Origin of the sequence: Paraburkholderia flava (assembly GCF_004359985.1) — a bacterium.
Lineage (GTDB): Bacteria > Pseudomonadota > Gammaproteobacteria > Burkholderiales > Burkholderiaceae > Paraburkholderia > Paraburkholderia flava.
Genome location: NZ_SMRO01000003.1, coordinates 739850 through 852419 on the forward strand (window position 1 = coordinate 739850; position 112570 = coordinate 852419).

At 64.1% G+C, this 112570-nt stretch carries 107 protein-coding genes, 1 other RNA gene and 1 pseudogene (2 of these 109 cut by a window edge); 66 read left to right on the forward strand and 43 right to left on the reverse strand.

Translation table 11 applies throughout. From position 1 onward, the window contains the following. Positions 1-75, reverse strand: partial view of an amino acid deaminase gene (locus E1748_RS25835; RefSeq protein WP_133650103.1) — the start only. It extends 1215 nt beyond the left edge of the window; 75 of the gene's 1290 nt are visible here — the first part of the coding sequence; its start codon is at positions 73-75; its stop codon lies beyond the left edge, outside the window. Positions 76-233: 158 nt separating this feature from the next. On the opposite strand from E1748_RS25835, the gene E1748_RS25840 reads away from it, so the two are divergent. From E1748_RS25840 to pyrF, 14 genes are all read left to right on the forward strand, one after another. Beyond that, on the forward strand, positions 234-1124 hold the full coding sequence (locus E1748_RS25840; protein WP_133650104.1) for a MurR/RpiR family transcriptional regulator: 891 nt from the start codon (positions 234-236) through the stop codon (positions 1122-1124). Between the two features lie 3 nt (positions 1125-1127). Next, positions 1128-2609, forward strand: a complete 1482-nt coding sequence (locus E1748_RS25845) for an N-acyl-D-amino-acid deacylase family protein (RefSeq protein ID WP_133650105.1) — start codon at positions 1128-1130, stop codon at positions 2607-2609. Between the two features lie 88 nt (positions 2610-2697). Further along, a complete protein-coding gene (locus E1748_RS25850; protein WP_133650106.1) occupies positions 2698-3087 on the forward strand; it encodes a RidA family protein in 390 nt (129 codons plus the stop codon). Positions 3088-3361: 274 nt separating this feature from the next. Beyond that, positions 3362-4297: an IclR family transcriptional regulator gene (locus E1748_RS25855; protein ID WP_133650107.1), complete on the forward strand. Its 936-nt coding sequence runs from the start codon at positions 3362-3364 to the stop codon at positions 4295-4297. Beyond that, entirely contained in the window at positions 4294-5331 is a 1038-nt protein-coding gene (locus E1748_RS25860; protein ID WP_133650108.1) for a 2-dehydro-3-deoxygalactonokinase, read from the forward strand. Before E1748_RS25855 ends, E1748_RS25860 begins: the two co-directional genes overlap by 4 nt. A 36-nt stretch (positions 5332-5367) precedes the next feature. Continuing rightward, positions 5368-6057: a 2-dehydro-3-deoxy-6-phosphogalactonate aldolase gene (locus E1748_RS25865; RefSeq protein ID WP_133650109.1), complete on the forward strand. Its 690-nt coding sequence runs from the start codon at positions 5368-5370 to the stop codon at positions 6055-6057. After that, on the forward strand, positions 6054-6830 hold the full coding sequence (locus E1748_RS25870; RefSeq protein ID WP_133650110.1) for an SDR family oxidoreductase: 777 nt from the start codon (positions 6054-6056) through the stop codon (positions 6828-6830). Before E1748_RS25865 ends, E1748_RS25870 begins: the two co-directional genes overlap by 4 nt. A 142-nt stretch (positions 6831-6972) precedes the next feature. Then, positions 6973-7971 carry an arabinose ABC transporter substrate-binding protein gene (locus tag E1748_RS25875; RefSeq protein ID WP_133650111.1) on the forward strand — a complete coding sequence of 333 codons (999 nt, stop codon included), beginning with the start codon at positions 6973-6975 and terminating at the stop codon, positions 7969-7971. A 180-nt stretch (positions 7972-8151) separates the two neighbouring features. Beyond that, positions 8152-9675 (forward strand): L-arabinose ABC transporter ATP-binding protein AraG, encoded by a 1524-nt coding sequence (gene araG / locus E1748_RS25880; RefSeq protein ID WP_133650112.1) that lies wholly within the window; start codon positions 8152-8154, stop codon positions 9673-9675. A 39-nt stretch (positions 9676-9714) separates the two neighbouring features. Next, positions 9715-10731 (forward strand): L-arabinose ABC transporter permease AraH, encoded by a 1017-nt coding sequence (gene araH, locus E1748_RS25885; RefSeq protein WP_133650113.1) that lies wholly within the window; start codon positions 9715-9717, stop codon positions 10729-10731. A gap of 36 nt (positions 10732-10767) precedes the next feature. Next, positions 10768-11568: an SDR family NAD(P)-dependent oxidoreductase gene (locus E1748_RS25890; RefSeq protein ID WP_133650114.1), complete on the forward strand. Its 801-nt coding sequence runs from the start codon at positions 10768-10770 to the stop codon at positions 11566-11568. Continuing rightward, positions 11565-12482 carry an SMP-30/gluconolactonase/LRE family protein gene (locus E1748_RS25895; protein ID WP_420819352.1) on the forward strand — a complete coding sequence of 306 codons (918 nt, stop codon included), beginning with the start codon at positions 11565-11567 and terminating at the stop codon, positions 12480-12482. Before E1748_RS25890 ends, E1748_RS25895 begins: the two co-directional genes overlap by 4 nt. Before the next feature lie 152 nt (positions 12483-12634). Then, positions 12635-13714: an aldose 1-epimerase gene (locus E1748_RS25900; protein ID WP_133650116.1), complete on the forward strand. Its 1080-nt coding sequence runs from the start codon at positions 12635-12637 to the stop codon at positions 13712-13714. Positions 13715-13800: 86 nt separating this feature from the next. Beyond that, complete coding sequence (gene pyrF / locus E1748_RS25905; protein ID WP_133650117.1) at positions 13801-14616, forward strand: orotidine-5'-phosphate decarboxylase; 816 nt, start codon at positions 13801-13803, stop codon at positions 14614-14616. Positions 14617-14646: 30 nt separating this feature from the next. Here the strand turns inward: pyrF and E1748_RS25910 are convergent, their stop codons facing one another. The 4 genes from E1748_RS25910 to thiL form a co-directional block, all read right to left on the reverse strand. After that, complete coding sequence (locus E1748_RS25910) at positions 14647-15165, reverse strand: cupin domain-containing protein (protein WP_133650118.1); 519 nt, start codon at positions 15163-15165, stop codon at positions 14647-14649. A 70-nt stretch (positions 15166-15235) separates the two neighbouring features. After that, positions 15236-15736 (reverse strand): CinA family protein, encoded by a 501-nt coding sequence (locus tag E1748_RS25915; RefSeq protein WP_133650119.1) that lies wholly within the window; start codon positions 15734-15736, stop codon positions 15236-15238. A gap of 25 nt (positions 15737-15761) precedes the next feature. Further along, the gene (locus E1748_RS25920) at positions 15762-16331 is read right to left on the reverse strand and encodes a phosphatidylglycerophosphatase A family protein (protein ID WP_205965297.1); all 570 of its coding nucleotides are present in this window, start codon (positions 16329-16331) and stop codon (positions 15762-15764) included. Next, the gene (gene thiL, locus E1748_RS25925; RefSeq protein WP_133650120.1) at positions 16321-17313 is read right to left on the reverse strand and encodes a thiamine-phosphate kinase; all 993 of its coding nucleotides are present in this window, start codon (positions 17311-17313) and stop codon (positions 16321-16323) included. Before thiL ends, E1748_RS25920 begins: the two co-directional genes overlap by 11 nt. A 219-nt stretch (positions 17314-17532) precedes the next feature. On the opposite strand from thiL, the gene E1748_RS25930 reads away from it, so the two are divergent. From E1748_RS25930 to E1748_RS25940, 3 genes are all read left to right on the forward strand, one after another. Further along, complete coding sequence (locus E1748_RS25930; RefSeq protein ID WP_133650121.1) at positions 17533-19827, forward strand: NADP-dependent malic enzyme; 2295 nt, start codon at positions 17533-17535, stop codon at positions 19825-19827. 381 nt (positions 19828-20208) lie between these two features. Then, positions 20209-20619 carry a ribonuclease gene (locus tag E1748_RS25935; RefSeq protein WP_133650122.1) on the forward strand — a complete coding sequence of 137 codons (411 nt, stop codon included), beginning with the start codon at positions 20209-20211 and terminating at the stop codon, positions 20617-20619. A gap of 7 nt (positions 20620-20626) precedes the next feature. Next, a complete protein-coding gene (locus E1748_RS25940; protein WP_205965298.1) occupies positions 20627-21196 on the forward strand; it encodes a barstar family protein in 570 nt (189 codons plus the stop codon). 102 nt (positions 21197-21298) lie between these two features. Here E1748_RS25940 and E1748_RS25945 read toward each other — a convergent pair whose 3' ends face one another. The 3 genes from E1748_RS25945 to speE form a co-directional block, all read right to left on the reverse strand. Next, a complete protein-coding gene (locus E1748_RS25945) occupies positions 21299-22054 on the reverse strand; it encodes a 16S rRNA (uracil(1498)-N(3))-methyltransferase (RefSeq protein ID WP_240766789.1) in 756 nt (251 codons plus the stop codon). A 33-nt stretch (positions 22055-22087) separates the two neighbouring features. Beyond that, a complete protein-coding gene (locus E1748_RS25950) occupies positions 22088-22501 on the reverse strand; it encodes a VOC family protein (protein ID WP_133650125.1) in 414 nt (137 codons plus the stop codon). Between the two features lie 98 nt (positions 22502-22599). Then, entirely contained in the window at positions 22600-23469 is an 870-nt protein-coding gene (speE, locus tag E1748_RS25955; RefSeq protein ID WP_133650126.1) for a polyamine aminopropyltransferase, read from the reverse strand. A 327-nt stretch (positions 23470-23796) separates the two neighbouring features. On the opposite strand from speE, the gene tkt reads away from it, so the two are divergent. Then, on the forward strand, positions 23797-25827 hold the full coding sequence (gene tkt / locus E1748_RS25960) for a transketolase (protein ID WP_133650127.1): 2031 nt from the start codon (positions 23797-23799) through the stop codon (positions 25825-25827). A 93-nt stretch (positions 25828-25920) separates the two neighbouring features. Next, a complete protein-coding gene (gene gap / locus E1748_RS25965; protein WP_133650128.1) occupies positions 25921-26931 on the forward strand; it encodes a type I glyceraldehyde-3-phosphate dehydrogenase in 1011 nt (336 codons plus the stop codon). A gap of 85 nt (positions 26932-27016) precedes the next feature. Here gap and E1748_RS25970 read toward each other — a convergent pair whose 3' ends face one another. Beyond that, a complete protein-coding gene (locus E1748_RS25970; RefSeq protein ID WP_133650527.1) occupies positions 27017-27703 on the reverse strand; it encodes a FadR/GntR family transcriptional regulator in 687 nt (228 codons plus the stop codon). 215 nt (positions 27704-27918) lie between these two features. Here E1748_RS25970 and E1748_RS25975 point away from each other — a divergent pair, with 215 nt between their 5' ends. The 3 genes from E1748_RS25975 (at position 27919) to E1748_RS25985 (ending at position 30868) form a co-directional block, all read left to right on the forward strand. Beyond that, a complete protein-coding gene (locus tag E1748_RS25975) occupies positions 27919-29250 on the forward strand; it encodes a C4-dicarboxylate transporter DctA (RefSeq protein WP_133650129.1) in 1332 nt (443 codons plus the stop codon). 76 nt (positions 29251-29326) lie between these two features. Beyond that, on the forward strand, positions 29327-30337 hold the full coding sequence (alc, locus tag E1748_RS25980) for an allantoicase (RefSeq protein ID WP_133650130.1): 1011 nt from the start codon (positions 29327-29329) through the stop codon (positions 30335-30337). Between the two features lie 12 nt (positions 30338-30349). Continuing rightward, complete coding sequence (locus E1748_RS25985) at positions 30350-30868, forward strand: ureidoglycolate lyase (RefSeq protein WP_133650131.1); 519 nt, start codon at positions 30350-30352, stop codon at positions 30866-30868. Positions 30869-30980: 112 nt separating this feature from the next. On the opposite strand, the gene fur is transcribed toward E1748_RS25985, so the two are convergent. After that, a complete protein-coding gene (gene fur, locus E1748_RS25990) occupies positions 30981-31409 on the reverse strand; it encodes a ferric iron uptake transcriptional regulator (RefSeq protein ID WP_006051897.1) in 429 nt (142 codons plus the stop codon). A 160-nt stretch (positions 31410-31569) separates the two neighbouring features. On the opposite strand from fur, the gene E1748_RS25995 reads away from it, so the two are divergent. The 9 genes from E1748_RS25995 (at position 31570) to E1748_RS26035 (ending at position 41126) form a co-directional block, all read left to right on the forward strand. Continuing rightward, positions 31570-32397 carry an outer membrane protein assembly factor BamE gene (locus E1748_RS25995; protein WP_133650132.1) on the forward strand — a complete coding sequence of 276 codons (828 nt, stop codon included), beginning with the start codon at positions 31570-31572 and terminating at the stop codon, positions 32395-32397. A gap of 141 nt (positions 32398-32538) precedes the next feature. Next, the gene (gene dapB / locus E1748_RS26000; protein ID WP_133650133.1) at positions 32539-33336 is read left to right on the forward strand and encodes a 4-hydroxy-tetrahydrodipicolinate reductase; all 798 of its coding nucleotides are present in this window, start codon (positions 32539-32541) and stop codon (positions 33334-33336) included. A gap of 77 nt (positions 33337-33413) precedes the next feature. Beyond that, complete coding sequence (locus E1748_RS26005; RefSeq protein WP_133650134.1) at positions 33414-34082, forward strand: MotA/TolQ/ExbB proton channel family protein; 669 nt, start codon at positions 33414-33416, stop codon at positions 34080-34082. Between the two features lie 42 nt (positions 34083-34124). Further along, positions 34125-34562 carry an ExbD/TolR family protein gene (locus E1748_RS26010; RefSeq protein WP_133650135.1) on the forward strand — a complete coding sequence of 146 codons (438 nt, stop codon included), beginning with the start codon at positions 34125-34127 and terminating at the stop codon, positions 34560-34562. Between the two features lie 237 nt (positions 34563-34799). Further along, entirely contained in the window at positions 34800-37394 is a 2595-nt protein-coding gene (leuS, locus tag E1748_RS26015; RefSeq protein WP_133650136.1) for a leucine--tRNA ligase, read from the forward strand. An 80-nt stretch (positions 37395-37474) separates the two neighbouring features. Beyond that, positions 37475-38026: an LPS-assembly lipoprotein LptE gene (locus tag E1748_RS26020; RefSeq protein ID WP_133650137.1), complete on the forward strand. Its 552-nt coding sequence runs from the start codon at positions 37475-37477 to the stop codon at positions 38024-38026. A gap of 37 nt (positions 38027-38063) precedes the next feature. After that, positions 38064-39155, forward strand: a complete 1092-nt coding sequence (gene holA / locus E1748_RS26025; protein WP_133650138.1) for a DNA polymerase III subunit delta — start codon at positions 38064-38066, stop codon at positions 39153-39155. Between the two features lie 161 nt (positions 39156-39316). Beyond that, the gene (locus E1748_RS26030; RefSeq protein ID WP_133650139.1) at positions 39317-40588 is read left to right on the forward strand and encodes a glutamate-5-semialdehyde dehydrogenase; all 1272 of its coding nucleotides are present in this window, start codon (positions 39317-39319) and stop codon (positions 40586-40588) included. Positions 40589-40709: 121 nt separating this feature from the next. Then, the gene (locus E1748_RS26035) at positions 40710-41126 is read left to right on the forward strand and encodes a CopD family protein (RefSeq protein WP_133650140.1); all 417 of its coding nucleotides are present in this window, start codon (positions 40710-40712) and stop codon (positions 41124-41126) included. 48 nt (positions 41127-41174) lie between these two features. Here the strand turns inward: E1748_RS26035 and E1748_RS26040 are convergent, their stop codons facing one another. Then, entirely contained in the window at positions 41175-42020 is an 846-nt protein-coding gene (locus tag E1748_RS26040; RefSeq protein ID WP_133650141.1) for a MurR/RpiR family transcriptional regulator, read from the reverse strand. Between the two features lie 286 nt (positions 42021-42306). On the opposite strand from E1748_RS26040, the gene edd reads away from it, so the two are divergent. The 4 genes from edd to E1748_RS26060 all read left to right on the forward strand — a co-directional run bounded on the left by edd (position 42307) and on the right by E1748_RS26060 (position 47077). Beyond that, entirely contained in the window at positions 42307-44193 is a 1887-nt protein-coding gene (gene edd, locus E1748_RS26045) for a phosphogluconate dehydratase (RefSeq protein WP_133650142.1), read from the forward strand. 3 nt (positions 44194-44196) lie between these two features. Continuing rightward, positions 44197-44838, forward strand: coding sequence for a bifunctional 4-hydroxy-2-oxoglutarate aldolase/2-dehydro-3-deoxy-phosphogluconate aldolase (gene eda, locus E1748_RS26050; RefSeq protein ID WP_133650143.1), 642 nt, complete (start codon positions 44197-44199; stop codon positions 44836-44838). Positions 44839-45144: 306 nt separating this feature from the next. Continuing rightward, the gene (locus E1748_RS26055; protein WP_133650144.1) at positions 45145-46560 is read left to right on the forward strand and encodes a GntP family permease; all 1416 of its coding nucleotides are present in this window, start codon (positions 45145-45147) and stop codon (positions 46558-46560) included. Between the two features lie 13 nt (positions 46561-46573). After that, the gene (locus E1748_RS26060; protein WP_133650145.1) at positions 46574-47077 is read left to right on the forward strand and encodes a gluconokinase; all 504 of its coding nucleotides are present in this window, start codon (positions 46574-46576) and stop codon (positions 47075-47077) included. 84 nt (positions 47078-47161) lie between these two features. Here E1748_RS26060 and purB read toward each other — a convergent pair whose 3' ends face one another. Further along, positions 47162-48550, reverse strand: a complete 1389-nt coding sequence (gene purB / locus E1748_RS26065) for an adenylosuccinate lyase (protein ID WP_133650146.1) — start codon at positions 48548-48550, stop codon at positions 47162-47164. A gap of 198 nt (positions 48551-48748) precedes the next feature. Here purB and E1748_RS26070 point away from each other — a divergent pair, with 198 nt between their 5' ends. The 6 genes from E1748_RS26070 to E1748_RS26095 all read left to right on the forward strand — a co-directional run bounded on the left by E1748_RS26070 (position 48749) and on the right by E1748_RS26095 (position 54562). Next, a complete protein-coding gene (locus E1748_RS26070) occupies positions 48749-49705 on the forward strand; it encodes a LysR family transcriptional regulator (RefSeq protein WP_133650147.1) in 957 nt (318 codons plus the stop codon). A 168-nt stretch (positions 49706-49873) separates the two neighbouring features. After that, positions 49874-51178 carry a Glu/Leu/Phe/Val family dehydrogenase gene (locus E1748_RS26075; protein WP_133650148.1) on the forward strand — a complete coding sequence of 435 codons (1305 nt, stop codon included), beginning with the start codon at positions 49874-49876 and terminating at the stop codon, positions 51176-51178. A 269-nt stretch (positions 51179-51447) separates the two neighbouring features. Further along, positions 51448-52341, forward strand: a complete 894-nt coding sequence (locus E1748_RS26080) for a glutamate/aspartate ABC transporter substrate-binding protein (RefSeq protein ID WP_133650149.1) — start codon at positions 51448-51450, stop codon at positions 52339-52341. 81 nt (positions 52342-52422) lie between these two features. Next, positions 52423-53163: an amino acid ABC transporter permease gene (locus E1748_RS26085; RefSeq protein ID WP_133650150.1), complete on the forward strand. Its 741-nt coding sequence runs from the start codon at positions 52423-52425 to the stop codon at positions 53161-53163. Beyond that, positions 53163-53840: a glutamate/aspartate ABC transporter permease GltK gene (gene gltK, locus E1748_RS26090; protein WP_133650151.1), complete on the forward strand. Its 678-nt coding sequence runs from the start codon at positions 53163-53165 to the stop codon at positions 53838-53840. The genes E1748_RS26085 and gltK overlap by 1 nt, the downstream gene beginning before the upstream one ends. Continuing rightward, a complete protein-coding gene (locus E1748_RS26095; protein WP_133650152.1) occupies positions 53837-54562 on the forward strand; it encodes an amino acid ABC transporter ATP-binding protein in 726 nt (241 codons plus the stop codon). The genes gltK and E1748_RS26095 overlap by 4 nt, the downstream gene beginning before the upstream one ends. Before the next feature lie 134 nt (positions 54563-54696). Here E1748_RS26095 and E1748_RS26100 read toward each other — a convergent pair whose 3' ends face one another. Next, positions 54697-55602 (reverse strand): class II glutamine amidotransferase, encoded by a 906-nt coding sequence (locus E1748_RS26100; protein ID WP_133650153.1) that lies wholly within the window; start codon positions 55600-55602, stop codon positions 54697-54699. Between the two features lie 169 nt (positions 55603-55771). Between E1748_RS26100 and pyrC the strand changes: the two genes are divergently transcribed. The 3 genes and pseudogenes from pyrC (at position 55772) to rnpB (ending at position 58128) form a co-directional block, all read left to right on the forward strand. Continuing rightward, positions 55772-56845 carry a dihydroorotase gene (pyrC, locus tag E1748_RS26105; protein ID WP_133650154.1) on the forward strand — a complete coding sequence of 358 codons (1074 nt, stop codon included), beginning with the start codon at positions 55772-55774 and terminating at the stop codon, positions 56843-56845. A gap of 149 nt (positions 56846-56994) precedes the next feature. Further along, positions 56995-57621: pseudogene (locus E1748_RS26110) on the forward strand (DUF3025 domain-containing protein); the annotation flags it as partial. 96 nt (positions 57622-57717) lie between these two features. Then, positions 57718-58128, forward strand: an RNA gene (gene rnpB, locus E1748_RS26115) — RNase P RNA component class A. 80 nt (positions 58129-58208) lie between these two features. Here rnpB and E1748_RS26120 read toward each other — a convergent pair. Continuing rightward, complete coding sequence (locus tag E1748_RS26120) at positions 58209-58631, reverse strand: OsmC family protein (RefSeq protein ID WP_133650155.1); 423 nt, start codon at positions 58629-58631, stop codon at positions 58209-58211. Between the two features lie 603 nt (positions 58632-59234). Between E1748_RS26120 and rplM the strand changes: the two genes are divergently transcribed. The 3 genes from rplM to erpA all read left to right on the forward strand — a co-directional run bounded on the left by rplM (position 59235) and on the right by erpA (position 60633). Beyond that, the gene (gene rplM / locus E1748_RS26125; protein WP_133650156.1) at positions 59235-59663 is read left to right on the forward strand and encodes a 50S ribosomal protein L13; all 429 of its coding nucleotides are present in this window, start codon (positions 59235-59237) and stop codon (positions 59661-59663) included. An 11-nt stretch (positions 59664-59674) separates the two neighbouring features. Then, positions 59675-60067: a 30S ribosomal protein S9 gene (gene rpsI, locus E1748_RS26130; protein WP_133650157.1), complete on the forward strand. Its 393-nt coding sequence runs from the start codon at positions 59675-59677 to the stop codon at positions 60065-60067. Between the two features lie 200 nt (positions 60068-60267). Further along, positions 60268-60633, forward strand: a complete 366-nt coding sequence (gene erpA, locus E1748_RS26135; RefSeq protein ID WP_133650158.1) for an iron-sulfur cluster insertion protein ErpA — start codon at positions 60268-60270, stop codon at positions 60631-60633. A 117-nt stretch (positions 60634-60750) separates the two neighbouring features. On the opposite strand, the gene E1748_RS26140 is transcribed toward erpA, so the two are convergent. Beyond that, the gene (locus tag E1748_RS26140; RefSeq protein ID WP_133650159.1) at positions 60751-61881 is read right to left on the reverse strand and encodes an anhydro-N-acetylmuramic acid kinase; all 1131 of its coding nucleotides are present in this window, start codon (positions 61879-61881) and stop codon (positions 60751-60753) included. A 148-nt stretch (positions 61882-62029) separates the two neighbouring features. Between E1748_RS26140 and tyrS the strand changes: the two genes are divergently transcribed. Genes tyrS through E1748_RS26155 form a run of 3 tightly spaced genes read left to right on the forward strand, consistent with a single transcriptional unit; the run spans position 62030 to position 64494 of the window. Beyond that, the gene (tyrS, locus tag E1748_RS26145; protein WP_133650160.1) at positions 62030-63283 is read left to right on the forward strand and encodes a tyrosine--tRNA ligase; all 1254 of its coding nucleotides are present in this window, start codon (positions 62030-62032) and stop codon (positions 63281-63283) included. A gap of 10 nt (positions 63284-63293) precedes the next feature. After that, a complete protein-coding gene (dtd, locus tag E1748_RS26150; RefSeq protein WP_133650161.1) occupies positions 63294-63752 on the forward strand; it encodes a D-aminoacyl-tRNA deacylase in 459 nt (152 codons plus the stop codon). Between the two features lie 58 nt (positions 63753-63810). Then, positions 63811-64494: a histidine phosphatase family protein gene (locus E1748_RS26155; protein WP_133650162.1), complete on the forward strand. Its 684-nt coding sequence runs from the start codon at positions 63811-63813 to the stop codon at positions 64492-64494. On the opposite strand, the gene E1748_RS26160 is transcribed toward E1748_RS26155, so the two are convergent. The 9 genes from E1748_RS26160 to E1748_RS26200 form a co-directional block, all read right to left on the reverse strand. Continuing rightward, positions 64491-65414, reverse strand: coding sequence for an oxygenase MpaB family protein (locus E1748_RS26160; protein WP_133650163.1), 924 nt, complete (start codon positions 65412-65414; stop codon positions 64491-64493). The genes E1748_RS26155 and E1748_RS26160 overlap by 4 nt on opposite strands. Positions 65415-65445: 31 nt before the next feature. After that, on the reverse strand, positions 65446-66510 hold the full coding sequence (gene ruvB / locus E1748_RS26165; protein WP_133650164.1) for a Holliday junction branch migration DNA helicase RuvB: 1065 nt from the start codon (positions 66508-66510) through the stop codon (positions 65446-65448). Positions 66511-66630: 120 nt separating this feature from the next. Beyond that, positions 66631-67212, reverse strand: a complete 582-nt coding sequence (ruvA, locus tag E1748_RS26170; protein ID WP_133650165.1) for a Holliday junction branch migration protein RuvA — start codon at positions 67210-67212, stop codon at positions 66631-66633. Positions 67213-67269: 57 nt separating this feature from the next. Continuing rightward, positions 67270-67812, reverse strand: coding sequence for a crossover junction endodeoxyribonuclease RuvC (gene ruvC, locus E1748_RS26175; RefSeq protein WP_133650166.1), 543 nt, complete (start codon positions 67810-67812; stop codon positions 67270-67272). A 120-nt stretch (positions 67813-67932) separates the two neighbouring features. After that, positions 67933-69498: a bifunctional phosphoribosylaminoimidazolecarboxamide formyltransferase/IMP cyclohydrolase gene (gene purH / locus E1748_RS26180; protein WP_133650167.1), complete on the reverse strand. Its 1566-nt coding sequence runs from the start codon at positions 69496-69498 to the stop codon at positions 67933-67935. Between the two features lie 45 nt (positions 69499-69543). Then, a complete protein-coding gene (locus E1748_RS26185; protein ID WP_133650168.1) occupies positions 69544-69777 on the reverse strand; it encodes a Fis family transcriptional regulator in 234 nt (77 codons plus the stop codon). Next, positions 69774-70874, reverse strand: a complete 1101-nt coding sequence (dusB, locus tag E1748_RS26190; RefSeq protein ID WP_133650169.1) for a tRNA dihydrouridine synthase DusB — start codon at positions 70872-70874, stop codon at positions 69774-69776. Before dusB ends, E1748_RS26185 begins: the two co-directional genes overlap by 4 nt. A 253-nt stretch (positions 70875-71127) precedes the next feature. Continuing rightward, positions 71128-72333 (reverse strand): UbiH/UbiF/VisC/COQ6 family ubiquinone biosynthesis hydroxylase, encoded by a 1206-nt coding sequence (locus E1748_RS26195; protein ID WP_133650170.1) that lies wholly within the window; start codon positions 72331-72333, stop codon positions 71128-71130. Between the two features lie 33 nt (positions 72334-72366). Beyond that, on the reverse strand, positions 72367-73797 hold the full coding sequence (locus E1748_RS26200) for an aminopeptidase P N-terminal domain-containing protein (RefSeq protein ID WP_133650171.1): 1431 nt from the start codon (positions 73795-73797) through the stop codon (positions 72367-72369). A 234-nt stretch (positions 73798-74031) separates the two neighbouring features. Between E1748_RS26200 and E1748_RS26205 the strand changes: the two genes are divergently transcribed. Then, positions 74032-74643, forward strand: coding sequence for a glutathione S-transferase N-terminal domain-containing protein (locus E1748_RS26205; RefSeq protein WP_133650172.1), 612 nt, complete (start codon positions 74032-74034; stop codon positions 74641-74643). Here the strand turns inward: E1748_RS26205 and E1748_RS26210 are convergent. Both E1748_RS26210 and E1748_RS26215 read right to left on the reverse strand, forming a co-directional pair. Continuing rightward, the gene (locus E1748_RS26210) at positions 74635-76044 is read right to left on the reverse strand and encodes a sensor histidine kinase (RefSeq protein ID WP_133650173.1); all 1410 of its coding nucleotides are present in this window, start codon (positions 76042-76044) and stop codon (positions 74635-74637) included. The two genes, E1748_RS26205 and E1748_RS26210, sit on opposite strands and share 9 nt — an antisense overlap. Beyond that, positions 76044-76721, reverse strand: a complete 678-nt coding sequence (locus E1748_RS26215) for a response regulator (protein ID WP_133650174.1) — start codon at positions 76719-76721, stop codon at positions 76044-76046. The genes E1748_RS26210 and E1748_RS26215 overlap by 1 nt, the downstream gene beginning before the upstream one ends. A 353-nt stretch (positions 76722-77074) precedes the next feature. On the opposite strand from E1748_RS26215, the gene E1748_RS26220 reads away from it, so the two are divergent. The 4 genes from E1748_RS26220 to loiP all read left to right on the forward strand — a co-directional run bounded on the left by E1748_RS26220 (position 77075) and on the right by loiP (position 80870). After that, positions 77075-78091, forward strand: a complete 1017-nt coding sequence (locus E1748_RS26220) for an ABC transporter substrate-binding protein (protein ID WP_133650175.1) — start codon at positions 77075-77077, stop codon at positions 78089-78091. A 93-nt stretch (positions 78092-78184) separates the two neighbouring features. Then, a complete protein-coding gene (locus tag E1748_RS26225) occupies positions 78185-78982 on the forward strand; it encodes an ABC transporter ATP-binding protein (protein WP_133650176.1) in 798 nt (265 codons plus the stop codon). Positions 78983-79020: 38 nt separating this feature from the next. Beyond that, the gene (locus E1748_RS26230; protein WP_133650177.1) at positions 79021-79884 is read left to right on the forward strand and encodes an ABC transporter permease; all 864 of its coding nucleotides are present in this window, start codon (positions 79021-79023) and stop codon (positions 79882-79884) included. Between the two features lie 200 nt (positions 79885-80084). Beyond that, complete coding sequence (loiP, locus tag E1748_RS26235; protein ID WP_166653629.1) at positions 80085-80870, forward strand: metalloprotease LoiP; 786 nt, start codon at positions 80085-80087, stop codon at positions 80868-80870. An 88-nt stretch (positions 80871-80958) separates the two neighbouring features. Here the strand turns inward: loiP and E1748_RS26240 are convergent, their stop codons facing one another. The 3 genes from E1748_RS26240 to E1748_RS26250 form a co-directional block, all read right to left on the reverse strand. Beyond that, positions 80959-82569 (reverse strand): FMN-binding glutamate synthase family protein, encoded by a 1611-nt coding sequence (locus E1748_RS26240; protein WP_133650178.1) that lies wholly within the window; start codon positions 82567-82569, stop codon positions 80959-80961. Positions 82570-82750: 181 nt separating this feature from the next. Then, a complete protein-coding gene (gene mnmA / locus E1748_RS26245) occupies positions 82751-83896 on the reverse strand; it encodes a tRNA 2-thiouridine(34) synthase MnmA (RefSeq protein ID WP_240766790.1) in 1146 nt (381 codons plus the stop codon). Beyond that, positions 83893-84420: an NUDIX hydrolase gene (locus E1748_RS26250; RefSeq protein ID WP_240766837.1), complete on the reverse strand. Its 528-nt coding sequence runs from the start codon at positions 84418-84420 to the stop codon at positions 83893-83895. The genes mnmA and E1748_RS26250 overlap by 4 nt, the downstream gene beginning before the upstream one ends. Positions 84421-85506: 1086 nt before the next feature. On the opposite strand from E1748_RS26250, the gene E1748_RS26255 reads away from it, so the two are divergent. Genes E1748_RS26255 through E1748_RS26265 form a run of 3 tightly spaced genes read left to right on the forward strand, consistent with a single transcriptional unit; the run spans position 85507 to position 88438 of the window. Next, the gene (locus E1748_RS26255; RefSeq protein ID WP_133650180.1) at positions 85507-86646 is read left to right on the forward strand and encodes a Re/Si-specific NAD(P)(+) transhydrogenase subunit alpha; all 1140 of its coding nucleotides are present in this window, start codon (positions 85507-85509) and stop codon (positions 86644-86646) included. 13 nt (positions 86647-86659) lie between these two features. Beyond that, entirely contained in the window at positions 86660-86983 is a 324-nt protein-coding gene (locus E1748_RS26260; protein ID WP_133650181.1) for an NAD(P) transhydrogenase subunit alpha part 2, read from the forward strand. Further along, positions 86984-88438: an NAD(P)(+) transhydrogenase (Re/Si-specific) subunit beta gene (locus E1748_RS26265; protein WP_133650182.1), complete on the forward strand. Its 1455-nt coding sequence runs from the start codon at positions 86984-86986 to the stop codon at positions 88436-88438. A gap of 93 nt (positions 88439-88531) precedes the next feature. On the opposite strand, the gene E1748_RS26270 is transcribed toward E1748_RS26265, so the two are convergent. The 9 genes from E1748_RS26270 to E1748_RS26310 form a co-directional block, all read right to left on the reverse strand. Continuing rightward, positions 88532-89308 (reverse strand): helix-turn-helix transcriptional regulator, encoded by a 777-nt coding sequence (locus E1748_RS26270; RefSeq protein ID WP_476703869.1) that lies wholly within the window; start codon positions 89306-89308, stop codon positions 88532-88534. Continuing rightward, complete coding sequence (locus tag E1748_RS26275) at positions 89289-89705, reverse strand: VOC family protein (protein ID WP_133650184.1); 417 nt, start codon at positions 89703-89705, stop codon at positions 89289-89291. The genes E1748_RS26270 and E1748_RS26275 overlap by 20 nt, the downstream gene beginning before the upstream one ends. Before the next feature lie 124 nt (positions 89706-89829). Then, the gene (locus tag E1748_RS26280; RefSeq protein ID WP_133650185.1) at positions 89830-91158 is read right to left on the reverse strand and encodes a THUMP domain-containing class I SAM-dependent RNA methyltransferase; all 1329 of its coding nucleotides are present in this window, start codon (positions 91156-91158) and stop codon (positions 89830-89832) included. A 90-nt stretch (positions 91159-91248) separates the two neighbouring features. Next, entirely contained in the window at positions 91249-91911 is a 663-nt protein-coding gene (locus E1748_RS26285) for a glutathione S-transferase family protein (RefSeq protein WP_133650186.1), read from the reverse strand. A gap of 92 nt (positions 91912-92003) precedes the next feature. Next, positions 92004-94145, reverse strand: coding sequence for a site-specific recombinase (locus tag E1748_RS26290; RefSeq protein ID WP_133650187.1), 2142 nt, complete (start codon positions 94143-94145; stop codon positions 92004-92006). A 202-nt stretch (positions 94146-94347) separates the two neighbouring features. Then, positions 94348-95106: a PqiC family protein gene (locus tag E1748_RS26295; protein WP_133650188.1), complete on the reverse strand. Its 759-nt coding sequence runs from the start codon at positions 95104-95106 to the stop codon at positions 94348-94350. Next, positions 95103-96722 (reverse strand): PqiB family protein, encoded by a 1620-nt coding sequence (locus E1748_RS26300; RefSeq protein ID WP_133650189.1) that lies wholly within the window; start codon positions 96720-96722, stop codon positions 95103-95105. The genes E1748_RS26295 and E1748_RS26300 overlap by 4 nt, the downstream gene beginning before the upstream one ends. Continuing rightward, complete coding sequence (locus E1748_RS26305) at positions 96715-97413, reverse strand: paraquat-inducible protein A (RefSeq protein ID WP_133650190.1); 699 nt, start codon at positions 97411-97413, stop codon at positions 96715-96717. Before E1748_RS26305 ends, E1748_RS26300 begins: the two co-directional genes overlap by 8 nt. Positions 97414-97420: 7 nt before the next feature. Then, a complete protein-coding gene (locus E1748_RS26310) occupies positions 97421-98095 on the reverse strand; it encodes a paraquat-inducible protein A (RefSeq protein WP_133650191.1) in 675 nt (224 codons plus the stop codon). Between the two features lie 365 nt (positions 98096-98460). Between E1748_RS26310 and E1748_RS26315 the strand changes: the two genes are divergently transcribed. From E1748_RS26315 to E1748_RS26330, 4 genes are all read left to right on the forward strand, one after another. Next, the gene (locus E1748_RS26315) at positions 98461-99021 is read left to right on the forward strand and encodes a cytochrome b (protein WP_133650192.1); all 561 of its coding nucleotides are present in this window, start codon (positions 98461-98463) and stop codon (positions 99019-99021) included. 9 nt (positions 99022-99030) lie between these two features. Beyond that, positions 99031-99594, forward strand: coding sequence for a YceI family protein (locus tag E1748_RS26320; protein ID WP_133650193.1), 564 nt, complete (start codon positions 99031-99033; stop codon positions 99592-99594). Positions 99595-99675: 81 nt separating this feature from the next. Then, on the forward strand, positions 99676-100254 hold the full coding sequence (locus E1748_RS26325; RefSeq protein ID WP_133650194.1) for a YceI family protein: 579 nt from the start codon (positions 99676-99678) through the stop codon (positions 100252-100254). 273 nt (positions 100255-100527) lie between these two features. Continuing rightward, entirely contained in the window at positions 100528-101805 is a 1278-nt protein-coding gene (locus E1748_RS26330) for an MFS transporter (protein ID WP_133650195.1), read from the forward strand. A gap of 114 nt (positions 101806-101919) precedes the next feature. On the opposite strand, the gene secF is transcribed toward E1748_RS26330, so the two are convergent. The 5 genes from secF to queA form a co-directional block, all read right to left on the reverse strand. Beyond that, a complete protein-coding gene (gene secF / locus E1748_RS26335; protein ID WP_133650196.1) occupies positions 101920-102870 on the reverse strand; it encodes a protein translocase subunit SecF in 951 nt (316 codons plus the stop codon). Positions 102871-102899: 29 nt separating this feature from the next. Continuing rightward, positions 102900-104942 carry a protein translocase subunit SecD gene (gene secD, locus E1748_RS26340; protein ID WP_133650197.1) on the reverse strand — a complete coding sequence of 681 codons (2043 nt, stop codon included), beginning with the start codon at positions 104940-104942 and terminating at the stop codon, positions 102900-102902. 123 nt (positions 104943-105065) lie between these two features. After that, entirely contained in the window at positions 105066-105392 is a 327-nt protein-coding gene (gene yajC / locus E1748_RS26345) for a preprotein translocase subunit YajC (RefSeq protein WP_133650198.1), read from the reverse strand. Positions 105393-105614: 222 nt separating this feature from the next. Further along, entirely contained in the window at positions 105615-106820 is a 1206-nt protein-coding gene (gene tgt, locus E1748_RS26350) for a tRNA guanosine(34) transglycosylase Tgt (RefSeq protein ID WP_133650199.1), read from the reverse strand. An 87-nt stretch (positions 106821-106907) separates the two neighbouring features. Further along, the gene (gene queA / locus E1748_RS26355) at positions 106908-107966 is read right to left on the reverse strand and encodes a tRNA preQ1(34) S-adenosylmethionine ribosyltransferase-isomerase QueA (protein WP_133650200.1); all 1059 of its coding nucleotides are present in this window, start codon (positions 107964-107966) and stop codon (positions 106908-106910) included. Positions 107967-108128: 162 nt separating this feature from the next. On the opposite strand from queA, the gene recG reads away from it, so the two are divergent. The 4 genes from recG to E1748_RS26370 form a co-directional block, all read left to right on the forward strand. Next, positions 108129-110369 (forward strand): ATP-dependent DNA helicase RecG, encoded by a 2241-nt coding sequence (recG, locus tag E1748_RS26360; protein ID WP_133650201.1) that lies wholly within the window; start codon positions 108129-108131, stop codon positions 110367-110369. Positions 110370-110493: 124 nt separating this feature from the next. Further along, positions 110494-111456: a hydrogen peroxide-inducible genes activator gene (locus E1748_RS26365; protein WP_133650202.1), complete on the forward strand. Its 963-nt coding sequence runs from the start codon at positions 110494-110496 to the stop codon at positions 111454-111456. A 167-nt stretch (positions 111457-111623) separates the two neighbouring features. Beyond that, positions 111624-111761, forward strand: a complete 138-nt coding sequence (locus tag E1748_RS31580) for a hypothetical protein (RefSeq protein WP_166653630.1) — start codon at positions 111624-111626, stop codon at positions 111759-111761. A gap of 57 nt (positions 111762-111818) precedes the next feature. Further along, on the forward strand, positions 111819-112570 hold the 5' portion of the coding sequence (locus E1748_RS26370) for a catalase (RefSeq protein ID WP_133650203.1). It continues 706 nt past the right edge of the window; only the first 752 of its 1458 coding nucleotides appear in the window; its start codon is at positions 111819-111821; the stop codon falls past the right edge of the window.

Below are 112570 nucleotides of genomic sequence, written 5' to 3' on the forward strand. Positions count from 1 at the left end.
GCTGGTGCCCGGAACGTTGCCGAGACCCTTGCTGTAGGCGTCGATCGTCGCGCCCTGATAGTTTGTAACTTTCATGTAATGCCGCTCCATCATCCAGTTAAATCGAATCGAAGTTGACTTTAATATGGTACAGAAAGTACGATGGCCTGCGAAATGTTATTTAGTACCACGGCCGTCGAACAGGACGAGCCAGGAAGACCTGACCCGCAGCCGGTCCACTCTATCCCCGCAAGATGAATTCCACCACCGAGCCGCTAGCTTTCGACATCGTCGCGCGGATTGCCGCCCGCGCGCCCGAGTTGCGCTCGGCGGAACGCAAGGTGGCGGCGCTGATTCTCGACGACCTGACGGCCGCATCGCGCGCGAGTATCGGCGCGCTCGCGCAGCAGGCCGACGTCAGCGTGGCGACGGTCACGCGGTTCGCGAAGGCGGTCGGATGCCGCGACGTGCGCGAACTGAAACTGCGTCTCGCACAGGCGGCTGCGGTCGGTCAGCGTTTTCTGAAAACCGGCGCCGCAGCGGATGCGCCGGAACCGCTCGTCACGCGTGTCTTCGACGAAGTGCAGACCGCGCTCGCACGGAATTACGAAGTGCTCTGTCACGCGCCGCTCGCGAACGCCGCTGCGGCGCTGCGCGACGCGCGGATGATCTACGTGTTCGGGATGGGCGGCGGGTCGACCGCGCTCGCCGACGAAATGCGCTTCCGGCTCGTGCGTCTCGGTCGTCCCGTCGCGACGTATCAGGACGGTCTGCTGCAGCGGATGGTCGCGAGCACCGTGTCGCAAGACTGCGTGGTGATCGCGCTGTCGGCGAGCGGACATGTGCCGGAGATTCTCGAAAGCTGCCGCATCGCGCGCAGCTACGGCGCGACGCTGATCGCACTGACCGCACCTGCATCGCCGCTCGCGAAACTCGCCGACTGGCTGATTCCGATCGTCGCGTACGAAACCGATTTCATCTACAAACCGTCATCGTCGCGCTACGCGATGATGATGGCGCTCGACGTGCTCGTCACCGAACTCGCCGTCAGTCTCGGCGACGAGAGCCGCGAACTGCTGCGCCGGATGAAGCATGCGCTCGACACGCATCGCGGCGGCGGCGATCGACAACCGATAGGAGACTGATCCATGCATTCGCATCCCGAAGCCGCCGATACGCTGATCGTCGGCGCCCAGCTGTACGACGGCACGGGCGCACCGCCGGTCGAGCGCGACATTGCGCTGCGCGACGGCCGCATCGCCGCGATCGGCAATCTGTCGAACTGGCTCGCCGAAGAAGTGATCGAGGCGAACGGCCGCGCGCTCGCGCCGGGCTTCATCGACGTGCACACGCACGACGACACGCACGTGATCCGCGCACCGCAGATGCTGCCGAAAATCTCGCAGGGCGTGACGACGGTGATCGTCGGCAACTGCGGGATCAGCGCGTCGCCGGTGTCGCTGAAAGGCGATCCGCCCGATCCGATGAACCTGCTCGGCGATCGCAGCGCGTTTGCTTATCCGACTTTCGCCGCGTATGTCGAAGCGGTGAATACGGCGCGTCCTGCGGTGAACGTCGGTGCGTTGATCGGCCACACTGCGCTGCGCAACAATCAGATGGACAGCCTCGATCGCGCGGCGACGCCGCATGAGATCGAAGGGATGCGCGCGCAACTCGAAGAAGCACTCGCGCACGGCGCGCTGGGCATGAGTTCAGGACTCGCGTATGGCTCCGCGTTTGCCGCGCCGACCGAAGAAGTGATGGCGCTCGCGGAACCGCTCGCCGCTGCAGGCGCGTTGTACACGACGCACATGCGCACCGAGTTCGAAGCGATTCTCGATGCGATGGACGAGGCATATCGCATCGGTCGTCATGCACGCGTGCCGGTCGTGATCTCGCATCTGAAATGCGCGGGGCCGTCGAACTGGGGACGCAGCGTCGAAGTGCTCGAATCGCTTGAGCGTGCGCGCAAGCTGCAACCGGTCGGCTGCGACTGCTATCCGTATGCACGCGGTTCGTCGACGCTCGATCTCAAGCAGGTGACCGGCGATATCGACATCACGATTACGTGGTCGGAGCCGCATCCCGAGGTGGCGGGCAAGCTCGTGAAGGACATCGCCGCGCAATGGGGCATCACACAGCAGGAAGCGGCGAAGCGTCTGCAGCCGGCCGGCGCGATCTATCACAACATGTCGGAGGACGACGTGCGGCGCATCCTGTCGCATCCCGCGACGATGATCGGCTCCGATGGCCTGCCGAACGATCCGATGCCGCATCCGCGGTTGTGGGGCGCGTTTCCGCGCGTACTCGGCCATTACGCACGCGACGCCGCGCTGATTCCACTCGAGGAAGCGGTGCGCAAGATGACGGGGCTGTCCGCGCGACGCTTCGGGCTCGCGCAACGCGGCGAAGTGCATATCGGCTATCACGCGGATCTCGTGCTGTTCGATCCGGCGCGCGTGCGCGATGCAGCGACGTTCGACAAGCCGCAGCAGCCCGCCGACGGCATCGACGCAGTGTGGGTAAACGGCGTGCTGTCGTATCGCGACGGCCAGCCGACCGGCGAACGTGCCGGACATTTCGTCGCGCGCGGGGCGCCTTCGAAGGGCGACGAACACGGCGCATTCTGAACACGATAAAGATCACAGCAACCGAAGCCGCGCACCGGGACCGTCCCGTGCGCGGCATCATGAACGTATGAACACAAGGAGCAAAACGATGAAGCGATATGGCGTAGAAGGCGGCAAGGGAACGGGCGGACAACACATGCCGTTTGCGCGCGCGGTTGAAGCGAACGGCTGGCTGTACGTGTCGGGACAGACGCCGATGGAAAACGGCGAGGTGATCAACGGCGGCATCGTCGAGCAGTCGCACAAGGCAATCCAGAACGTGTTCGCGATCCTGAAGGAAGCGGGCTACGGCGCGGAGCACGTCGTGCGCTGCGGCGTATGGCTCGACGATCCGCGCGACTTCGCGTCGTTCAACAAGGTGTTCCGCGAATACTTCGGCGAGAACCCGCCGGCGCGCGCGTGCGTGGTGTCGAGCATGGTGATCGACTGCAAGGTCGAGGTGGATTGCGTGGCGTACAAGGAGCCGGCCGGCGCGTGATGCGTCTGATCGAGCCGGGCCGGGACTGACCGGCCACCGCCATGAAAGAAAGGGCCGCTGACGCGGCCCTTTTTCTTTGTCTGGCGTATAAATTCCCAATATATGAGTCGACCACTCACATATTGGAGATTCCGAAAAAAGCACCCTACAATCCGGACCAACGAGCCCACCGCGACCGACCGGCCGCGGCAGAGGCCAAATAGCAAACCATCTTGGATGGGACCGCGACAGGCACTTAAGTGCCAACCGCAGTCGACACAGGAGACACCCGGCCATGCCGTTCATCTCGAGACAGGAAGCGCGCGTCCAGCCCGGCGAGCCTTCGCGCGCCGTGAATTCCGCGCCCGCACCGAAAGCCGTCGCCGACCACTCAGCCGATTCGATCGGTCTGCCGAGCACGCTGCTCGACGTCACGCCTCAACAGGCCGGCACGCAGACGCTGTTGCGCGGCCTCGCGATTCTCGAAGCCGCCGCAGCGGGTGTGCGCGATCTGCGCACGTTCGGCGCCGCGCTCGGCACGACGCGCAGCACCACGCATCGACTCGTCAGCAGCCTCGTCCAGGCGCGCTATCTGCGTCAGGTGCAGGGCGGTTATCTGCTCGGCCCGAAGCTGATCGAACTCGGCACGATCGCGCTCGAACAGATGCCGCTGACCGCAGTCGCGCGTCCGCATCTCGAATCGCTTGCGGAACAGACGCTCGACACGATCCACCTCGGCGTGCGCGACGGCGACGACGTGCTGTACATCGACAAGATCCCCGGCACACGCGGACTGGAAATGCGCTCGCGGGTCGGTCACCGGATGCCGCTCGCGTCGACGGGTATCGGCAAGGCGATGATGCTCGACCTCACGCCCGACACCTGGCAGGCCCTCTTCGATGCATCGCGCCGCGCGCTCGCGGGCGTGAGCTTCAAACCCGACAACCGCCCCGATGCGCCGACGTTCATGCAACGCATGACGAACTACTCGGCCGGCGGCTACACGTTCGATCTCGAGGAAAACGAAGCGTCGATCCGCTGCGTCGCGGCGCCGGTGCGCGACGCGTCGGGCTTGATCGTCGCGGCGGTGTCGGTGGCGAGCACGATTCCGTACATGCCGCACGAACGCATGGATGAACTGATTCAGGTCGTACAGCGCGAAGCGCGCGCGATTTCGGAAGAACTGGGCTGGCGTGCACCGCAGCCTGTTACGCGCAGGATCAAACGATGACCGTACCGGTTTCGACCGCTCCCGTACAAGAGGTAGCGGCACAGGGGAGCGCGGATGCAGCGCTGATCGCGCTCGACTGGGGCACGACGTCGCTGCGCGCATATCTGTTCGACGCGCACGGCAATGTGCTGGCGACGCGCGCATCGAGCGCGGGCATCATGAATCTGCCGCGCCCCGCGCATGAAGGCGGTTTCGATGCCGCGTTCGACGCAGTGTGCGGCGCATGGCTCGACCAGACGCCGGACGTGCCGGTGATCGCGGCCGGCATGGTCGGCAGCGCGCAGGGCTGGGTAGAGGCGCCGTACGTCGATGCGCCCGCCGATGCCGATGCGCTGGTCGCAGGCATCGTCCGCGTCGAGGCGGCGCGCGGCACGGTGCTGCACATCGTGCCCGGCGTGCTGGAGCGCGGCGATCTGCCGAACGTGATGCGCGGCGAAGAGACACAGATTTTCGGTGCACTGACCGGCGATGCGATGTCGGACGTGGCGCTGATCGGTCTGCCCGGTACGCACGCGAAGTGGGTCGTCGTGCAGCACGGCCGGATCGAGCGGTTTCATACGTTCATGACCGGCGAAGTGTTCGCGGCGCTGTCCGAACATACGATTCTCGGCCGCACGATGACGACGCCCGATCGTCCGGATGCCGAAGCGTTCCTGCGCGGCGTGAACGTCGTGCGGCAACGCGGTGCGGGCGGTCTGCTGGCAACGGTGTTCAGCACGCGCACGCTCGGTCTCACGGGGCAACTCGCTGGCGACCAGCAACCGGACTATCTGTCCGGCCTGTTGATCGGCCATGAAATCGCGGGCCTCGAAGCGGTGCTCGCGCAGCAGCAGACGTCGCTGGCCGGTCTGTCGCTGCGTCTGATCGGCAATGAAGCGTTGTGCGAGCGCTACCGCATCGCACTCGCGCAGTTCGGCTGCGACGACGCGACGCTCGTGAAGCACGCGACCGAACGCGGACTGTGGCGCATGGCGAGCGAAGCGGGCCTGGTCAAGGCGGCCGGCGGTGCGGCACACGCCGCGCGTGCACGCTGACGGCACCCGCGCGACGACGACATACAAGGAACCGACATGCAACCTCATATCAATCTGCCAGGACCGTACGAGCCGCACGCGGGTCTGATGGCCGCATTCAAAGCGTGTCCGCTGATCGCCATCCTGCGCGGCGTGACGCCCGCCGACGCAGCCGATCACGGACGTGCGCTGTACGAAGCAGGTTTCCGGATCGTCGAAGTGCCGCTGAATTCGCCGCAGCCGTTCGACAGCATCGCTGCGATCCGTCGCGCACTGCCGGCCGATGCGATCGTCGGTGCGGGCACCGTGCTGCATCCGGGCTTCGTGCACGACGTGAAGGCAGCAGGCGGCGAACTGATCGTGATGCCGCACAGCGATGCCGACGTGATCGCTGCCGCGAAATCGCAGGCGATGGCGTGCGCGCCCGGCGTCGCGACGCCGAACGAAGCGTTTCTCGCGCTGAAGGCCGGCGCCGACGTGCTGAAGATGTTTCCCGCCGAGCAGCTCGGCGCGCATGTCGTGAAGGCGTGGCGCGCGGTGATCGCCGCGCAGGTGCCGCTCGTGCCGGTCGGCGGAATCGCGCCGGACAACATGGGGCCGTTCCTGTCGGCAGGAGCGAATGGTTTCGGGCTGGGCTCGGCACTGTTCAAGCCGGGTCAGAGCGCAGCGACCACCGAAGCGCACGCGAAAGCATTCATCGACGGATTGCGCGTCGCGCAGTCCGCTCGCGCGGGAGCGAAGCAATGAATCGGCTGGCCGGCAAGGTCGCGTTGATCACCGGTGCAGGACGCGGCATCGGCGCGGCGATCGCGCACGCGTTCGCACGCGAAGGTGCGGCGGTCGTGCTGGCTGAACTCGATCTCGACACCGCGCAGACGACCGCGCAGGCCATCGTTGCACAACCGGGCGCACGTGCGCTCGCCGTGCAGACCGACGTGACGAAGTCGGCGTCGGTACAGCATGCCGTCAGCGAAGCCGAACGCGCGTTTGGCCCGCTCGACGTACTCGTCAATAACGCGGGCATCAACGTGTTCTGCGATCCGCTGACGATGACCGACGACGACTGGCGCCGCTGCTTCGCGGTCGATCTCGACGGCGTATGGAATGGTTGCCGCGCGGTGTTGCCCGGCATGGTCGAGCGCGGTGCCGGCAGCATCGTGAATATCGCGTCGACGCACGCGTTCAAGATCATTCCCGGATGCTTTCCGTATCCGGTCGCGAAGCACGGCGTGCTCGGCCTCACGCGCGCGCTCGGCATCGAGTACGCGCCGCGCAACGTGCGCGTCAACGCGATCGCGCCGGGCTATGTCGAAACGCAGTTGACGCACGACTGGTGGGGCGCGCAGGACGACCCGGCCGCTGCGCGGCAAGCGACGCTCGATCTGCAGCCGATGAAGCGCATCGGCCGGCCGGACGAAGTGGCGATGACCGCCGTGTTTCTCGCCTCCGACGAGGCGCCGTTCATCAACGCGAGCTGCATCACCGTCGACGGTGGGCGCTCGGCGCTGTACCACGACTGACGCGGCGGCCTGGAGCCGACGCGCAGCAGCAGGAAGCAGGAAAAGTGTGAACCGGCAGGCGCACGGGCCGCGTGTGCTGAACCGGTAAAAAGAAGACGCGGCCGATACCTTCCCGTTATCAATTAGTCAGGAGACACGCATCATGAAACGTAGAATTTTCCTCACGCTGGCAGCAGCGGCAACGGGGGTGCTCTTCAACGCACCGGTCGTGCAGGCAGCCGACCAGGTCAAGATCGGCTTCCTCGTGAAGCAGCCCGAAGAGCCGTGGTTCCAGGACGAGTGGAAGTTCGCCGAGATGGCCGCGAAGGAGAAGGGCTTCACGCTCGTGAAGATCGGCGCGCCGTCGGGTGAAAAGGTGATGAGCGCGATCGACAACCTCGCCGCGCAAAAGGCCCAGGGCTTCGTGATCTGCACGCCCGACGTCAAGCTCGGACCGGGCATCGTCGCGAAGGCGAAGGCCGACGGCCTGAAGATGATGACGGTCGACGACCGTCTCGTCGACGGCGCGGGCAAGCCGATCGAATCGGTGCCGCATATGGGCATTTCGGCGTACAACATCGGCAAGCAGGTCGGCGACGGTCTGGCTGCGGAAATCAAGAAGCGCGGCTGGGACATGAAGGACGTCGGCGCCATCGACGTGACCTACGAACAGCTGCCGACCGCGCACGATCGCACGAGCGGCGCGACCGATGCACTGGTCGCCGCCGGCTTCCCGAAGGCAAACGTGATCGCAGCACCGCAGGCGAAGACGGACACGGAAAACGCGTTCAACGCAGCTAACATCGCGCTGACGAAGAATCCGCAGTTCAAGCACTGGGTCGCTTATGCGCTGAACGACGAAGGCGTGCTTGGCGCCGTGCGCGCAGCGGAAGGTCGCGGCTTCAAGGCCGACAACATGATCGGTATCGGTATCGGCGGTTCGGACTCCGCGCTGAACGAGTTCAAGAAGCCGAACCCGACGGGCTTCTACGGCACCGTGATCATCAGCCCGAAGCGTCACGGCGAAGAAACGTCGACGCTGATGTACGACTGGATCACGCAAGGCAAGGAACCGCCGCTGCTGACGCTGACGACCGGCATGCTCGCGACGCGTGACAACGTTGGCGAAGTGCGTCAGAAGATGGGCCTCGCGTCGAAGTAAGCGGGCCGATGCAAGTGTGTGGCCGGAGCCGGCGCGTTAGCGCGCCTGTTCCGGTCGACAGATGCGCAATGAAGCAGGCCGCCGGCCGTGTCGCGTGAGTTCGCGCGGCGCTGCCGGCTGCACATGTGACGGTATGAGTGGCTGCATGTAGGGCTGCAATTGGAAGCAATGGAGGCGGAAGTGTCTGCGACGCTACGTTTTGACGATATCGGCAAGGTGTTTCCAGGCGTGCGTGCGCTGGACGGTGTGTCGTTCGACGTGCACGAAGGACAGGTGCACGGTTTGATGGGAGAAAACGGCGCCGGCAAGTCGACGCTGTTGAAGATTCTCGGCGGCGAATATCAGCCGGATTCGGGCCGCGTATTGATCGACGGCAACGAGGTGCGCTTTTCGAGCGCAGCGGCTTCGATCGGCGCCGGCATCGCGGTGATTCACCAGGAACTGCAGTACGTGCCGGACCTGACTGTTGCCGAAAATCTGCTGCTCGGCCAGTTGCCGAATTCGCTCGGCTGGGTCAACAAGCGCGAAGCGAAACGCTTCGTGCGCGAACGTCTCGCGGCGATGGGCGTCGCGCTCGATCCGGATGCGAAGCTGCGCAAGCTGTCGATTGCACAGCGGCAGATGGTCGAGATCTGCAAGGCGCTGCTGCGCAACGCGCGCGTGATCGCGCTCGACGAGCCGACCAGCTCGCTGTCGCACAGCGAAACCGAAGTGCTGTTCAAGCTCGTGCGCGACCTGCGCGCGGACAATCGCGCGCTGATCTACATCTCGCACCGGATGGACGAGATCTATCAACTGTGCGACGCCTGCACGATTTTCCGCGACGGCCGCAAGGTCGCGTCGCATCCGAGCCTCGAAGGCGTGAAGCGCGACACGATCGTCAGCGAGATGGTTGGTCGCGAGATTTCGGATATCTATAACTACACGCCGCGCGCGCTCGGTGAAGTGCGTTTCGCGGCGAAGGCGATCGAAGGTCACTCGCTCGCGGAGCCGGCAAGCTTCGAAGTGCGCAAAGGTGAGATCGTCGGGTTCTTCGGTCTGGTCGGCGCGGGGCGCAGCGAACTGATGCACCTCGTGTACGGCGCCGATCACAAGAAGGGCGGCGAAATTACGCTCGACGGCAAACCGATCCGGGTGCGCAGCGCCGGCGAGGCGATCCGTCACGGCATCGTACTGTGCCCGGAAGACCGCAAGGAAGAAGGCATCGTCGCGATGGCGAGCGTGTCGGAGAACATCAACATCAGCTGCCGCCGGCACTATCTGCGCGCGGGCATGTTCCTCGATCGCAAGAAGGAAGCCGAGACCGCGGACCGCTTCATCAAGCTGTTGAAGATCAAGACGCCGGGCCGTCGCCAGAAAATCCGCTTTCTCTCGGGCGGCAACCAGCAGAAGGCGATCCTGTCGCGCTGGCTCGCCGAGCCGAACCTGAAAGTGGTGATTCTCGACGAACCGACGCGCGGCATCGATGTCGGCGCGAAGCACGAGATCTATAACGTGATCTATCAGCTCGCGGAGCGCGGCTGCGCGATCGTGATGATCTCGTCGGAACTGCCGGAAGTGCTGGGCGTGTCGGACCGCATCGTCGTGATGCGGCAGGGTCGTATTTCCGGCGAGCTTGCGCGCGGCGCCGCGACCGAACAGACCGTGTTGAGCCTGGCACTGCCGGAAAGCTCGACCGCACCAGAAACCGCCCGGGCGGCCTGAATACGATAGTTACCCGTCGGGAACGGGAGGAGTAAAGACATGCAAGCCAGAGAAAACCTCGCGCAACAGGCCGCCAAGAGCGCAGCCGACGCGCTGATTCCGCAGAGCAACGACAAGCAGAAATGGTGGCAGCACGTCACCGAGTACAGCCTGATCGTGATCTTCATCGTGATGTTCGCGACGATGTCGCTGACCGTCGATCATTTCTTCTCGATCGAGAACATGCTTGGCCTCGCGCTGTCGATCTCGCAGATCGGCATGGTGTCGTGCACGATGATGTTCTGTCTCGCGTCGCGAGACTTCGATCTGTCGGTGGGCTCGATCGTCGCGTTCGCCGGCGTGCTGTGTGCGATGGTGTTGAACGCGACCGGCAATACGTTTATCGCGATCGTGGCGGCGGTTGCGGCCGGCTCGGCGATCGGCTTCGTCAACGGCGCGGTGATCGCGTACCTGCGCATCAACGCGCTGATCACGACGCTCGCCACGATGGAAATCGTTCGTGGCCTCGGTTTCATCGTGTCGCACGGTCAGGCGGTCGGTGTGTCGTCGGACACGTTCATCGCGCTCGGCGGTCTGTCGATGTTCGGCGTGTCGCTGCCGATCTGGGTCACGCTGCTGTGCTTCATCGTGTTCGGTGTGATGCTGAACCAGACCGTGTACGGCCGTAATACGCTGGCGATCGGCGGCAATCCGGAAGCTTCGCGGCTCGCGGGGATCAACGTCGAACGCACGCGTGTGTGGATCTTCCTGGTTCAGGGCGCGGTGACCGCGCTTGCCGGTGTGATTCTCGCGTCGCGCATCACGTCGGGTCAGCCGAACGCGGCAGAAGGCTTTGAACTGAACGTGATTTCCGCGTGCGTGCTGGGCGGCGTGTCGCTGCTCGGCGGTCGCGCGACGATCTCGGGCGTCGTGATCGGCGTGCTGATCATGGGCACCGTCGAGAACGTGATGAACCTGATGAACATCGACGCGTTCTATCAGTACCTCGTGCGCGGCGCGATCCTGCTTGCCGCCGTGCTGCTCGACCAGTTGAAGAACCGCGGCGCGCGCGACTGAGCGCAACCGATCCTACACGCTACCAAGGAACGAACGATGTCCTCACCGGCCAACGCCACCGTCCATCAGGCGGACAACCCGTACGCACGTTACCCAAGTCTCGTCGACCGCTCGGTGCTGATCACCGGTGGTGCGACCGGCATCGGCGAGTCGTTCGTCGAGCATTTCGCGGCGCAGGGCGCACGCGTCGCGTTCTTCGATATCGATGCGAGCGCGGGTGAAGCGCTCGCCGACAAGCTCGGCGATTCGCGTCACAAGCCGCTGTTCCTGCGTTGCGATCTGACCGACATCGACGCGCTGCGTAAAGCGATCGCCAACGTGAAGGCGGCGCACGGCCCGATCCAGGCGCTCGTCAACAACGCGGCCAACGATCGCCGTCACACGATCGCCGAAGTAACGCCCGAATCGTTCGACGCGGGCATCGCGGTGAACGTGCGTCACCAGTTCTTCGCGGCGCAGGCGGTGATGGAAGACATGAAGGCTGCGCGCAGCGGCTCGATCGTCAACCTCGGTTCGATCAGCTGGATGCTGAAGAACGGTGGCTATCCGGTGTACGTGATGTCGAAGTCAGCGGTGCAGGGGCTCACGCGCGGACTCGCGCGCGACCTCGGACCGTTCGGTATTCGCGTGAATACGCTGGTGCCGGGCTGGGTGATGACGGAGAAGCAGAAGCGTCTGTGGCTTGACGACGCGGGACGTCGCCAGATCAAGGAAGGCCAGTGCATCGACGAAGAACTGCTGCCCGCCGATCTCGCGCGGATGGCGCTGTTCCTCGCTTCCGACGATAGCCGGATGATCACCGCGCAGGACGTGATCGTCGATGGAGGCTGGGCGTGAGTGCTGCACCGGGCACGTCGCGCACGTTGCGTGCATCGCTTGCCGTCGACGCGAAGTGCGCGCTCGGCGAAGGCGCGACGTGGTGCGCGCGCAGCGGCCGCTTCTACTGGACCGACATCGAAGGCGCGCGGCTGTGGCGCTACGATCCGCGCGACGGCCGCAGCACCAGCTGGGCGATGCCCGAACGGCTCGCGACGTTTGCGCTGTGCGGCGACGAGCATCGGCTGCTGCTCGGTCTCGCATCGCGGCTCGCGTTCTTCGATCTGAACACGGGTGAAGTGCTGCAATCTATCGTCGACGTCGAGCCAGGTCTGAACACGCGTGTGAATGACGGTCGCTGTGATCGTCAGGGTCGCTTCGTGTTCGGCACGAAGGACGAAGCGTCGCCGGTGCAGGCGATCGGTGGCTTCTACCGGCTCGGTCACGACCTGTCTCTCGAACGGCTGCCGCTGCCGGCGCCTGCTATTTCGAACAGTATCGCGTTCAGCCCCGACGGCGCGACGATGTACTACTGCGATTCGCCGACCCGCGAGATCCGCACGTGCGATTACAGCGCGGATGGCCGCGTGTCGAACGATCGCGTGTTCACGCGTCTGACCGATGCGACCGGCGAGCCCGACGGTTCGACGATCGATCGCGACGGCGGCTTGTGGAACGCGCAATGGGGCGGCGCGCGCGTCGTTCGCTACGACGCAGCAGGTAACGAAACCGAACGCGTGATCGTGCCGACGACACAACCGAGCTGCGTCGCGTTCGGCGGCGCGCAACTCGGCACGCTGTACACGACGAGTGCGCGTGTCGGTCTCGACGCGGCGGCGCTCGCCGACGATCCGTTCGCGGGCGGTGTGTTCATCGCGACGCCTGCACGGCGTGGCTTGCCGGAACCGGTTTTTCTCGGGCGCCCACGTCGCTGAGTGTTTGAGTCGCTGAATCGCCGAGTTTTTGAATCTGCACGACGCAGTTCGCAGCATGCACTACAGACCTGAAGAGGCGGCGCCGTGTGCGAGCCGCCCTCAGCAGCCGTCACCGATGGCTGCGGTGTCCACGCCTCTCGATGGAGCCTGACATGACTGTCGCGAATTCTGCTTCTTCATCTGCTACGTCCGCATCGAACCGGCTGCGTCGCGCGCGGCTTGCCGCTGCGGCATCGCAACCGGTGTTGCCTGGGCCGAGCACGTCGGCGGTCGCGATCGGTGCCGGCGTGACCGGCGACGTCGCATGCGTCACGCTGGCCAACGCGCATCTGCGTCTGGACGTCGCGCCGATGCTCGGCGGCGGCATTACGCGCTTCGACTGGCGCAGCGACGGACAGCACGTGCCGATCTTCCGGCCCTGCCGTCACGTCGCCGCCGATACCGATCCGAACGAACTCGCGTGCTACCCGCTGCTGCCGTTTTCTAACCGCATCGGCGGCGGAAGCTTCAGCGTCGGCGGACGGACGATCGACGTGCCGCGCAATCGCGCCGCCGAACCGTTGCCGATTCATGGCGACGGCTGGCTCGCGAAATGGGATGTCGCCGAGGCGAGCGCCGAACGTGTGCGGCTCACGCTCGATCGCAGTGCTGGCAAACCGTACGCGTATCGCGCGCAGCAAACCTGCACGCTCGAAGGCTCGACGCTGACCATTGCGCTGGAGATCGAGAACGTCGGTCGCGACACGCTGCCGTTCGGACTCGGCGTGCATCCGTTTCTGGTCCGCGACGACGACACAGTGCTGGCTGCATCCGCCGCAGGACTATGGCTCTCCGGCGACGACTGGCTGCCGGTTCGACACGTGCCGGCGCCGCCCGCGTGGCAGTTCGGCGTCGCGTATCCGCTGCCCGGCGCGATCGTCAATCATGCGTTCACCGGCTGGAGCGGCCAGGCGACGGTCGCATGGCCGAAACGCCGCCTGTCGCTGACGGTCGCGGCGAACACCGATTACTACGTGCTGTACGCGCCGCCCGGCGAACCGTTCTTCTGCTTCGAGCCGGTCGATCATCCGATCAACGCGGCGAATCTGCCCGGCGGCGCAGCCGAGCACGGGATGACGATGCTCGCGCGCGGCGCACGGCTTGCACGCGAATTCCGCTTTACGGTTGAGCGCACCGGCTTGCGCGAGATGGCCGGCGCCCGACCGAAACGTCGCGCGTTCGCTGGAGACTGAGCGGGACTGACGGGCTCCACGGACACCGGCACGCGGCCGGGTAAAATAGAGCCCTCTTCCGTTATCGGCTCGTCGCGAGCTTGCTCATGTCCTCTTTCAACCAGACGCTCAACGACGCGTGGCAGCGCACGAATTCGCTGCTGTGCGTCGGCCTCGATCCCGACCCTGCAAAATTCCCCGGCGCATTGGCCAACCGGCCCGACGCGATTTTCGATTTCTGCCGCGCGATCGTCGATGCGACCGCACCGTACGCGTCGTCGTTCAAGCCGCAGATCGCGTACTTCGCCGCACATCGCGCGGAGGACCAGCTCGAACAGTTGATCGCCCACATCCACGTCGCGCATCCGGGTCTACCGGTGATTCTCGATGCGAAGCGCGGCGACATCGGCAGCACCGCCGAGCAGTACGCGATCGAAGCGTTCGAGCGCTATCGTGCCGACGCGGTGACCGTGAATCCGTACATGGGCTTCGATTCGATCGAGCCGTATCTCGAGCACAAGGGCAAGGGCGTGATCGTGTTGTGCCGCACGTCGAACGCGGGCGGCTCGGATCTGCAGTTTCTCGATACGGCCGGACGTCCGCTGTATCAGGTGGTCGCGCAGCTTGCCGCGCAGAAGTGGAATGCGAGCGGTGAGCTGGCGCTGGTCGTCGGTGCGACGTTTCCGAAAGAGATCGAGGTGGTGCGCGGGATCGTCGGCGATATGCCGCTGCTGATTCCCGGCATCGGTGCGCAGGGCGGCGACGTCGAAGCGACGGTGCGGGCTGGTCGCACGGCCAACGGCACCGGGATGTTGATCAACTCGTCGCGCGCGATCATCTACGCGGGCAAGGGCGACGACTTCGCGCAGGTTGCTGCGGCTGCGGCGAAGCAGACGCGCGATACGATTAACGCGTCGCGTTGATCGGCTGGCACATCGCGCGTCTTGAGTGTCTCAAGCGCGCGGTGCTGCGGGCCCTAGCCGCGCGATCAACTCGCGATGCTCGGGCCACTGATCCTGCAACGCACGCGCATCGGCGAGTTCGAACTCGCTGAATTCGAAACCCGGCGCGACCGTGCAACCAACGAGCGCAAAGCTCGCCGGATCCTCGCATTCCGCAGCGAACCACAAGCCTGCGGGCACCACTGCCTGGAACACCGTACCCGGATGCGCGAGCGCATCGCCGAGACGATGCGTGACGAGACGGCCTGCGTCGTCGAGTACGTGCACGTCGAGCGGCGAGCCCGCGTAGAAATGCCAGACCTCGTCCGAGCGGATCCGATGCCACGACGAATGCGCGCCGTCGCACAGCAGGTAGTAGATCGCCGTCGATGCTGAGCGCGGTTCAGCGGTGCCGTCGCGATGAACCGTCGCCGCAGCGCGATAAGTCTCTCGGAAGAAGCCGCCTTCCGGATGCGGCTGCAGATCGAAACGCTGGATCAGCGTCGCTTGGTCGAGGGCAGCGTTTTGCATCGGTGAGTGCTCGATGGTGGTCTGCGATGGCGCGGCGCGCGAGGCGCCGTGGACGGAACAGCGACGTGAATCAGCGCTCCTGCTCGTCGAGCAGCGCGAGTACGCCGCGCAGCGCATGCGCGGCGGCCTGTGCGCGAATCTGTTTTCGATCGCCCTTGAACACGACGGTTTCGACGGCGGTGTGCAGCCGGTTGCTCCAGCCGAACGACACCATGCCGACCGGCTTCGTTTCGGTGCCGCCGCCAGGGCCGGCGACGCCGGTGATCGACAGCGCGACCTGCGCGCGGCTGTTGCGCAGCGCGCCTTCGACCATCGCACGCGCGACCGGCTCGCTGACTGCACCGTGCCGGTCGATCATCTCGGCCGGCACGCCGATCATCTCGCTCTTCGCCTGGTTCGAATACGTGACGAAGCCGCGTTCGAACCAGCCGCTGCTGCCGGAGATGTCGGTCATCGCGGTGGCGACCATCCCGCCGGTGCAGGACTCGGCAGTAGCAAGCATCAATCGCTCGTCGCGCAGACGGTTGCCGACGCGGATGGCCAACTGGTGAACGACGGAATCGGTAGACATGCGGAAATCCGGTATCGGGTGTCGGTCAGACCGACATACGCCACAGCGCGATGACGAGCAGCGTGAAGAATGCAGCGACAAGATCGTCGAACATGATGCCAAAGCCACCTTTCAGCCGGCGATCGAAATAGCGGATCGGCGGCGGCTTCACCATGTCGAAGAAGCGGAACACGATGAACGCCCACAGCTGGCCGGTGACGGTGACCGGCGTGACCATCAGTAGAACGAGCCAGAACGCAACGATTTCATCCCACACGACCGGCGACGGATCGTCGGTGCCGAGCCGCTTCGCGGTGAAACTGGTGATGCCGATGCCGGCAAAAAAACCGACGACGATCAGCACGCCCCATTCGATCACCGTCAGATAGTGGCTGAATGCCGCGAACGATGCCCACGCGAACAGCGTGCCGATGGTGCCGGGCGCGATCGGCGACAGGCCACTGCCGAATCCGAGCGACAGGATGTGCAGCGGATGCGACAGCATGAAGCGCGAGGTCGCGCGACGCGGCGGCGGACGATCGCCAGGGCTTGGGTCTGTCGGAGCGGGACGGCCAGTCAGATCGTCGGCGGTGCCGAGCGAGGGGTCAGTCTGCATGAAAGTGGTCGAAGCCTTGCAACGTCAGGGTGAGCGGCGCGCCGTCCGCGTCGCGCCACGCGATCGCCGGAGAGGCCGCCGTTTGAAGAGCGTTTATTGTACCGATGCGCGTGACCGGCAGGCGCGCCGCGCGCGCTGCTTGTTCGATCGCTGAGCGCGCGGTGGTCGATGCAGTGAAGCACAGCTCGTAGTCGTCGCCGCCGGCGAGCGTGCAGCGTCGTTGCACGTCGAGCGGCAGGCGTCGTAGTGCATCCGAACGCGGCACCGCGTCCGCATCGATCGTCGCGCTAACCTTCGAGCGTTCGAGGATGTGCAGCAGGTCGCCCGCGAGTCCATCGGACAGATCGAGCGCCGCGTGCGCGATGCCGCGCAACGCGAGGCCCAGTTCGATGCGCGGCTCCGGACGTTCCAGCGCGCGGCGGAACATGGCCGCATCGGCTGCGTTCGATTGCCATTCGTCGCGCAACACGCCGAGTCCCGCGCGCGCATCGCCGAGCGTGCCGGAGATCCACACGTCGTCGCCGGGCTGCGCGGCGTCGCGTCTTAGTGCCTGCTGCGGCGGCACGGCACCGAACACCGTCAGACACAGGTTCAACGGTCCCGCTGTCGTATCGCCGCCGACGAGCGGGCAAGCGAAGCGCTCCGCAAGTTCGAACAGGCCGTTGCTGAATGCTTCGAGCCACGCGGCGTCCGCACGCGGCAACGAGAACGCGAGCGTGAACGCGAGCGGTCGTGCGCCCATCGCGGCGAGGTCGGACAGATTGACGGCCAGCGCCTTGTGACCGAGCGCATGCGGATCGACATCCGCAAGGAAATGGCGGCCTTCGACCAGCATGTCCGTCGAAATGGCGAGCATCTCGCCAGCCGGCGGCGCGATCAGCGCGCAGTCGTCGCCGATGCCGAGCGGTACCTCCGGCCGAGCGGGAGCCGCCGCCGCTCGGCGGGCAAAGAAGCGGTCGATCAACGAGAACTCGGACAGCATGACGGTGAGCGGTGGCCTGAAAGCGATCGGAAAATGCAGCTAAAAGTGGGCATCGTGATTTCAACGATGAGGCAGACAACGTTTTGTACCGTCTTTTCGCCAGGCTCGCCTGCGCTGTTTCGGGTGCGGCAGTTGTACCCTTTCTGAAGGGATCGGGCCTGGGATTGGCGCTACAATGCGTCGAACTTCTATTCTAATCCGCACCCTTAAGCCCGCCTTATGTCGAATCCCGCTCAGAGCAAACTTCGCGAAGCCGCACTCGATTATCACGAGTTCCCCACGCCTGGGAAAATCGCGATCGCGCCGACCAAACAGATGATCAACCAGCGCGACCTCGCGCTGGCCTACTCGCCCGGCGTTGCGTTCGCGTGCGAGGCGATCGTCGAGAATCCGCTGAATGCCGCGCGCTTCACCGCGCGCAGCAACCTCGTCGGCGTCGTGACGAACGGCACCGCGGTGCTCGGCCTCGGCAACATCGGGCCGCTCGCGTCGAAGCCGGTGATGGAAGGCAAGGCGGTGCTGTTCAAGAAGTTCGCCGGTATCGACGTGTTCGATATCGAGCTGAACGAGTCGGACCCGCACAAGCTCGTCGACGTGATCGCCGCGCTGGAGCCGACCTTCGGCGGGATCAACCTCGAAGACATCAAGGCGCCGGACTGTTTCATCGTCGAGCGCGAATGCCGCAAGCGGATGAAGATTCCGGTCTTCCACGACGACCAGCACGGTACCGCGATCGTCGTCGCCGCCGCGATCACCAACGGTCTGAAGGTGGTCGGCAAGGACATCAAGACGGTGAAACTGGTGTCGTCCGGCGCGGGCGCAGCGGCGCTGGCCTGTCTGGATCTGCTGGTCGATATCGGTCTGCCGCTCGAAAACATTACCGTCACCGACCTGGCCGGCGTGGTCTACAAGGGCCGCGTCGAACTGATGGACCCGGACAAGGAGCGCTTCGCGCGCGAAACCGATGCTCGCACGCTCGCTGAGGCGATCGGCGGCGCGGACGTTTTCCTTGGTCTGTCGGCCGGTGGCGTGCTCAAGCCGGAAATGGTCAAGGGCATGGCGGACAAGCCGCTGATCCTCGCGCTCGCGAATCCGACGCCGGAAATCCTGCCGGAAGTCGCGCTCGAAGTGCGGCCGGATGCTGTGCTGTGCACGGGCCGCACGGACTACCCGAACCAGGTGAACAACGTGCTGGTGTTCCCGTTCCTGTTCCGCGGCGCGCTCGATGCAGGCGCGACGACGGTGACGCGGGAAATGGAAATCGCCGCGGTCAACGCGATTGCCGAACTGGCGCGTCAGGAACAGAGCGACATCGTCGCGACCGCGTACGGCATTCAGGATCTGTCGTTCGGGCCGGAATATCTGATTCCGAAGCCGTTCGATCCGCGTCTGATCGTCAAGGTCGCGCCGGCGGTGGCGAAGGCGGCCATGGATTCCGGCGTCGCGACGCGGCCGATCGAAGACATGGACGCGTACGAACAGCATCTGCAGCAGTTCGTCTATCACAGCGGCACGACGATGAAGCCGATCTTCCAGCTGGCGCGTAGCGTCGAGCCGGAGAAGAAGCGCATCGTGTTCGCGGAAGGCGAAGAAGAGCGCGTGCTGCGTGCCTTGCAGATCGTCGTCGATGAAAAGCTTGCGAAGCCGATCCTGATCGGCCGTCCGGCGGTGATCGAACAGCGTATCGCGCGCTACGGTCTGCGGCTTACGGCGGGCCAGGACTACACGGTCGTCAACACCGATCACGACGAGCGTTATCGCGATTTCTGGCAGACGTATCACAAGATGATGGCGCGCAAGGGCATCAGCGAGCAGATGGCGAAGCTCGAAATGCGTCGCCGTACGACGCTGATCGGCTCGATGATGGTGAAGAAGGGCGAAGCCGACGGGATGATCTGCGGCACGATCAGCACGACGCATCGTCACCTGCACTTCGTCGATCAGGTGATCGGCAAGCGCGAAGGCTGCAGCGTGTACGCCGCGATGAACGCACTGGTGCTGCCGGGCCGGCAGATCTTCCTCGTCGATACGCACGTGAACGTCGATCCGACGCCCGAGCAGCTCGCCGAAATCACCATCATGGCTGCGGAAGAAGTGCGCCGCTTCGGCATCGAGCCGAAGATCGCGCTGGTGTCGCACTCGAACTTCGGCACGAGCCACGCACCGTCCGCGCAAAAGATGCGCGACGTGCTCGAGCTGCTGCGCGAACGCGCGCCTGACCTGCAGGTGGACGGCGAAATGCACGGCGACGTCGCGCTCGACGCGAACCTGCGTCGCGAAGTGCTGCCGGAATCGACGCTGGAAGGCGACGCGAATCTGCTGGTGCTGCCGAACATCGACGCTGCAAACATCTCGTACAACCTGCTGAAGACTGCGGCCGGCAACAACATCGCGATCGGCCCGATGCTGCTCGGCGCCGCGAAGCCGGTGCACGTGCTGACGGCGTCCGCGACGGTGCGCCGGATCGTCAACATGACGGCGCTGCTCGTCGCCGACGTGAGCGCGGCGCGCTAGGCGTGAGGCTCGCGCTCGTGACGGGACGGATGGCCACGAGCGCGGCCGGTCGGGAATAAAAAGAAGGCGTGCCTGCGACGGGCACGCCTCGGACGAACAGGGGAATGTCGTCCAAAATATGCCGGACGCGATTCGAGCGATCAAATTCGCATCCAGCACGGCAGACACCCAAACAGCATTTCCGCACGGCGACGAGATAATTTTATCCTCGCAGAGATAAAAATCTGTAAAGACTTGTCAAAATTACCGTATGAGGGCGGTTTTCGCCCCTTTCCGGACCTTTCCGGCGGCGCACGAACATTGATTCCAAAGGCCATTAGCGATACCCTTACGGCTTTCATGGTCGTCAAACTCGTGATCCAACAACGGGAATCCTGATTCATGGCACGCAAGTGGCTCCGCAATGGCGTGCTCGCCGCCGCACTGACGGCTGGCAGTCTCTGCGGAGGGCTGGTCCCGAACGCTTTTGCGCGAGACTATGCAGCCGCAGCAAATGTTCAGGCGCAGGGCACCGTCGCGGCGGCACAATTGCCGCGCGAAGCAGTCAATACATTGAACTTGATTGCAGCAGGCGGGCCTTACCCGTATGAGAAGGACGGCATCGTATTCGGCAATCGCGAGCGGTTGCTACCGCCGCATCGGCGCGGCTTTTATCACGAATACACCGTTCCCACGCCTCGTGCGCGTAACCGCGGCGCGCGGCGTATCGTCTGCGGCGGACCGCTGGGACGAACCGACAACTGTTTTTACTCCGACGACCACTACACCAGCTTTAAACGTATTGTTGAATGATATTGGGATGAAAGGCATGAGCGACAACGTCTACGCGCACGACACCGGAGTCGCGACGGATCTTTTCGCGGCCGGCGACGGCAACCTGTTTCAGCGCGTCATGCAGATGCGCGCCCCCGGTCACGACCGGGACAACCAGAGCGAAGCCAGCACGGTGCTTTCATCGAATGAGGGAGCCATGACTCTTTTCAAGACCGTACGACCGAATATCGTACAGTCGATTCGCGCGTTTCGCGTGCAGGATCTGGCCGACGAAGCGCAGCAGCTCGGTCAGCATTTTCTGTATGCGCAATGCGCGTGTGCGCAATCGAAACAGGAAGTGCTCGAAACGATTGCGACATCGTTTTTGTTTCCGAAGCACTTCGGCAAGAACTACGATGCGCTGTTTGACTGTCTGACCGACCTGGTTCAGAAGGCCGGCGCGCAGCCAGGTTTCGTGATCGTGCTCGAGGCATTGCCGGTTGCGCAGAAATTCGACAAGGATGGGCGCGAAACGCTGCTCGACGTGTTCCGCGAAGCGGCTGAGTTCTGGGCCGAACGCAAGGTGGCATTCCGCGTGTTTTATTCGTTTGCCTGAGCGTCTGCGAATCTTCTCCGCAGTAAAACAGCAAGGCCCGCTTTTATAGCGGGCCTTGCTGTTTTCTACGTGCGGATTTCTTTGTTCGGATCTACGTGAGTCTTACCATCCGCCCCAACGTGCAGCAAGCGCCGCCAGCACGGCGATGCCGGCAGTCTCGGTGCGCAGTACGCGAGGTCCGAGCGCGACGGCTGTGAATCCCTGCGCGATTGCCGCGGCTTCTTCGTCGGGGGAAAGGCCGCCTTCCGGGCCGATCAGCAGTGTGATGCCGTCGCTCGGCGGCTCGGCTGGCAGTGCGGCGAAGTCGAGTGCGGCACGTGGCGAAAGCAGCAGGCGTAGTTCGTTGGTGGCGGGAACGGGCGGCAGTGCGTCGAGCCATGTCGTGAAGTCGCGGACCGCTGCGACGTCGGGCACGCGATTGCGTCCGCACTGCTCGCATGAGGCGCGCACAATGCCTTGCCAATGCGCCTGTCTGCGCTGGGCGCGTTCGCCGGCGAGACGCACCACGCTGCGCGCCGTCATCAGCGGAACGAAGCTCGATGCGCCGAGTTCGACGGCCTTTTCGATCAGCCAGTCCATCTTGTCGCCGCCGGCCACGCCTTGCGCGAGCGTCAACCGGTAAGGCGGCTCCGCCTCCGACGCGCTGAATTCGCCGATCCTCACCGAGGCCGACCGGCGTTCGACTTCCACCAGCTCCGCGCGGTACTCGCCGCCTTCGCCGTTGAACAGCACCAGCGCGTCGCCCGTCTGCAGTCGCAGTACCTGCACGTGACGCATCACGTCGTCGGGAAGTGGAGTCACGTCGCCTGAGCGGAGAGATTGATCGACAAAAAAACGGGGCATCGAAGCGGCGCTCATGCAGTTACGAAATCACAAAATCACAGAGGGTGCTCAGGAGATCCGGCGCGCGAGCGCCCAGCGATAGCCGTCGAGATCCTCGATCTGCGCGAAGCGGTCGCCCCAGAACTGGTCCTGCGGTTCGCTCAACGACTTCGCGCCCGCAGCCAGTGCACGTGTATAGACCGCATCGACGTCGTCGACGTACAGATAGAACGATTGTGGCGCAACGGTCTCGGCGCTCTTCGGTGTCTTCGCGGTCGAGCCGAACGCGCCCTCGGGCGCGAACATCACGATCAGCTGATCCTGATACGTCATCTCGACGTGCATCACTGCGCCGTCGTCCTGCACGCTGTCGCGCACGGCGAAACCGAACGCCGCTTCGAAGAACGCAGTCGCCGAGCGAGCGTCGCGCACGGTCATGTACGGGGTCAACCAGGGCACACCGGTTGGGCGAGAGGCAGTCATCAATTTCTCCGGAACCAGGGGCGTCGAAGCGGTTCGCAGGCTGCGTGCCTCACGTTCGACGATCGGTGCGACCGGTCGAACGGCGGCATGCGCCGACGTCACCGCAAGGGCGGTAAGACTCCGGTTAGTTTATCGCGGGCTGCGTAAGGTTCAGCAAATAATCCGGGATGAAGTGTCGCGTCGTACCAGCGCAGGCCGTCGATGCGACGCTCGCGCCGGCGCTGTTCCGCTTGCGTCTCGGTGAGCGCGGCGGGGTCGAGCGTGTCGCTTGCGGTTGCCATCGTCCATCGCGAGCCATATAGCGGGATGAACGCGGCCATCGTACGGACCACCGCGTACGAAGCGCGCAGATCGGCGAGCAGTGCGTCGATTCGGGGCGCATGAAATTGCGGCGCGCCTAGATGCATCGACAGCGCTGCGCCCGGTGTCATCACGCGCTTCAGTGCCGCGTAGAAGTGCGGTGTGTAGAGCCCGGCCGCCGGCGAATCGGGTGGCGTCAGATCGAACACGACGAGATCGAACTGCTCGCGCGTTTGCGCGACGAACTGCGCCGCATCGCCGATGATCAGCTCGACACGCAGATCGTCCCACGCACCGTCGTGCACCTCCGGCAGATACTCGCGCGTGAGGCGAACCACATCGGCATCGAGTTCCGCGACGACGATCCGCGCGATGCCCGGATGCTTCAGCAACTGCTTAGCCGCGCCGCCGTCTCCGCCACCCAGCACGAGCGCCGCGCGCGGCGCCGGATGCGTGAGCGCGGCCGGATGAACCATGCACTCGTGATAGATGAACTCGTCGCCGGCTGAAGTCATCGGGCGGCCGTCGAGCGTGAACAGGCGACCCAGCTGCGACGTCTCCCACACCTCGATGTGCTGATAGCGCGAGTCGACGCTTGCGATGCGCGTCGCGTCCGGAAAACCGTAGACGAAGTCCGGCGCGGGCCGGAAAAGCAGCGGAGGAGTCACGGCGGCGAGTGCACGGTGCGTGGGGTGTCGATGGCCGGATTATAGTGGCCACCGCCGTGGCCGCCCTGCGTCCGCGAGTCCACGCGAAGGGCCCCGCGAACACTTCGCGAACCGCGTCGCAAATCACGTCGTGAATCACGTCCCAAACGCCACCGCGCGCGGCTCGCAGCCGACGATCTGTTAGAATGACCCGCTTTGCAGCCTCGTCCGTTTGCTCTGCCCGTCTCGCGTCTTCAGGCGCCGCATCGTGCGCGTCGGCGGACCGGCCGTCGAGCTTCCGGACCTCCGCCCGCGCCCCGCTTTTTGGACCCGATCTCCGGACTCGACATGACGACTTCGTCTCCCGCTCCCACCTCCCTGATGGCCAACGCGATCCGCGCGCTGGCGATGGACGCCGTTCAACAGGCGAATTCCGGCCACCCCGGCATGCCGATGGGCATGGCCGAAATCGGCGTGGCGCTGTGGTCGCGCCATCTGCGCCACAACCCGACCAATCCGCAATGGGCCGATCGCGATCGCTTCGTGCTGTCGAACGGTCATGGCTCGATGCTGCTGTACTCGCTGCTGCACCTCACCGGATACGATCTTCCGATCAGCGAGCTGAAGAATTTCCGCCAGATGCATTCGAAGACGCCGGGCCATCCCGAATACGGCATCACGCCGGGCGTCGAAACGACCACGGGTCCGCTCGGCCAGGGTCTCGCGAACGCGGTCGGCATGGCGCTCGCCGAAGCGCTGCTCGCCGGCGAATTCAACAAGCCTGATGCGAAAATCGTCGATCACCACACGTACGTGTTCGTCGGTGACGGCTGCCTGATGGAAGGCATTTCGCACGAAGCCTGCTCGCTCGCGGGCACGTTGAAGCTGAACAAGCTGATCGCGTTCTACGACGACAACGGCATTTCGATCGACGGCGAAGTGGTGAACTGGTTCCACGACGACACGCCGAAGCGCTTCGAAGCGTACGGCTGGAACGTGGTCCCGCACGTGAACGGCCATGACGTCGATGCGGTCGACGCCGCGATCGTCGCAGCGAAGAAGTCGGACAAGCCGACGCTGATCTGCTGCAAGACCGTGATCGGTGAAGGTGCACCGACGAAGGCCGGCAGCCACGACGCGCACGGTGCGCCGCTCGGCGCCGAAGAAATCGCGAAGACGCGTGCGGCGATCGGCTGGAAGTGGGAGCCGTTCGTGATCCCGCAAGAGGTCTACGCGGCGTGGGATGCGAAGGAATCCGGCAAGCGTGCCGAAGCGACGTGGAACGACGCGTTCGCGCAGTACAAGGCGAAGTACCCGCAGGAAGCCGCCGAGTTCGAGCGTCGTAGCTCGAAGCGTCTGCCGGCCGACTGGGCCGAGAAGGCGCAGGCAATCATCGCCGGCGCGAACGAACGCGCGGAAACCGTCGCGACGCGCAAGGCATCGCAGCAAACCATCGAAGGCCTGGCCGCGGCACTGCCGGAACTGCTCGGCGGTTCCGCCGATCTGACCGGTTCGAACCTCACGAACTGGAAGGCAGCGAAGCCGGTGCGCGCGACGCGCGACGGTGAGACCGGCGTCCAGTGGGGTAATTACGTGAACTACGGCGTGCGCGAATTTGGCATGAGCGCGGCGCTCAACGGCATCACGCTGCACGGCGGCTACAAGCCGTTCGGCGGCACGTTCCTGACGTTCTCCGACTACAGCCGCAACGCGCTGCGCGTCGCCGCGCTGATGAAAGCGCCGTCGATCTTCGTGTTCACGCACGATTCGATCGGTCTGGGCGAAGACGGTCCGACGCACCAGTCGATCGAACACGTGTCGAGCCTGCGGCTGATTCCGCATCTGGACGTGTGGCGCCCGGCCGATACGGTCGAAACAGCGGTCGCATGGACGCAGTCGATCGCGCATCATGGCCCGTCGTGCCTTATCCTCAGCCGGCAGAACCTCGCGTTCTCGACGCGTACCGATGCTCAGATCGCGAACGTCGCGAAGGGCGGCTACGTGCTGCGCGACTGGAACGACGATATCCCCGCGCGCAAGGTGATCCTGATGGCGACCGGTTCGGAAGTCGAACTCGCGTTGAAGGCCGTCGAACTACTCGCACGCGAAGGGATCGGGGCGCGTGTCGTGTCGATGCCGGCAACGACCGTGTTCGACCGGCAGGATGCCGAGTATCGCGAGCGCGTGTTGCCGCAAGGCGTGCGCCGCGTCGCGATCGAAGCAGGCGTGACGGATTTCTGGCGCAAGTACGTGGGTCTGGAAGGCGGCGTGGTCGGGATCGACACGTTCGGCGAATCGGCTCCGGCTGGCGTGCTGTTCAAGCATTTCGGCTTTACCGTCGAGCATGTGGTGGAAACGGCGAAGGCCGCACTGGGTTAACTGGTTGACGGTGGGCATGCGGCGTGCGCGCACGTCGAAGCCTGCCGTCCGCCGGACGGATCGATTTATTTTTTTGCCATCAGGAGATAGACCATGACGATTCGCGTCGCAATCAACGGCTACGGCCGGATCGGCCGCAACACACTGCGCGCCTTCTATGAAAACGGCAAGAAGCACGACATCCAGATCGTGGCGATCAACGACCTCGGTGATGCGAAGACCAATGCTCACCTGACGCAATACGACACCGCGCACGGCAAGTTCCCGGGCGAAGTCACGGTGGACGGCGAGAACCTCATCGTCAACGGCGACAAGATCCGCGTGCTCGCGAACCGCAACCCGGCCGAATTGCCGTGGGGCGAACTGGGCGTCGACGTCGTGCTGGAATGCACGGGCTTTTTCACGACGAAGGAAAAGGCGAGCGCGCACATCAAGGGCGGCGCGAAGAAGGTAATCATCTCGGCGCCGGGCGGCAAGGATGTCGACGCGACGATCGTCTACGGCGTGAACCATCACACGCTGAAAGCCGAGCACACGGTGATCTCGAACGCATCGTGCACGACGAACTGCCTCGCGCCGCTCGTCAAGCCGCTGAACGATCAGATCGGCCTCGAAAACGGCCTGATGACGACGATCCACGCGTACACCAACGACCAGGTGCTGACCGACGTCTATCACGAAGATCTGCGCCGCGCGCGCTCGGCGACGCACAGCCAGATCCCGACGAAGACGGGTGCGGCATCGGCGGTTGGCCTCGTGCTGCCGGAACTGAACGGCAAGCTCGACGGCTACGCGATCCGCGTCCCGACGATCAACGTGTCGATCGTCGATCTGTCGTTCATCGCGAAGCGCGACACGACGGTCGAAGAAGTGAACGCGATCATGAAGGAAGCGTCGGAAGGTTCGTTGAAGGGCATCCTCGGCTACAACACGGCGCCGCTGGTGTCGATCGACTTCAACCACAACCCGGCATCGTCGACGTTCGATGCAACGCTGACGAAGGTGTCGGGTCGTCTGGTGAAGGTGTCGAGCTGGTACGACAACGAATGGGGCTTCTCGAACCGGATGCTCGATACGGCTGTTGCATTCGCGAACGCGAAGTAAGTATCGGTTGCTGCAGGTTGAAAAAAACCGCTCTTCGGAGCGGTTTTTTTATGGGCTGGTTATTTTGCGACGCTACGTTGCGTCGCTACGGCGTCGGAAAATAAACCCCCGCCCGCTGCGCTGCATTCTTGATGTGCGTTTCGATCGCGTGGCCCGCAGCGACGCTGTCACGCGCCTTCAACGCGTCGAGAATCGCGCGGTGTTCGTGGAACGTCGACAGCACGAGTTCGCGCCGATAGAACGGCATCCGCTGACTTTCCTTCATGATGTCCGCGCTGCTGCGCAGGATCGACTCGATCGATGCGTTGCCGGCAATCGCGACGATGCGCATGTGAAAGTCGAAATCGAGCTGCGCGGCTTCATCGAGTTCGTTGTCGGACAGCGCGCCCTGCAGCGCGGCGAGATTCTCCTCGAGCCATTCGATGTCGGCGTCGCTGATCGCGAGCGCTGCCATCCGCGCGACGAAGCCCTCAAGCGCAAAGCGCATCTGATACGTATCCGGCGGCGGCGACTGCTCTGCGAAACGCCACGCGTGTGCATGCGACACCTGCGCGCTCTGCACATACACGCCTTTGCCCGGACGGATCATCAGCAGGCCTAGCGCTTCGAGCGTCGTCAGCGCCTCGCGCAATGATGCGCGGCTGATCTCCAGTTCCTCGGACAGCTGACGCTGCGCAGGCAACAGACTGTCGACCGGATACACGCCGGCCTCGATTCGTTGCCGGATCTTCTCGACAGCGGCATCGGTCACGGTATGCGGGACGTTCTTCATCATCTCGACAGATTTTGCTGGTCTGACCTGCATTGTAGTGCGCATTCGCGCGAGCTACATGGAAGCGCTGCAAAAGGTCCCGGACAATCCCAAGATCACTCGGGTAAACACGGCTACTTTCAGCCTTGACGCGACTATATCGGCTTCCTACTATCCACCATAACAGGTCTGGTCAGACCAGTATGAACAGATGAATCCGAAACCGGGAGAAGGCCGTGTCGAAGTTTTTCAATTCGCTGTTTGGCCGGGTCGTGATCGCGCTCGTTGCGGGCATCGTGATCGGCGCGCTGTTTCCTCACTTCGCGCAATCGTTGCGGCCGCTTGGCGACGGCTTCCTGAAGCTCATCAAGATGGTGATCGGGCCGATCGTGTTCTGCGTAGTGGTGAGCGGAATGGCGCACGCCGGCGATCTGAAGAAAGTGGGGCGGGTCGGCCTGAAGGCGGTCGTGTACTTCGAGGTGATGACGACGATCGCGCTGCTGATCGGCGCCGTGCTCGCGTATGCGACGCGGCCGGGTGTGGGCATGAACATCGATCTCCACTCGCTCGATGCGGCATCGCTCGCGACCTACACCGAGCACGCGAAGAGCCTGAAGGACACCGCGGCCTTCCTGCTGAAGATCATCCCCGACACGGCCACCGACGCGTTCGCGAAGGGCGACATCCTGCAGATTCTCGTGTTCTCCGTGCTGTTCGGTTCGGCGCTGTCGCTGCTCGGTCCGAAGGCGCAGCGCGTCAATAACCTGATCGATGAACTGGCGCAGGTGTTCTTCCGCGTGATGGGTTTCATCATCAAGCTCGCGCCGCTCGGCGTGCTCGGTGCGATCGCGTTCACGACCGGCACGTATGGCGTCGCGTCGCTGAAACAGCTCGGCCTGCTGGTCATCGTGTTCTACGCGAGCTGCATCGTGTTCGTTGCCGTAGTGCTTGGTGTCGTGATGCGTCTGTCGGGGTTCAGCGTGTTCAAGCTGATCCGCTATCTACGCGAAGAACTGTCGATCGTGCTCGGCACGGCGTCGTCCGATGCGGTGCTGCCGCAGGTCATGCGCAAACTCGAATGGATGGGCGTGAAAGACTCGACGGTCGGTCTTGTGATTCCTACTGGCTACTCGTTCAATCTTGACGGCTTCTCGATCTATCTGACGCTCGCAGTGATCTTCATCGCGCAGGCCACCAACACGCCGCTCTCCATTCACGATCTGATCGTGGTCGTGCTGGTGTCGCTGGTGACGTCGAAGGGCGCGCACGGCATCCCCGGCTCGGCGATCGTGATTCTCGCCGCGACGCTCTCCGCGATTCCGGCGATCCCCGTGCTCGGTCTGGTGCTGATCCTGCCGGTCGACTGGTTCGTCGGCATCGCGCGTGCGCTCACGAACCTGATCGGCAACTGCGTCGCGACCGTCGTCGTCGCCGTGTGGGAAAACGATATCGACAGGGCGCGTGCAACGCGCGTGCTGAACCAGGACCCGGAACTGCGTTACGTCCCCGCTGGCGACCAGTCGGGCGAAGAACGTCTCGCAGGCCAGCACGCTGCTCCGGTGCTGTAACGCGCACTGTCGCCAACTTCGCACAGGTTTCGGCAGACCCAAGGTCTGCCTCTTTCACTCACGAGAAAAAAACATCATGGCGACTCCCACTCTCGATCCGAATGCCCCGGCCTTCACGCGCCGCTACATGAATCTCGCCGATCCGCGGCTCGGCGCAAAAGCGCTGTTCGCCAGCGACGAATTCTTCGCGCCGAAAGAACGGATGCTTGATCCGCAACCCGCGGTGTTCATCCCCGGCAAGTACGACGAGCACGGCAAATGGATGGACGGCTGGGAGACGCGCCGCAAGCGCACGACGGGACACGATCACTGCGTGGTGCGGCTCGCGCGTCCCGGGATCGTGCATGGCGTCGACCTCGATACGAGCCACTTCACCGGTAACTTCCCGCCGGCCGCATCGATCGACGCGTGCCACAGCACTGACGACATACCGCCCGCTGACGCGCAGTGGCAAGTCCTAGTCCCTGCGACGACGCTGCAGGGCAACCAGCATCACTACATCGAAGTGAACGACGCGCGCGGGTTCACGCACCTGCGCGTGAATCTGTATCCGGACGGCGGCCTCGCGCGTCTGCGCGTCTATGGACAGCCGAAGCGCGAATGGGAGAGCGTCGAGCGCGGCAGTCTCGTCGATCTCGCGGCGATCGAAAACGGCGCGTATCTCGTGGCTGCGAACAACCAGCATTTCGGACCCGCATCGCAGATCCTGATGCCCGGACGCGGCGTGAACATGGGCGACGGCTGGGAAACGCGGCGCCGTCGTGAGCCGGGCAACGACTGGGCGATCGTCGCGCTTGCACGGCCGGGCACGATTCGCCGGATCGAAGTCGACACCGCGCATTTCAAGGGCAATTTCCCGGATCGCTGCTCGCTGCAGGCGGCGTCGGTCACGGGCGGCACTGATGACTCGCTGGTCACGCAGGCGATGTTCTGGCCGGTGCTGCTCGACGAACAGAAGCTGCAGATGGATCACGTGCATACGTTCGCGGCGGAACTCGCGTCGCTCGGACCGGTGACGCACGTGCGCTTCAACATCTACCCGGATGGCGGCGTATCGCGGTTGCGTCTGTGGGGCGAACTCGCGTAACGGGAGCGATCGATGAAGACCCTGCGAGTGGAGCGTCTGACGCGCGCAGCGTTCGCACCGTTCGGCGACGTGATCGAACTGGTGGGCGCGCGGCATTTTCCGATCAACGGCGGCACGACCGAGCGTTATCACGATCTGGCGAGCGTCGATGTCTGCGCGGACGGTGGACGTCCGCTGATCAACCTGTTTCGCGCGCAGCCGCGGACGCTACCCGTCGAGATCGACATGATGGAGCGGCATCCGCACGGCAGCCAGGCATTCGTTCCGCTCGCGGACGTTCGCTATCTCGTCGTCGTCGCGCCTGCCGGCGAACTTGATCTCGCGCGGATGCGTGCGTTCGTCAGCGATGGTTGGCAGGGCGTGAACTATGCGCGCGGCGTGTGGCATCACCCGCTGCTTGCACTCGAGCGCGTCAGCGATTTCGTCGTCGTGGATCGTGGCGGCACGCAACCGAACTGCGATGAAATTACGCTGCCGGCGACGCTGCAACTCGTGATGGAGTCCGAAGCGGAGATGAATGCGTCACATTGAGATTGCGGCTGAGTGTTCGCGTATTTGCGTTGCCGCATCCAGACGAAAAAAGGCCGACATCACTGTCGGCCTTTTTGCTGTGAAGCGTTGAAACTATCAGGCGCAATACGCGTCAATGCTTCCGGTGCGGGCAGTTTTCCTTCGTACACGCACCGTACAACGCGAGCGCGTGTTCCTGCAGCTTGAAGCCGCGTTCCTTCGCGATCGACTGTTGGCGGTTTTCGATTTCGGAGTCGAAAAATTCTTCGACGAGACCGCAGTCGAGACACACAAGATGGTCATGATGCGAACCTTCGTTCAACTCGAAGACCGCTTTGCCCGATTCGAAGTTGCTGCGCGACAGCAGGCCTGCCTGTTCGAACTGCGTGAGCACGCGATAAACCGTCGCGAGCCCGATATCGAGCTCTTCATGCAGGAGGTTGCGGTAGACGTCTTCCGCAGTCAGATGGCGGACCGGGCTATGCTGGAAAATCTCGAGGATTTTGAGGCGCGGTAGGGTCGCCTTGAGCCCGATGTTCTTGAGATCGGTTGGATTGGTCATGACAAGGGAACCCTAGAGTACAATGCACGGCTCTAATAGTAATGTGTTTTTGCTGTTCAAGGCCATCTTCGACGGAATGAAACTCGCGCGGCTTGTCACCGAGCCCGCACGGTGAGTGGAAATGATTTCTAAATCTTTATCGATCTACCGGGGGAGCCGCATGCGGGGTACCTTGTTGAGCACGGTTGCGGCGGTTGCGGTGATTACCGTTCTCGGCGGATGTTCTACTTACGACAGCCTGACGCAGCGCATCGCGCAAACCATCACGCCGTATCGTATTACCGTCGTGCAAGGCAACTTCGTTTCGAAGGAAGCCGCGGCGCAGATGCAGGTCGGCATGTCGCGCGCGCAGGTCAAGCAGATTCTCGGCACGCCGCTGCTGACCGACATGTTCCACGCGGACCGCTGGGACTACGTGTTCTATTTCAAGCGCGGCTCGACGTCGATCGTCCAGCAGCGCGATTTCGTCGTGAACTTCGCGGGTGACCGCGTCGCGAGCTGGTCGGGTGGTGAAGATCTGCCGTCCAATCTTGAGCTGCTCGCGGAAATCGACGGCGACCGGACCGGCAAGAAAGTGAAAGTGCCGGCTGCGGCCAGCGGGGCTTCGGTTGCGGCGGCGGCGAGCAGTGCATCTGCTGCGCCTGCAGCGGACGCGTCCAGCGCGCCGGATCAGTCTTCCGCGGGTACCGACGCCAACGAGCAAGCCGCACAGGCCGCAAATCGTGCGACGAACGCGGCGCTGCAGTCTGGCGGCGCGCCGCAGGTGCGCTCGGCTGTGCCGTCGTCGAACGGTGGCGTGCCGCAGGCTGCCACGCAGCCGGGTCAGCCGCAGTTCCAGTTCCATCGTCCGGCGCCGCCGCAGGTCCAGGGCCCGCAGGACAATCCGGTCGGTCCGACCGGCGGCTCCCAAAGCAGCGGCCCGACGTACAACGCACCGCTTACGGCGCCGCCGTCCGCTGCACCACCCAGTACGGGAACGGGCGAGTAATCGCACTGTCTATCCGCCTGGCAGCGCGCGTGATGCGTGCGCTGCCACCGGTTGCCGGTTTCGCGCGGTGGGTTTGACGCTGAACCGTCCGCGTGCCGTTGCGTCGTCGTCTCGTTACTACTGCCAGCCCACGAGTTGTCCATGAAGATTGCCATTGCCGGTGCATCGGGCCGTATGGGCCGGATGCTCATCGAAACGGTTCTCGCCGATCCCGCCGCGACGCTGTCCGGCGCGCTCGACCGCGAGGGTTCGCCGCAGCTCGGTCAGGATGCCGGTGCGTTCCTCGGCAAACAGACCGGCGTCGTACTGACCGACGATCTCGACCGTGTATTCGCCGAATCCGATTACCTGATCGACTTCACGCGTCCCGAGGGCACGATCGCGCACATCGAGGCCGCGCTGCGCCACGACGTGAAGCTCGTGATCGGCACGACCGGTTTCGACAACGACCAGAAAACGCAACTGCGCGCGGCGTCGGAGCGTATCGGCATCGTGTTCGCGGCGAACATGAGCGTCGGCGTGAACGTCACGCTGAAACTGCTCGAGTTCGCGGCACGTCATTTCGCGACCGGCTACGACATCGAAATCATCGAGGCGCATCATCGTCACAAGGTCGACGCGCCGTCCGGCACCGCGCTGATGATGGGCGAAACGATCGCCGGCGCACTCGGCCGCGACCTCGACAGCTGCGCGGTGTATGGCCGCGAAGGCGTGACCGGCGAACGTGATCCGTCCACTATTGGTTTCTCCGCGATTCGCGGCGGCGATATCGTTGGCGATCACACGGTGCTGTTCGCGGGCATCGGCGAGCGCATCGAGATCACGCACAAATCCGCGAGCCGTTTGTCGTATGCACAGGGCGCGCTGCGCGCGGTGCGCTTTCTCGAAGGCCGGCCAGCCGGCCTCTACGACATGCAGGACGTGCTCGGCCTGCGCTGAGCGCTTTCACCGGCAGCCGGCGGCAACGCGCCGCCGCGCTTCAGCTTCAGTCAGCTTCAATCAGACGGCGAGGTCCGATGGCAAGCACCGGCATCATCCATTACCTGCAAACGAGCGACGCGATCACCCATGCGGTCGCCTACGTGCTGCTGGCCATGTCGGTTGCGAGCTGGTGCTTTCTGATCGTCAAGGCGTGGATGCTCAGCCGCGCGAAGCGTCAGGGGCCGCGCGCCATTGCGCAGTTCTGGCAGGCGCCGACGCTGTCCGATGGCGTCAATGTGCTGCGCCGTCTTGACCGTGAACGCGTGTTCGCGCCGCTCGCCGAAGCCGCATTGCACGCCGCCGAAGCCGATATCCCAGGTGCGCTGCTCGCGCGCGTCGAACGCAGCGAGCGTGTGCTGCGTGCGTTGCGGCAGGCGCTCAACGCGTCGCAGCGTCGGCTCGAATTCGGACAGGTGCTGCTGGCGTCGGTGGGCAGTACTGCGCCGTTCGTCGGGCTGCTCGGCACCGTGTGGGGGATTTATCACGCGCTCGGCAGCATCGCGTCGAGCGGCCAGGCGATGATCGAGAACGTCGCGGGCCCGGTCGGCGAAGCGCTCATCATGACCGCGTTCGGTCTCGTCGTCGCGATTCCGGCGGTCCTCGCGTACAACGTGCTCGGACGGATGGTGCGGCAATTGTCGGAAGAACTCGACGGCTTTGCGCACGATCTGCACGCGTACGTGTGCGCGCCGGCCTCGGCCTGATTCGCGCCGTCACCTGCACCCGTGTTCGGGCGGAGAAACGACATGGCATTCGGCGGACTCGAAAAGAAGCAGCAGGCCGCGCCGATGGCGGACATCAACATGACGCCGCTGATCGACGTGATGCTCGTGCTGCTCGTCATCTTCATCATCACCGCGCCGCTTTTCACGCACGCGATCCGGCTCGATCTGCCGCGCGTCGCGTCCGAGTCGGCGCGGCAGACACCGCAGACCATCACGCTGTCGATCGATGCCGCCGGCAAGATCTACTGGGACGGTAATCCGTTGACGCTTGACCAGTTGCGCGCCCGCCTGACCGACGCGGGGCGAGGCAAGGAACAGCCCGAAATCCATTTGCGCGCCGCGCGCGATACGCGCTATGAGATCGTCGCGCAGGTGATGGGCGCGGCGCAGCAGGCGGGGCTGGAGCGTCTGGGTTTCGTCACGGATCCGCCGCCGCCCGCGTCGGCCCCTGTGCACTGATGCGCATGGATTGCTACGTAAGCCGGCCAATCATCGACGAGCGCTGAGCCCAGCCCATCCACCCCACACCGCAAGCACCGCGAACCCCGTTCGCAACCCACGGCGCACCGACCGCCGGACGGTATAATCAGCGCTTTCCCTTCGCCGAAGGGCGCCCGATCGTCGAACTAGCCGGCGATCGTTACGCAGAGCACCACGCCCGGTGCGAAAGCACCGAACCCAGCGATCCATCACACCATGCACGAAAAATACGTTTCCTCCGACGTCGAATCCGCCGCTCAAGCCGAATGGCGCGCGAGCGACGCGTACAAGACGACGGAAACCACCGACAAGCCGAAGTTCTATTGCGTATCGATGCTGCCGTACCCGTCGGGCAAGCTGCACATGGGGCACGTGCGCAACTACACGATCAACGACGTGATGTACCGCTATCTGCGGATGAACGGCTACAACGTGCTGATGCCGATGGGCTGGGACGCGTTCGGCATGCCCGCCGAAAACGCGGCGATGGCGAACGGCGTGCCGCCGGCGCGCTGGACCTACGACAACATCGCGTACATGAAAGGCCAGATGCAGTCGATGGGCCTCGCGATCGACTGGTCGCGCGAAGTCGCGACCTGCAGCCCCGACTACTACCGGTGGAACCAGTGGCTGTTCCTGAAGATGCTCGAGAAGGGTATCGCGTACAAGAAGACCGGTACCGTGAACTGGGACCCGGTCGACCAGACCGTGCTCGCGAACGAGCAGGTGATCGACGGGCGCGGCTGGCGTTCGGGCGCGCTGGTGGAAAAGCGCGAAATCCCGATGTACTACATGCGCATCACGCAGTACGCGGATGAACTGCTGAGCGATCTCGAAGGCCTCGGCTGGCCCGAGCGCGTGAAGATCATGCAGCAGAACTGGATCGGCAAGAGCTACGGCGTGAACTTCGGTTTCCCGTACGAACTCGACGGCGAGCAGAAGCTGCTGCGCGTGTTCACGACGCGCGCCGATACGATCATGGGCGTGACGTTCTGCGCGGTGGCCGCCGAGCATCCGCTCGCCACGCGTCTCGCGCAGGATCGCCCCGATCTGCAGGCGTTCATCGAGGAATGCAAGCAGGGCGGTGTCGCCGAAGCCGACATGGCGACGATGGAAAAGAAGGGCATGGCAACGGGCTTCTCCGTCACGCATCCGCTGACGCAGGAAAGCGTGCCGGTGTGGATCGGCAACTACGTGCTGATGAGCTACGGCGAAGGCGCGGTGATGGGCGTGCCCGCGCACGACGAACGCGACTTCGCGTTCGTGAAGAAGTACGGCATTCCGATCACGCAGGTGGTTTCGGTCGAAGGCCAGTCGTTCTCCACCGATGCCTGGCAGGAGTGGTACGCCGACAAGGAACACGGCGTGCTCGTGAACAGCGGCAAGTACGACGGCATGACGTACGCGACAGCGGTCGATGCGATCGCCGGCGATCTGAAGGCGCTCGGCCTCGGCGACAAACAGGTCACGTGGCGTCTGCGCGACTGGGGTATTTCGCGTCAGCGCTACTGGGGTACGCCGATCCCGATCATCCACTGCGACACCTGCGGCGACGTGCCGGTGCCCGAGCAAGATCTGCCGGTCGTGTTGCCCGAAGATCTCGTGCCGGACGGCACGGGCAATCCGCTCGCGAAGTCGGAAGCGTTCGTGAACTGCACGTGCCCGACCTGCGGCGCACCGGCGAAGCGCGAGACCGACACGATGGACACGTTCGTCGATTCCGCGTGGTACTTCTACCGCTACGCGTCGCCGCACGCGACGACGATGGTCGACGCGCGCACCGACTACTGGATGCCGATGGATCAATACATCGGCGGCATCGAACACGCGATTCTTCACCTGCTGTATTCGCGCTTCTGGGCGAAGGTGAGCCGCGATCTCGGCCTCGTCAATTTCGGCGAGCCCGCGAAGAACCTGCTCACGCAGGGCATGGTGCTCAACGAAACCTATTACCGCGAAAGCGACTCGGGCAAGAAGACCTGGTACAACCCGGCCGATGTCACCGTCACGCACGACGACAAGGGTCGTCCGGTCGGCGCGACGTTGAACTCGGACGGTCAAGCGGTCGTGCTCGGCGGCGTCGAGAAGATGTCGAAGTCGAAGAACAACGGCGTCGATCCGCAACTGCTGATCGATCTGCACGGCGCGGATACCGCGCGTCTGTTCACGATGTTTGCCGCGCCGCCCGAGCAACAGCTCGAGTGGTCGGGTGCGGGCGTCGAGGGTGCAAGCCGCTTCCTGCGTCGCGTGTGGAGTTTTGGCCACGCAAACGAGGCGCTGTTGAAGCAGGCTGTGTCCGGGAAGGCGGCCGCGTTGAACGATGTCGATCGCACGGTGCGCCGCGAGATTTACAGCGTGCTGAAGCAGGCCGATTTCGACTATCAGCGGTTGCAGTACAACACGGTCGTGTCGGCGGCGATGAAGATGCTGAACGCACTCGAAGGTGCGAAGGGCGCGCAGCCCGCTGTGCTCCGCGAAACGTATAGCGTGCTGCTGCGCGTGCTGTACCCGGTGGTGCCGCACGTGACGTTCCAGTTGTGGCGTGAACTCGGTTACGCGGACGAATCCGGTTCGCTGCTCGATGCGGCATGGCCGAAGGTCGACGAACAGGCGCTCGAACAGGCCGAGATCGAACTCGTGCTGCAGGTGAACGGCAAGGTACGCGGCGCGGTGACGGTCGCGAAGGACGCATCGCGCGAAGCGATCGAAGCCGTTGCGCTCGCGCACGAAATGTTCGCGAAGTTCAGCGAAGGCAAGCCCGCGAAGAAGATCGTCGTGGTGCCGGGACGGCTGGTGAATATCGTCGTTTGATGTCGAGGCGGCGGCAGACGGTGCGCCCGTGAGGAAGCGCCGTTCAGCCGCCGCGGTTTGACTGCGAACCAGGAGCCAATGTGACTCGCAGATCGTTTGTGACGCTGGTATGCAGCGTATTGATGCTGTCGGCGTGCGGCTTCCAGCTGCGCGGCCAGCAGGACTACGCGTTCAAGCGCCTCGCCCTCACGGGCGCGAATCCGGCTGCGGCCGCGCGTCTCACGCGGATGGTCGAAGGCGGCAGCGATACTGTCGTGGTGAATTCGGCGGTGAACGCCGACGCGACGCTGCGCATGTCCGAATCGACGGGCACGAGCACGCTGACGCTGAATTCGCTCGGCGTTGTCGAGGAATATCAGATCAACTACACGCTGAACTATTCGCTCGTCGGCTCGGACGGCACGCTGCTGATTCCGCCGAGCTCGATCGCGCTGAATCGCGCGATGACCTATAGCGACCAGTACTCGCAGGCGAAGTCGTCGGAAATGGATCTGCTGATCGCCGACATGCGCAGCGACGCAGTCGATCAGCTCACGCGCCGGCTGTCCGCCGTGCGGTCGTTGCATCCGGCACCGGGCCAGGGCGTGCCGGCCGTTTCGCCGCGTGCACCGTTGCCGCCGCCGCCGCTGTGACCGGTCGCATCGTGTTCAACGGCACGCCTTCGTCGTCATGCAGCTAAGACTCGACGCGCTCGAACCGCATCTCGCGAAAGGACTCGCGGGACTGTACGTCGTGTACGGCGACGAGCATCTGCTCGCGCAAGAGGCGTGCGACCGCATTCGCGCGTCGGCGCGCGCGGCCGGTTTCACGGACCGCTCGGTGTTCACGGTGGAACGCGGGTTCGACTGGAGTTCGCTGCTCGGTGCGAGCCAGTCGATGTCGCTGTTCGGCGACCGGCAACTGGTCGAGTTGCGCATTCCGTCGGGCAAGCCCGGCAAGGAAGGCGCGGATGCGCTGAAGTCGCTGGCCGCGACGGTCAACCAGGACGTCCTCACACTCGTCACGCTGCCGCGCCTTGACGCCGCGACGCAGAAGTCGGCGTGGTTCACAGCGCTCGCGGATGCGGGCGTCGCGTTGAAAGTCGATTCGATCGAACGCGCGCAACTGCCGAACTGGATCGGTCAGCGGCTCGCGTTGCAGAATCAGAGGACCGCGCCAGGCGAAGACGGACGGCGCGCGTTGCAGTTCATCGCCGAGCGCGTCGAGGGCAATCTGCTCGCCGCGCATCAGGAAATCCAGAAGCTCGGGCTGCTCTATCCGGCCGGCGTGCTGACGTTCGAGCAGGTGCACGACGCCGTCCTCAATGTCGCACGCTACGACGTGTTCAAGCTGAACGAAGCGATGCTGGCGGGCGACGTCGGCCGTCTGTCGCGGATGCTTGACGGGCTGCGCGGCGAAGGCGAAGCCGCGGTGCTCGTGCTGTGGGCGGTCGTCGAGGAAGTGCGCACGCTGCTGCGTATCAAGCGCGGCGTCGAAGCGGGCAAGCCGCTCGCGATGCTGCTGCGCGAGAACCGCGTATGGGGACCGCGCGAGCGGCTCGTCGGACCGGCGCTGTCGCGCGTCACCGAGGCTGCGCTTGAAAAAGGCTTGGGCCTCGCCGCACGGCTGGATCGTCAGGTGAAGGGACTGTCGGGCAACGTGCCGGGCCGGCCCCGCGACAATCCGCCGCCGGACCCGTGGGATGGCCTGTTCGAACTCGCGATGATGGTCGCGGCGCCACGTCCAGGTTCGGCAGCGGCACCAGTGCGCCGCGCACGCTGATCTCACTGCGCCTGCCGCGCGCCACGCCGTCACCGGCTACGCAACGACGGGTGAGCAAACCCGCGTCGCCCGACTTACAATCGACACATCTCCTGCTTAACCCTGCAGCACACCGCGCCTGAACCGTTGTCGGTCCGCGCGGACATCCGAGAATCACAACGATGGATATCGACCAGTACATGACCGACCTCGGTCGCCGCGCCCGTCACGCATCGCGTGCGATGGCGCGTGCGTCGACGGCGGCGAAGAACGCCGCGCTCGAAGCGGTCGCGCGCGCGATCGAACGTGACGCGGCGCAGTTGAAGGCAGCGAATGCGCGCGACGTCGCGAAGGCGCGCGAACGCGGACTCGACGCGGCGTTCATCGACCGGCTCACGCTGTCCGACAAGGCAGTGAAGACGATGGTCGAAGGCTTGCGGCAGGTTGCTGCGCTGCCCGATCCGATCGGCGAAATCAGCAATCTCAAGTACCGGCCGAGCGGCATCCAGGTCGGCCAGATGCGTGTGCCGCTCGGCGTGATCGGCATCATCTACGAATCGCGGCCGAACGTGACGATCGACGCAGCCGCGCTGTGTCTGAAATCCGGCAACGCGACGATCCTGCGCGGCGGTTCCGAAGCGCTCGAATGCAATACGGCGCTCGCGAAGCTGATCGGCGAAGGCCTCGAGACGGCCGGGCTGCCGCAGGATGCGGTGCAGGTCGTCGCGACGTCGGATCGCGCGGCGGTTGGTGTGCTGATCACGATGACCGAATACGTCGACGTGATCGTGCCGCGCGGCGGCAAGAGCCTGATCGCGCGGCTGATGGAAGAAGCGCGCGTACCGATGATCAAGCATCTCGACGGCATCTGCCATGTGTACGTCGACGATCGCGCGGATCTCACGAAGGCGCTGACCGTCTGCGACAACGCGAAGACGCATCGCTACGGCACGTGCAACACGATGGAAACATTGCTGGTCGCGCGCGGCATCGCGAACGAAGTCCTGCCGCCGCTCGGCAAGCTGTATCGCGACAAGGACGTCGAACTGCGCGTCGATCCGGCAGCGCGCGCGGTGCTCGAAGCGGCGAAGGTCGGTCCGCTCGTCGATGCGACCGACGAAGACTGGCGCACTGAATACCTCGCGCCGGTGCTCGCGATCAAGATCGTCGACGGCCTCGATGCGGCGATCGATCACATCAACACGTATAGCTCCGCGCACACCGACGCGATCGTCACCGAAGACCACGACCGCGCGATGCGTTTCCTGCGCGAAGTCGATTCGGCGAGCGTGATGGTGAACGCATCGACGCGTTTCGCCGACGGCTTCGAGTTCGGTCTCGGCGCGGAGATCGGCATTTCGAACGACAAGCTGCACGCGCGCGGGCCGGTCGGACTCGACGGGCTCACGTCGTTGAAGTACATCGTGCTGGGGCACGGCGAAGGCCGGCAGTAACCGACGTAACCTACGCCGGGCAACTCGCAACGGTTGCCCGGTCCCGCTGATCATCCGTCATTGATCGCCGCGGACGACGGACGCTTCGTCGCCGGGCCATCACATCTTCCGAGGATCGCCGATGCTCTGGATCAAAACGTTTCACATCGTCCTGGTGGCTGCGTGGTTTGCTGGCCTCTTCTACCTGCCGCGTATTTTCGTAAATCTCGCGATGGAGACGGAGCCTGCCGCGATCAACCGGCTGCTCATCATGGCGCGCAAGCTGTTCCGCTTCATGACGTTCATCGCGGTGCCCGCGCTGCTGTGCGGACTGTGGATGTGGCTCGTGATCGGCATCGGACGCGGGCAAGGCTGGATTCACGCGAAGGTCGGCGTGGTCGTGCTGCTCGTGATCTATCACGCGTACTGCGGCAGATTGCTCGCGACCTTCGAGCGCGGCGAGAATCGCCGCTCGCACAAATGGTATCGGATGTACAACGAACTGCCCGTGCTCGGGCTGCTGGCCGCGGTTGCGCTGGTGGTGATCAAACCGTTCTAAGACTCTTCCCGGTCTTTCCCGCGCGGCGTGTGCCGCGCAGTCTCTCCCCTATCCCTGGGGGCCGATCCGCCGACGCGTGATCAGGTCCTTCGCTCCCGCCAGTTTCTCCGTCAACTCCGGCCCACGCTGCAGCGCAACGCCGACCGCGAGGATGTCGCCGATCGCGAGATGCGATGTGCGCGATGTCATCGGTGAGAACACGTCGGTGTCTTCATCGACGTTCGCGTGCAGGCCGATCGTCGCGACCCGCGCGAGCGGCGAATTGCCGTGCGTGACCGCAATCACCTTTGCACCGTTGTCGAGTGCCGCCTTCGCGGCATCGACGATATCGCGCGTGCGCCCCGTGTTCGAGATCGCGACGACGACGTCGCCCGCGCCGAGCAGCGCCGCCGACATCAGAAACGTGTGCGGGTCCGAGTACGCGACGCTCGGCATGCCGAGCCGGAAGAACTTGTGCTGCATGTCCTGTGCGGCAATGCCCGAACCGCCCGCGCCGTAGAACTCGATGCGCCGCGCGGCGGTGAGCAGCGTAATCGCGGCGGCGACCGCATCCGACGACAGATTGTTGCGCACCTGGATCAGCGCGCCGATGGTCCGGTCGAGCACCTTCGCCGCGACGCCAGGCACCGGCTCATCGGGTCGCACGTCGCGATAGACGGCGGGCACGTCGGCGGCGACGCCTTGCGCGAGCCGGATCTTGAATTCGCGGAAACCGGAGAAGCCGAGCGCGCGGCAAAAACGCGCGATGGTCGGCTGGCTCACGCCAGCACGACGCGCGACTTCGGTCATCGACAGATCGAGCACTTCGCGCGGCGCCTCGATGACGTAGTCGGCCAGCTTGCGCTCGGACGGCCGCAACTGATCGCGCATCGCTCTCACCTGGGACAGCATCATCAGGAAACTCGCTCTATGCTGAAAAGAGATGGGTGGACTATAGCGGATTCACGGAAATGTACAAAAACTACATATCGGCGGTAGGTGTATTCCCTAGGTTCTGATCGCAATCGGCGAAGACGCTGTGAATTAAGGGTTTGGCGGGTAAATTGAATATCGCGCAAGCGTGGCCATTCGCATTGCTTGCTTGTAGTTTTTCTACTAAGATGCCGAATCAGAGATGCCGGGACCACCCGGCCGCGCCACACCGTGCAACACGTCCCCGCCAGAAGACGAAGGAGATTCGATGGTTTCCCCGCACTCGCATTTGATGAAGGTCACGCGACGCGTGATCGAGCGCAGCAAGGCTACCCGCGAGGCCTACCTGGCCCGCATCGATGCAGCACAGGGCAAGTTCCCCGCCCGCGGCGCGCTGTCGTGCGCGAACCTGGCTCACGGGTTCGCGGGCCTCGAAGGCAACGACAAACTCACGATCAAGGCGATCAAGGCGCCGAACATCGGCATCGTCTCCTCGTACAACGAAATGCTGTCGGCGCACGCGCCGTACAAGGACTACCCGGACGTCATCAAGCGCGCCGCGCGTGAAAACGGCGGCGTCGCGCAATTCGCCGGCGGCGTGCCCGCGATGTGCGACGGCGTCACGCAGGGCAACGCGGGGATGGAACTGTCGCTGTTCTCGCGCGAAGTGATCGCGATGAGCACGGCGGTCGCGCTGACCCACAACATGTTCGACGCTGCGCTGTGTCTCGGCATCTGCGACAAGATCGTGCCGGGCCTGTTAATCGGCGCGCTGCAGTTCGGCCATCTGCCGACCATCTTCGTGCCCGCCGGCCCGATGGCAAGCGGCCTTTCCAACGACGACAAGGCGAAGATCCGCCAGCAGTTCGCGACCGGCAAGGTCGGCCGCGACGCATTGCTCGAAGCGGAAGCGGCCGCGTATCACGGTCATGGCACCTGCACGTTCTACGGCACCGCGAACAGCAACCAGATGCTGATGGAGGTGATGGGTCTGCATCTGCCGGGCTCCGCGTTCGTGCATCCGTACACGCCGCTGCGCGAAGCGCTGACGGCCGCTGCCGCGCACCGTGTGCTGGATATCACCGTCGATCGCGGTCACTACACACCGATCGGTCACGTCGTCGACGAGAAGGCCGTTATCAACGGCATCGTCGCGCTGCTCGCGACCGGCGGCTCGACCAATCACACGATGCACCTCGTCGCGATTGCGCGCGCAGCCGGCATCCTGATCGACTGGGACGATTTCGACGAACTGTCGCAGGCCGTGCCGCTGCTCGCAAAGGTCTATCCGAACGGCAAGGCCGACGTGAACCATTTCCACGCCGCAGGTGGCGTCGCGTTCCTCGTGCGCAACCTGCTCGAAGGCGGTCTGCTGCATGAAGACGTGAAGACGGTGGCGGGTCCCGGCCTGTCGCACTACACGCAGGAACCGAAGTTGCTGGACGGTACGCTGACGTGGGTCGACGGTGTGCCCGAAAGCCAGGACACGAGCGTGCTGCGCAGCATCGCCGAGCCGTTCCAGGCGGACGGCGGTCTGCGTCTGATGCAGGGCAAGCTCGGTCGCGGTGTGATCAAGATTTCGGCGGTCGCGGCGCAGCATCGCAAGGTGACCGCGCCCGCGATCGTGTTCGATTCGCAGGAAGCGGTGCAGGCTGCGTTCGACAACGGCGAACTGAAGCGCGACTTCGTCGCGATCGTGCGCTTCCAGGGCGCGCGCGCGAACGGCATGCCGGAGCTGCATCGTTTGACGCCGCTGCTCGGCGTGTTGCAGGATCAGGGCTTCCACGTCGCGCTCGTCACCGACGGCCGCATGTCCGGTGCGTCGGGCAAGGTGCCTGCGGTGATTCATCTGTCGCCGGAAGCGTTGCTGCAAGGACCGCTCGGCAAGGTGCGCAGCGGCGACACGATCGTGATCGACGCGGAAGCGGGCGTGCTGGACATCGACATCGACGCGGCCGAATGGGCGGCACGTCCGCTCGCCGAGCCCGTGCATCAGGCATCGAACGAAGTTGGTTTCGGCCGCGAACTGTTCGGCGTATTCCGCGCGGCAGCAGCGCCGGCGGAACTGGGCGCATCGGTATTCGGACCGCTGGTCGGCGAGTCGGCGGCGCATGCCGTCAATGCCGGCCACGAATTGCAGAAACAAGGAGCGTAAAACATGACGACGACAACAGTAGGCGACATCGTGCGCCTCGGCCCGGTCATTCCGGTCCTCGCATTCGAATCGGCCGAGCAGGGCGAAAACGTATCGCGCGCGCTGCACGCGGGCGGCGTGAAGGTACTCGAAATCACGCTGCGCACCGAAGCCGGCCTGAAAGCGATCGAGCGGGCGAGCGGTCTTGCCGACGACATCGTCGTCGGTGTCGGCACGATCACGCGCCCTGAGCAATGCGCGCTAGCGAAGAAGGCCGGCGCGCAGTTCGGCGTATCGCCGGGCCTCACGAAGGAAATGCATCAGGCCGCGCAGGATGCCGGCTTGCCGCTACTGCCCGGCGTGATGACGCCGACCGACATCATCGCGGCACTCGAACTCGGCTACGAGATCGTCAAGTTCTTCCCCGCGCAGCCGGCCGGCGGCGTGCCGATGCTGCAGGCATTTCACGGTCCGTTCCCGACGCTGAAGTTCTGCCCGACGGGCGGCATCAGCGCTGAGACCGCGCCGCATTTCCTCGCGCTGCCGAATGTCGTGTGCGTCGGCGGATCGTGGTTGACGCCGAAGGCCGCGGTGGCCGCGCAGAACTGGGCCGAGGTTACGCGGCTTGCACGCGCCGCGAGCGAACTCGCGCCGCCCGCGCACTGATCCTTTACGGTTTTTCGATCGACGCCAGCTGCGCAGGATGCGAAGCGCACAGGGAATGGAACTTGCCACTTGGAGCCTCGCGTAGCAACCTTCATGGTTGTTGCGCGAGGCTTCTCGTTGTACGGTGCAAGGCGAGGTGAATGAGCATTGCACATTCACACGCCGGGGCGCTAAACAGACAGTAAAATTCAGCGACTGTGCGACGGCCATGCTGGCGTCGTTCAAGGTTGCCATAGGACGTGGACGCATCGCGCATGGGTAAGCGCTAAAGCGACCAGCCGCTCTCTCTACAGAGGAGACAAATTCATGGAAGCAGTCCACGGCAGCATGCTGCTGGTTTACGCACTGATCGCCATCGCGGTGCTGATCCTGATGATCACGCGCTTCAAGGTGTATCCGTTCCTCGTTCTGATCATCGTCTCGCTGCTGCTCGGGCTCGCGGTCGGCATGCCGATGAGCCAGATTGTGAAGTCGTTCGAAACCGGTAACGGCAACACGCTGGGACACATCGCGATCGTCGTCGGCCTCGGCACGATGCTCGGCAAGATGATGGCGGAGTCGGGCGGCGCCGAGCGCATCGCGACCACGCTGATCGACTGGTTCGGCGAGAAGAACATCCACTGGGCGATGATGTTCGTGGCGATCATCGTCGGGTTGCCGGTGTTCTTCGAAGTGGGCTTCGTGCTGCTGATTCCGATCGCGTTCAACGTCGCGAAGCGCACGGGCAAATCGCTGCTGCTGATTGGTCTCCCGATGGTCGCGGGGCTGTCGGTCGTGCATGGACTGATTCCGCCGCACCCGGCCGCGATGCTCGCCGTGCAGGCGTATCACGCCGATATCGGCCGGACGATTGCGTACGGTCTCATCGTCGGTGTGCCGACGGCGATCGTCGCCGGTCCGCTGTTCGCGCTGCTGGTTCATCGCTACATCAAGCTGCCGGAAAACAATGCGCTCGCCGCACAGTTCGTCGGTGCGGATTCGTCGGGCGGCGCCGCCGCGATGCCTGGCAAGGACGGCGCAGCGAAGGACAAGACCGCGCCCGTCAAGCGCGAACTGCCCAGCTTCGGCACCACGCTGTTCACGATCCTGCTGCCGGTGATCCTGATGCTGATCGGCAGCTGGGCCGACCTCGTGTCCACGCCGAAGACGCTGCCCAACGATCTGCTGAAATTCGTCGGCAACTCCGACGTCGCGCTGCTGATCGCCGTGCTCGTGAGCTTCTGGACGTTCGGCGCAAAGCGCGGCTTCAACCGCGAGCAGATCCAGAAGTTCTGCGGCGACTGTCTGGCGCCGATCGCGGGCATCACGTTGATCGTCGGCGCGGGCGGCGGCTTCGGTCGTGTGCTGATGGATAGCGGCATCTCGAAAGAGATCGTCGAAGTCGCGACAAACGCGCATCTGTCGCCGTTGCTGTTCGGCTGGTTCGTTGCCGCGTTGATCCGGCTCGCGACGGGCTCCGCGACGGTCGCGATGACGACCGCCTGCGGGATCGTCGCGCCGATCGCCACGGCGGGCGGCGTGCACGTCAGCGCCGAACTGCTGGTGCTCGCGACCGGCTGCGGTTCGCTGATCTTCTCGCACGTGAACGACGGCGGCTTCTGGCTGGTCAAGGAATACTTCGGGATGACGGTGGGGCAGACCTTCAAGACATGGTCGCTGTGCGAAACCATCATTTCGTTGCTCGGTTTGGGTTTGACGTTCGCACTCGCGACGGTCGTATAAGCAAGGAGCAGTAATGATCTTGATAGCGATGGGTGTGTCGGGCGCGGGCAAGACGCGCATCGGCGAAATGCTGGCGGAGCGCCTGCAGTGCGACTTCACCGACGGCGACGCGTTTCACAGTGCGGCCAACAAGGAGAAGATGCATCACGGCATTCCGCTGACCGACGACGACCGCTGGCCGTGGCTGCGCACGATCCGCGAGGCGATCGAGGAGAAGCAGCGCGCCGGCGAAACGGCGGTGTTCACGTGCTCGTCGTTGAAGCGCTCGTATCGCGACATCCTGCGCAACGGCGACAGCGACGTCGTGTTCGTGTATCTGCACGGCACGGTCGAAACCCTGCGCGAACGCTTGACGACGCGTACCGGCCACTTCTTCGATCCGTCGCTGCTGCAAAGCCAGCTCGATACGCTCGAAGAGCCGGGCGCCGACGAAGCGATCACGGTCAGCATCGACCTCACGCCCGAGCAGATCGTCGACGACGTGCTCGATCAGTTGAAGCGCCGCAACGGCGCTTAAAGGTGTGCCGCTTCGTGCGGCGAGCCGAATGAAAAAGGCGCTCGAGTTGAGCGCCTTTTTTTACAGCGGATAAGAACGGATAACTTACGCGATCCGCTTCGCCAGCTCCACCGCCTTGCCGACATACGACCCCGGCGTCATCGCGAGCAGACGTTCTTTCGCGTCGGCCGGAATCTGCAGGCCGTTGATGAACGTTTGCAGCCCTTCGCGCGTGATGCCCTTGCCGCGCGTCAGCTCCTTCAACTGCTCGTACGGATTCTCGATGCCGTAGCGACGCATGACGGTCTGCACCGGCTCCGCGAGTACTTCCCAGCAATTGTCGAGATCGTCGTTCAGACGCTGCGGATTCACTTCAAGCTTGTCGAGGCCGCGGATCAGCGAGTCGTACGCGAGCAGCGAATAGCCGAACGCGACGCCGATGTTACGCAGCACCGTCGAGTCGGTCAGGTCGCGCTGCCAGCGCGATACCGGCAGCTTGTCGGCGAGATGGCGCAGCGTTGCGTTCGCGAGACCGAGGTTGCCTTCCGAGTTCTCGAAGTCGATCGGATTGACCTTGTGCGGCATCGTCGACGAGCCGATTTCGCCGGCCTTCGTCTTCTGCTTGAAGTAGCCGACCGAGATGTAGCCCCACACGTCGCGGTCGAGATCGAGCAGGATCGTGTTCGCGCGCGCGACGGCGTCGAACAGTTCGGCCATGTAGTCGTGCGGTTCGATCTGGATCGTGTACGGATTGAACTTCAGCTTCAGCCGGTCTTCGACGACCTCGCGCGAAAACCCTTCCCAGTCGAATTCCGGGTACGCGGACAGATGCGCGTTGAAGTTGCCGACCGCGCCGTTCATCTTGCCGAGCAGTTCGACGTTGCGGATACGCTCGATTGCGCGAGCGAGCCGCGCGGCGACGTTCGCGATTTCCTTGCCGAGCGTGGTCGGGCTGGCCGGCTGGCCGTGCGTGCGCGACAGCATCGGTTGCTCGGCGTGCGTGTGCGCGAGCTTGACGAGGCGGTCGTACACCGAGTGCAGCGCCGGCAGGATCACGTGTTCGCGCGCGCCGGCGAGCATCAGGCCGTGCGACGTGTTGTTGATGTCCTCGGACGTGCACGCGAAGTGGATGAACTCGCTCGCGCGCTCCAGTTCCGGCTGACCCTTCACCGACTCCTTCAACCAGTATTCGACGGCCTTGACGTCATGGTTCGTCACGCGCTCGATGTCCTTGATGCGCGCGGCGTCGTGCGCGGTGAAGCGCTCGGCGAGCTGCAGCAGGAATTGTTCGGACGCGTCTGAGAAGCGCGGTACCTCGGCGAAACCGGCCCGCGACAGCGCGATTAACCAGTGAATTTCGACCGTCACGCGATGGCGCATGAACGCGGCCTCCGACAGCCAGTCGCGCAGGGCTTCGGTTTTCGACGCATAGCGGCCGTCGAGCGGGGAAAGCGCGGTCAGCGCGAAGAGGGTATCGGGACGGGTGTCGGACATGATGGGACGGGCCGGAGGGTGAAGATCGGGAGAACCGCGAATTTTACCACCGTGCGGCGACCGGCCTGTCCCGCGTGTGTCTGGCCGGCGGCCCATCGCGAACGGCGGCGCGCCGCTAGAATGCTGGCTGCGACAGACCGGCGGTGCCTGCCTGCTTATCGCCCGTCGCCGCGCTTATTTCGCGTTGCCCAAGGTCCCATGGAACTCAAATGGCTTGAAGACTTCGTTTCGCTCGCGGAGACCCACAGTTTCAGCCGCTCGGCGGAACTGCGTCACGTGACGCAGCCCGCGTTCTCGCGACGCATCCAGGCGCTCGAGGCCTGGCTCGGCACCGAGCTGATCGATCGTTCGGTGTATCCGACGCGGCTGACTTCCGCCGGGCGGGTGTTCTACGAACAGGCGCTCGCGATGCTGTCGCAGTTCCACGAAGCGCGCACGCTGCTGCGCGGACATACCGCGACGCCGGCCGCGACGATCGAGTTCGCGGTGCCGCACACGTTATCGCTGACGTATTTTCCGAGTTGGCTGCAACGCATCGAGGCGCGGCTCGGGCCGGTGCACACGCGGCTGCGTGCACTGAACGTGCACGATGCGGTGCTGTCGCTCGTCGAAGGCGGCTGCGATCTCGTGATGGGCTATCACCATCCGAGCCATCCGGTCGCGCTCGATCCCGCCCGCTACGACATGCTGACGCTCGGCATCGAATTGATCAGCCCGTTCTCGGCCGCGACGCGTGCGGGCCGCGCGCGTTTCACGCTGCCGGGCACGCCGGAGTCTCCCGCGCCTTATCTGTCGTACACGCCGAACGCGTACCTCGGGCGGATGACCGAGGTGATCGTCGCGAATGCGCCGGCGCGTCTCTACCTCGATCGCGTGTACGAAACCGACATGGCCGAAGGCCTGAAGGCGATGACGCTGGCGGGTCACGGCATCGCGTTCCTGCCGCACAGTGCAGTGGAGGACGCCGTCGCCGACGGCCGGCTGATCCGCCTCGATCGCGCGACCCGCGGCGTCGCCGAAGGGCAGTTCACGTTGGCGATGGAAATCCGCCTGTACTGCGACAAGCTGGCCGTGCAGGGTGACGATCCGCGTCATCTGCTGGTGCGTCAGTTGTGGGAGACGGTGAGCGACGAACTCAGGTCGCGCGAGAAATGACACGACCGTGAGGTCCGATCCGGCGACCGGTTATTGCGCGATTCGCGACCGATTTTTGCGTCTTTTAGACGTTATGCACGAAAAGCATAACGGGATGAACAAACGGCATTGGATTTCACTCCGGCGTTTTTCGACAATGGCCGCATTCGTTCGACAGCCGGAGTGTTCATGTCATCACAACCGCAGTCCGCATCATCGTTGCAGTCCATCCCGTCCTATCTGAACAGCGACGACCTTGGCCCCTGGGGTAACTATCTGCGTCAGGTCGACCGTGTGGCGCCGTACCTCGGCCCCCTGTCGCGCTGGCTCGAAACCCTCAAGCGCCCGAAGCGGATCCTGATCGTCGATGTGCCTATCGAACTCGATAACGGCACCGTCGCGCACTTCGAAGGCTATCGCGTGCAGCACAACGTGTCGCGTGGTCCGGGCAAGGGCGGCGTGCGTTATCACCAGGACGTGACGCTGTCGGAAGTGATGGCACTGTCGGCATGGATGTCGGTGAAGAACGCGGCGGTGAACGTGCCATACGGCGGCGCGAAGGGCGGTATCCGCGTCGATCCGCGCAAGCTGTCGCGTGGCGAACTCGAGCGCATGACGCGCCGCTACACCAGCGAAATCGGCATCATCATCGGACCGAATACCGACATCCCTGCGCCGGACGTGAACACGAACGAGCAGATCATGGCGTGGATGATGGACACGTACTCGATGAACCAGGGCCAGACGGCCACGGGCGTCGTGACCGGCAAGCCGATCACGCTCGGCGGTTCGCTCGGCCGCCGCGAAGCGACGGGCCGCGGCGTGTTCGTTGTCGGCTGCGAAGCGGCGCGACGCATCGGCTTCGACATCGAAGGCGCGCGTATCGCGGTGCAGGGCTTCGGTAACGTCGGCGGTATCGCCGCGCGGCTATTCCAGGAAGCCGGCTCGAAGATCGTCGCGGTGCAGGATCACACGGGCTCGCTGTACAAGGCGTCGGGTATCGACGCCGTCGCGCTGCTCGAGCACGTTGCGAAGACGGGTGGTGTGGGCGGTTTTGCCGGTGCCGACGTGATCGCCGCCGACGAGTTCTGGACCGTGGAATCGGACATCCTGATCCCGGCCGCGCTCGAAAACCAGATCACCGAAAAGAACGCGCACAAGATCCGCACGCGGATCGTCGTTGAAGGCGCAAACGGTCCGACCACGACCGCAGCCGACGACATCCTGCACGACAAGGGCACCCTCGTGATCCCCGACGTCGTCGCGAATGCGGGTGGCGTGACGGTGTCGTACTTCGAGTGGGTACAGGATTTCTCAAGCTTCTTCTGGACCGAGGACGAGATCAACCAGCGACTCGAACGCGTGATGCGCGAAGCATTCGCGGCCGTGTGGCAGGTGTCGAGCGAGCAGAAGGTGTCGGTGCGGACGGCGGCGTTCATCGTCGCGTGTAAACGCATCCTCCAGGCGCGCGAAATGCGCGGTCTGTACCCCTGATTCGCTGAAGCAGCAGGCATTTTTTCGAAGGATCGGCCCCCACCCCCCGGCCGATCCTCCGACAACCCGACTCGCTCCACAAGAGCGCGTGCAGTACCGGCGGTCGATCTCCCCGAGAGATCGGCCGCCTTTTTGCGCACGTTCGCCGCGCAACTTTGGCCGCTTCTCGCAGCGGGCCAGCCGGCGGGCCTCGTCGCATGGTTTACAAGCATTACTTTCAGAATAATTACTTTGCTAAACTGGCGCCGTTCTTGCCAAGGAGATCACACATGAAGGTTAAAAAAGCTGCGTTGTTGCTCGCAACCCTGGGGCTGTTCACGGTAGGCGCGCACGCGCAGGACGCTGGAACGCTCAAGAAAATCAAGGATACGGGGGTCATTTCTCTGGGTCACCGCGAATCGTCGATTCCGTTCTCGTACTACGACGACAAGCAGAACGTCATCGGCTACTCGTACGAGTTCCAGGCGAAGGTCGTCGAGGCAGTGAAGCAGAAGCTGAACATGCCGAACCTGAAGGTCAAGTTCACGCCGGTCACTTCGCAAAACCGGATTCCGCTGGTGCAGAACGGCACGGTCGACATCGAGTGCGGCTCGACGACGAACAACGCCGAGCGTCAGCAGCAGGCTGCGTTCTCGAACACGATTTTCGTGATCGGCACGCGCCTGATGACGCGCAAGGATTCGGGCATCAAGGATTTCCCGGACCTGAAGGGCAAGACCGTCGTGACGACGGCGGGTACCACGTCCGAGCGTCTGCTGCGCAAGATGAACCAGGACAAGAGCATGGGGATGAACATCATTAGCGCGAAGGATCACGGCGAGTCGTTCCAGACGCTGGAAACCGGTCGTGCCGTGGCGTTCATGATGGACGACGCGCTGCTCGCGGGCGAACGCGCGAAGTCGAAGACGCCGAACGATTTCGTGATCGTCGGTGCGCCGCAATCGCGTGAAGCGTACGGCTGCATGATGCGCAAGAATGATCCCGAGTTCAAGAAGGTCGTCGACGACGCGATCGCGAAGGTCGAAACGTCGGGCGAAGGCGATCAGATCTACAAGAAGTGGTTCGAATCGCCGATTCCGCCGAAGGGTCTCAACCTGAACTTCCCGGAAAGCGATGATATCAAGGCTCTGTTCAAGAGCCCGAACGACAAGGCAATCGATTAACCGTTAGCGGTCTGTTCAACACGCTGAACGAAACGGAAGAGGCTACGCGCTTCTTCCGTTTCTTTTTGCTGGAGTCTTGTCATGTCATATCACTGGAACTGGGGCATTCTGCTGAGTCCCGTTTCGACCGGCGAGCCGACGACGTACCTCGGCTGGCTGATGTCGGGCTTCTGGGTGACGATCACGGTGTCGCTGTCGGCCTGGGTGATCGCGCTGATCGTCGGGTCGTTGTTCGGCGTGCTGCGCACGATGCCGAACAAGTGGCTCGCGGGTATCGGCACCGTCTACGTCGCGGTTTTCCGCAATATTCCGCTGATCGTGCAGTTCTTCGTCTGGTATCTGGTGATACCGGAGTTGCTGCCCGTTTCGATCGGCACGTGGTTCAAACAGTTGCCGCCAAGCGCGCAGTTCTTCTCGTCGTCGATCATCTGTCTCGGCCTTTTCACTGCTGCGCGCGTGTGCGAACAGGTGCGCTCGGGCATCAACGCGCTGCCGCGCGGTCAGCGTGCGGCCGGTCTCGCGATGGGCTTCACGCAGTGGCAGACGTACCGCTACGTGCTGCTGCCGGTCGCGTACCGGATCATTGTGCCGCCGATCACGTCGGAGTTTCTGAACATCTTCAAGAACTCGGCGGTGGCCTCGACGATCGGTCTGCTCGATCTGTCGGCACAGGCGCGGCAACTGGTCGACTACACGGCGCAAACCTACGAGTCGTTTATTTCGGTGACGCTCGCGTACGTGATCATCAATCTCGTCGTGATGCAGTTGATGCGCTGGATCGAACGCAAGAGCCGCCTGCCCGGCTATATCGGAGGTAAGTGATGCATCATTTCGACTGGAGCGGTATTCCGGGCGCACTGCCTACGCTGTGGACCGGAGCGATCATCACCGCCGAAATCACGACGCTCGCGATCGTGATCGGTATCGTTTGGGGCACCTTCCTCGCGATCATGCGGCTGTCGTCGTTCAAGCCGTTCGTGTGGTTCGCGAAGGGCTACGTCACGGTGTTCCGCTCGATTCCCCTCGTGATGGTTCTGCTGTGGTTCTTCCTGATCGTGCCGCAGGTGCTGCAGAACGTGCTGGGCCTGTCGCCGGACATCGACATCCGGCTCGCGTCGGCGATGGTCGCGTTCTCGCTGTTCGAAGCGGCGTACTACTCGGAGATCATCCGCGCCGGTATCCAGGCGGTGCCGCGCGGGCAGATCAACGCGTCGTTCGCGCTCGGCATGAGCTACGCGCAGGCGATGCGCCTCGTCGTGCTGCCGCAGGCGTTCCGCGCGATGGTGCCGCTGCTGCTCACGCAGGCCATCGTGCTCTTCCAGGATACGTCGCTCGTCTACGTGATCGGTCTCGCCGATTTCTTCCGCACGGCCACGAATATTGGCGATCGTGACGGTACGAATGTCGAGATGATACTGTTCGCGGGCGCGTGTTATTTCGTGGTTTGCGTGATCGCGTCGAGCCTTGTCAAAGGTCTTCAGAAAAAGGTCGCAAGATGATTTCTATCAAGAACGTTTCGAAGTGGTACGGTCAGTTCCAGGTGCTGACCGACTGCACGACGGAAGTCAAAAAGGGTGAGGTCGTGGTCGTGTGCGGGCCGTCGGGTTCGGGCAAGTCGACGCTGATCAAGACCGTGAACGGACTCGAGCCGTTTCAGCAGGGTGACATCACGATCGACGGTCAATCGCTCGGCGACAAGAAGACGAATCTGTCGAAGCTGCGCGCGAAGGTCGGCATGGTGTTCCAGCACTTCGAGCTGTTTCCGCACCTGTCGATCACCGAGAACCTGACGCTTGCGCAGATCAAGGTGCTCGGCCGCTCGAAGGACGAAGCGGCGACGAAGGGGCTGAAGCTGCTCGATCGCGTGGGTTTGCGCGCGCATGCGGACAAGTACCCGGGGCAGTTGTCGGGCGGTCAGCAGCAGCGCGTGGCGATTGCGCGCGCGCTGTCGATGGATCCGATCGCGATGCTGTTCGACGAACCCACGTCCGCGCTCGATCCCGAAATGATCAACGAAGTGCTCGACGTGATGGTCGAACTCGCGCAGGAAGGCATGACGATGATGTGCGTGACGCACGAAATGGGCTTTGCCCGTAAGGTCGCGCATCGCGTGATCTTCATGGACCAGGGCTTGATCGTCGAGGACGACCGCAAGGAAGCATTCTTCGCGAATCCGAAGTCGGATCGTGCGAAGGATTTTCTCGCGAAGATCCTGCATTGATTTTGGCGCCATAGCTGCTGCGGTCGCGTGCTTCGACGTGCGGCAGATGCGTCTGATTAGCTGGCCAGAAAAAAGCCGCTCTCATTCACTGAGAGCGGCTTTTGTTTTTTGCGTGACCGTGGGTGCGTTGCCGATCAGGATTCGAATGCGGCCGCGTCGTCGGCTTCGAGATCGAGCGTGGCCGGTTCGCGGACCATTGTCGCGGACGCGGACAGGTCGCACGCCGGATTGCGCGCTTTTTCCAGCACCGCCGGCGGCACCGGCACATTGGCGCGGCCGATCACTTCGCCGTGCTGGAACATCAGCAGATCGCCGGGCTGGAACGCGGTCCACACTTCGTCGTCGGTGAGCGGCTGCGTGGCGATGACCGCGACGCGGTCTTCCGGCGTGGTGTACTTCGCGAAATCGATCGACACGTCTGCATCGACGAGGTGCGCGGTTGAAAACGGCCAGCGGCGCACGAGGTAGTGCAGGTGCGTCGAGCAGTGCGCGAACAGCGCCTGACCGTTCGACATCAGGAAGTTGAATACACCGAAATTCGTGATCTCGCGGGTCAGCGCTTCGAGCGTCGCGAAGAGTTCGTCGAGCGGCGGCTGGGTGCCGGGAAACTGTTTGCGCAGACCTTGCAGCAGCGCACAGAACGCGAGTTCGCTATCGGTCGTGCCGACCGGCTGATAGACGCCGGTGAGAAACGGACTGTAGTTCTGCAGATCGCCGTTGTGCGCGAAGATCCAGTGACGTCCCCACAGTTCGCGCATGAACGGATGGCAGTTCTCAAGCAGGATGTGCCCCTGCGTGGCCTTGCGGATGTGCGCGATCGTGTTGCGGGATTTGATCGGGTAGCGTTTGACCATCTCGGCGAGCGGCGACGTGGCCGACGCCTGATGATCGATGAACAGCCGGCAGGCCTTGTCCTCGAAGAACGCGATACCCCACCCGTCGGCGTGGTGATCGGTGACGCCGCCGCGCGCCGCAAAGCCGGTGAAGGAGAACGTGACGTCCGTCGGCGCGGCGCAGTTCATTCCGAGGAGTTGGCACATGGTGCTGAAGCGGGGCTTTTGAACGGGGTGACCCGTTACAATGATGATTTTCCAAGCATATCACCGAGCCAGGCGCGGCAAACAGCAAAATCGGCGGGGATCCGTATCGCCATGTTGCGCTTTGTCCACGTCGCAAGGCCGTCAGGTGAACGTTACTTTTCCGCTCGCTATGAACGCATCCACCGCTTCCATCGCTTCTTCCATCGATTCCCTGACGCTCGCCCGTCCCGACGACTGGCACCTGCACGTGCGGGACGGCGCCATGCTCAAGGCGGTTCTGCCGCACACCGCGCGCCAGTTCGGCCGCGCGATCATCATGCCGAACCTGAAGCCGCCCGTGACCACCACGGCGCAGGCGCTCGCGTATCGCGAGCGGATCGTCGCCGCGATCCCGGACGGCGTGAAGTTCGAGCCGCTGATGACGCTCTATCTGACCGACAACACGCCCGCCGACGAAATCCGTCGCGCGCGCGACAGTGGTTTCGTGCACGGCGTGAAGCTGTATCCGGCGGGCGCGACGACCAATTCGGATGCGGGCGTGACGAGCATCGCGAAGTGCGCGAAGACGCTCGAGGCGATGCAGGAAGCCGGCATGCCGCTGCTCGTGCACGGCGAGGTGACGGATGCATCGATCGATCTGTTCGATCGCGAGAAGGTGTTCATCGACCGTGTGATGATGCCGCTGCGTCGCGATTTTCCGGCGCTCAAGGTCGTGTTCGAACACATCACGACGAAGGATTCGGTCGACTACATCATCGGCGAGAACGCGGCGCCCGGACTGCTCGGTGCGACGATTACCGCGCACCACCTGCTGTACAACCGCAACGCGATCTTCCTCGGCGGCATCCGTCCGCATTACTACTGTCTGCCGGTGCTCAAGCGCGAGACGCATCGCGTGGCGCTGGTGCAGGCGGCGACGTCGGGCAATCCGCGCTTCTTCCTCGGCACCGACAGCGCGCCGCATGCGAAGGGCTTGAAGGAGCATGCGTGCGGCTGCGCCGGTTGCTACACCGCGCTGCACGCGCTCGAGCTGTACGCGGAAGCGTTCGACAACGTCGGTGCGCTCGATCGTCTCGAAGGTTTCGCGAGCTTCTTCGGCGCGGACTTCTACGGTCTGCCGCGTAGCGCCGAACAGGTCACGCTGAAGCGTGAAGAGTGGACGCTGCCGGACGAAATCACGGTCGGCGAAACGCCGGTCGTGCCGTTGCGCGGCGGCGAGCCGATCGCCTGGCGTCTGGTCTGACGCGGATGGACGCGGCGGTGCGGCCGGGTTCGGGCAAGCCGGACTTTGCCGCGATCGACTGGACGGAGCCGTGGCTCGCGCCATGGGCCGCACGCGGAATACGCTGGCAGCAGGCCGCGCTCGCCGGCGAGGCCGAGTTGCTCGACACGATGAACGCCGATGCCGACGACGCACGGCTCATCACGACAGGCGGCTCCCGGCTCTCGTTCGTTCCGCAGAGCGCGCTTCCCATCGACAGTTCGTATGGCCGGCACATCGCGCGGACCGGCTGCGTGCCGACGCGCTACAACCTGCACGATTTCCTCAACGGGCTGTCGTGGTTCCAGTTTCCGCAGATCAAGTTGGCGCTGAATGCGCTGGGCTTTGCGGCGATCGATTCGCGTGACAGCGGGAGCGCGTCGATGCGCGGCGGCGTGGGTGACGCGCTGACGCACTTCGACGAAAACGCCGTGCTGTTCGCGAGCGCCGACCCGGCGCTGAGCGCGGCGTTACGCGGCTTCGATTGGCGCACGCTCTTCGTGACATCGCGCGACGCATGGACTGCACGGTGCGAGGTGCGCTGCTTCGGCCACGCGCTGCTCGAAAAGCTGATGACGCCGTTCAATGCGTGTACCGCGCACGCGTGGATCGTCGATGTGCCGGCTGATTATTTTGCGTGGCCCGACGACGTGCGTGATACGTGGCTGGACCGTACGGTCAGCGAAGCGTTGTCGGCCGGCGCACTGTCAGGCAGTCGCGCGTTCGCGCCGTTGCCGGTGCTCGGCATCCCGGGTTGGTGGCCCGCCAATCGCGATCCCTCGTTCTACGACGACGTCTCGGTATTTCGCCGCGGCCGGCGGGAGCGATCCCGCGATGCTAGAATCGCGACCAGCAAAGTGGGCCAGGCAGTCGCGGCCTTACCGGCTTCGGCCGGGAAGGGCGAGGAAAGTCCGGACTCCAACGGGCAGGGTGATGGCTAACGGCCATCCGTGGTGACACGCGGAACAGGGCAACAGAAAGCAAACCGCCGATGGCCCGGCGCAAGCCGGGATCAGGTAAGGGTGAAACGGTGCGGTAAGAGCGCACCGCGGCTGCGGCGACGTAGTCCGGCACGGTAACCTCCACCCGGAGCAATTCCAAGTAGGCAGGCGCGCATCTTCGAGATGCAGGACGGTGCCCCCGTCTCGTCTGCGGGTAGGAAGCTCGAGCGCGTCAGCAATGGCGCGCCTAGAGGAATGACTGCCACGCGTTCGCGCCTTCGGGCCGGGCGTGCACAGAATCCGGCTTATCGGCCCGCTTTGCCTCTAAACAAAAAATGCCGGCGTCCTTTACGGACGTCGGCATTTTTCTTTGGCGCGGTTCGGTGCTTGCTACCGCGCTGCGCTCAACCCGCGACGATCTCGAACGAGTGAGTGAGTTCGGCGGTCTTCGCGATCATGATCGACGCGGAGCAGTACTTGTCGTGCGACAGGTTGATCGCGCGCTCGACGGTCGCCGGATTCAGGTTCTTGCCCGTCACCGTGAAGTGGAAGTGGACCTTGGTGAACACCTTGGGGTCTTCGCTGGCGCGTTCGGCTTTCAGCGTCACCGAGCAGCCGGCGATTTCCGCGCGGCTCTTCTTCAGGATCATCACGACGTCGTAGGCGGTGCAGCCGCCGGTGCCGAGCAGGACCATTTCCATCGGGCGCGGCGCGAGGTTGCGGCCGCCGCCTTCAGGCGCACCGTCCATGGTCACGATGTGGCCGCTGCCCGTTTCCGCGGCGAACGCCATGCCGTCCGGTCCCATCCAGCTTACTTTGCATTCCATGCCTGTGCTCCAGTCCAGCGTGCGCTTAAATTCGAGATGGCATTGTAGCCCGTCGCTTACGGGTCTGCCCGAAGGCTACCCGGCCTGCATATTCGCTAGACAGCGCCTTACTTGTTGCGCTGCCGCATGGCTAGGCGCTTCGGGATTGTCCGTAGGGGCTTTAGGGTATTTCCTCTATGGGGAGACTATTTAAAAAGCGCCGGATCGATGGGGAAGCTTGTTTTTAAAGGGGCTTGGAGTGCAGAACCAGAATCACGCATTTCCCAAATTATGAAATCACGTTTCGTAATGTAGTTGTTCTTGCGTCGCACAAGGTCGACTCATATAATGCACTCCATTGGTTGTCGCAGTTCGGCAACCTCCGCATGTCTCCTCCACCCTCCTCCATAGGTGGATTAAACCCGAACCGCTAGTTCGGGTTTTTTTTCGTCCGCGTGCCCGCCTGCTTCCAGGTTTTGACTCGACCGCAAGATTTCCTTTATAATTCAGGGCTTTTCCGCATATGCCCGCGGGAGAAGAACAGGGAGAGCCTGCAACAGCGCCTCGAAGCGCGACATACAAGCAGGAAAAAACACAGGGCACAGCAATTTTTTTGGATCGATCATGAAGACGTTTTCCGCCAAAGCCCATGAGGTGACGCGTGAATGGTACGTGATTGACGCGACGGATAAGGTTCTCGGACGTGTCGCCAGCGAAGTGGCACGCCGTCTGCGCGGCAAGCACAAGCCCGAGTTCACCCCGCACGTCGACACAGGTGATTTCATCATCATCATCAACGCCGGCAAGCTGAAGGTCACGGGTAACAAGACCACGGACAAGAAGTACTATCGCCACTCGGGCTACCCGGGCGGTATCTATGAAACGACGTTCGGCAAGATGCAGGAACGCTTCCCGGGCCGCGCGCTCGAGAAAGCGGTCAAGGGCATGCTGCCGAAGGGCCCGCTCGGCTACGCGATGATCAAGAAGCTGAAGGTCTACGCCGAAGCAACGCACCCGCATTCGGCGCAACAGCCGAAAGCGCTCGAGATCTAAGGGGAGCCCAGATGATCGGTAACTGGAATTACGGTACGGGCCGCCGCAAGAGCGCTGTTGCTCGTGTGTTTATCAAGGCTGGCAAGGGCGAAATCGTTGTGAACGGCAAGCCCATCGCCGACTACTTCTCGCGCGAAACGTCGCTGATGATCGTGCGTCAGCCGCTGGAACTCACGAACCACACCAGCACGTTCGACATCAAGGTGAACGTCAACGGTGGCGGCGAAACGGGTCAGGCTGGTGCAGTTCGCCACGGCATCACGCGCGCGCTGATGGACTACGACGCGACGCTGAAGCCGGAACTGTCGAAGGCTGGCTTCGTGACGCGCGATGCACGTGAAGTCGAACGTAAGAAGGTCGGCTTCCACAAGGCACGCCGCAGGAAGCAGTTCTCGAAGCGTTAATCGCTTCGGGCTGCCGGTTCCGCTTCCGGGCGGGGCTGCTGCAAAAAGCCGTCTGCGTTCGCGCGGACGGCTTTTTTACTTTCGCGAAAGGGTTCCGCAAGGACGTCTTTTTCGTGAAGAACCTGTTGATTTCATGGGCATCGGCACGATATCCGGATCAGCCCTACAATAGCGGTTAGAAGCTTTTTTGGAGAGTTCGAATGAACGCAGTCACCGACACCGCCGTGGCAGAAATGCCGGGCCCCTTCGTTTTCACCGAAGCCGCGGCTGACAAGGTCAAGCAACTGATCGACGAGGAAGGCAATCCGGAGCTGAAGCTGCGCGTCTTCGTGCAGGGCGGCGGCTGCTCGGGCTTCCAGTACGGCTTCACCTTCGACGAAACGGTCAACGAAGACGATACCGTGATGGACAAGAGCGGCGTCCAGTTGCTGATCGACTCGATGAGCTACCAGTACCTGGTCGGCGCCGAGATCGACTACAAGGACGACATCAACGGCGCGCAGTTCGTGATCAAGAACCCGAACGCCACGACCACTTGCGGTTGCGGCTCGTCGTTCTCGGTTTGATCGAGCGGCTTGGCTCAGGTATCACTCAGGTATCAGCAGGCAATAAAAAACGGAGCTTAGGCTCCGTTTTTTATTGCCTGCTGCCGCTTTGATCAGCGCCAGTTGCCGCAGAAGAAATCACCGCGGATAAATCGCCCCAAGCACGCGCTCACCCGCAGCGCCTGTCACAGCCGGCAGATTACCCGGCTCACGCGCGACGCAGCGCATCGCGAGCCACGCGAAGGCCAGCGGCTCGACCTGATGCGGCGGCACGCCCAGTGCCTCAGTGGTCAGCACCGGCACGCCGCTGACACCGCTCGCCTCCAGCGCTTCCTGCAATGCCCTCAACAGTTCCGGATTGCGCGCGCCTCCCCCACATACATACACAGCCCGGCTATCGGATGCATGACGCTCGATCTCGCGCGCCACGGTCACAGCAGTGAGCGCCGCGAGCGTCGCTTGCACGTCGGCGGGTGCGAGCGTCGCGAACGGCTGCAGCTTCGCATCGAGCCACACGGGATTGAAGAGATCGCGGCCCGTGCTCTTCGGCGGCTTCTCGGAGAAGAACGGCTCATCGAGCAACGCATGCAGCAGCGGCCGATGTACCTGACCGCTCGCCGCAAACTGTCCGTTCTCGTCGAACGGCTTGCCCAGATGGCGCTGCGCCCATTCGTCGAGCAATGCATTCGCGGGGCCGCAGTCGAAGCCGCGCACGTTGCCCGATGCGCCGAGCACCGTGATGTTGCTGATACCGCCGAGATTGCAGACCACTCGCGTTTCGCCGGGCGAGCCGAAGATCGTCGCGTGAAAGGCGGGGACGAGCGGTGCGCCCTGACCGCCGGCCGCGACGTCGCGGCTGCGGAAGTCGGCGATCACGTCGATGTGCATCATTTCGGCGAGCAGCGCGGGATTGTTGATCTGCCGCGTGAAGCCTTTTTCCGGACGATGCCGCACCGTTTGCCCATGCACACCGATCGCGCGTATATCGGTGGCCGACAGGCTGCCGCCGCGCAGCAGCTCGTGACAGCAGACGGTATAGCGCGCCGCGAGCGCATTCGCGGCAAGCGCTTCGCGTTCGATCTCGTTGTCGCCGGGTTGTTGCAGTTCGAACAGCGCATCGCGCAGGCCCGCCGAAAAGCTCACGAACGCCTCGGACTTGACGACCGGCGGCTTGCCCTTCGCGAATTCGACGGCGATGCCGTCCACACCGTCCATGCTCGTGCCCGACATCAGCCCGAAATACACGCCGTCCGCCGTGTCTTGCGCCACGTTTTCGCTCCTGTCAGTGGTCGTTCAACCGTTGTAGTTGTAGCAGATTATCCGCGCAAACGAGGGCACGGTTCGCGTTCCGCCGCTTCGGGCCGCGCGGTCTGCATCTATGGGACAATCTCATCCTTTGCGACCTACCGTTTCCAGCATGAGCACCGAGTCCAATTCCACGCCCACGCCCACTCCCGCGTTCCCGATCACCGACGAAGTCCGTCACGCGCTCGCCGTGACGAAGCGCGGCGTCGACGAACTGCTGATCGAAGACGAATTCGCGCAGAAGCTCGCGAGGAGCGCGGCGACGGGCAAGCCGCTGCGTATCAAGCTCGGCCTCGATCCGACCGCGCCCGACATCCACATCGGCCACACGGTCGTGCTGAACAAGATGCGTCAGCTGCAGGATCTCGGTCACACGGTGATTTTCCTGATCGGCGATTTCACGTCGCTGATCGGCGATCCGTCGGGCCGTAACGCGACGCGTCCACCGCTCACGCGCGAGCAGATCGAATCGAACGCGAAGACCTATTTCGATCAGGCCGCGCTCGTGCTCGATCGCGAGAAGACTGAGATCCGCTACAACAGCGAATGGTCGATGCCACTCGGCGCTGACGGCATGATCAAGCTCGCGTCGCGTTACACGGTCGCGCGAATTCTCGAGCGCGAAGATTTCACGAAGCGTTTTCAGGGCGGCGTGCCGATCTCGATCCACGAGCTGCTCTATCCGCTGATGCAGGGCTACGACTCGGTCGCGCTGAACGCCGATCTCGAACTCGGCGGCACGGACCAGAAATTCAATCTGCTGGTGGGCCGTGAACTGCAGAAGCAGTACGGCCAGGAGCAGCAGTGCATCCTGACGATGCCGCTGCTCGAAGGGCTCGACGGCGTCGAGAAGATGTCGAAGTCGAAGCACAACTACATCGGTATCAGCGAAAAGCCGAACGACATGTTCGGCAAGCTGATGAGCATCTCCGACGTGTTGATGTGGCGTTACTTCGAGCTGCTGTCGTTCCGTCCGATGGACGAGATCGGCGGCTTCAAAAAGGAAATCGAAGCCGGCCGCAATCCGCGCGATTTCAAGGTGCTGCTCGCGCAGGAAATCGTCACGCGCTTCCATTCGCAGCCCGATGCTGAGCGCGCGCTCGAAGACTTCAATCATCGCGCGAAGGGTGGTGTGCCCGACGACATTCCGTCGGTGACGTTGGCCGGCGCGCCGCTCGCGATCGGTCAATTGCTGAAGCAGGCCAACCTCGTGCCGTCGACGAGCGAAGCGTTGCGCAACATCGAGCAGGGCGGCGTGAAGATCGACGGTACGACGGTGTCCGACAAGGCGCTGAAGGTCGAAGCCGGCGAGTACGTCGTGCAGGTCGGCAAGCGCCGCTTCGCACGCGTCACACTGAGCGCATGACACCGACCGTATGATCGCGTTGATCCAGCGGGTCGCGCGCGCGGACGTGCGCGTCGGCGAGCGTGTGACGGGGGCAATCGGTGCCGGTCTGCTCGCGCTGATCTGCGCGGAGCGCGGCGATACCGACGCGGCCGCCGACCGGCTGCTCGCCAAACTGCTCGGCTACCGCGTGTTCAGCGATGCCGCCGGCAAGATGAACCTGCCGGTGCAGAACATCGATGGCGCGGGGACCGCAGGCGGCCTGCTGCTGGTGTCGCAGTTCACGCTGGCCGCGGACACGAACAGCGGCCTGCGCCCGAGCTTCACGCCGGCAGCCGCACCCGACGAAGGGCGTCGATTGTTCGACTACTTCGTCTCGGCTGCGCGAACGAAGCATCCGATCGTCGAGACCGGCGAGTTCGGCGCGGACATGCAGGTGTCGCTCGTCAACGACGGTCCGGTCACGTTCTGGCTGCAGACGCACGCCTGACGCAGCGTCGCCGCGTTGCGACATCTCTCTTTCTCTTCCGTTGCCCGAGGCGCCGCTCATGTCCACGCAGATTCTCTTCATCCGGCACGGCGAAACCGAATGGAATCGCATCAAGCGCATCCAGGGGCACATCGACATTCCGCTCGCTGCGAGCGGCGTCGAGCAGGCGCAGCGTCTCGCGCAACGGCTCGCGCGCGAGGTGCGTGAAGGTGCGCGGCTCGACGCGATCTATTCGAGCGATCTGCAGCGCGCGCAGCAAACCGCACAGCCGATTGCGACCGCGCTTAGGCTTTCGTTGCAGTTGAGCGAAGGGCTTCGCGAACGCTCGTATGGCGCGTTCCAGGGCCACGACAGCGACGAGATTGCCGTCCGCTTTCCGGACGAATACGCGCAGTGGCAAACGCGCGATCCGGGCTTTGCGCCGCCCGAAGGCGAATCGCAGCGCGGGTTCTATCATCGCGTGCTGCATGCGCTGGAACCGATCGTCGCCGCGCATCCGAACGGACGAATCGCGTGTGTCGCGCACGGCGGCGTGCTGGATTGTGTGTACCGGTTCGCGCACGATCGGCCGCTCGATGCGCCGCGTAATTACCCGTTGCTGAACACGAGCGTCAATATCGTCGAGATGAAAGACGGTCGCGCGACGGTGCTGTCGTGGGGAGACGTCGCGCATCTGGACGGCGCCAGCGATGACGACAACCTACACAAGACCCCGTCGCGTATTCCGGAACCGGGACGCTAACCGGTCGTTGAATCGGCGGCACGTCGACGCGCCCGCTTCGCCGCACTGTTGACGAGCGCCCAGCGCATCACCGGCGCAACGAGCTTCACGCCAGGCCGCGCGAACGTGCGCCTCACAGCAGCGAGCCGGTCGAAACCGAACATCCTTTGCGCCCAGTCGGGCAACAGATCGACACCCGCATTCAACATCAGCGTACCGGCCGGCCGCATCGCGGGGCTCGGTGCGCGCGCGTTCATCAGAATCCGCACGACTTCATGGGTACGCGGCCCGACTTCGAGTTCCGGCTGCATCTTCAGCAGATACGCTTCGATCTCAGCGCCCGAGTGCGGCACGTCGGTTGCACCGAGCAGTTCGGCGATGTGAGCGGTTTCCGCGAAATAACGGTCCTGAGCCTGCACTGACAGCGACGGGTTCACGTAGCGCAGATGCGCGGCCAGAAAACTCGACACCTCCGCGACATGCACCCACGTGAGCAACGCCGGATCGCTCGCACGATACGCGCGGCCGTCGGGCGCGGTGCCTGTCACGCCGAGGTGAATCTTCTTGACCCGTTCGATCAGCGCAAGCGCGTCGCGGCGATTGCCGTACGTCGTGCCGGTGATGAACGTCGCGGTGCGACGCAGGCGACCGAGGATGTCGGTGCGAAACGTCGAGTGATCCCAGACGCCGGCAAGCGCAAGCGGATGCAGCGCCTGCAGCAGCAACGCGCCGATGCCGCCCACCATCATCGATGTGAAATCGCCGTGCACCTGCCAGCAGATCGCGTCGGGCCCAAACAGGCCGGGATCGCCGGGCGGCGACGAAAGATCGAGGACCGGACCGCTACCGACAGTGAGATGCGTGATGCCGTCGACGATCGATGTGCGCACGCGCTGCGCGAACAGCGCGCCTAAACGAATGCGTTGGTCATGACCGGACATCGCTGTGCGCTCTTCGAGGTCCGTGGCCGGCTCAGGATTCGCCGGATTCCCAGATGCCGGGCAACGGCGTCGACGCATCCGGCGCGGCAAGGCCGAAGTGCCGGTACGTCAGCAGCGTGGCGACGCGGCCACGCGGTGTGCGTTGCAAATAGCCCTGCTGGATCAGATACGGTTCGAGCACGTCTTCGATCGTGTCGCGTTCTTCACCGATCGCCGCAGCCAGATTGTCGACGCCGACCGGGCCGCCGTCGAACTTGTGCAGGATCGCTTCGAGCAGCTTGCGGTCCATCAGGTCGAAGCCGACCGGATCGACGTCGAGCATCGCGAGCGCCGCGTCGGCAACCTTCGCGGTGATGTTGCCGTCGGCTTTCACCTCGGCGTAATCGCGCACGCGACGCAGCAGACGGTTCGCGATACGCGGCGTACCGCGAGCGCGCTTCGCGATTTCGAACGCACCGTCCGGATGAATCTGCGCATTGAGCAGCGACGCAGAGCGGCTGACGATGCGCGAGAGTTCCTCGGCGTTGTAGAACTCCAGCCGCGCGACGATACCGAAGCGGTCACGCAGCGGATTGGTCAGCATGCCGGCGCGCGTGGTCGCGCCGACCAGCGTGAATGGCTGCAAGTCCAGCTTCACGCTGCGCGCAGCCGGACCCTCGCCGATCATGATGTCGATCTGGTAGTCCTCGAGCGCGGGGTACAGGATTTCCTCGACGACCGGCGAGAGCCGGTGGATTTCGTCGATGAACAGCACGTCGTTCGCTTCGAGATTGGTCAGCAGCGCGGCAAGGTCGCCAGCGCGTTCGAGCACGGGCCCCGACGTCTGCCGCAGGTTCACGCCCATTTCGCGCGCGATGATGTGCGCGAGTGTGGTTTTACCGAGCCCAGGGGGGCCGAACAGCAGCACGTGGTCGAGCGATTCGGAGCGGCGGCGTGCCGCTTCGATAAAGATTTCGAGCTGGCCGCGAATCTTCTCCTGCCCGACGTACTCGTCGAGCTGCTTCGGGCGCAACGCGCGCTCGAACGCCTCTTCATTCGGCGACACAGGCGTGGCGGCGATGACGCGTTCAGCGGCGAGTTTGTCGGTTTCAATCATTCGGGCATTGTACCGCGCACAGCCCGATCGCCAAGCCGGCCGATCGGCCAGGGTGCGCCGCGTACGCGGGCGTGGGAAGCTTTATCCACGCCGCGCCGCGCGTGTCGTCCAAAGCCCGCGTCAGGCTTTCGACAAAGCCTTCAGCGCGAGCTTGATCCCTTCGGACACCCCCGTGCCGGCCGGCACGTTCTTGATCGCGGCCAGCGCTTCTTTTTCGGAGTAACCCAATGCCAGCAGTGCGTTCAGGATATCGCTCGCGTGATCGGAGGCGGACGCTGCGCTCGCCATCGCGCCGAGATCCGCACCGAGCTTGCCCTTCAGTTCCAGCAGCAGACGCTCGGCGGTTTTCTTGCCGATGCCCGGCACGCGCGTCAGGCGCGCCGCGTCCTGCAGCGTGACGGTTTGCGACAGCTCGTGCACGCTCATTCCCGACAGCACCGCCAGCGCCATCCGCGCACCGATGCCGCTGATCTTCAGCAGCTCGCGGAACGTCATCCGTTCCTGCGCGGTGCCGAACCCGTACAGCAGATGCGCGTCCTCGCGCACAATCAACTGCGTGAGCAGCACGACGCGTTCGCCGGTGGAGGGCAGGTTGTAGAACGTGCTCATCGGCACGTCGATTTCGTAGCCGACGCCGTTGCAGTCGACCAGCAGGTGCGGCGGATTTTTTTCCAGCAGGACGCCGGCAATGCGACCGATCATGGCGGATTCAATCGAATGAGAGGAGTGGGAAGCGACGAGTGTAGCGCAGCGCGCGCATCAGCCGATCAGGCGTCCGCGTCGCACGCGCAAGCCCTTGCGGGCAAGCGATGGCGCAATGCCGCCGAGCGTGCTGAGCGTGCCGCCGCCGTGCGCATGACAGATCGCCATGCCGAGCGCGTCGGCGGCATCGGTGCCCGGCAGACCCGACAGGTTAAGCAGACGCACGACCATGTGCTGCATCTGTTCCTTCGTCGCGCGGCCGTAGCCGACAACCGCTTGCTTGAGTTGCAGCGCGGTGTATTCGGCCACCGGCACGCCGCCCGCCACCAGCCCGCAGATCGCTGCACCACGCGCCTGACCGAGCAGCAGCGTCGACTGCGGATTGACGTTCACGAACACTTTTTCGATCGCGGACTGATCGGGCGCGTGCTGACGGATCAGCGTGGAGATCCCTTCGAAGATCGTGCCGAGCCGCGACGGCAGGTCGGCATCCGCAGTCTTGATCACGCCGCTCGCTACGTATGTGAGCTGATGACCGGACTGGTCGATCACGCCGAAGCCGGTCACGCGCAAGCCTGGGTCGATGCCGAGAATTCTCATGAAATACGCTGGGAAAGGACTGCCTTCGATACTACAACGAATCGAATGAAAAACGGCCGGCGAGGCCTGGAGCCCCGCCGGCCGTTGCCGGTATCTACGCTACGCCGCCTGAAAGAGCGTTCAGTGGCGGAAGTGACGCACGCCGGTGACCACCATCGCGATATTGTGCTCGTCGGCGGCAGCGATCACTTCGTCGTCGCGCATCGAGCCGCCCGGCTGGATCACGCACGTCGCGCCCGCAGCAACAACGACGTCGAGACCGTCGCGGAACGGGAAGAACGCATCCGACGCTACCGCCGAACCGTTCAGCGACAAGCCCGCGTTCTGCGCCTTGATGCTTGCGATCCGCGCGGAGTCCACACGGCTCATCTGGCCCGCACCGACGCCGAGCGTCATGCCGTTGCCGCAGAACACGATCGCATTCGACTTCACGTACTTCGCGACGCGCCACGCAAACAGCAGATCGTCCATTTCCTTCGGCGTGGGATGACGCTTCGTCGCGACACGCAGTTCGTGCGGCTGCACGTTGCGCGAATCGAGCGACTGCACGAGCAGGCCGCCGCCCACGCGCTTCAGGTCGAATGCGTTATGGCCTTCGCCCAGTGCGATTTCAAGCAGACGCACGTTCTGCTTCGCGGCGAACACTTGCCGCGCCGCTTCGCTGAACGACGGTGCGATCAGCACTTCGACGAACTGCTTCGCGACCGCTTGCGCCGCCGTTTCGTCGACTTCGCGATTGAACGCGATGATGCCGCCGAACGCCGAGGTCGGATCGGTCTGGAACGCCTTCGAATACGCGTCGTGTGCATCGTTGCCGACCGCGACGCCGCACGGGTTCGCATGCTTGACGATCACGCACGCGGGCACGTCGAACGTCTTCACGCATTCCCACGCTGCGTCGGAATCGGCGATGTTGTTGTACGACAGTTCCTTGCCCTGCAACTGACGGTAGTCCGCGAGCGCGCCGGCCGGGGCCGCGAGATCGCGATAGAACGCCGCGCCCTGATGCGGGTTCTCGCCGTAGCGCAGATCCTGCACCTTCGAGAACGCGAGGTTCAGCGTCGCCGGGTACGCGTTGCGCGACTTGTGCTGCAGTTCGTCGGTGAGGCTCGTCAGATAGTTCGTGATCGCGCCGTCGTACTGCGCGGTGTGCGCGAACACCTTGGTGGCGAGACGGAAGTTGGTCGTGTAGCCGACCGCGTTCGCGTTCGCGCGCATTTCGTCGAGCACGACCGCGTAGTCGGCCGGGTCGACCACGACGGTCACGTCGCGGTGATTCTTCGCGGCCGAGCGCAGCATCGTCGGGCCGCCGATGTCGATGTTCTCGATCGCGTCTTCAAGCGAGCACTCTTCCTTCGACACCGTCTGCACGAACGGATACAGATTCACGACGAGCAGATCGATCGTCGGGATGTCGTGCTTTTCGAGCGCGGCCATGTGCTCCGGCAGATCGCGGCGCGCGAGAATCCCGCCGTGCACTTTCGGATGCAGCGTCTTCACGCGGCCGTCGAGCATCTCGGGAAAGCCGGTGTAGTCGGCCACTTCCGTGACCGCGAGGCCGGCGTCGGCCAGCAGTTTAGCGGTGCCGCCCGTCGACAGGATCTTCACGCCGAGGCCGGACAGCGCCTTCGCGAAATCGACGATGCCGGATTTATCGGAAACGGAGATGAGGGCTTGCTTGATCATGATGGGAACGGGAAGCCGAAAGGGGACGAGGCGGGGCGCGAGGCGCTACAGCAGACCGTGCTGTTGCAGCTTCTTGCGCAGCGTATTGCGGTTGATGCCGAGATATTCGGCTGCGAGCGACTGATTGCCGCCTGCCTGCTGGAGCACCACCTCGAGCATCGGTTTTTCGACGCACGCGATCACCATGTCGTATACGTCGTGCGGGTTGGAGCCGTCGAGATCCTGGAAGTACATATCCAGGCTGTCGCGGACACATTGTTCGATGTTGTGCTTGCTCATGCTGCTAGTCGGTCGGTATGGTCCGGCTCGCCGTTCGTGCAGGTTTCGCTCGTGGCGAGATCGCCGGCGGCTTCGCTGGTTTCGTCTTCCACGTACACGAGGCGGTCTGACAGCGCCTTTTGTGCATCGAAGAACTCGTTGACGGCGAGCAGTTGTTCGCGCGTCGTGTCCAGCGTATTCATGCGGTGGCGGAACACGCCGGCGCCGGAAAGGCCGCGAGTGTACCAGCCGATGTGCTTGCGCGCAGTACGCACGCCGGTAAATTCACCGTAGAACGCGTAATGATCTTCCAGATGCTCGTTCATGATCCGCTGGATTTCATCGACGCGCGGCGCTTCCATCAGCTCGCCCGTGTCGAGGAAATGCGCGATTTCGCGGAACAGCCAGGGACGTCCCTGCGCGGCGCGGCCGATCATGATCGCGTCGGCGCCGGTCGCGGCGAGTACTTCGCGCGCCCGCTGCGGCGTGGCGATGTCGCCGTTCGCGACGACCGGAATGCGCGCTGCGGCTTTGACTGCGGCGATCGTGTCGTACTCGGCTTCGCCCCGATAGAGGTCCGCGCGCGTGCGGCCGTGCACGGTGAGCATCGAGATGCCGGCTTCCTCGGCGATGCGCGCGATTTTCAGTGCGTTGCGGTTGTCGCGGTCCCAGCCGGTGCGGATTTTCAGCGTGACCGGCACCGCGTCGGGGCCGACGCCCACCGCGCCGACCACTGCCTCGACGATACGCTGCACGAGCGGTTCGTTCTGCAGCAGCGCGGAGCCCGCGGCGACGTTACACACCTTCTTCGCCGGGCAGCCCATGTTGATGTCGATGATCTGCGCGCCGTTCGAGACGTTGTAGCGCGCGGCCTCGGCCATCATCGCCGGATCGGCGCCGGCGATCTGCACCGCGATCGGTTCGACCTCGCCCACGTGGTTCGCGCGGCGCATCGTCTTCTCGCTCTTCCACAGCTGCGCGTTCGACGCGACCATCTCGGACACCGCGTACCCCGCGCCGAGCCGCTTGCACAGCTGACGGAACGGCCGGTCCGTCACGCCGGCCATCGGGGCGACGAACAGGTTGTTACGCAGATTGTGGGAGCCGAGAGTCAGCATCGGATGTCGAGAGCAAAAAAACGGAAAGAACGCAAAACGGCAAGTGCGGAATCTCTCGCAGTGGTCACGCCGCGCGAACAGGTCGCACACCGGCGCGCATCACGAAACGCGAGAGAAAACCGCCATTTTACCGTTAACGGAATCCCGGCAAATCACTTGAGGCTGCCGTAACCCTTTAAATCTTCTATGAAAGTGTTTGCACTCATAGAGCTTGTGCCGCGTGCAGGCGCACGCGGCCGTGCGGCGTGTGCGTTCAGCGCCGTTGCCCGAACATCATCTGGCGGGCGAGCGCGGTTTTGACCGGCGGCGCGAATTCGAGCGCGGCCAGCGCGAGGCCGCGCAGCACGCCGAGCGGCGGGAAGTCGACCGTGAAGAGGCGGGCGAGTGTGTCGGTTGCGCGAATCGTCATGCGACGGTCGAGTGCGCGACGCTGCGCGAAGCCGGCGAGCGCGAGCGGGGTCGCGCCGTGCTGCGACAACGCATCGGCGAGCGCGTGCGCGTCGCGCAGCCCGAGGTTCAGACCCTGGCCTGCCACCGGATGCAGCGTCTGCGCCGCATTGCCGATCGCGGCGATGCGTCCGTTGACGAGCGTGTCCGCCGCATTGAGTCCAAGCGGAAACGACGCGCGGCCGACGATCCGCGTGAACCGTCCCATGCGATCGCCGAACGCAACGCCGAGTTCTTGCCGCAGCGCATCGTCGGGCAGTTGCGTGCGTCGCGCGGCTTCATCTGGCGAACAGCACCAGACGAGCGCGAAATCCGCATCACGTGCGCCACCTACCGGCAGCAATGCAATCGGCCCCTGCGACGTGAAGCGTTCCCACGCCACATGCGGTTGCGGCGCCGACACGGTGACGGTGCCGACGAGCGCGGTCTGTCCGTAGTCGCGCGAGCTGCCGTTGTCATCGCTTCGACGCACCTGATCCTGGAACAGGCCGCCCTCGGCATTCACCAGCACGCGCGTGCGCAACGTGCGCACCGCGCCCGATGTTTCCACCGGCAGCGTGACGCCATCGTTTTCCTGCACCGGCGCGAGCGCCGACGTCGACGTGAGCCAGTGCACGGCAGTCGGGCGCACCGCATCCGCGAGTGCGCCGACGATCGAGCCGTAGCGCAGCACGTAGCCGAGCGCGGGCAGATCGTGTTCGCTGCGGTCGATCAGCGTGCGGCCGAAGTGTCCGCGCTGTGACACGTGGATCCGGTGAATCGAGGTTGCATCAGCGGGCCAGCGCAGCGGTTCGAGAATCATCCGGCTGCCTTGCGACACCGCGATCGCGCGTGGATCGCCGAGCGCGTGTCCCGGCTCGCGTGCATCGATCAGCGCGATCGACAGCGACTGTGTGCCGCTGCGCCGCGCGAGCCAGCCCGCGAGCGCGAGGCCGACCGGCCCCGCGCCGACGATCGTCACGTCGTAGTCGAACGGGGCTTCGGTTGTACCGGTGGGCAATGCTTCACTCATAACGTCGGTGGTTTTCGTTGTGTGCGCGTCACGTCACGCGCCGTGCTGCTTGTCGCGCATCAGCGCTTCGATTTCGTCCGCATCGACCGGCACGTCGCGCGTCAGCAGTTCGCAGCCGTCGGCCGTGACGACCGCGTCGTCTTCGATGCGGATGCCGATGTTCCAGTAGCGCTCAGGCACATTGTCTGCCGCGCGCACGTAGAGGCCCGGCTCGATGGTGAGCGCCATCGACGGCTGCAGCGTGCGCCACGGCAGCACGCCGTCCGCATCGCGGTGACCACTGCGTTCGCGATAGTCGCCGCAGTCGTGCACGTCCATCCCGAGCCAGTGGCCGGTGCGGTGCATGTAGAACGGCGTGTACGCGCGCTCGGCGATCACGTCGTCGACCGATGCGAAGCGCTGCCGGTCGACGATGCCCGTATCGAGCAGCCCCTGCGCGAGCACGCGCACGGCTGCGTCGTGCGGCGCCTCGAAGCTCACGCCTGCACGCGTCGCATCGACGGCAGCCTGCTGTGCGGCGAGCACAATGTCGTACAGCTCGCGCTGTGCCGGCGAGAAGCGGCCGTTCGCGGGGAACGTGCGTGTGATGTCGGACGCGTAGCCGTCGAGTTCGCACGCGGCGTCGATCAGGATCAGGTCGCCGTCACGCGCGATCGCGTTGCCTGCCGGATAGTGCAGCACGCACGCATTCGCGCCGGCCGCGACGATCGAGCCGTACGCGGGCGCCTGCGCGCCATGACGACGGAACGTGTAGAGCAGTTCGGCTTCGAGTTCGTATTCGCGGATGCCGGGACGGCACACGGCCATCGCGCGACGATGCGCGAGCGCGGAGATCTGCGCGGCGCGGCGCATGATCGACTGTTCGTGTGCGTCCTTGAAGAGGCGCATGTCGTCGAGCAGCGGCAGCAGATCGTGCGCACCCGACGGTGCCGCGATGCCGCCGCGGCTGCGCGCGCGGACCGTGTCGAGCCAGCCGCGCACCTTCGTGTCGAATTCCGCCGATGCACCGAGCGCATAGTGCAACGCGGGCCGGTCGGCGATCAGGCGCGGCAGTTCGGTGTCGATATCGTCGATCGCGAAGGCCGCGTCGAAACCGAACGCATCGCGTGCGCCTTCGGGACCGAAGCGGAAGCCTTCCCACGTTTCGCGCTCGGCGTTTTTCGTGCGGCAGAACAGGATCGACGCCGGTTCGCCGGAGTGCGCGCTCGCGTCGAGCACGAGCGTCGCCTCGGGTTCGGTGAAACCGGTGAGGTAGTAGAAGTAGCTGTCGTGCCGATACGGATAGTCGGCGTCGCGGTTGCGCATCACCTCCGGCGCGGTCGGCACGATGGCGACGCCGCCGCCCTGCGCGCGTAACGCCGCGAGCACGCGTTCGCGGCGCCCACGGTAGACGTCGACGTGGACGTCGATGGCCGGGGGCGCGGCGGCTGTCTTTTCGCCCGGGAGTTCGGTCGGCTGGTTCATCGTGCGATTGTAGCGCCCAATGCGGATGCGGTTTCGCGCGGACCGACGGCCATATGTACGGCGCGCTGACCGGCCGACCGTCCGGACAAACGCGTTGCGCCTTGGCAACCCGCGGCAACGTTACAATTTGCCCACGCGTACGATGCGGCGCGCATCCGGAAGCAGTCCGGCCGTCGTCTCGATGACCGACATCCAACGTTATACTTTCGCCGGATTCCAGAAAAGGCAGATGTGATGAAACTCATCGGTTTGCTGGGGAGCCCGTATGTCCGCAAGGCGCGGATCGTGCTCGCCGAAAAGAAGATCGACTACAAGCTGGTGCTCGAAAACGTCTGGGTGCCCGAGACCACCATCCATACCTTCAATCCGATCGGCAAGGTGCCGTGCCTCGTGATGGACGACGGCGAGGCCGTGTTCGATTCGCGCGTGATCTGCGAATACGTCGATACGCTGTCGCCGGTCGGCAAGCTGATTCCGCAGTCGGGACGCGAGCGCGTCGAGGTGCGTTGCTGGGAAGCGCTCGCCGACGGCATGCTCGACGCAGCGGTGCTGATCCGCTGCGAAGGCACGCAGCGTCCGCCCGAGCAGCGCAACGAAGGCTGGCTAGCCCGGCAGCGTCGCAAGATCGACGAAGGTCTGATCGCGATGACGCAGGGGCTCGGCAGCAAGCCGTGGTGCGCCGGCAATCACTACACGCTGGCGGATATCGCGGTGGGTTGCGCGCTCGGTTATCTCGATTTCCGGATGCCCGATCTCAACTGGCGCGAGCCGTACCCGACGCTCGACAAGCACTTCCAGAAACTGTCGCTGCGCCCGTCGTTCGCCGACACCCTTCCTTCAGACTGAACGCACCGCCGCGAACGTGACCGTCGCGGTCACGCCGCGGCCCCCTCCTGAGCTACCCACTGCCGTAGCCACCGGATCGCCCGCCGACAGCACGATCTCCCCACGATGCGCATGCACGATCTCGCGTGCGATCGCGAGGCCGAGACCGGTGCCTTCGGTATCGGTGGCCGCGCGATAAAACGGTTCGAACACCCGGCTGCGCGCTTCGGGCGGAATGCCCGGTCCGTTGTCCGATACGACGAGCGTGACTGTCGTGTCGTCGCTGCGTACCGCGACCGTCACGTGACCGCCGGGCTGCGTGTAGCGGATCGCGTTTTCCGCGAGATTCGCGATCAGCGCCGACAGCAATCCCGCATGACCGACCACCCACGCAGGGCTCTGCAGCTCTGCGCCGAGATCGATCGTGCGCGCCTGCGCGAGCAGCGCGAGATCCTCGACGACGTCCTTCGCGAGCGCACCCAGATCGACCGGCTGGTTCGCCAGCTGCGTGTAGTCGGCGGCTTCGGCCTGCGCGAGCAGCAGCAGCTTGTTGGTGAGCCCGACCATCGAGCGGTTGCTTCGATGCATCGCCGCGAGCGCTTCGTCGAGCGCTGGTTCGAGGCCGCGATGCTGGCGCGCGAACTGCAACTGCGTATCGAGCAACGTCAGCGGCGTGCGCAGTTGATGCGCAGCGTCGGCGATAAAGCGTCGCTGTGCGCCGACCTGCAGCCCGAGCCGCGCGATGCACTGGTTGATCGCATCGACGATCGGCCGCAGTTCGGCATGCAGACGCTCGATGCGTAACGGCGCGAGCTGCATCGGATCGCGGTCGGCGACGTCGTCCTTCATCTTCATCAGCGGACGCAGTTCGAACGTGAGCCCGATGCACACGAGCGCGACCGCGAGCACGATCATCTCGATCTGCCGCACGAGCTGCGGTCGCCACAACTGCTGCATCATCGCGTCGCGCGAGCGCATCGTCTTGCCGACCGACACCAGCACACGACGTGTCGCGCCGTTGTCGTACATTTGCCGCACGAAGCCGACTGCGCGGATCGGATGGCCTTTGACGGTCGTATCGTAATAGCGCGGCACGTCGTAGGACGCGTACGTATCGTGCGGAAAATCCGGCGTGCCGGCGAGCAGCCGGCCATTTTCGACTGCAACGCTGTAGAACACCTGATCGCGATACGGCGACGCGAACATTTCGAGCGCGGCGGGGGGCACGTCGACGCGCAGATAACCGTCCACCCATTCCACTTCGCCGGCGATCATCCGCGCAGACGACAACAATGCGTTGTCCTGCACGAGATCGGCGGTGCGCCGCGCGTTGTCGTGCTCGGCGTTACCGGTGACGAACACGTACAGTGCGAGCGGCACGAGCAGCCACCACAGCAGACGGATGCGCAAACTATTCGTCATCACTGGTCATCTTCTTTCTTGCGCAGCAGATAACCGAGCCCGCGCAGCGTGACGATCGCCGCCGAACTGCCGTCGAGTTTTTTGCGCAGCCGCGAGATATAGATCTCGACGGCGTCTTCGCTCGGCTCGTCGGAGAGCGTGAAGATCGAATCCATCAGCGCGACTTTCGATACCGTCTTGCCGAGCCGCAAAATCAGCGTTTCGAGCACGGTCCGCTCGCGCGGCGTGACGGCGAGCGGTGCACCCTTCAGCGTGAACTGCCGGGTATCGATATCGAACGAGAGATCGCCGCACGTCACGTCGCTGGCCTTCGACGGCGACTGTCGACGGATCAGCACCTTGATGCGCGCGACGAGCTCGCGCACTTCGAACGGCTTCACCAGATAATCGTCGGCACCCGCGCCGAGCAGTTCGACCTTCTCGTCGATCGAACCGCTTGCGGTGAGAATCATCACCGGCGTCGCGTCGCCGCGCTGACGCAAGCGACGCAGCACGTTCTTGCCGGACAGCTTCGGCAGATTCAGATCGAGCAGCACGACGTCGTAGTGATTCGTGCGGAGCAACTGGTCGGCGGCTTCACCGTCCTGCACCGTATCGAGTGCGAACGCGTCCTGCTTGAGCATTTTCGCGAGCCAGTGCGATAGCGTCGGGTTGTCTTCGATCAGCAGGAGCTTCATGGCGGGCAGCGAGGAGGTGAGACAGAGAACACAAAGCCGCCGGGCCGCGGCGGGCGCCCCGAAAATAGCACACGTTGCACGGCCCGCGCGACGCGGGCTTGTGCGGACAGTCGGAGCGTTTCAACGGCTCACGCGGCGGATGGATTCCCATTCCAGACTCGCTGCGAGGTTCGTTTCGGGTTAACACCCACGTTTGCACCAACCCGCCGATAGCTCGCAGAAGGTTTCCGATTTTTATAATGCCCGTCACACGTCGGAAAGTCGGCGTCGACTGCAATCGATAAAAATCGACAGCAATAAAACGCCGCCGGCAGCATGCAAGGCGGCTCCAATCCAGCACAGGAGACTAGCGGATGCGTACCTTGCGAAACATGGTGGCCCTGTCCACGTCGGCCGTCGTTGCGTTGTCACTGGCGACGGCATCGGGCGCGGCGTTCGCCGACTCGAAGATCTCGATCATGGTCGGCGGCGCCACCAAGATCATCTACCTGCCGGCGAAGCTCACCGAACAGCTCGGCTACTTCAAGGACGAAGGGCTCGACGTCGAGATTCTCTCGCAGCCGGCCGGCGTCGATGCGGAGAACGAACTGCTCGCGGGCGCGGTCCAGGGCGTGGTCGGCTTCTACGATCACACGATCGATCTGCAGAGCAAGGGCAAGGAAGTCGAAGCGATCGTCGTGTTCGGCCAGGTGCCGGGCGAGGTCGAGATGGTGTCGACGAAAGCGTCCGCGACGTTGAAGAGCATGGCCGACGTGAAGGGCAAGACGCTCGGCGTGACCGGCCTCGGCTCGTCGACCAGCTTCCTCACGCAATACCTCGCGCAGCGCGCGGGCATCCCGTCGACGCAGTACACGCTGCTGCCGGTCGGCGCGGACAACAGCTTCATCGCGGCGATCAAGCAGTCGCGCATCGACGCCGGCATGACGACCGAACCGACCGTTTCGCGGCTGCTGCAGACCGGCGACGCAAAGGTGCTGGTCGACATGCGCACGCTCGACGGCACGCGCGCCGCGCTCGGCGGCACGTACCCGGCATCGAGCTTCTACGTGCAGCGCGCGTGGGCCGAATCGCACAAGGTCGAAGCGGGCAAGCTCGCGCATGCGTTCGCGCGCACGCTGAACTTCATCGCGACGCACAGCGCCGACGAGATCGCCGACAAGATGCCGAAGGACTACTACGGCGCGAACCGCGACCTGTACGTCGGTGCATTGAAGGCCTCGCTGCCGATGTTCACGAAGGACGGCAAGATGCCCGCCGATGGTCCGGACACCGTGCTGAAGGTGCTGGCCGCGTTCAACCCGTCGGTGAAGGGCAAGCACATCGACCTGTCGAAGACGTACACCAACGACTTCGTCGCGCAGTCGAAATAACGCAGAACGGGTCACGCAAAACCCACCGCACACGCGCCGCGCGCAACGCCGCAATCCGCGCACGGCGCCCCTGCAACCATCGAGGCAGCACGCATGAATTCATCTTTGTCCCAGGGCACGCCGGCGATCGAGCTGCGCAACGTCTCGTGCCGCTTTATCTCGCCGGACGGCAAGGCGACGATCGCGCTGCGCGATTTCAGCATGAGCGTCGCGCGCGGCGAGTTTGTCGCGGTCGTCGGACCGACCGGCTGCGGCAAGTCGACCACGCTCAGCCTGATTACCGGTCTGCTGAAACCGACCACCGGCGAAGTGCGCGTGATGGGTGCGCCGGTCGACGGGATCGATCCGCGCATCGGCTTCGTGTTCCAGGCGGATGCGGTGTTCCCGTGGCGCTCGGTGCTTGACAACGTCGCGGCCGGTCCGCTGTATCGCGGCCGTTCGAAATCCGCGGCTCACGACGAAGCGAACGAATGGCTGCGCCGCGTCGGTCTCGACAAGTTCGGCAAGCACTATCCGCATCAACTGTCGGGCGGCATGAGAAAGCGTGTCGCGCTCGCGCAGACGTTCATCAACAAGCCCGAAATCCTGCTGATGGACGAGCCGTTCTCCGCGCTCGACATGCAGACCCGCACGCTGATGCAGGACGAGCTGTTGCAGCTATGGTCGGCGAACGCGGGCTCGGTGGTGTTCGTCACGCACGATCTGGAAGAAGCGATTGCGCTCGCCGATCGTGTGTTCGTGCTGACCGCGCGGCCCGCGACGCTGAAGAAAGTTTACGAGATCGATCTGCCGCGTCCGCGCGTCACGTCGGAGATTCGCTACGAGCCGCGCTTCATCGAGATTTCGCGCGACATCTGGCACGACCTGCGCGAAGAAGTGCAGATCGGTTAGTCACACACTCGCCACCCGTCGCCACGCAGGAACCTCATATGTCTACTACTCATCAACAGGCGCTGCCTTCGGGCCTCGACGCCGCGTCGCTCGCGCAGGTCGAGCGCATCGCGCAGCAGCGCATCCGTCGCCGCCATGCACTCGTGATCACACTGCGGATCGTCGTGCTGGTCGTCGTGCTCGGCGGCTGGGAACTGTCCGCGCGCCTCAAGTGGATCGATCCGTTCTTCTTCTCGATGCCGACCGCGATTTTCGACCAGATCGTCGACTGGTTCGTGAACGGTACGTCGCAAGGACCGTTGCTCACGCAGGTGTGGGTGACGCTCGAGGAAACCGGGATCGGCTTCATCATCGGTTCGATCGGCGGCGTGTTCTGCGGGATCGTGCTCGGCCGCAACAAGCTGCTGTCCGACGTGTTCAGCCTGTACATCAAGATCGCGAATTCGATTCCGCGCGTCGTGCTCGGCTCGGTGTTCGTGATTGCGCTCGGGCTCGGGATGGCATCGAAGGTCGCGCTCGCCGTCGTGATGGTGTTCTTCGTCGTGTTCGCGAATGCGTTCCAGGGCGTGCGCGAAGCGGACCGCTACATGATCGCGAACGCGCAGATTCTCGGTGCGTCGCGTCGTCAGGTGACGACGTCGGTGGTGATTCCGTCGGCGCTCAGCTGGATTCTCGCGAGCCTGCACGTGAGCTTCGGCTTCGCGCTGGTCGGCGCGGTGGTCGGTGAATTTCTCGGCTCGAAGCAGGGTATCGGTCTGCTGATCTCGACCGCGCAGGGCGCGTTCAACGCGAGCGGCGTGTTCGCGGCGATGATCGTGCTGGCGGTCGTCGCGCTCGCGGCGGACTATCTGCTGACTGCTGTCGAGAACCGGCTGTTGAAGTGGCGGCCGACGGCGGTGTAGCTGGGCGGCACCTTCTCACCGATTGTGCAAAAACAAAAGCGCCCTGCGGGGCGCTTTTTTATTTGCTAACGGAGTGCCTCGATACACATTACATTTCTCGTTATTTTGCTTTCGATATGGTAAAAATCACGGGCTCGCGGGCGTTTCGCGATGCCCCGGCAAAAGTCGAACAACTCACCACCTCCGAGAGCACGATACCCATGAAAACTTCCCGCCCGTTGAGCCCGTTGCGCCTGCTACTCATTCCCGCCGCCGCTGCACTGGCCGGCACGTTCGCCGCGTGTTCGTCGGTCGGCGGCATCGATCCGAACGCGCTGATCCAGACCGGCCAGAAGGTCACGCAGGCCGCGTCGCTGTCCGACGGCGACGTCCGCACGCTGTCCGACAAGTCGTGCGCGCAGATGGACGCGCAAAGCCAGATCGCGCCCGCGAACAGCAAGTACACGAAGCGCCTGAACAAGATCGCCGCACAACTGGGCAGCGACATCAACGGCGTGCCGGTCAACTACAAGGTCTACATCACGAAGGACGTCAACGCGTGGGCGATGGCGAACGGCTGCGTGCGTGTCTATAGCGGGTTGATGGATCTGATGAACGACAACGAAGTGCGCGGCGTCGTCGGTCACGAGATGGGCCACGTTGCGCTCGGCCATACGAAGAAGGCGATGCAGGTCGCGTACGCGACGGAGGCGGCGCGCTCGGTGGCATCGTCGGCGGGCGGGATTGCCGGGGCGCTGTCGAGTTCGCAGCTCGGCGATCTCTCCGAGAAGTTCGTCAATGCGCAGTTCTCGCAAACCCAGGAATCGGCCGCCGACGACTATTCGTTCGACGTCCAGAAGAAGAAAGGCCTCGATCCGTCGGGCCTCGTCAGCGCGTTCAACAAGCTCGCGAAGCTCGACGGCGGCAAGTCCAGCATGATGAGTTCGCACCCGGCGTCGCCGGATCGGGCGAAGCATATCGAAGAGCGGCTCGCGTCGAACCAGTAACGCGCACTGAATCTGCGGCGGGATAAAAAAACGCGCGCTCCGGCCGATGCCGGAGCGCGCGTTTTCGTTTCCTGAGCGACGCTTGACGCTATGCGGCCGCAGGCACCGTCGCGGCCGCGAACGAATCGCTGCGCGCGACCGGCCACCAGCGTTCGTACAGCGTATAGCGGTAGGTCCCGTTGATCAGATCGTTCGGTTCCAGGTATTTCAGCAGATCCGACATCAGCCGGACCTCGTGCGACGACACGCGCCGGACGATGTGATGCGCGCGCAGATCCGACGGATCGTGCAGCCCGGCCGCCTGAACGATTTCCTGCAGCGCGTGCAGCGTGTTGTGATGGAAGCTGAATACGCGGTCCGACTTGTCGGGCACGACGAGCGCGCGTTGACGCACCGGGTCCTGGGTCGCGACGCCGGTCGGGCAGCGGCCCGTGTGGCACGTCTGCGCCTGGATGCAGCCCACCGCGAACATGAAGCCGCGCGCCGCGTTGACCCAGTCCGCGCCGATCGCGAGCGTCTTCGCGATGTCGAACGCGGTGATCATCTTGCCGCTCGCGCCGATGCGGATCTTGTCGCGCAGCCCGATGCCGACGAGCGTGTTGTGCACCAGCAGCAGCCCTTCCTGCAGCGGCACGCCGACGTGATCGGTGAATTCGAGCGGCGCCGCGCCGGTGCCGCCTTCCGCACCGTCGACGACGATGAAGTCCGGCAGGATGCCCGTCTCGAGCATCGCTTTGGCAATGCCGAAGAATTCCCACGGATGGCCGATACACAGCTTGAAGCCGGTCGGCTTGCCGCCGGACAGGTTCCGCAGACGCTCGACGAATTCGAGCAGACCGCGCGGCGTCGAGAACTCCGAATGCGTCGCGGGCGAGATGCAGTCGCGGCCCATCGGGACGCCGCGCGTCTCGGCGATCTCGGGCGTGATCTTCGCGGCCGGCAGCACGCCGCCGTGACCCGGCTTCGCGCCTTGCGACAGCTTCACCTCGATCATCTTCACCTGCGGCTCGTGCGCCTGCTTCGAGAACTTCTCGGGGTTGAAGGTGCCGTCGTCGTTGCGGCATCCGAAGTAACCGGATGCGATTTCCCAGATGATGTCGCCGCCATGCTGACGGTGATACTTCGACATCGAGCCTTCACCGGTGTCGTGCGCGAAGTTGCCTTTCTTCGCGCCCAGGTTGAGCGCCATGATCGCGTTCGCCGACAGCGAACCGAAGCTCATCGCCGACACGTTGAAGATCGACATCGAGTACGGCTGTTCGCGCGTCCCGCCGACGAGCACGCGGAAGTCGTGGCCGTCGATCTTCGTCGGCGCGAGCGAATGGCTGATCCATTCGTGTCCGACCGCTTTCACGTCCAACTCCGTGCCATATGGCCGGCTGTCGACGTCGTTTTTCGCGCGCTGGTAGACGATGCTGCGCTGTGCGCGCGAGAACGGTTTTTCGTCGGTGTCGTCTTCGATGAAGTACTGACGGATTTCCGGGCGGATGAATTCGAACAGGAAGCGGAAGTGCCCCCACAGCGGGTAATTGCGCAGGATCGCGTGACGTTCCTGCGTCAGATCGAAGAGGCCGAGTGCGACGAGCAGCACCGGCACGACGATCCAGAACCACGACAGGTGATGCGTAGCGGCGAGCGCCGCGCAGGCGACGAGCAGCAGCACCGCGCACCACATCGCCAGATAGCGTCGATAAAACATGGGGACTCCCTTGCAGTGAGTCCCCGCGGCGGGATCGTTACGCTCGGGTGCGGAAGGGATCCGCTGCGGGGGAAACGGATAACTGCGTTTGTTATAAAGGTGCTGCTTGCCTGTGTTGCGCGCGGGCTTGCGTGGCCCTGTTGAACCGTTGGCCGTTGCGTGCAGCGGACCGCGTAACGCTTCAGCGTGCGCTGAGCAAGGCGGCCTGCTGCGGTCGACGCGCTACAGGCTGTGAGGTTACCGCATGCTCGATGATGCCGCCTCCGAGGCAGACATCGCCATCGTAGAGCACCGCCGATTGCCCCGGTGTGACAGCCCATTGGGCGTCGTCGAAATGGAGTTCGAAGTTGCCTGGGGTTGAGGCTACTTCTCTAAACGTGCATGCCGCGTCGGCCTGGCGGTAGCGGGTTTTCGCGCCGCACGGATGGCCTTCGGCGGGCGGCTCGCCTGCGACCCAGCTCGGGTTGCCCGCGACGAGCGTGCGGCTCAGCAGCCACGGATGATCGTGGCCCTGTGCGACGTACAGCGTGTTCGACGGAATGTCCTTGCCCGCGACGAACCACGGTTCGCCGCTGCCTTCCTTGCTGCCGCCGAGGCCGATGCCCTTGCGCTGACCGAATGTATAGAACGCGAGGCCGATATGCTCGCCGACGCGTTCGCCGTCCGGTGTTTTCATCGGACCTGGCTGGGTCGGCAGATAGCGGTTCAGGAAGTCGCGGAACGGCCGTTCGCCGATAAAGCAGATGCCCGTCGAATCCTTCTTCTTCGCGTTCGGCAGCCCGATCTGTTCGGCGATTTCGCGCACCTTCGTCTTCGGGATTTCGCCGAGCGGGAACATCGTGCGCGACAGTTGCGACTGATTCAGGCGATGCAGGAAGTACGACTGATCTTTCGTGTGATCGGTTGCCTTGAGCAGTTCGAAGCGACCGTCGCGTTCGCGCACGCGCGCGTAGTGGCCGGTGGCGATGGTTTCCGCGCCGAGCGACATTGCGTGATCGAGGAACGCCTTGAACTTGATTTCGGCGTTGCACAGCACGTCCGGATTCGGTGTGCGGCCGGCCGAGTATTCGCGCAGGAATTCGGCGAACACGCGGTCCTTGTATTCGGCGGCGAAGTTGACGGCTTCGACGTCGATGCCGATCAGATCGGCGACCGAGACGACGTCGATCCAGTCTTCGCGGGTCGAGCAGTATTCGCTGTCGTCGTCGTCTTCCCAGTTTTTCATGAAGAGACCGACGACGTCGTGCCCCTGCTCCTTGAGCAGCCACGCGGTCACCGACGAATCGACGCCGCCCGACATACCTACTACGACTTTCTGCTTGCTCATGAGATGCCTGACTTGTTGCCTGACTCGTTGCCTGATTTGCTTGATGCGGGTGGTGCGACCGCGTGCGTGTGCACGAGATCGAGCGGAAACCGTCGGCCCGCGAGGTAGTCGTCGACGCAGCGCATCACGAGTGGTGTGCGATGTCGGTCGGGGCATGCGCGGAGCTCGTCTGCTGTTAGCCAGACGGTGCGGACGATGTCCGGGTCGAGGGCTCTATTTACGATCTGTTCGTTTGCCTGTCCGCAAAATGTGAATCGCAGGTACGTGGTGCCGGTACCTTCGTTTTTTGCCGATGGCTCGAAGTGCGTCATGTAGATGCCTACTAGCGCGTTCGGCTCGAACGGGTGAGCCGTTTCTTCGAGCGTTTCGCGGATGGCTGCTTCGATTAGCGTTTCGCCTGCTTCCAGATGCCCAGCGGGCTGATTTAGCCGTAGCCCTGCGGCCGTGTGTTCCTCGACCAGCAGGAAGCGGCCATCGCGCTCGATGACGGCTGCGACTGTTACATGAGGTGCCCAAGTTTCCATGGGGTGGGATTTTAGCTGGTTTGGGTTTTCGTTGTTTTTTACTGGATTTTTGACGGTTGTTATGAGGCTTCTATGCTGTTTTCGGGATTTGGGGTGCTTTGGACTCGTTCTTGGTTTTGCGTTGCCGGCGGCTGCGATTTGGCGCCTCGCGGCGCGAGCGTTGCCCCTGTGCGGGGCGGCACCTACTTTTCTTTGCCGCGGCAAAGAAAAGTAGGCAAAAGAAAGCCGCTGAAACGAAGCTTCTCCTTTCCGTGTGCAGCCCCAGTGGCACTCGCCTAAGTGGACACCACGTTCACCCCGGGCAGTGGTCCGAGACGAGATCGTCTCCCGGATCGCAAACCGGAGTGACAAAGCGCCCGCACATCCCGCGGCGCACTGGCGTGCGCGCGGATCGGTCTGCATGGGAAACCATTGGGCATTCACGACACTTAGGGGAAATTCCTTCGTGCTCGCCCGCAGCACCCACTCCCCCACGGAACCCGTAGCCAGCGCGCACAGCTCGAGGGGTTATGCCCCTCGGCGGCGCAGCCCGCCGGACCGGATGACTGCCTTGTCACGAAGATAAGCGGCGCGAGGGCGGGTCTCGTCTCGGACCACTGGCCAGAGTGAGCGTGGTGTCCATTTAGGCGAGTGCCACTGGGGTAGCGCACGGAAAGGAGAAGCTTCGTCTCAGCGGCTTTCTTTTGCCTACTTTTCTTTGCCGCGGCAAAGAAAAGTAGGTGCCGCCCCGCACAGGGGCAACGCCTGCGCCGCGAGGCGCGAATCAGCACCGCCGCGCGGAAAAACCAAAAAGCACACGCAAGAAAAAGCCAACAACAAAAGCAAACATCAACCCCAAGCCACGACATGCAACCCCCCACCGCATAGCGAAACCCCTAACCCCGATCCAGAACAAAAAATAATAAAAACACCTCTAATCAATACAAAAACCAACAACAGTCCCCACCAAAACAGTACTTATTACTGGGGCCTGCACAGGCAGACAATCGGTTACAGTGACGCGTTAGCTTAGCCATTGCACCAGCAGGCCGGCGTGCCTCGTCGGCAAAACTCGAAGCAAAACACGAAGTCGAGGAGGATCCAACGATGCACATCGGAGTGCCAGCCGAGACGCGCGCGCATGAAACCCGCGTCGCCGCGACGCCCGAGACGGTCAAGAAGTACGTCGCCCAAGGCCATCGGGTCACGGTCCAGCAAGGTGCCGGAACCGGCGCCGCCTTTACCGACGAAGCCTTCGCCGCCGCAGGCGCCGAGCTTGTCGACGCGGCCACCGCGTTCGGCGCCGAACTCGTCCTGAAGGTCCAGTCACCCACCGACGCCGAACTGCCGCTCCTCAAACGCGGTGCCGTACTCGTCGGGATGCTCGAACCGTTTAATACGGAAAACTCATCAAAACTGGCCGCCGCCGGCGTCACCGCATTCGCGCTCGAAGCCGCGCCGCGCACGACACGCGCACAAAGCCTCGACGTGCTCAGCTCGCAGGCGAACATCGCGGGCTATAAGGCCGTGCTCGTCGCCGCCGCTCTCTATCCGCGCTTCATGCCGATGCTGATGACCGCAGCCGGCACCGTGAAAGCCGCGCGCGTGCTGATCCTCGGCGCGGGTGTCGCGGGGCTGCAGGCGATCGCGACCGCGAAGCGTCTCGGCGCGGTGATCGAAGCGTCCGACGTGCGTCCCGCGGTGAAAGAGCAGATCGAATCGCTCGGCGGGAAGTTTCTCGACGTGCCTTTTGAAACCGACGAGGAACGCGAAGCAGCGCAGGGCGTCGGCGGCTATGCGCGGCCGATGCCGCCGAGCTGGCTCACGCGTCAGGCAGCGCTCGTCCACGAACGCGCGAAGCAGGCCGACATCGTGATCACCACCGCGCTGATTCCTGGCCGCGCCGCGCCGACGCTGATCTCGGTCGAGACCGTGCAGGCGATGAAGCCCGGCTCGGTGCTCGTCGATCTCGCCGCTGGACGCGGTGCCGAGTACGAAGGCCAGCGCGGCGGCAACTGTCCGCTCACCGTGGCCGACCAGGTCGTGACGCGGAACGGCGTGCAGATCGTCGGCTATACGAACCTCGCGTCGATGGTCGCCGCCGATGCGTCGTCGCTGTACGCGCGCAATCTGCTCGACTTCCTGAAGCTCATCGTCACGAAGGAAGGCGTACTCAACATCGATCTCGCGGACGACATCGTCGCGGCCACGCTGCTGGCCCGCGACGGCGCCGTCACGCGCACCTAACCAAGGAACGGCGATGGAAATCATCAACCACACCGTCATCAATCTGATCATCTTCGTGCTGGCGATCTACGTCGGCTACCACGTCGTCTGGAACGTCACGCCCGCGCTGCACACGCCGCTGATGGCGGTGACCAACGCGATCTCGGCGATCGTGATCGTCGGTGCGATGCTGGCTGCCGGGCTCACAGTCGGCGGGCCGGGCAAGTTCTTCGGCACGCTCGCGGTATTGCTCGCGGCGGTCAACGTGTTCGGCGGGTTTCTCGTCACGCGGCGAATGCTCGAGATGTTCCGCAAGAAAGAACCGAAGAAGCTCGCGAACACGAAGGAGGGCGCGTAAATGAGCATCAACGTCGTTACGCTGCTGTACCTCATCGCGTCGGTGTGTTTCATCCAGGCGTTGAAGGGTCTGTCGAATCCGAAGAGCGCGCGCGCCGGCAACATGTTCGGCATGGTCGGTATGGCGATCGCGATCCTCACGACGATCGCGTTGATCGTGAAGCAGGCCGGCGAACTCGGTTCGAACCTGACGCTGGGGCTTGGGCTGCTGCTGGGTGCGCTCGTCGTCGGCGGGGCGATCGGTGCGTTCGTCGCCGCGCGCGTCGAGATGACGAAGATGCCCGAACTCGTCGCGGCGATGCACTCGCTGATCGGTCTCGCGGCCGTGTGTATCGCGTATGCGGTCGTCTATGAGCCGGCCGCGTTCGGGCTCGGCGTTCAGGATGCGCCGTATGTCGGCTTCCTGCCGTACGGCAACCGGATCGAGCTGTTCATCGGCACGTTCGTCGGCGCGATCACGTTCAGCGGTTCGGTGATCGCGTTCGGCAAGCTGTCGGGCAAGTACAAGTTCAGGCTGTTCCAGGGCGCACCCGTCGTGTACCCGGGGCAGCATCTGCTGAACCTGATGCTCGCGATCGCGATGGTCGGTTTCGGCGTGATCTTCTTCTTCACGCAAGCCTGGCTGCCGTTCATCGTCATGACGCTGATCGCGTTCGCGCTCGGCGTGCTGATCATCATCCCGATCGGCGGCGCGGATATGCCGGTGGTCGTGTCGATGCTGAACTCGTACTCGGGCTGGGCGGCGGCGGGCATCGGCTTCTCGCTGAACAACGCGATGCTGATTATCGCGGGCTCGCTGGTGGGTTCTTCAGGCGCGATCCTGTCGTACATCATGTGCCACGCGATGAACCGCTCGTTCTTCAACGTGCTGCTCGGCGGCTTCGGTGCGGAACCTGGCGCCGCTGCTGCAGGCGGTGCGCAGGAACAGCGGCCAGTGAAGTCCGGTTCCGCCGACGACGCATCGTTCATGCTCGGCAACGCGGAAACGGTGGTGATCGTGCCGGGCTACGGTCTGGCCGTCGCACGCGCTCAGCACTCGCTGAAGGAACTCACCGACAAGCTGATCGCGAAGGGCATCGACGTGCGTTACGCGATCCACCCGGTGGCCGGCCGGATGCCGGGGCACATGAACGTGCTGCTCGCCGAAGCTGAGGTGCCGTACGACCTCGTGTTCGAGATGGAGGACATCAACAGCGAGTTCGGTCAGGTGGACGTGGTGCTGGTGCTCGGCGCGAACGACGTGGTGAATCCGGCCGCGAAGAACGATCCGAAATCGCCGATCGCCGGGATGCCGATCATCGAGGCGTACAAGGCGCGCACGGTGATCGTCAACAAGCGTTCGATGGCGGCCGGCTACGCGGGCCTCGACAACGACCTGTTCTACATGGACAAGACGATGATGGTCTTCGGCGACGCGAAGAAGGTCATCGAGGACATGGTGAAGGCGGTCGAGTAAGCCAGCAGAAGTAGAGGTAAAAACACGCAAGGCGGCTCCGGCCGCCTTGCGTGTTTTTGGGTAGATGCTTTGAGTAGATACAGCAGCGGAGCATCAACGCTTCGGTGCCTCTGCATGTCGCAGATAGTCCGCGAGCCGTCTGTCCGCTACGTCCGGAAACACTTCGTGCAGCACGACGCTGCCCATTCTCGCGATGTCGAACGTTCGGAAATTCTCGCGCAGTTCGCACCATGCGCCGATTGTCCAGCGGCCGCCCCAGTAAAACAGTCCGAGCGGCCATACGCGCCGCGCCGTGTGCGTGCCCAGCCGGTCGCAGTACGAGAAGCTCGTGATGTGCCGCGAGTCGACTGCGCGATGCAGCGCATCCACCTTGACGAAAAACTCCGGCTCGACGTGAAACGACGGTGCGAACACTGCGAGGCGTTCGAGTGCCGCGCGCTTGTCGGCGGGCATCGCCGATGCGATCTTTGCCAACGCGCTGCGCGCGCCGCTCGCGAGGCCGGCGCCGCCCCACGTTTCGAGCATCTTCGCGCCGGTGGCGAGCGCGGCGAGTTCGTCGACGGTGAACGTGAGCGGCGGCAGGCTCGCCGCGCGGCTCAGCCGGTAGCCGATCCCCGCTTCGCCTTCGATCGGCACGCCCGACAACTGCAGATCGCGCACGTCGCGATAAACGGTGCGCAGCGAAACGCCGAGCCATTCGGCGAGTTGCTGCGCGGTCGTCAGGCGACGGCCGCGCAGCAGTTCGGCGATCTGGAACAGGCGGTCGGCTCGGCGCGTCATCGTGGCGGGAGTCGCAACGCGACTCGTAACAGGATGCCGCGATGATAGCGCCGTGCCGCGCGTACAGCGATCATGCGAGCTTTGGCGAATGCAGACCGATACGGTTGCCTTCGGTATCGATGAAGAAACCGATGTAGCCGAAGTTGTTCGGCAGCTCGATCGCCATGCCTTCCTTCTTGCCGCCCGCGCGTTCGACGCGGTCGAGTGTCGCCTTCACCGACGGTTCCGCGTTCAGATAGACGAGCACGCCGTCCCGTACGGGCTTGATTTCCTGCGGGTTGTAGGTGATGCATCCGCCGGTCGCGCCGTCTTCGTGGGCGAACATCGCCATCGGTACGCCGCTCATGACTTCGCGTTGCAGCTTGATGTCGAGCGCGGCTTCGTAGAAGTTCGTGGCGCGGTTGAAATCGATCGACGGAATCTCGAACCACGCGATGACGCGGGCAGCCGTGGCGGTAGCAGTGGCAGTTGCAGTGGTGTCAGACATGACTCTCTCCTGAGATCGCGGTGAGCCGCAACTCAAACGGGAGCGGCGGCGACGCCGGATGGCGTGGAAGAGAGTGTGCTGCCGGGCTACTGACAGCGTTCTGTCAGTAGCCTCGGGGGAGGCGTCAGGCTGCGTCGTCCGGGCGGTCGGCGGCGGGGCGCTGGCGGACGCTGCCCGCGATCAGGTCGAAGCGGAACAGCCGGCATTCGAGTGCGCCGTTGAAGAGCGGCGTCTTCGTCGATTCGCGCAGGCGCATCTGGCCGGGCAGCTTGCGGTCGGACGTGAGGATGAACGCGTGCCAGCCGGTGAAGCGCTGTTTTAGCGCGTCGCCGAAGGCCTTGAAGAACTCGCTGTCGGGGGTATCGGTGTGGACGCGGCGGAAGCCTTCGTCGGCTGCCAGTTCACGATCCTCACGACTTTCGCGATTCTCCCGACGATCGCGTCCGGTCTCGCGCACTTGGCCGCGCGGGCCGCGACCACGCACCTCGATCCGCTCACCGTACGGCGGGTTCGCGACGAGAATGCCCGGCGTCGAACCCGGTGCGCTCATGCCGCGGGCGTCGACCTGTTTCAGCGAGATCGACGGCAGGCCGGCGCGCTGGAAATTCGCGCGCGCCTTGTCGAGCACGTCGCCGGAGATGTCGCTGCCGTAGATCTGCAGATCGGCGCGCGACGCCGCAGCCGCGCGCTTCGCATCCTGCGCGGCGGCCTTCAGGTCGCGCCATACGGCGGTGTCGTACTGCTTGAGATTTTCGAAACCGAAACGGCGCTCGGCGCCTGGCGCAATGTTCAGCGCGACCTGCGCGGCTTCCGCGAGAAACGTGCCGCTGCCGCACATCGGATCGTAGAGCGGCGTGCCGGGCGTCCAGCCGGTCAGCGCGAGGATGCCGGCTGCGAGATTTTCGCGCAGCGGCGCCGCGCCCTTGTCGAGCCGCCAGCCGCGCTTGAACAACGGCTCGCCGGACGTGTCGAGATACAGCGTGCAATCAGTCGCGGTGAGGAACGCGAACACGCGGACGTCGGGCGTGGCCGTGTCGATGCTCGGCCGTTCGCCGCTGACTTCACGCAGACGATCGCAGATCGCGTCCTTGACGCGCAGCGTCGCGAATTCGAGGCTGCGCAGCGGCGACTTGATCGCCGTCACGTCGACGCGCAGCGTTTCGCCTGCGGAGAACCACTGCTCCCAGCGCTGATCGAGCGCCAGCGCGTAAATGTCCTGCTCGCTGCGGTACGGGCTGTGCGCGATCTTCAGCAGCACGCGGCTCGCGATCCGCGAATGCAGGTTCGCGGCCATGCCGGCTGCCCATCCACCGCGAAAGTGCACACCGCCCGGCACCTGGGCACCGGCGACGAACTGCGCGCCGTTCAGATGACGCGTGGCGATTGTGGCGAGTTCGGCGGCCAGTGTGGCTTCGAGGCCGCGCGGGCAGGGGAGGAAGAAATCGAATGACATGGAGCGTGCCGGGAGGCGTGGAATAAGGCGCCATTGTACGCGGTCGGGTGTCGAGGCCCGGCGCGCCCGTTGCGCGGCGAGACGGGTCGGCTAGCTGTCTGTCGTAGTGTGGCGCGGCTTCAGTATCGTGCCGGGCAACATGTCGTACGGATGTTTCCAGCCTGGTTGGGCGGCCATCCTGTCGCGCCACGCAGCTATGTGCGGATGCGTGTTCGCGAGGTCGTAGCCGGTTTCGTCGACAGGGAAATACAGATATCCGATCAACGAAAAATCGGCGATGCTGAGGCGGTCGTTGACCATCCAGCTGCGCGTGGCCAGATGCCTGTCGACGACCTGGAACGCCGCATCGATACGTGCGCGCAAAAATGCGATGACGTCGGGACTCGGTGGCTCCTGTGCAAACGAGCGCAGCCATCGGTGCGTGACGAAATAGCTGCTGAATTTATGGTTGTCGAAGAGAATCCAGCGCAGGATTTCGCGGCGTTCCTGTGCATCGCGGCCGCCATAGACACCCAGTTGCTCCGCCAGATAATCGAGGATCACCCCCGACTGAGCCAGCATTGCACCGCGATGTTCGAGAACCGGCACTTCGCCCATCTCGTTGACTGTGTCGCGCCATGCGTCGGTACGCGTGACGCCGCTGAAGAAGTCGACGAATACCGGCTCCCAGTCGGCGCCCGCACACGACATCATCAGCGCTGCCTTGTACGCGTTGCCTGATTGGGCGAAGCAATGCAGTTTGAACTCGGCCATGAGGCCACCTCCGATGGACGGGCGGGTGAGCGAATCGACAGTATCCGGTGAGATTCGAGCGCCCGCCAGTCCGTCGATGCGGATCGCCGCCGCTAACCCGCGTCCTGCGCCGCCCCCGCTTCCCGCGCACGCCGCACCGGCCACACCAGATCGAGCGGATGCCGCAGCACGTGACGCCAGAACGCGCCGCGCAACGAGCGCACGTCCTTGCGCCGCAGATCGCGCGAGCGGACCGCCATCAGGAACGCGAGCGCGAAGCTCACCGCGACGTTCAGGATCGCCATGCTGAAGACGCCCGCGAACGCCCACCACAGTTCCGGCAGATGCAGCGCGTCCTTGCCGAGCACGCCGAGCGCAACGCCGATCGACCCCGAGCTCAACGTCACGTGACGCACCTCGAAGTGAAACGCGAGCGCGCTGACGATCGACGGCACCACGCCCAGCATCAACCCGAGCGTGATGTTGCCGACCACACCGGCGATATTCGAGCGGCAGAAATTCGCGAGCCGCTCGGTTCCTGCTCTGCCGAGCGTCATCCGCAGACGGCGGTTGTACGCGAGCGCGTCGCCGACCCGATGCAGCACGAACCAGTTGTCGGCCCAGCCGGCGAGCAGGCTCGACGACCACAGCAGCACGCCGGTCAATGCCGCGTAAAGCGGCGTCGGTCCGAGCAGCGAGAACGAGTGCAACGTGGCGTGCGCCTTGTCGGCGGAAATCAGGTTCGCGCCGAACATCCCGTGCCACAGCAACTGCACGGCGAGGCACACCGGAAACACGACCATCACGTTGCCCGCGATCGCTGCCGACTGCGTGCGGATCAGCGCCACCACCGACGACACGAAACGGTCCACGCCATCGCGCGTACCGGTGCCGTCCAGTTCGCGTGCGAGCGTCGGTGCGGTCATCGCGGGTTGTTTGGTGGCAAGCGAGAAGTGCAGGAAGTGCATCAGCAGGAAGCTCGTCGCGTAGTTGATGCCGGCGAGCAGCCCTTCGAGCATCGACTGCAGATGCGCGCCGGTGATCGCGAACTTCACGCATACCGTGGCGACGGTGACGAGTCCGCCGCCCGCGGCCATCCGCAGCATCTTCAGGTACTCGGCGCGGTCGCGGGCGATGTAGTGCTCGCCGGTGTCCGCGCTGTACTCGACGACCTTGCGCGCGAGCAGCGAGAAGTTGCTGCGCAGCAGATGCGACACGCTCTGGCTCGCGTGATTCGCATCGACGAGTTCGGCGGCGAGGCGCGCGAGTGCGTGCAGGTCGTCGGAGGCCATCCATGCGTCGAGCAGCAGTTCGGCGCGCACGATGCGCATGCGCATCCGTTCGACCTGGAACACGATGTCGACGCTGACGCCGTTGCGGTACAGGTGGGCGAAGACGTCGTCGGTGGCGATCCGGCATTCGTCGAGCAGCACGCGGAGATAGTTGACCTCGTGCAGCAGACGGTTCTCGTTGACGCCTTCCTCGATCGCCTGATGCGCGGCCTCGACCGCGAGCATCGCGCGCGTGAGCCGGTAGAACGGCTGCTTGTCGAGCGGGATGCGCGCGTCCACATCGCCAAGCCGGCTGCGCACGGTTTGCGACAGCCCCGTCGAGCTGATCTGGCAGGTCAGGTTATGCAGCGCGGTAAGCAGATCGAGCGACAGCGCGCCGTTTGTTTGACGCGTGCGTTCAGTGGACTCATCAATAGCTTCGTAGCTGAACAGATCGCGGATGCGCGCGAGCAGATCGGCAGGCAGCGACGCGATCCATTCGGCGTCGTGCTGCGACGTGAACATCAGCGTGAACAGCGCGGACAGTTCGCGCCGGTTCGGCGCGGGCGGAATCAGCGACGACTGCGCACGCTCGAACAGCGCGCCGAAGAAACCCGAATGCACCGGCATGCCGGCGTCGCACAGCAGCGAGATGCCGTCGCTGTCGCGCAGCAGTCCGCGCAGGATGCCCGCGACGTTCGCCTTCCATGCGGGATTGCGATCGAGTACGTGCAGCAGGTAGCGCACGCGGGTATGCGCGGGCATCGTGCGTGGCGCATCGGTATCTGCATTTGCGTTGGCTTCGGATGGATCGGCCTGCACGTTGCCGCCGCGATGAATCCAGTGCGCGAGTTCGATCAGCCATTCGCTGCGCTCCGCGTAGGGCGCGTCGGCATCGGCGATCGCGAGCAGCGCATCCAGTTGATGCCCGCTGCTGCGCGACGCGCGCCATTTTTTCAGGAAGGTCGTGAGCGATCGGAACATGGGCTAGTGCTTGTCGTGCGAATCGTGCGATTCTGGTGAAGCGGGCGTGCGGTTCGATTTGGATCGAAGCCGAGGCGTAATCGTGCTGGTGCTCGTGTGTGCGCTTGTGCGTGCGTTTGCGAAGCGGTGAGTAACGCAGCGTGGTCGCATCGCATCGCGCCGCATGATTCGCGGCGCGATGCGTGATTCATTCGCTAGGTGATCAGTGGCCGGTGGACGCGTCCGCCGTACCCGCTGCGGTCATCACCGGGCAAGGCACCGTCACCGGATGAGCCGCCGCCGCAGCAGAAGCATTCTTCGCCGGCACAGCAACGCGCGGCTGCGGTGCCGCAGCGAGCGCACCAATGCCCGCAGCGATCTGCGCCGAGATGTCCTGCACCGCGCGACGATGGCCGTCGACGAGCGCGTCGTAGCCGCTCGCCACCGGTTCGCTGACCACGCTGCGGCACGTCAGCACCGCCTGCGTGCGCACCGCGCGCACGCTCCACACCGCATCGATCAACGCATGCGAACCGGGCCACGACTCGAAGCGCTGCACGTTCACGCTGACGCGATACACGGGCACGCCATCGGGATAAGGTGTGCCGGAGACGTCGATGGTATTCAGCCGCTGCGTCAGGTCCACCGACAGCGCACGACGGATCTCGTCGCCGGGCATCGACGCCCAGCGCGTCTGTTCGAGCACGTCGACCTGGTTGGGTCCGGTCTGCACGACGAACGACGTTTTCGCGACTTGCGACGGCACGTCGACGGGCGGCACTTCGATCAGCAGCGGCGCACGCGCGGCGGTCGTGGTCGGCGTCGCGGCAGTCGTGGCATCGGAGCCGAGCGTATAGAAACGGCTCGACGGCGACGAACACGCAGCAAGCGCGACGAATCCCGCGCACGCGGTGAGCGCCGCGACCAGGCGTAACGGTCGCAGCGGTTGAACAGGCCGGCGCAAGAGCCAGGTTCGCTTCATGGTTTATCTCCTGGTTTGCCGCGCAGCAGCGATTCCGGATGGCGCTCCAGATAATCCGACAGCGCATTCAACGATTGCAGCGTGCGGGTCAGTTCCTGCAGCGCCTGGTGAACGTCGGACTGCAGCGGCGAATCCTGCTGCAGCGTCGCCTCGGCCGAATTGAAGGTCTGCTTCGCGGCAGACAACGTATCGCGCGCCTGCGGCACGACCTCGGTGTTGAGTCGCGAGAACAGGTTGTCCGCGTTTTTCAGCGCGCTGTTCAGGTTCGTGCCGATCTGGTCGAACGGCACCTTGTCGAGCTTCTTCGCGATGTCCGCGACCTGCAGTTGCAGTTCGTCGAGCGTGTTCGGGATGGTCGGCAGCACCATCGGATCGCGGGTCGTATCGACGGTGGCGGGCGCCGCTTTCGGGAACAGATCGACCGCGACATACAGCTGACTCGTCAGCAGATTGCCGGTGCGCAACTGGCCGCGCAGCCCGTGCGCGACGAGACGCTCGATCAGATCGCGTCCTTCCGGCGTGCCGGGCGCAGGCGCGGCCGGACCGCGGCCATGCCGCATCAGCCGCTGCGGATAGATGTTCATCGTCACCGGCATCACGAAGTTGTGCGCCTTCGGATCGTATTCGACGCCGATGTCCGTCACCTGACCGAGCACGATGCCGCGGAAGTCGACCGGCGCACCCACCGACAGCCCGCGCAGCGACTGGTTGAAGTTCATCACGACGTGGATCGGCGGGCCGTCGGGCTCGCGCATCGCGTCGGTTTCGTCGGCGCCGAGGCGGAACGTCATGTTGTCCGGTGCCTGCGCGCCAACCGGCTGACCCGGCGGCGACTGGAACGCGAGGCCGCCGGTGATCACCGTCGCGAGCGACTGGGTGTTCAGCGTGAAGCCGCTCGAATCGAGTCGCAGATCGACGCCGCTCGCGTGCCACCAGCGCGAATTCGTACCGACGTACTGATCGTACGGCGCGCTGACGAACACCTGCATCGTGACGCCGGTGCCGTCCTTGTCGAGCGAGAAGCCGACCACCTGACCGACCTGCACGCGCCGGTAATAGACCGGCGAGCCGATGTCGATCGAACCGAGCGAGTCGCCGCGCAGCGTGAAGCGGTGGCCGCGCTGATCGCCGGTGACGGGCGGCGGCGTCTCGAGGCCGGTGAACGCATCCTGCGCATCCTGCGAACGGCCAGCGTCGACGCCGATGTACGCGCCCGACAGCAGCGTGTTCAAGCCCGACACGCCGCTCGTGCCGACCCGCGGACGTACCACCCAGAAGCGCGTGTCCTTGACGGCGAAATCTTCGGCTTCCTTCGTGAGCTGCACTTCGACCTGCACGTGCGAATGGTCTTTCGTCAGCGTGATGGTCTTCACCGAACCGATATCGACGTCCTTGTACTTGACCTTGGTCTTGCCGGGTTCGAGGCCCTCGGCGCTGACGAACGAGATCGTGATCGTCGGGCCGCGATCGAGCACGGACTTCACGACGAGCGCGATGCCGATCAGCGCGGCGATCAGCGGAATGACCCAGACGAGCGACGGCAGCCACGCCCGGCGCGGCTCGATTTCGGGCTCGGGCAGGTCGGGCGGAACGGTGGGGCCTTGCGGGCTAGTCATGGTGGGAGTCCTGAACTGTGTTTCCGTTTTGGTCTTGCGGGTGCTGCGGATGCGGTGCGGGCTCGTTGCGCGGCGGGTGGCGGACGTTGTCCCAGATCAGCCGCGAATCGAACTGCATCGACGCGAGCATCGTCAGGATCACGACCGAACCGAACGCGAGCGCGCCGGGCCCGGCGGTAATCACGGCGAGCGACTTGAAGCGCACCAGCGCGACGGTCAGCGTGATCACGAACACGTCGAGCATCGACCAGCGGCCGATGCGCTCGACAATGCGATACAGCGTCGTGCGTTCGTGCGGCCGCCACGCGGAGCGGCGCTGCGTTGTCACCGTGAGCAGCGTCAGCACCGACAGCTTCAGCATCGGCACGAGAATGCTCGCGACGAACACGACGACCGCGAGCGGCCAGTCGCCCGATGTCCAGAAGTAGACGACGCCGCTCATGATCGTGTCGTCCTCGGCGCCGACCAGCGACGACGTGTGCATCACCGGCAGCAGGTTCGCCGGAATATACAGCAGCGCGGCGGCGATCAGCAGCGCCCAGGTGCGCATCAGGCTGTCCGGATTGCGCCGGTGCAGCACCGCGCCGCAGCGGGGGCAGTGTTGCGGGACGATCGAATGGACGCGCTGCGATACACGCCCGCAGGCGTGGCAGCCGATGAGTCCGGCGCGCGATGCGGTGAGGTATCTCATTAATGGCTCACCGTTCGCTCGCTGCGGCAGGTGGAGTGGGCACAACGGGTCGGGGCGCGGGTGCTTTTGCACGGGCGCGCAGATCATCGGCGAGGTCCCACAGCGTGCGCGGATCGAACGTCACGACGACCGCGAACATCAGCGTCAGTGCACCAAAAGCGAACAGCGCGGCTTCGGGGATCACGCGTGCGAGGCTCACCATTTTCACGATCGTGACCAGCACGCCGAGCATGAACACTTCGATCATGCCCCACGGCCGCACGAACTGGATCGCGCGCAGCACGTGATTGAAGCCCGGCGGCACGTAACCCCGGCGCAGCGGCACGAGCACGTACAGCAACGCGACGAGTTCGGTCAGCGGAAACAGCGTGGTCGAACAGAACACGATCACCGCGACGACCTGCATCCCTTCTTCCCACAGCGCGACGAGCGCGCCGGCGAGGCTCGTCTGCGACGTGATGCCGTTGGTTTCGAGTTCGACGATCGGGAAGCCCTGCGCGATCAGAAACGTGATCAGCGCGGCGACCGTCAGCGCGCAGATGCTGTCGAGCCGGCCCGACACGCCGCGATAAAGCGTGGCGCCGCAGCGCGGGCAGCGTGCCGTTGCCCTGCCGGATAGACGCGGTTTGCGAAACAGTGCGTCGCATTCGTGGCACGCAATCAGATTGTGGTCATGTTCCATGCGGGCGGAAAGGCAAACGGCGTGAACGGAAAAGGCGGCGCCGGAGAGGCCGTCGCATGAGTGACGCAATAGTATCAAACGCGCCTGGGGCGGGGCTTTTCAGCCGATTACAGGGAATGACGGTGGGACGGCGGGAACGTTTTTGTGTCTGCTGATCGATATCCGACAGTTACGCGCAGTCAATGTTCCTCGTGCGCCGCAGCATCGGATACCGCGCTATGACGGCCGTGCCGCGACACGCCGTCTTTAACGGCTTAAGGTAGCATGGCGGCCGTAGTGCACGCTGCGTGCCTGCCCGATGCGAAGCGCATCGGGAATAGCGGAACCCGCTGCTTCGTTAACTCTTTTTGCATGCATCGACCGTCATGGCACAGACCCATACATTCGCTTCCCGCGAGTCGTACACGCGGACCGCGATCGCGCTGCACTGGCTGATTGCACTCCTGATCGTTTGCGGTTTCGGGCTCGGCTGGGTGATGACCGACATCCCCGGTTTCACGCCGACGAAGCTGCGCTATTTCTCGTGGCACAAATGGATCGGCGTCACCGTGTTCGCGCTCGCCGTGCTGCGCATCCTGTGGCGCGCCACTCACGCGGCACCCGTGCTGCCGCGCCAGATGCCGACATGGCAGCGCGGTCTCGCGCACGTCACGCATTTCGTGCTCTACGCGCTGATGATCGCGATTCCGGTGTCGGGTTATCTGTACAGCTCGGCGGCCAACGTGCCGGTCGTGTATCTCGGGCTCATTCCGCTGCCGCGCCTGATCGCACCCGATCCCACGCTGAAGGTCGTGCTGAAGACCATTCACATCACGCTGAACTACGGTTTGCTGGTACTCGTCGCGGGACACGTCGCGGCGGCGCTCAAGCATCAATGGCTGGACCGCGACGGCCTGCTGTCGCGGATGATCCCTTTCCTCAAATAAGGACGACCCATGAAGGTTTCGTTTTATCGCTACATGCTCGCGGCGTTCGCCGCCGCTTCGCTGACCGCGGCCGGCAGCGCGTTCGCTCAGGTCGACGTCGCGAAGAGCACGATCACCGCGATCTCGAAGCAGATGAACGTGCCGGTCGAAGGCAAGTTCGGCAAGTTCACCGCACAGGTGTCGTTCGATCCGGCGAAGCCCGCGGCCGGCAGCGCGCAGTTCACCGTCGACACCGGCAGCTTCGACCTCGGCGACGAGTCGTACAACGATCAGGCGCGCGGCAAGGAATGGTTCGACGCGAAGACTTTCCCGAGCGCGACGTTCGTGTCGAGCGCGATCGCGCCTGCCGGCGGCAACAAGTTCACGGTGACCGGCAAGCTCACGATCAAGGGCAAGTCGCAGATCGTGTCCGTGCCGGTGACGGTCGCGCAGCAGGGCGCGACGCAGACCTTCGACGGCTCGGTGCCGATCAAGCGTTCGCAGTTCGACATCGGTACCGGCGAATGGAAGGACACGTCCGTCGTCGCCGACGAAGTGGTGATCAAGTTCCACATCGTTGCCGCACACAAGTAAGCGCAACGAACGAGAGCAGCAGCAACGAACCCGAATGCACGGCGCGTTTGCGCGGTGCGCTTTTATAACAAGGAGCATCATTTGAACAAGACCCTCTTGATCGCTGTCGGCGCGCTGGCGTCGTCCCTGTCGTTCGGCGCGTTCGCCGCCGATACGTATCAGCTCGATCCGCAACATACGTACCCGAGCTTCGAAGCCGATCACTTCGGTGGCCTGTCGGTGTGGCGCGGCAAGTTCACGAAGAGCTCGGGCACCGTGACGCTCGATCGCGCGGCGAAGACCGGCACGGTCGACGTCACCGTCGATCCGGCTTCGGCCCAGACCGGCAACGCGAAGCTCGATGAGGAACTGGCCGGCACCAAGTTCTTCGACACCGCGAAATTCCCGACGGCAACGTACAAGGGCACGCAGATCAAGTTCGACGGCGACAAGCCGGCCGAAGTGATCGGCACGCTGACGCTGCACGGCGTCACGAAGCCGCTCAACCTGAAGATCGATTCGTTCAAGTGCATGCAGCATCCGGTGCTCAAGCGTGAAGTGTGCGGCGTCGAAGCGGAAGGCTCGTTCAACCGCGACGAATTCGGCGTCGACATGGGCAAGGCGTATGGCTTCAAGATGGAAACGAAGCTGCACATCCAGGCTGAAGGGATCAAGCAGTAAGCGTCGGTTGCTTGCGGCGGGGGCCTTCGGGCCGCCGTTTGCCGCAGTGCCGCGTCACGAGAACCGCTTCGTCCGCCTCACGGCGGCGAAGCGGTTTTTTTCATGGTGCCTGTCCTGCCTCGGATTGCATTGCACGGTAAGCCCCACTCGCGCGGTTTTAATTTTTGAGGTACATAGAGCGCAGACACCGGACCGGTTGTGCGCGCACCCTGGCCGGTCTGCGGAACAGCTGTCGCTGTCCGCTCACACCAATCGCGCGCGACGGAGATCTGCATGAGTACAACGGCAGCAGCGGGCGCGGCGGTGCCTCGCCAGAGCGCGTGGCGTACGGTCGTGGCGGCATCGATCGGCAACGCGCTCGAATGGTTCGACCTCGTGGTGTACGGCTTCTTCGCCGTCATCATCTCGAAGCTGTTCTTTCCGGCCGGCAACGACACCGTGTCGCTGCTGCTGACGCTCGGCACATTCGGCGTGTCGTTCTTCATGCGGCCGCTCGGCGCGATCGTGCTCGGTGCGTATGCGGACCGCGCGGGCCGCAAGGCGGCACTCACGCTGTCGATCCTGCTGATGATGCTCGGCACGCTGATCATCGCAATCCTGCCCACCTACGCGACGATCGGCGTCGCGGCACCGGTGATCCTCGTCGCCGCGCGGTTGATGCAGGGTTTCTCGGCGGGCGGTGAATTCGGCAGCGCGACCGCGTTTCTCGCCGAACACGTGCCCGCGCGACGTGGCTTCTTCGCGAGCTGGCAGGTGGCGAGCCAGGGGCTTACGACGCTGCTCGCGGCCGGTTTCGGCGCGGTGCTGACCGGCGGGCTGTCGCCGGCGCAGATCGGTGCGTGGGGCTGGCGCGTGCCGTTCTTCTTCGGGCTGCTGATCGGGCCGGTCGCGTGGTATATCCGCACGAAGCTCGACGAAACGCCGGAATTTCTCGCCGCCGAAACCACCGACTCGCCGCTGCGCGACACGTTCGCGAGCCAGAAGCTGCGGCTCGCGATCGGCGTCGGCATCGTCGTGCTCGGCACCGTGTCGACGTACCTCGTGCTGTTCATGCCGACTTATGGCGTGAAGCAGCTGGGTCTCGCGCCGTCGGTGACGTTCGGTGCGATCGCGCTGACCGGTGTGATCCAGCTGGTGTTCTCGCCGTTCGTCGGCCATCTGTCGGACCGCATAGGGCGCACGTCGATCATGCTGGTCGCGGCGACGCTGCTGCTCGTGCTGATCTATCCGCTGTTCGCGTATCTCGTCGCGAATCCGACGCTCGGCTCGCTGATCATCGTGCAGGTCGTGCTCGGTATTCTCGTGACCGGTTACTTCGCCGCGCTACCCGGTTTGCTGTCGGAGATCTTTCCGGTGCAGACGCGCACGACCGGCATGTCGCTCGCGTATAACATCGCGGTGACGATCTTCGGCGGCTTCGGGCCGTTCATCATCGCGTGGCTGATCGGTGCGTCGGGCACGAAGGTCGCGCCGAGTTTCTACATGATCTTCGCTGCGCTGATCAGTTTGATCGCGCTGGTGGGGGCGCGGTTCAGGCTTGGGTATCGATGAGGTAGTGGCGTTTGCGGTGAAGCGGTTGCCGCCGTAAACGAAAAAGGCCGGTTCGCGAGAACCGGCCTTTTACTTTTGCTTTACTTCAAGACTTCGTACGAACCGCCGTAGCGCTTAAACCTGTGCGCCCGCGTTCGGATCGTTCGGGTCCTGACGTTCCTTCTTGTCCTTCAGCAGATCTTCACGCTTGACGCCGAGCCACATCGCGATCGCCGCGGCGACGAACACCGACGAGTAGATCCCGAACAGGATACCGACCGTCAGCGCGAGCGCGAAGTAATGCAGCGTCGGGCCGCCGAACAGGAACATCGACAGCACCATCATCTGCGTACAGCCGTGGGTGATGATCGTGCGCGACATCGTGCTGGTGATCGCGTGGTTGATGACCTCCATCACGGTCAACTTGCGTTCGCGGCGGAAGGTCTCGCGAATCCGGTCGAAGATAACGACCGATTCGTTCACCGAGTAGCCGAGCACCGCGAGCACCGCCGCCAGCACCGACAACGAGAACTCCCACTGGAAGAACGCGAAGAAGCCAAGAATGATCACGACGTCGTGCAGGTTGGCGATCACGCCGGCCACGGCGTACTTCCATTCGAAGCGGAGCGACAGGTACAGCACGATGCCGACGACCACGCACGCAAGCGCGAGCAGGCCGTCGGTGACGAGTTCCTTGCCCACCTGCGGACCGACGAACTCGACGCGCTGCAACTGCACCTGCGCATCGGCGGTTTTCAGTGCGCCCATCACCTGGTCGCTCTGCTGCGCGGATGTGAAGCCCTGCTTGATCGGCAGACGGATCAGCACGTCGCGCGACGTGCCGAAGTTCTGCACCTGCGCGTCGGCGTAACCGAGCTTGTCGAGCGTCGCGCGCACCGGTTCGAGTGCGACGGCCTGCGGGTACTGCACTTCGATCACGGTACCGCCGGTGAATTCCACCGACAGATGCAGCCCGCGATGCAGCAGGAAAAATACAGCGGCAATAAACGTCAGCAGCGAGATCGCGTTGAAGATCAACGCGCGCTGCATGAACGGAATGTCTTTACGAATGCGGAAAAATTCCATGGTGTGCGTCTCCGGGACTCAGCGGGGGCTCAACTCGACGAGCCCGGTTTGCGCGGCGCACTGCCCGCATCGCGGCGGCGAACCACCGGCTTGCCGGGACGTGCCGGCGTTTTCGCGCCGGCAGCGGCCTGGTTTGCAGCCTGGTTGATCGCTTTCGCGGTATCGGTGTCTGCATCGCCGCTCTCGAGGTAGGCGGCGGCACCGTCGACACCGGCACCCGCCGGACGCCACACCTGACCCACCGCCAGCGACTTCAGCTTCTTCTTGCCGCCGTACCAGAGGTTCACGAGACCGCGCGAGAAGAACACCGCGGAGAACATCGACGTCATGATGCCGATACAGTGAACAACCGCGAAGCCGCGCACCGGGCCCGAACCGAACGCGAGCAGCGCGAGACCGGCGATCAGCGTCGTCACGTTCGAGTCGAGAATCGTCGCCCATGCATGCGCGTAGCCGTTCTGGATGGCCAACTGCGGCGGCGCGCCGTTGCGCAGTTCTTCACGCACGCGTTCGTTGATCAGCACGTTCGCGTCGATCGCCATACCGAGTGCAAGCGCGATAGCCGCGATACCGGGCAACGTGAGCGTGGCCTGCAGCATCGACAGGATCGCGACCAGCAGCAGCAGGTTCACCGACAGCGCGATCATCGAGATCGCACCGAACAGCATGTAGTACGCGATCATGAAGACGGCGATCGCGGCGAAGCCCCACACGACCGAATGGAAACCCTTGCGGATGTTGTCGGCGCCGAGGCTCGGGCCGATCGTGCGTTCCTCGATGATGTCCATCGGCGCGGCGAGCGAGCCGGCGCGCAGCAGCAGCGCGAGATCGGTCGCGGCCTGCGGCGTAGGCTGGCCGGTGATCTGGAAGCGGTCGCCGAGTTCGGACTGGATCGTCGCGACGGTCAGCACTTCACCCTTGCCGCGCTCGAACAGCACCATCGCCATCGGCTTGCCGATGTTGTCGCGCGACACGCTGGCCACTGCGCGGCCACCGCGCGAATCGAGGCGGATGTTGACCGACGGACGCTGATGTTCGTCGAAGCCGGCGGACGCGTCGATGATGCGGTCGCCGGTGAAGATAATCTGCTTGCGCAGCAGCACCGGTGCCTGGTTGCCCTGCGTGAAGAGTTCATCGCCGGGCGGGACGGGATCGGACGGATTCGGATGCAGGCCGTTCGGATCGGCGAGGCGCGCTTCGAGCGTCGCCGTGCGGCCGATGATGTCCTTCGCCTTCGCGGTGTCCTGCACGCCGGGTAGCTCGACGACGATACGGTCGGAGCCCTGCTGCTGGATCACCGGCTCCGAGACGCCCAGTTCGTTCACGCGGTTATGCAGCGTCGTGATGTTCTGCTTGAGCGCGGCGTCCTCGACGGTTCGCTGCACGGCCGGCGAGAAGGCGCCGACCACCTGGAAGCCACCAGTCGGCGCAGGCTGTGTCGCCCACTGCAGTTCGGTCACGCCGGTGGTGAGCTGCTTGCGCGCGTTCTCGGCGGTGTCCTGATCGGCGAAGTTCACGACAACCGACTGGTTGACGCGGTTCACGCCGCCGTCGCGGATGTTCTTGTCGCGCAGCAACGTGCGCGCATCGGACGAGTCGGAATCGAGCTTCTTGTTCAGCGCGCCGGCCATGTCCACCTGGAGCAGGAAGTGGACGCCGCCGCGCAGATCGAGACCGAGATACATCGGCAGCGCGTGCAATGCGGTCAGCCAGTGCGGCGACGCGCTCTGCAGGTTCAGTGCGACGATGTATTGGGGGTCGGTCGGATCGCTGTTCAGCGCCTTCTGCAGCAGATCTTTCACGCGCAGCTGCGTGTCGGTGTCGCCGACGCGCACGCGGATGTTCGCGTTGATCGTGGCGTTGTCGAACGTGATGTCGTCAGGCTTGATCTGGCTGGCGGCGAGCGCCGCTTCGATCTGCGCGAGCGTGCCCGAATCGAGCTTGACCGTTGCCTTGCCGCTCGACACCTGCACTGCGGGTGCTTCGCCGAAGAAGTTGGGCAATGTGTACACGAGGCCGATGACAAGTGCCACCGACATCACGACATATTTCCAGAGGGGGTAACGGTTCATGGAGGTAGTCCAACGGGACGGTTGGCTGGAGAGCGCGGCATCCGGCGGAGCGCGCGGCGGCGAAGCACCGTTGACGGTCGTGCTTCACGCACCGCGTCGGGCCGGACGCGGGGAGAGCCGACCTTACAGCGACTTGAGCGTGCCCTTCGGGAGAATCGTCGTGACCGATCCCTTTTGCACGGTGATTTCGGTGCCTTCGGAGATTTCGACGCCGACGTATGCGTCGCCGACCTTCGTCACCTTGCCGACGATGCCGCCGTTCGTCACCACTTCATCGCCCTTCGCCATCGCGGCGAGCATGTTGCGATGTTCCTTCTGGCGCTTCATCTGCGGGCGGATCATGATGAAGTACAGCACGGCGAACATCAGAATCAGCGGCAGGAAGCTCATCAGACTCGATTCGGCGCCACCTGCGCCACCTTGCCCGAAGGCACTGGAAATGAACGACACGTTGGTCTCTCCGTTATAACGATCAAAAAAACAGCCGGTCATTCTACCACCGGCATTTCACGCGACGGCGTGACAGAATCGGCTTTCCGGGGCCAGGGCATTGCCTGAACGCGGGATGAGTGGATGCGGTCGGACGCCGTTACGAAAGGTTATTGTAATGCTCGGCTGTGCCGTCACGCTGAGGGACGGGAAAAACTCTGCAAAGTGTCGGAGCGTGCGCGGCTAATCGATACCCCTCGCGCGATTCTCGTGGAACGTCGTGCGGAACGCTTCGAACGTATGGGTTTCGATCGACGCGCGAATGTCGCTCATCAGCTCGAGGTAGTAGTGCAGGTTGTGGATCGTGTTCAGCTGCGCACCCAGAATCTCGCCGACGCGATGCAGATGATGCAGATAGCCGCGCGTGAAATTGCGGCACGTGTAGCAGCCGCACTGCTCGTCGAGCGGACGCAGCGAGTTGCGATGCGTCGCGTTGCGGATCTTCACGTCGCCGAAGCGCGTGAACAGCCAGCCATTGCGCGCATTGCGCGTCGGCATCACGCAGTCGAACATGTCGACGCCGGCCGCGACACCGGCCACCAGATCTTCCGGCGTGCCGACGCCCATCAGGTAGTGCGGCTTGTCAGCGGGTAGCTTCGGACCGATGTGGTTCAGCACCCGCATCATGTCTTCCTTCGGCTCGCCGACCGACAGCCCGCCGATCGCCAGACCATGAAAGTCCATCGCCGCGAGACCGGCGAGCGATTCGTCGCGCAGGTCTTCGAACATGCCGCCCTGCACGATGCCGAACAGCGCGTTCGGATTGCCGAGCCCGCGGAATTCGTCGATCGAACGTTGCGCCCAGCGCATCGACATGCGCATCGAGTCCGCCGCATCCTGATGCGACGTCGGCACGCCGTTCGTCGCGTACGGCGTGCATTCGTCGAACTGCATCACGATGTCCGAGTTGAGCACCTTCTGGATCTGCATCGACACTTCCGGCGACAGGAACAGCTTGTCGCCGTTGATCGGCGACGCGAACGTGACGCCGTCCTCGGTGATCTTGCGCAGCTCGCCGAGCGAGAACACCTGGAAGCCGCCGGAGTCGGTGAGGATCGGTTTCTTCCAGCCCATGAAGTTGTGCAGGCCGCCGTGCGCGGCGATCGTCTCGAGACCCGGTCGCAGCCACAGATGGAACGTGTTGCCGAGGATGATCTGCGCGTGGATTTCGTCGAGCTCGCGCGGCTGGATCGCCTTGACCGTGCCGTAGGTGCCGACCGGCATGAAGATCGGCGTTTCGACGACGCCGTGATTCAGCGTGAGCCGGCCGCGTCGGGCGGCGCCGTCGGTGGTGAGCAGTTCGAAGGCGAGGCCGTCTGCAGGGGCTTCGGTCGTGCTGCTCGTGCCGTTCGTATTGTGCGTGCGATCGTGGGTCTGATCGTCGGTCATTCGAAAACTCCTGGGCTACCGAAATACAGTTCGGCGCGTGGTGTGAACGCTGTCGCGAAGGGCGCGACAGCGCGTGCTGCGTGATGCTTAACTGCCTGCGTCGTCCTGCCGCGTCAGCAGCATCGCGTCGCCGTAGCTGAAGAAACGATAGCGCTCGTCGATCGCATGACGATACGCGGCACGGATCGTCTCGACACCGGCGAACGCGGACACCAGCATCAGCAGCGTCGATTTCGGCAAATGGAAATTCGTCACCAGCCGGTCGACCACGCGAAAACGATAGCCCGGCGTGATGAAGATATCGGTTTCGGCGCTGGTCGCCGCGAGCGGCCGGCCCGCATTCTCGGCGTCGCGCGCGGCGGCTTCGAGCGCGCGCATCGACGTCGTGCCGACCGCGATCACGCGGTTGCCGCGCGCGCGCGTCGCCGCGATCCGGTCGACGAGCGTTTGCGGTAGCGCGTACCACTCGCTGTGCATCTGATGGTCGGCGATGTTCTCGACCCGCACCGGCTGGAACGTGCCGGCGCCGACGTGCAGCGTGAGCGTCGCGCGCTCGACACCATGCGCGTCGAGCTTCGCGAGCAGCGCATCGTCGAAATGCAGGCCGGCAGTCGGCGCCGCGACCGCGCCCGGGTTCTGCGCGAACACGGTTTGATAGCGGGTCTCATCCGTCGCGTCGGGGTCGTGCTCGATGTACGGCGGCAGCGGCAGGCGACCGTATTGCTCGATCAGCGTCAGGCAGTCGGCGGGAAAGTGCAGCGTGTAGAACGGTTCGACGCGCTCGCCGACGGTGACGTCGAATGCATCGGCGAGACGCAGCGTCGTGCCCGGCGCCGGGCTCTTGCTCGCGCGGATCTGCGCGAGCGCGGTGCGCTCGCCGGTCAGCCGCTCGACCAGCACTTCGATCCGGCCGCCGCTGGCCTTCTGGCCGAGGAAGCGCGCCTTCAGCACTTTGGTATCGTTGAAGACCAGCAGATCGCCGGGCGTGATGCAGCCGGGCAACTCGGCAAAGCGGCGGTCGACGAATTGCGTGGGCGTCGTCGAACTGTCCACTTCGAGCAGACGGCTCGCGCTGCGCTCGGGCAACGCGGTTTGCGCGATCAGCTCGGGCGGCAGCGCGAAATCGAAATCGGAAAGCGTGAACATGCGAACGGGCAGGATACGGAACGATAGACTGGAGAACGGATCGAGCCGTCGCTGCGCGGCGAGCGGCTATGATTGCGGGACGCCGCCGCAGCGGCGTTCGCGCTGGCTCGTGCCGGCGCGGCGAATCCGTTGAAAGCCGATATTGTACTTGCGAAGCGACTCATGCCCCTGTCCGACCGCCGACCGACTGCCGAACCCGACGAAGCCAGCGCCGCCGAGCCACGCCGCGCGACGCGACGCAGGAAAGCCGCCGGGCCGGTCGATTCTTCTGCCGGTGCGGATGTAGAGAGCGTCTCCGAGCCGGCCGTGGCTTCGAAGAAAACCGCAAAGGCTGCCGCACCGACCAAAACCGCCGACCGTCTCGCGAAGCTTGGCCTCACGCGCGACATCGATCTCGTGCTGCATCTACCGATGCGCTACGAAGACGAAACCACGCTCACGCCGATCGGCGAACTGCTGCCCGGCGGCGTCGCGCAGACCGAAGGCATCGTGTTCGACAACGAGATCGCTTACCGGCCGCGTCGTCAGTTGCTCGTGAAAGTGCGCGACGATGCCGGCGACGAACTCGTGCTGCGCTTTCTGAATTTCTACGGCTCGCAGGTGCAACAGATGGCCATCGGTAAGCGTCTGCGGGTGCGTGGCGACGTGCGCGGCGGCTTCTTCGGCATGGAGATGGTGCATCCGGCGGTGCGACCGGTCGAAGAAGATGCACCGTTGCCGCAGGCACTGACGCCGGTTTATCCGACGACGGCCGGTGTCAGCCAGGCGTATCTGCGCAAGGCGATCGACAACGCGCTGTCGCGTACCTCACTGCCCGAGCTGCTGCCGGAGCCGGTCGCGCGCGCGCATCTCGAACCGCTGGGTGTGCCGTCGCTGATGGAGGCGGTGCGCACGCTGCACCATCCGTCCGCCGATGCGGACGAAACCGCGTTGATCGACGGCACGCATCCGGCGTGGGTGCGCATCAAGTTCGAGGAACTGCTCGCGCAGCAGATGTCGTTGAAGCGCGCGCACGACGCGCGCCGTACGCGTGCGGCGCCGGCGATGCCGCGTCGTGCCGCCGATGGTTCGGGCACGCTGTTCGCGCGGCTCTGCGCGGCGCTACCGTTCGGACTGACGGGCGCGCAGCAGCGCGTGGTCGCGGAGATCGGCTCGGACCTCGCGCTGCCGCATCCGATGCAGCGGCTGCTGCAGGGCGACGTCGGCAGCGGCAAGACCGTGGTGGCCGCGCTCGCGGCCGCGCAGGCCATCGACGCCGGCTACCAGGCAGCACTGATGGCGCCAACCGAAATCCTCGCCGAGCAGCACGCGCGCAAACTGCGCGGCTGGCTCGAACCGCTCGGCGTGCAGGTCGCGTGGCTCGCGGGCAGTCTGAAGACGAAGGAAAAGCGCGCGGCGATCGAGGCGGCCGCGCTCGGCACCGCGCAACTGGTGATCGGCACGCATGCGATCATCCAGGACGCGGTCGAGTTCGCGCGGCTCGGTCTCGTGATCGTCGACGAGCAGCATCGCTTCGGTGTGCAGCAGCGGCTTGCGTTGCGCGCGAAAGCCCAGAACGCCGCAGACGGTGCACTCGATTTCCAGCCGCATCAACTGATGATGTCGGCGACACCGATTCCCCGCACGCTCGCGATGACCTACTACGCCGATCTCGACGTCTCGACGATCGACGAACTGCCGCCCGGCCGCACGCCGGTGCTGACGAAGCTCGTCGCCGATGCGCGTCGCGAAGAGGTGATCGGCCGCGTGCGCGAAGCGGCGCTGACGGGGCGCCAGGTGTACTGGGTCTGCCCGCTGATCGAAGAAAGCGAGACGTTGCAGTTGCAGACCGCGGTGGAAACCTGGGAGACGCTGGTCGCGACGCTGCCCGAGCTTCGCGTGGGACTCGTGCACGGACGGCTCGCGCCGGCCGAAAAAGCCGCGGTGATGGACGCGTTCACGCGTAACGAGGTGCAGTTGCTGGTCGCGACGACGGTGATCGAAGTCGGCGTGGACGTGCCGAACGCGTCGCTGATGGTGATCGAGCACGCCGAGCGTTTCGGTCTCGCGCAGTTGCATCAGCTGCGCGGCCGGGTGGGGCGTGGGAGCGCCGCGTCGGTGTGCGTGCTGATGTATAGCTCTCCGCTGTCGCAGACGGCGCGTGCGCGTCTGCAGACGATGCGCGAAACCACCGACGGCTTCGAGATCGCGCGGCGCGACCTCGAGATTCGCGGTCCCGGGGAGTTTCTGGGCGCGCGGCAGTCGGGCGCGGCGATGCTGCGGTTCGCCGATCTCGAACAGGACGGCTGGTTGATCGAACCGGCTCGCGAGGCCGCCGCGCGGCTGCTCGAAGACTGGCCGGACGCCGTGACCCAGCATCTCGCGCGCTGGCTGGGCGCGCGCGAACAGTATCTGAAGGCTTGATCCGGGAACCGGAAGCAGGGGCTCGCAGCCGCGCCAGGCATGCGTTCCGGCTTGAAGGTTGGCGAATTGGCCCCATAGGTGTATAACAGAAACCTATCGAATCCAACGCACTGATTGGTCCCCAATGACGCTCACCGAATTGAAATACATCGTCGCGGTTGCCCGCGAACGGCACTTTGGCCGCGCGGCCGAGGCGTGTTTCGTCAGCCAGCCGACGCTGTCCGTGGCGATCAAGAAGCTCGAGGACGAGTTGAACGTGCAGATCTTCGAGCGCGGTACGAGCGAAGTCAGCGTGACGCCGATCGGCGAGCAGATCGTCACGCAGGCGCAGCGCGTGCTCGAACAGACGCTTGCGATTAAAGAAATTGCCAAGCAGGGCAAGGATCCGCTCGTCGGACCGCTGCGACTCGGCGTGATCTATACGATCGGGCCGTACCTGCTGCCGACGCTCGTCAAGCAGATGATCCGCCGCGTCCCGCAGATGCCGCTGATGCTGCAGGAAAACTACACGCTGAAGCTGATCGAACTGTTGAAGCAGGGCGAAATCGACGTCGCGATCATGGCGTTGCCGTTTCCTGAAACCGGTTTGATGCTGCGTCCGCTGTACGACGAACCGTTCGTCGTCGCGCTGCCGTCGGGTCATGCGTGGGAAAAGCGTCCGAAGATCGGTGCCGACGATCTGAAGCAGGAAACGATGCTGCTGCTTGGCAGCGGGCACTGCTTCCGCGATCACGTGCTGGGCGTGTGTCCGGAACTGATGCGCTTCTCGCAGAACGCGGACGGCATCCAGAAGACGTTCGAGGGTTCGTCGCTCGAGACGATTCGCCATATGGTCGCGAGCGGTGTCGGCATCACGGTGCTGCCGCGGATGTCGGTGCATGAGGTGAAACCGCACGCGGGCGGCATCGATGCGGGGCTGCTGTCATACGTGCCGTTCGACGAGCCTGTGCCGGATCGCCGCGTGGTGCTCGCGTGGCGCAAGAGCTTCACGCGGATGCCCGCGATCGATGCGATCAGCGATGCGATCGCCGCCTGTGATCTGCCGGGTATGAGCAAGCTGGACATGTCGGCGGTTGCAGTCAACTGACGTGAAGCGCCGCTTTCGGGCGGCGCGTTTTTGTATCGTGAAGTGACTCGAGAAGCACCTGCAGCTGCGCCTATTGAATAGATAAAATTAATCAAACATAGAAATTCAATAGTATTGATATAGTGTCCTCCATGGATCAGCCGATCCAACCCCACACGGAGGAAATCATGACGCAGCTTCAATCCCAGCAGTCGCAGCCCCACCTCCCGAAAACCCAACAACCCGCCAATGCGTTTGCCGCGACGATCCTCGGCGCGCGAACCGTGGCGTTGGCGTTGCTGGTCGACCGCGCGTTGTCGGCCTGAGCCCGCAGTTCCCGAATCGCAGTTTCCTTTTTAAGCCCCCCATACCAGGAGTTCAGGATGTCCGAACGCAAGCTCACCACGGCGGCCGGCGCGCCCGTCGCCGATAACCAGAATTCGTTGACCGCCGGCACGCGCGGCCCGGTTGTGCTGCAGGACGTGTGGCTGCTCGAGAAGCTCGCGCACTTCGATCGCGAGGTGATTCCCGAACGCCGCGTGCATGCGAAGGGTTCCGGCGCGTTCGGCACGCTGAAGGTGACGCACGACATCTCGCGCTTTTCGAAGGCGATGGTCTTCGCTGAGGTCGGCAAGGAAACGCCGCTCTTCATGCGCTTTTCGACGGTGGCCGGCGAGCGCGGTGCGGCCGACGCCGAGCGCGACGTGCGCGGCTTCTCGATCAAGTTCTACACCGAAGAAGGCAACTGGGACGTGGTGGGCAACAACACGCCGGTGTTCTTCATCCGCGATCCGCTGAAGTTTCCGGACTTCATCCACACGCAGAAGCGCGATCCGTACACGAACCTGCGCAACAACATCGCCGCGTGGGACTTCTGGTCGCGGCATCCGGAGTCGCTGCATCAGGTGACGATCGTGATGAGCGATCGCGGCATTCCGAAGAACTATCGGCAGATGCACGGCTTCGGGTCGCACACGTTCTCGTTCATCAACGCGAACAACGAGCGCTTCTGGGTGAAGTTCCACTTCAAGTCGTTGAACGGCATCGAGAACTACAGCGACGCTGAAGCGGCGCAGGTCGTAGCCGGCGATCGCGAAAGCGCGCAGCGCGATCTCGTCACGAGTATCGATGAAGG

What these genes read in the sequence shown, in the direction of transcription:
- E1748_RS25840 (WP_133650104.1), top strand. Translation starts at nt 234, where the DNA reads ATGAATTCCACCACCGAGCCGCTAGCTTTCGACATCGTCGCGCGGATT.
- E1748_RS25845 (WP_133650105.1), top strand. Translation starts at nt 1,128, where the DNA reads ATGCATTCGCATCCCGAAGCCGCCGATACGCTGATCGTCGGCGCCCAG.
- E1748_RS25850 (WP_133650106.1), top strand. Translation starts at nt 2,698, where the DNA reads ATGAAGCGATATGGCGTAGAAGGCGGCAAGGGAACGGGCGGACAACAC.
- E1748_RS25855 (WP_133650107.1), top strand. Translation starts at nt 3,362, where the DNA reads ATGCCGTTCATCTCGAGACAGGAAGCGCGCGTCCAGCCCGGCGAGCCT.
- E1748_RS25860 (WP_133650108.1), top strand. Translation starts at nt 4,294, where the DNA reads ATGACCGTACCGGTTTCGACCGCTCCCGTACAAGAGGTAGCGGCACAG.
- E1748_RS25865 (WP_133650109.1), top strand. Translation starts at nt 5,368, where the DNA reads ATGCAACCTCATATCAATCTGCCAGGACCGTACGAGCCGCACGCGGGT.
- E1748_RS25870 (WP_133650110.1), top strand. Translation starts at nt 6,054, where the DNA reads ATGAATCGGCTGGCCGGCAAGGTCGCGTTGATCACCGGTGCAGGACGC.
- E1748_RS25875 (WP_133650111.1), top strand. Translation starts at nt 6,973, where the DNA reads ATGAAACGTAGAATTTTCCTCACGCTGGCAGCAGCGGCAACGGGGGTG.
- araH (WP_133650113.1), top strand. Translation starts at nt 9,715, where the DNA reads ATGCAAGCCAGAGAAAACCTCGCGCAACAGGCCGCCAAGAGCGCAGCC.
- E1748_RS25890 (WP_133650114.1), top strand. Translation starts at nt 10,768, where the DNA reads ATGTCCTCACCGGCCAACGCCACCGTCCATCAGGCGGACAACCCGTAC.
- E1748_RS25900 (WP_133650116.1), top strand. Translation starts at nt 12,635, where the DNA reads ATGACTGTCGCGAATTCTGCTTCTTCATCTGCTACGTCCGCATCGAAC.
- pyrF (WP_133650117.1), top strand. Translation starts at nt 13,801, where the DNA reads ATGTCCTCTTTCAACCAGACGCTCAACGACGCGTGGCAGCGCACGAAT.
- E1748_RS25910 (WP_133650118.1), bottom strand. Translation starts at nt 15,165, where the DNA reads ATGCAAAACGCTGCCCTCGACCAAGCGACGCTGATCCAGCGTTTCGAT.
- E1748_RS25915 (WP_133650119.1), bottom strand. Translation starts at nt 15,736, where the DNA reads ATGTCTACCGATTCCGTCGTTCACCAGTTGGCCATCCGCGTCGGCAAC.
- E1748_RS25920 (WP_205965297.1), bottom strand. Translation starts at nt 16,331, where the DNA reads ATGCAGACTGACCCCTCGCTCGGCACCGCCGACGATCTGACTGGCCGT.
- thiL (WP_133650120.1), bottom strand. Translation starts at nt 17,313, where the DNA reads ATGCTGTCCGAGTTCTCGTTGATCGACCGCTTCTTTGCCCGCCGAGCG.
- E1748_RS25930 (WP_133650121.1), top strand. Translation starts at nt 17,533, where the DNA reads ATGTCGAATCCCGCTCAGAGCAAACTTCGCGAAGCCGCACTCGATTAT.
- E1748_RS25935 (WP_133650122.1), top strand. Translation starts at nt 20,209, where the DNA reads ATGGCACGCAAGTGGCTCCGCAATGGCGTGCTCGCCGCCGCACTGACG.
- E1748_RS25940 (WP_205965298.1), top strand. Translation starts at nt 20,627, where the DNA reads ATGAAAGGCATGAGCGACAACGTCTACGCGCACGACACCGGAGTCGCG.
- E1748_RS25945 (WP_240766789.1), bottom strand. Translation starts at nt 22,054, where the DNA reads ATGAGCGCCGCTTCGATGCCCCGTTTTTTTGTCGATCAATCTCTCCGC.
- E1748_RS25950 (WP_133650125.1), bottom strand. Translation starts at nt 22,501, where the DNA reads ATGACTGCCTCTCGCCCAACCGGTGTGCCCTGGTTGACCCCGTACATG.
- tkt (WP_133650127.1), top strand. Translation starts at nt 23,797, where the DNA reads ATGACGACTTCGTCTCCCGCTCCCACCTCCCTGATGGCCAACGCGATC.
- gap (WP_133650128.1), top strand. Translation starts at nt 25,921, where the DNA reads ATGACGATTCGCGTCGCAATCAACGGCTACGGCCGGATCGGCCGCAAC.
- E1748_RS25970 (WP_133650527.1), bottom strand. Translation starts at nt 27,703, where the DNA reads ATGAAGAACGTCCCGCATACCGTGACCGATGCCGCTGTCGAGAAGATC.
- alc (WP_133650130.1), top strand. Translation starts at nt 29,327, where the DNA reads ATGGCGACTCCCACTCTCGATCCGAATGCCCCGGCCTTCACGCGCCGC.
- E1748_RS25985 (WP_133650131.1), top strand. Translation starts at nt 30,350, where the DNA reads ATGAAGACCCTGCGAGTGGAGCGTCTGACGCGCGCAGCGTTCGCACCG.
- fur (WP_006051897.1), bottom strand. Translation starts at nt 31,409, where the DNA reads ATGACCAATCCAACCGATCTCAAGAACATCGGGCTCAAGGCGACCCTA.
- E1748_RS25995 (WP_133650132.1), top strand. Translation starts at nt 31,570, where the DNA reads ATGCGGGGTACCTTGTTGAGCACGGTTGCGGCGGTTGCGGTGATTACC.
- dapB (WP_133650133.1), top strand. Translation starts at nt 32,539, where the DNA reads ATGAAGATTGCCATTGCCGGTGCATCGGGCCGTATGGGCCGGATGCTC.
- E1748_RS26005 (WP_133650134.1), top strand. Translation starts at nt 33,414, where the DNA reads ATGGCAAGCACCGGCATCATCCATTACCTGCAAACGAGCGACGCGATC.
- E1748_RS26010 (WP_133650135.1), top strand. Translation starts at nt 34,125, where the DNA reads ATGGCATTCGGCGGACTCGAAAAGAAGCAGCAGGCCGCGCCGATGGCG.
- leuS (WP_133650136.1), top strand. Translation starts at nt 34,800, where the DNA reads ATGCACGAAAAATACGTTTCCTCCGACGTCGAATCCGCCGCTCAAGCC.
- holA (WP_133650138.1), top strand. Translation starts at nt 38,064, where the DNA reads ATGCAGCTAAGACTCGACGCGCTCGAACCGCATCTCGCGAAAGGACTC.
- E1748_RS26030 (WP_133650139.1), top strand. Translation starts at nt 39,317, where the DNA reads ATGGATATCGACCAGTACATGACCGACCTCGGTCGCCGCGCCCGTCAC.
- E1748_RS26035 (WP_133650140.1), top strand. Translation starts at nt 40,710, where the DNA reads ATGCTCTGGATCAAAACGTTTCACATCGTCCTGGTGGCTGCGTGGTTT.
- E1748_RS26040 (WP_133650141.1), bottom strand. Translation starts at nt 42,020, where the DNA reads ATGATGCTGTCCCAGGTGAGAGCGATGCGCGATCAGTTGCGGCCGTCC.
- edd (WP_133650142.1), top strand. Translation starts at nt 42,307, where the DNA reads ATGGTTTCCCCGCACTCGCATTTGATGAAGGTCACGCGACGCGTGATC.
- eda (WP_133650143.1), top strand. Translation starts at nt 44,197, where the DNA reads ATGACGACGACAACAGTAGGCGACATCGTGCGCCTCGGCCCGGTCATT.
- E1748_RS26055 (WP_133650144.1), top strand. Translation starts at nt 45,145, where the DNA reads ATGGAAGCAGTCCACGGCAGCATGCTGCTGGTTTACGCACTGATCGCC.
- E1748_RS26060 (WP_133650145.1), top strand. Translation starts at nt 46,574, where the DNA reads ATGATCTTGATAGCGATGGGTGTGTCGGGCGCGGGCAAGACGCGCATC.
- purB (WP_133650146.1), bottom strand. Translation starts at nt 48,550, where the DNA reads ATGTCCGACACCCGTCCCGATACCCTCTTCGCGCTGACCGCGCTTTCC.
- E1748_RS26070 (WP_133650147.1), top strand. Translation starts at nt 48,749, where the DNA reads ATGGAACTCAAATGGCTTGAAGACTTCGTTTCGCTCGCGGAGACCCAC.
- E1748_RS26075 (WP_133650148.1), top strand. Translation starts at nt 49,874, where the DNA reads ATGTCATCACAACCGCAGTCCGCATCATCGTTGCAGTCCATCCCGTCC.
- E1748_RS26080 (WP_133650149.1), top strand. Translation starts at nt 51,448, where the DNA reads ATGAAGGTTAAAAAAGCTGCGTTGTTGCTCGCAACCCTGGGGCTGTTC.
- E1748_RS26085 (WP_133650150.1), top strand. Translation starts at nt 52,423, where the DNA reads ATGTCATATCACTGGAACTGGGGCATTCTGCTGAGTCCCGTTTCGACC.
- gltK (WP_133650151.1), top strand. Translation starts at nt 53,163, where the DNA reads ATGCATCATTTCGACTGGAGCGGTATTCCGGGCGCACTGCCTACGCTG.
- E1748_RS26095 (WP_133650152.1), top strand. Translation starts at nt 53,837, where the DNA reads ATGATTTCTATCAAGAACGTTTCGAAGTGGTACGGTCAGTTCCAGGTG.
- E1748_RS26100 (WP_133650153.1), bottom strand. Translation starts at nt 55,602, where the DNA reads ATGTGCCAACTCCTCGGAATGAACTGCGCCGCGCCGACGGACGTCACG.
- pyrC (WP_133650154.1), top strand. Translation starts at nt 55,772, where the DNA reads ATGAACGCATCCACCGCTTCCATCGCTTCTTCCATCGATTCCCTGACG.
- E1748_RS26120 (WP_133650155.1), bottom strand. Translation starts at nt 58,631, where the DNA reads ATGGAATGCAAAGTAAGCTGGATGGGACCGGACGGCATGGCGTTCGCC.
- rplM (WP_133650156.1), top strand. Translation starts at nt 59,235, where the DNA reads ATGAAGACGTTTTCCGCCAAAGCCCATGAGGTGACGCGTGAATGGTAC.
- rpsI (WP_133650157.1), top strand. Translation starts at nt 59,675, where the DNA reads ATGATCGGTAACTGGAATTACGGTACGGGCCGCCGCAAGAGCGCTGTT.
- erpA (WP_133650158.1), top strand. Translation starts at nt 60,268, where the DNA reads ATGAACGCAGTCACCGACACCGCCGTGGCAGAAATGCCGGGCCCCTTC.
- tyrS (WP_133650160.1), top strand. Translation starts at nt 62,030, where the DNA reads ATGAGCACCGAGTCCAATTCCACGCCCACGCCCACTCCCGCGTTCCCG.
- dtd (WP_133650161.1), top strand. Translation starts at nt 63,294, where the DNA reads ATGATCGCGTTGATCCAGCGGGTCGCGCGCGCGGACGTGCGCGTCGGC.
- E1748_RS26155 (WP_133650162.1), top strand. Translation starts at nt 63,811, where the DNA reads ATGTCCACGCAGATTCTCTTCATCCGGCACGGCGAAACCGAATGGAAT.
- E1748_RS26160 (WP_133650163.1), bottom strand. Translation starts at nt 65,414, where the DNA reads ATGTCCGGTCATGACCAACGCATTCGTTTAGGCGCGCTGTTCGCGCAG.
- ruvB (WP_133650164.1), bottom strand. Translation starts at nt 66,510, where the DNA reads ATGATTGAAACCGACAAACTCGCCGCTGAACGCGTCATCGCCGCCACG.
- ruvA (WP_133650165.1), bottom strand. Translation starts at nt 67,212, where the DNA reads ATGATCGGTCGCATTGCCGGCGTCCTGCTGGAAAAAAATCCGCCGCAC.
- ruvC (WP_133650166.1), bottom strand. Translation starts at nt 67,812, where the DNA reads ATGAGAATTCTCGGCATCGACCCAGGCTTGCGCGTGACCGGCTTCGGC.
- purH (WP_133650167.1), bottom strand. Translation starts at nt 69,498, where the DNA reads ATGATCAAGCAAGCCCTCATCTCCGTTTCCGATAAATCCGGCATCGTC.
- E1748_RS26185 (WP_133650168.1), bottom strand. Translation starts at nt 69,777, where the DNA reads ATGAGCAAGCACAACATCGAACAATGTGTCCGCGACAGCCTGGATATG.
- dusB (WP_133650169.1), bottom strand. Translation starts at nt 70,874, where the DNA reads ATGCTGACTCTCGGCTCCCACAATCTGCGTAACAACCTGTTCGTCGCC.
- E1748_RS26195 (WP_133650170.1), bottom strand. Translation starts at nt 72,333, where the DNA reads ATGAGTGAAGCATTGCCCACCGGTACAACCGAAGCCCCGTTCGACTAC.
- E1748_RS26200 (WP_133650171.1), bottom strand. Translation starts at nt 73,797, where the DNA reads ATGAACCAGCCGACCGAACTCCCGGGCGAAAAGACAGCCGCCGCGCCC.
- E1748_RS26205 (WP_133650172.1), top strand. Translation starts at nt 74,032, where the DNA reads ATGAAACTCATCGGTTTGCTGGGGAGCCCGTATGTCCGCAAGGCGCGG.
- E1748_RS26210 (WP_133650173.1), bottom strand. Translation starts at nt 76,044, where the DNA reads ATGACGAATAGTTTGCGCATCCGTCTGCTGTGGTGGCTGCTCGTGCCG.
- E1748_RS26215 (WP_133650174.1), bottom strand. Translation starts at nt 76,721, where the DNA reads ATGAAGCTCCTGCTGATCGAAGACAACCCGACGCTATCGCACTGGCTC.
- E1748_RS26220 (WP_133650175.1), top strand. Translation starts at nt 77,075, where the DNA reads ATGCGTACCTTGCGAAACATGGTGGCCCTGTCCACGTCGGCCGTCGTT.
- E1748_RS26225 (WP_133650176.1), top strand. Translation starts at nt 78,185, where the DNA reads ATGAATTCATCTTTGTCCCAGGGCACGCCGGCGATCGAGCTGCGCAAC.
- E1748_RS26230 (WP_133650177.1), top strand. Translation starts at nt 79,021, where the DNA reads ATGTCTACTACTCATCAACAGGCGCTGCCTTCGGGCCTCGACGCCGCG.
- loiP (WP_166653629.1), top strand. Translation starts at nt 80,085, where the DNA reads ATGAAAACTTCCCGCCCGTTGAGCCCGTTGCGCCTGCTACTCATTCCC.
- E1748_RS26240 (WP_133650178.1), bottom strand. Translation starts at nt 82,569, where the DNA reads ATGTTTTATCGACGCTATCTGGCGATGTGGTGCGCGGTGCTGCTGCTC.
- mnmA (WP_240766790.1), bottom strand. Translation starts at nt 83,896, where the DNA reads ATGAGCAAGCAGAAAGTCGTAGTAGGTATGTCGGGCGGCGTCGATTCG.
- E1748_RS26250 (WP_240766837.1), bottom strand. Translation starts at nt 84,420, where the DNA reads ATGGAAACTTGGGCACCTCATGTAACAGTCGCAGCCGTCATCGAGCGC.
- E1748_RS26255 (WP_133650180.1), top strand. Translation starts at nt 85,507, where the DNA reads ATGCACATCGGAGTGCCAGCCGAGACGCGCGCGCATGAAACCCGCGTC.
- E1748_RS26260 (WP_133650181.1), top strand. Translation starts at nt 86,660, where the DNA reads ATGGAAATCATCAACCACACCGTCATCAATCTGATCATCTTCGTGCTG.
- E1748_RS26265 (WP_133650182.1), top strand. Translation starts at nt 86,984, where the DNA reads ATGAGCATCAACGTCGTTACGCTGCTGTACCTCATCGCGTCGGTGTGT.
- E1748_RS26275 (WP_133650184.1), bottom strand. Translation starts at nt 89,705, where the DNA reads ATGTCTGACACCACTGCAACTGCCACTGCTACCGCCACGGCTGCCCGC.
- E1748_RS26280 (WP_133650185.1), bottom strand. Translation starts at nt 91,158, where the DNA reads ATGTCATTCGATTTCTTCCTCCCCTGCCCGCGCGGCCTCGAAGCCACA.
- E1748_RS26285 (WP_133650186.1), bottom strand. Translation starts at nt 91,911, where the DNA reads ATGGCCGAGTTCAAACTGCATTGCTTCGCCCAATCAGGCAACGCGTAC.
- E1748_RS26290 (WP_133650187.1), bottom strand. Translation starts at nt 94,145, where the DNA reads ATGTTCCGATCGCTCACGACCTTCCTGAAAAAATGGCGCGCGTCGCGC.
- E1748_RS26295 (WP_133650188.1), bottom strand. Translation starts at nt 95,106, where the DNA reads ATGAAGCGAACCTGGCTCTTGCGCCGGCCTGTTCAACCGCTGCGACCG.
- E1748_RS26300 (WP_133650189.1), bottom strand. Translation starts at nt 96,722, where the DNA reads ATGACTAGCCCGCAAGGCCCCACCGTTCCGCCCGACCTGCCCGAGCCC.
- E1748_RS26305 (WP_133650190.1), bottom strand. Translation starts at nt 97,413, where the DNA reads ATGAGATACCTCACCGCATCGCGCGCCGGACTCATCGGCTGCCACGCC.
- E1748_RS26310 (WP_133650191.1), bottom strand. Translation starts at nt 98,095, where the DNA reads ATGGAACATGACCACAATCTGATTGCGTGCCACGAATGCGACGCACTG.
- E1748_RS26315 (WP_133650192.1), top strand. Translation starts at nt 98,461, where the DNA reads ATGGCACAGACCCATACATTCGCTTCCCGCGAGTCGTACACGCGGACC.
- E1748_RS26320 (WP_133650193.1), top strand. Translation starts at nt 99,031, where the DNA reads ATGAAGGTTTCGTTTTATCGCTACATGCTCGCGGCGTTCGCCGCCGCT.
- E1748_RS26330 (WP_133650195.1), top strand. Translation starts at nt 100,528, where the DNA reads ATGAGTACAACGGCAGCAGCGGGCGCGGCGGTGCCTCGCCAGAGCGCG.
- secF (WP_133650196.1), bottom strand. Translation starts at nt 102,870, where the DNA reads ATGGAATTTTTCCGCATTCGTAAAGACATTCCGTTCATGCAGCGCGCG.
- secD (WP_133650197.1), bottom strand. Translation starts at nt 104,942, where the DNA reads ATGAACCGTTACCCCCTCTGGAAATATGTCGTGATGTCGGTGGCACTT.
- tgt (WP_133650199.1), bottom strand. Translation starts at nt 106,820, where the DNA reads ATGACCGACGATCAGACCCACGATCGCACGCACAATACGAACGGCACG.
- queA (WP_133650200.1), bottom strand. Translation starts at nt 107,966, where the DNA reads ATGTTCACGCTTTCCGATTTCGATTTCGCGCTGCCGCCCGAGCTGATC.
- recG (WP_133650201.1), top strand. Translation starts at nt 108,129, where the DNA reads ATGCCCCTGTCCGACCGCCGACCGACTGCCGAACCCGACGAAGCCAGC.
- E1748_RS26365 (WP_133650202.1), top strand. Translation starts at nt 110,494, where the DNA reads ATGACGCTCACCGAATTGAAATACATCGTCGCGGTTGCCCGCGAACGG.
- E1748_RS31580 (WP_166653630.1), top strand. Translation starts at nt 111,624, where the DNA reads ATGACGCAGCTTCAATCCCAGCAGTCGCAGCCCCACCTCCCGAAAACC.